Below are 115343 nucleotides of genomic sequence, written 5' to 3'. Positions count from 1 at the left end.
CACTAAGCCGCTTAGGATTTTTCCACTACTATCCAGCTTCGGACGTATCATCAACTCATAATCCTTATCAAGCAAAACACCTTCCATCAATGCATTATTTTAGTATTTTCAATCTCAGCAAAGTCTCCCATTTCTTTTCCTGTTACCGCTGTTTTTAAAGCTACCTGCAACACACTTGGAGTATTAGCAGCCTGTGTTAATTCAGGGCCTGTAATCACATCAAGCATTGCCTTCAGTATGGCGTTGTTTTTCTCCAGGTTATCTTTCAAAGTGGGTGTAATGGTTAAACCTCCATTCGATCCACCATTGAATTGAATTAACTCCGCTTCATCTGCATGTAGCAAAAAGGCCGTTGCCTCATCACCTTCAATTATTGCTATCAGGCAATCGGTATTTAAAACTGGTTTAACAGCCATCGTTCCAACTCCCAACAACACATCAAAATATTCCAGTTCGTCACTGTCTGTGGCCGTCATAGTTTGTTCGTCCCAATTAACAGCCGTAGCTGTTACCCATCGCAAGGAGGCTTTCATATTACCGTTTAAATGTTGTTTAAACAGCTGCCCAAATTGGTCTAATTCACTTTTTAAAGTCATACAGCCTTATCTCCCAATTTACATGCTTGCCTATACTCTCCAGGCAAGTATGTTTTTGTTACTGCATCGATGTAGTATATCCCATCTTTTTCAGGATAGAGAACACTATTTAAGTTCATTTTCATGCCATGTTGCACACGAGGTACACCAAACAAAGTGACATCACCGTCTAATCCGGGTTGTTTGGCTTCATCGTAAATCTTTTTAGCCTCGCGCCGCATTTCATCCTCACTGATTTCTATACCACTCAATTCCTTGGTTAGTCGTTTGCCGGCTCCTTTATCTCCATACTCTACCTTCAGCTTTTTGCCTTTCTTTCGAATCAGGCTAATAATAACCATCGTGTCCTCAATAGCTTTTTGTTTCAGGCTTTCACTGGCTGTTCTCTCCAGTTGAATATCCACCGGATCCAATTCGTTTTTACTTTTACTGAAGGCATGAAGCTCTTTACCCTCAAACCAACTGTGAATACCTTGCTTTTTTAACTCATCCAGTATCTGACTGGAGGCCATATTTGAAAAACGAACATTACCTAATAATTGACTATCATCACACACAACTATATAACCTGGAGCAATTGCGGTCAGCAACTCTTTTAAAGTGCAATTCTGTTTGCTAACACTCACTGTCTGACGCTTCAGTTTATACATCTCATCCTCGCAGCTTATCACTAATGGAATACCTGCAGGAACCTTACTGACATAACCGGAGAACTCAAGCTCAAGATTACCGTCGTAACCCAACCATATTTCCACCGGATCACCTTCGCGAAACCACTCGCTTACTTTCATCCGGTTAAAGTCCTTCACTTTTCGCGGTGTGATAATTTCAGCGGTATCGGTTAATGATTGCCAGCTGCTTTCAATGGTACATTCACTAAAGCGCCGAATTCTGAAACCTTGACGTCCTTCGTTTGCCGGAAATACTATTTCACCATATTGTGCGTAAGTACTCATAGGATATCAGTTAACAGTAAATCTTCATCACTAACAGCCTCAATACTGTATTGCATCATATTCGGACGGCCTTGCACCGGCTTAAACGATAAGCTTTCTGTTACAATTCGGCTTATTTTGCGTTGAGCAAACAACTGGCCTTCCACTTCAATACTTCCGGCAATCTCATGGAACTTTTGGATAGCTTCCATTTGTTCAGCCACAGTTTGCTGAGTGTATGGGTTGTATTTGTCAGGTAGAATAATACCATTGATAGATATAGTCCAGTCACCTAAACCATAAATCTCTTTAACAGTTCCGCTATTAGTTGTTGTTTTACTCACAACCTTTGGCCTGTCAAAATCAACCATAGTAGCCAATGGCATTAATAAATCATTAAACTCATTCGGTATTAACTTTCCCGTATAATCCCAAATATTATATTTGCCACCTTTTAACCAAAAGGCACCATACGACTTTTGACCATATCGCACAGGAGCATTTTCATACTCCAGTTCCTCTTCAACTTCAACACCAGCATAAACAGACAGCTTCTTTTTATAGTCAAAGAACCAGGGTAAGTAGACAGGAGTTTCAACGTGGTAAACCTCGCTTAATAGATTGCCTACATAGCCAATGTCAATGGCTCCGCGATTGCTTGATATATTTGCTTTGAAATCTGTCATACTTACATACTGGCAGCGACCATACTGTCGCTTAGTTTATCATTAATAGCCCTTACTATTTTCTCAGCAATGCTTTCAAATTCACTTTTGTCTGCACCTGGAGCAATGGTAAAGTAGTTTTTAACGTCAATCCGTTGATTCACGTTTTTAATAGACCCACTTCCTCCGGATCCACTAAGTCCTTTTGCAGTTGTCGAACCATTAGCTGTTAGTTTTCCTGGAGTCAAAACAGGACTAACCTTGTTTATCGGAATAGCTCCAACTGGTTTAGGATTATTATCCGGATTCAGTTCCGGATCGACTACCGGGTTATCCTTTTTCCAGCTTTCAGCGCCTTTCGCCGCTCCTTTGGCATAAGACTCACCCATTTCGGTTCCATATTCAACAGCCGCATCTTTAATACTGCTTACTGCATCCTTAAAGGCATCCGCAAAACTGAAATCACTATCAAACCAATTCTTTGGATTGAATACTTTCTTGATCAGATCCCAAATAGACTGGAGAATATTCCAGATGAATTTATAGTATCCCAGGAAGGCCGTTTTAATAAATTCCCATACGCCCATTAAAACCTTTCTGAATGTCTCTGATGTTTTCCAGAAATAAGCGCCTAATGCAATTAATCCTGCAACAATAGCAGCTATCCAACCAATGATAGGTATGTTCATAATGGCAACTCCCAAACCTTTAGCCGCTGTACTCATCATGGTAAATCCACTGGAAGCAATGGTACTACCCAATGTTACCAGCTTACCTATAACAGGCATTGTTTTCAGTGTATTAAAAAGCAATTGCACACCTTTACCGGCATTGGCCATATTAGCAAATACAGTAACTGCACCGGCTAAACCATCTACAAAAGGTGTCATCTTTGAAGTGACATCGAACATGCTAATCTTTAAATCAGTGAACCAGGCACCGACACGACTCATCGTTTCGGTATAGCCACTCATTATAATATTAGCCTGTTCAGTAGCTGTATTAGTGCCTACTATCTTTCCCTGTAGATCCTCAATAAATCCAATATTATTCAGGATAACATTGGCCGCATTTTGGTTCTCAACTCCAAATATCTGGGCTATCAAAGTGGCATCAGACTGTGCTTTCTGCAGTTCCTTCAGGCGTTCAACAAATGGGCGTGTTTTATCGCTAACGATATCGTAATTAATACCCAACGCTTCCATTTTGGCAACGGCATTCTTTGGTATTACATCAATACCCGACATTTTACCCAACATGTTGCGTAGTCCGACACCTGCCTCAGAACCATAAATAGCACCTTTGCCCAATGCCTGGATAACAGCATTTGTTTCAGCAAACGTAACATTGGCATTTTTGGCCGCTGTACCGGCTTGTTTTATACTTTGCGTAATAAAAGGAACCTCCGCTGATCCTTCTTTCGATGCAGCCGCCATGATGTTCATTTGTTCGGTCATCTTGGTTGCCATTTCCATTGGATCCTGTATGTCCGAATTAAACTGAAGCATCGAACCGGTTAAAGCATTCATGGCTCCAACGGCATCACCCTTCATCGTTTTACTCAAAGTGGCTACGTTTCGCCCCATCAAGTCAAGCGCGTCACTGTTTTGTGCAATATCAGGCCCTAACTTTCCAAGGATGCCTTTATAACTCTCCAGCATAGCAGATGCATCTCCACCAAAGTCTTTTGCAGTAGCACGTCCTTTATCGCCCATTGCCTCCAGCGCATCACCTGTTACACCAGAAATAGCCTCCAGTTCTTTCATTTGGGCATTGAAAGCAGCACCCGGCTCATTGATCTTATTAAACTCATCGGCAATGTTATTGACTGCATCACTGATGGCATACAGGTCAATAGCCGACATTCCTTTTAGCTTATCACCACTTTTATCGGCTTTGGTACCAACTCCCTCCACAGCAGAAGCAGCCTCATCGCTTGCATTGATGATGCCTTTCATCGGTGAGGTGATTTTATCCACCAATTCAAGTATCCACTGAGTCGTTGTTCCCATCTCCCAATACGGTTGCTACTGCGGCTAAAATGGCCGTCTTGATGTTTAAATGTTTGAGTTCGTTGATGTACAGATATTCTGCGTAGAGTTTACAAAAGGCTTCATCATCCAAGGTGTCAGGATCAATGCCGTATTCATACCTGATTACGGCATCAGCCTGACTAATGAAGTCCTCTTTGTCAATCTTGTAATTCTCTACGCTTTGGATAAAAAAGCTTGTGCCGGAGCTATCATTTGTTTAAGCTGCGAAACAACGCCCATGAATACGATGCCATCGTCCAGCGCTTCCATATCACCACCAACAACAAGGTTCTTGACTCCTTTTTCAGCGAAATCATCAATCTTTCCACTTTGAGCTAGTGGTAACAGCATCTTAATTAATCCACGATCCGGACGTTTAACAAGGAATTGATATTGTTCCCCATCTTCCAGTATTTTGCCTTCTAAGCAAGTGAGCGTTTGAAGCAATTCCAGTTTACTTGAATCATCTCTAAATTCTTTTAGCCTTTCCAATTGTTTTAAACGATCCTCGATTGGAAGCTCACTATTACTCACTATTTCAGGATCAATTCCCAATATTCTCAAGTTTGCCGTTTGAACGGATGTTAATTGGTCAATATCATACACTGGAGCTTCCACCACTACAGTTATAATCTTAAGCTTGCCATGTTTAACTTTAAGCTGATCAATCAACTCCTTTGTAATATTAGGGCTTACCAAAACTGGTGCAGCAGCCATAATTGCGCCATTCTCTTTTACAAACTGAATGGCAGTTTCAAACTCAATATGAGTAACCGCATGAGCGGAAATTGTAATAATAATTAGAGCCGCCAGGCTCACTAGTATTCTATAAGTATTTTTCATCGAAACAATTATTTAAACAGTGGTTAAACATTCCAGAGAATCTTACCTAAAATCATCAAATCGGCTTTGTAGGCAATGGTTTTATCACCTTGCTTAACCGCAACACCACGGCCTTTAATTTTAGCAACAAAGGTGTCTCTCATCTTAAAGCCTTCATACTCGTATTCCACAACAATAGGGAATGGAGCTATTTGATGCATACCGTAACCAGGAGGCAATGATTTTTGTAGTCCGTTCCATTCTTCCAGGTAAAGAGTGATAGCTCCTTTAGCCTCGTAGTTTCCTTCACCATAACCAACCGGATAAGCTCCCTGTCCCCGGGCTACCTCCATATCCATATTATCATCATACTCTAACTCAGTGATACCTTCAATATCACGGGCAAGCATGTTAACAGTAATGGAGTTCCATCCGGCCATTTTGCCGAATTTGTTTATTAATGTACTAGCTGTAGCCATGTCTTAAATTTTATCGGTTAAACCAAGGTCTACATCAAACTCATGTACAATCTTACCCACAACAACCTGCGCTTTTACACGCAAAGGAGTGGTTTCACTGATTGCCTGAACAGGATTGATATAAACATCTTTACCATCAATATTACCGGCTGACTCCATTGGATCCAGGGCATTCATAACCGATTGCTCTGCACCTGATACCCATGTACTTTTTAACTGTCCGGTTGTTGGATCTGTTGGTACTTTGGATCGAACACGAGGAATCAGTGTTTTACGAATGATGCGAGCTGCTTTATTCCAAATACAGTTATTATTGAAGTAAGCGTAATCGCTTGACTTATCTACTGCGGTTGGACAACCATTCAAATAGAAGCCAGGATATTCAGCAAACGAACCAACATACATCCAGCCTTTAGATGTCAGGCTGGTTTGTTCAGCTTCCGACAGCGTTTTAAATCCTGTACCATCGCTCAAAGCAGCCGAAAGCCAATAGCCCAATAATTCACTACTTAATGAGTAGTTTTCTTCGCCTCGTCGGGTTCGTGGTTTTACTTCAATATCCACCGATCCAATATCCTCATGCACTTTTCGCACAGCTACTGATCCTAACACGGTACCAATGGCAGCACGTTTGGCATAAGCTGCATTTAAAGCAGCTACTGCCGGATCCTGGGCAATTACATAGCTGATATTTGGAGCCGTTATGGAACGTAAATCAGGATAATCGGCAACGGCTATTGGTAAAGCTCCACCAACACCTTCCACAAAAATTCCATCAATCAACAGGTGTTCACTCTCAAATGCACTCACTAAACCTTGTAAGGCTATGGCTTCAGTTAAACCGTCAGCAACCAGAGTGGATAATCCGGAGATACCAAGAACATTAATACCATCAATAGATCGGATAGCAGCCTTTAATGCATCATCTGCAACCAAATCAGCGATGGACTTTGTTTTATCCACAGGGATAAGGTAAAAAGTGCTTTCCGGAGCAAGTCTGAACATCTCCGACAAATGATAATGCATCAATTCAGCATTGGTATCATCTGTTGAAGCTGTTATACCTAAGTCTTCAACAGTACTGATATCCAGTAACTCTTCAGCTGTATTATAAGCCAAATCACCAACCAGAGTCATACCGCCGATAAGACAGATAACACGGTCGGTCTCGGATGTTCGTCCGAGACCGCCGTTAAGTTTATTTATTGTTGCACCCTTAAAGCTCATTACTCAGCTTCTTTAAGTTCGTTAATGCGTTTTTCGGCAGCTTCAATAACTGTTTTACGCTTTTCACCCTCATTCTCAGTATTCAGTATAGCTTCAACAGCTTCAAGCTCACCGGCAGCTTCAATAGCCGCAATTAGTTCTTTGGCTGTTTGAGACTTTCCTGGCTTTTCTGATCCCATCTCATCACGTCTGAAACTTTCAATAGAAAGCTCCTTACCATAGCGGTTTTTAACGGCATGATTTTTAACGGCAATTTCATTTTCATCGGTAATAAATGCCATGCCATCCGATGTAACTGCAACCTTTTTAGCCTTTGGATAACGCTTAAAAATATCAGCTGCTATTGCCTTTTTTTCTTCTTTGCTTTTAGTCTTCACAATACTTTGTTTAAATAGTGAAAGAATACCCTAACCCCGATAGTAATCGGGGCGGGGCTAATATTATGCTACAATGCCGCTAACGATAGCACCTACACCATAGTCTTCAATTCTGTCAATCAAACCATAAGTTTGAGTTCTGAATTCTGATGTTGGATCAGCACTGGTTGTATCCTGTACTTCTGGTTTGTAAAGGATCTTTACCTTTTCAATGTGCTTAACAGTGTTATCACCATAAAAGAAAAGGGATGCACGGCGGTCGGTAGCTGTTAAAGCAGCTCCTTTTGCCAGTTTGTTACCAGTTGCATCATAAGCTAATGCAGCATTGTTCTCGTAGAACTTAAAGCCCATTACAGAGTTAACTTTACCGGTAATTGGATCGAAGAAGATCTTCTTATCAGCAAAATAAGCGGCACTGTCACGGTCTAAAATCAAATCAGTTGAATGTTCCGGACAAAGAACCATATAAAACTCTTTTGCATTGGGTAAGTTCAAATTCTTAACCAATTCAAGGTATTTAACTAAATCAGCAAAAGTTAAACGTTTACGTCCGGTTCCATCATCGGCTCCGGTAGTACGCATCACTGGCATATCGCTACTGGTATCATCATCCGGTGCAAGTTTCCACATTACGTGGTCGCGAAAACCCATTTTAAAGGCTTCTGTATGCTTCACACGAACAGCAGAACGCTTATCGTAGTTTAAGTAGCGGATTTCTGAATCATCCACCGATGTTGGTTCAGTATCGTATTTTTCCCAGGGAACAAATACCTTTTTACCCGACATTGGCTTAGCTGTAAATTCAGCTGTATTGTCAACAAGGAAACCAACATTGTTAATCAGCTTATTAAAGCGGATACCATCGGCCGTTAATGCTTGTCTTGGAGCTGATTTTAAAGCAGCTAAAAAGTCATCGTTGTAATTTTTAAACTCCACCAACAATTGTGGAGCTACGAACTGGTTTAGCCAGTTTCCATCTGCTATTGTTGCCATAAAAAGTATCCTTAAGAGATTCTGTTACGTTTTTTCCAGTCAGCAAACAAGGTTTTGTAAGCTTCAGGATTCTTATCCTCTAATTCGGCCAATGCTTCAGGATTCTCATCCTGCAATTGTTCAAATGTTTTACCCTGGTAAGTGGCACCGGTTCCATCAGCAGAAGGTTTAATCTCAGCTGACAACGGCTTAACTACAGGTTGCAAACTGTCTAATACAGCTTTAGTACCATCAAAGTCCTTTTCTAATAATCCTTGCCAGTTGGCACGGGCATCAGCTTTGATTCGCTTGTCCTTTTCTGCCTCATCCAGGGCAGCTTTAATCTTAGCTTCCTTGTCATCTTTATCCTTTTGCTCTTGTTGAGCTTTTAAGGCATCATAACCGGCAGCTTTTTGCGCATTTGCCTGAATGCGCGCGTTTACCTGATCTTCGGTTGAACTGGCATCCATACCAAGCAGGGTGGCCATTGCTTTTACATCCATGTCTGTTGTGTTTTTGGGAGTATCATTTACTTTTGCCTCAATGGGCGAACCGCTTTCTTTGATCATACTCGCGGTTGTTTGGTCTATCTTAGTGTCACCTTTTACTTCTGTTACAAAGCCCCATTCCTTTGCTTTTTCAGCAGTCATCCAAAAATCACCGGCATCCCATTTTGCCTTAAAATCAGCTTCCGGTTTCTTTAATTTGTCCTTATAGGCTTCGTAATAGGTAACAGTCATGTTTTTGAGAAGCTCCAGATAGTTTTCTACCTCAGTTTCGTTACCATGAGCACCCCCCATCGGCTTATGAATCATATACTGACCATTCTTTGCCATAATAAAGCTGCTTGCTCTTACACCAATGTAAGTTCCGGCACTGGCAACAAGCGCGCCTCCTTCTCCGGTATAGCTACCAAATACGTCAATAAGGATATTCACAATCTCATTAGCCTGGAAACAGTCTCCACCGCCTGTCATTAAATACACATGACACTTAGTAGTACCGGCAGCTTTAAGCTCCTCGCACTTACTACGCATCTCAATGGCATTGTTCTGATTCCATTCCGAGATATTACCGATAATATCAACCCTTCCGGTTGTTTCTTCAGCATAGACCTTAATAAGTAAATTTTTACTCATGTTTTTTAGTTCACATTTTGTAAATCCAAGCCCAAAGATTCAGTGATTTTGTGAGGGTATAAAATGGAGCGTTTTTGTACTATAAAAATTTCATGTTGTACAGAAAAATAGTGAGTTAAAGAGGAGATTTTTAGTGTATAAAAAAGCCTGCTTTTTACGTGCGCGTAAATCAAACAACCTTTGTAAAAAATAAACCGCACATGGCAAGCAAAAAACGCAGGAAACAATTATCAAAGGCTGTTTACGACAAATTAAAGCGTACAGCTTACGAATACATTGTTGTACAAGGCATGAGTCAAAAGGAAACAGCAGCTCTTTTAGATATTACTGAAGCAACATTAAGCAAATGGTCGATTGAAGGTAAGTGGAAAGATCTGCGACAAGACCGTCAGCAATGCATCAGCACCGATGCCGATAATCTTAAAAAGCTTCTTCGAGTAATGAGTCAGCAACGGCTCGAACTGGAAGAACAAATACTGGATGCTCAAAAGGCCGGAGATACACAGGAAGAAATACGCTTGCGCAAAGAAGCCCGTGCCTTGTCGGATGAAATGAGCAAACAAAATAAAACATTGCTTTCCCTGGATAAAACAAGCTACACTCTAGGTGTATTCATCGACGTAATGGATGAAATCTTTAACTACATGCGCCAATACGATGAAGGCCTTTGGGAAAAAACAATTGATTTCCAGTCGGTAATGGTGAAGCGTAAAACTAACGAATTGGCATAATGGCATCAAAGCGTAAAACAGACCGGCAAAAAGCTGATGAATACCTGAAGAAACTTGAGATTGCTCAGAAAGCAAACGAGGTAAATCCTTTTGAAACAAAAGAGGAACAAAGGATACGTATTGCCAGGGCAAAAGAGGATTTTGAGTTCTTTGTAAAAACATACCTTCCACATTATGCCATTGCGGAACCCGGACCGTTTCATATTGAGTTTGCCAATGATGTTGCCAATGATCCTTTGATTATTGAGTTTGAAGAATGGGGGCGCGGTTTGGCTAAATCTGTTCATTGCGACATCCTCGAACCTCTTTGGTTGTGGGTTCGAGGTGAAGAAATATTTGCCTGTTTAATGAGTGACAGTAAAGAACGGGCTGAAGAACTAATGGCCGATGTTCAAGCTGAGTTGGAAGGAAACCAATTGTTAATACATGATTTTGGTTATCAGAAAGCAAACGGAACATGGGAATTTGGAGACTTTGCAACCATCGATCAGCGTTTTATTGGTAAATCATTTGGTATTAAAAAGAAGGTTCGTGGTGTTCGTATTAAACACCGCCGTCCTAATCTATGGATCATTGATGATTTAGAAACTCCGGATACCATTGCCAACCCCAAACGAATGCGCCGCCAGGCAGATATTATTGAACGCGATGTGTTGCCAACCATGACAGGTAAAACAAGACGCTTACTTTATGCCAATAACCGTTTTGCTAGGGTAATGACTCAAACCATTCTTCAGGAACGGCATCCCGACTGGAGAGTGAGACGAATTAATGCTTATAACAAGGTCACATATCAACCTGTATGGAACTATTATACTGCCGACTATTACCGTGAGCAGGAGAAGAATATGGGAATTGTGGCAGCTTATGCCGAATACCTGAACGAAAGTAAACTGGAAGGATCAGTATTTAGCGAAGAGCAAATACAATGGGCTAAACTTCCACCGCTATCTGAGTTTAAAATGATCATCTCGCATTGGGATATAGCCTACACTGATAATGAAACAAGCGATTACAATGCAGTCAGGGTTTGGGGTTTACATGGCCGAAACTTCTGGTTAATTGATTGCTATGTAAAACAAAGTAAAATGAAAAAGGCAGTGACCTGGATGTGTGATTTTAAAAGGCAACTACCCCGGGATGTCAATTTTTTAAATCAATACGAGGCCCAATTCTGGAATGGTGAAGTGCAACGTGCCATTGATGAAGTGGAGGAAGAATATGACATTGATCTTAACCTGATGAAGGTTGATAATCCTCGCTCAAATAAACTCATGCGCATGATCACCATGCAACCGTATTATCAAAATAGCCGCATCTATTACAACGAGCAATTAAAAAGCCATTCCGATACACAAGTAGGTATTATGCAATTATGCGCAGTGGAGGAAGGAAGCCGCGAGCATGATGACAGCCCGGATGCAGATCAACAGGCCATTGAAAAACTGGAATTGTATTCCTCTCCTGGAGGAAGGAAGAAGAAAGGTGAGAAGTCATTTAGAGTAGGTAAAATGAAGTTAAAATTTGAAATGCCATGAAGTACGTTAACAAAGATGATTTAATTTCCATTATACAAGAGCGTTTAATGGGTGAAAGCGTTGCTTTAGCAAGCGGCATTAACCTCGATGATAATTCAATATTGGATGATATCGAAGAAAAAGCCATCGATCTGGCTATATCTTACATTTCCGGCACCTACAATCACGAACAAATATTTACAGATGTACCTGTTCGCAATGGTGTATTGGTTCAAATTATTGCCAGTATAGTTGTTTACCGAAGTGTTCGCCGAAATGCAGCCCGAAAAGTTCCGGAGGATTACTCAAAATTATATAGCGATGCCATTAAAGATCTGGAACGCATCCAAAGCGGAGTCATGAATCTGGTTAATTGCCCCAAACTAACCAGCGATGATGGCACAGCCATAAGTCCTGTATATGGCAATAATACCAACGATGATAATTTTATTTAAACAGCATTTAAATGAGTAAGCAAACATTTATACAACGTATTGGCGATGCGGCAGAAAAAGCCATTTTAAGCCGGGTAAAAAACAGCTCAATATTTGCTGAATATTACAAACGTGGAGAAAAGGCCAAATGGGAACGTGAGGCAACTACCTATAAGCGCAAAGAAATTAAAGACTGGACCAATGCGGTCATGATTGCTACCGATCCGGATAATCCGCGCCGGGGTGAATTGATGCGTTTCTACCAGTCGTTATTATTAGATCTGCACCTTTCTTCAGTCATAGACACTCGCATCCTTCGGGTGCAACGTTCATCATTCAAGTTAGTAAACGAGAAAGGTGAAGAAAACGAAGAGTTAAAAGCTTTATTGGAACGTCCATGGTACGATGATTTAGTTCGTTTAATAGTTGGTAAAACATTCCAGGGAACCACACTAATCGAGTTATTCGATGTAGATGAGCTTGGAGAGTTGATTCGCGTTAATGAAATACCTCAATCCAATTTTATCGCGCAAACAGGTCTTATTGTAAATGAGGAATGGGACGATGTTGGTACAAGTTACCGCGAAGGAACCTACAGGGATTATTATGTACAGATTGGTAGTGATTGGGATCTTGGTATGCTCAATCAGTTAGCCATGATTGTCCTGGCTAAAAAGTTGGGTTTAGGATCCTGGATGAGTTACATCGAAAAGTTTGGAGTTCCTCCCTTGTTTGCCATTACAGAACGTATGGATACAGGCCGAAGAGATGAACTTTTTGAGATGCTTCAAAGCTTCCGAATGAATCACTTTGCAGTATTACAGGGTAGTGAAAAAATTGAAGTTCCAAACAATTACAATGTTGATGCTTATCAATCGTTTAAATCGTTGATCAATGATGTTTGTAATCAGGAGATGAGTAAACGGGTACTTGGTGGAACTGCAATGGTGGATGAGAAAAGCTTTGTAGGATCAGCAGAGGTACAGGAGCGTGTGGCACAAGACAGGCACGAAGCAGATAAGCTACTGTTTAAATACTATTTTAATACTCACATACGTCAACGCTTAGCAAAGTTAAGTAGTGTTTATGCTGATTTCGCAACGCACACGTTAGTTTGGGATAATCAGGAGACTTTGGATATTAACGGTTATATTGATGCTATTCAAAAACTATCTTCAGCTTTTGAATTCGATACCGAAGAAGTTAAAAACCGTACAGGATTACCAATCATTGGAATGAAAATCCAAAATTCTGGAACAAATACTCAAAGTACCGGAACAGATGCTAATGATTCGGTTCCTCAAAAAAAAAAGCCTGACGCGAACTACAAAGGATTAGTTCCTTTTGCTCATACAACACCCGGGTTTATTGTATTTGCTGCCACGTGGGATGCTGCCATAGAACGTTTAGCCAATCAGATCTATAATGGAGAGGTAAAACCTACTGACTTGGATAATGACTTGGTGTTAAAAAACTATGCAGCATTCAACAATGAAGCTGAAAAAGCATGGGGTAAAGGTTACTACGATGAGAGTTTAACCCGTCGCTTCCGTGAAAACTTTTTGAAGTTCGCAGGGCATAAGTCTCACGATCTTATGAAGCAGCTGGACGAATTAAAAGCCGATAAGCTTTCAAAGGATGAATTTATCAATCAGGCAAAAGGATTGGTTCAACGGCATAATTCAGCTTACTTAACTACAGAGCTACGCTTTTGTAATTCTGCAGTACATTCTGTCCAAGACTTTCAAACCTATCTGGATGATGAGGATATTTATCCAAACCTCAAATACCGCACAATGAAAGACGGTGAGGTTCGTGACAGCCATGCAGCCAACGAAGGCATTGTTAAACCTGTTAAAGAGTGGACCAGTTTACCACCTTATGATCATGGTTGCCGTTGTTGGTTAGAGCAAACTGTAGAGCCTCCAACAGACGGGCGTAATATTAAAGGTGCTAAGTTTCATAACAATCCTCATAAATCAGGTGAGGTATTCAACGATGAACAGAGCTATTTTCAAAATATTACGGATAAAGCCAGGCCTATAGTTCGCGACAATACCGAACGGATGAAAAGGTACATGCCCTTCAATACAGCAATAAAAGCAGGTGACAATAAAGTATTTGTGAATGATTTTCACGATATGTCCGACGGTGAAGCATCCATTAATGCAGCAAGCAAAATTGCTAAACAATTAAACAAGGATGTATATGTTTTATCTCATGTCGAAAACAGCGGATTATTACATGTTAAAAATCCCGAGTTAGGTATTGGATCCCCAAATACATTAGGCGATTTAAAAACGTTTAAACCGGTGGTTAATGGTAAGGATGTAAAGCTTACAAGTCATATAGATAATAGGGCTTCTAGTGCATCAAAACAGAGGTGTAAGTATGTAATATTTGATTTAAGTGAATGTTCTGAAAAGATGTTTAAAAAGGATTTCTTACAAAAGATTCATGGAGTCATTGTTCCTGGACGAAAAGAGACGATTGAACAGATAGTAGTGATCCGAGGTAGCAAAGTAGCGAAGCTTTCACGCAAACAGATATACAAAGAGGATTATAAACAGTTCTTACAGGATATTAATTAAAAAGGCAATAGCCGGAAACCATTGCCTTTTTGGGAGGTTCTCGGTCGCAACCTCGAACCGATACAAATATACAACCTATGGCACGAAAAAACAAGGTTCCTGAATTTATGCAAATGGCTAAAGAATTAAAAAAGAATGCTTCGCGTTATGCTGCCAGTGAGTCAGTAAAGTTCTTTAAAGAGTCATTTGTTAAAGAAGGTTTTACCGATTCTTCTTTTAAAGCCTGGCAAAAAACGAGTAATCCACTAGCCGGAAAGCGTACACTTTACAAGCGTGGAAACCTGATGCGATCTATTAAAAAGCAATCTGCAACCATGAGTAAAGTGGTTGTTATAGCTGATTCTGAGTATGCCGATATTCACAATAAAGGAGGTTTTATTGTGGTAACAGCACAAATGAAAAAGTTCTTTTGGGCAAAGTATTATGAGTTTGATAAAACAGGAACAAAGGCTGAGTATTGCAAAGCCATGGCATTAAAGCCTGTTGGATCCAAAATAAAAATACCACAACACCAATTCATGGGCAATAGTCAAACGCTAATGAACAACTTCGATCAATGGTTTGGTGAGGTAATTAAAAACCAAATAGAACCTCACTTTAACGACTCATCAGTCAAAATAGAATTACGAAACGTTTAAACACTATTTAAACACTTGAATTATGGAAGCATGGACAGACCTTTATAATGAGATTGCACAACGAATCAATGATAAACTCCCGGAAGTATCCTGGGTAGATTTATGGCACGAACAGGTTTCATACTTAACAGAGGAAATACCTTTCCCAACACCGGCAGTCTTTATAGGTTTTAATACAAATGGATGCAACGATTTAAGCCAGTTAATCCAGGAGTGCGACCTTCAGGTTGACATGTATCTATTCTTTGAATCGTTTGGAGATACTTACCATGGAGCATATAACCAGGGCAACGCAATCGACTATTTAAGGTTATTAAGTAAGTTACATGCAGCTTTTCATGGTGTAAGTGGAGAACATTTTCAAACCATGCGCCGGGTTGATATGCATAGGGAAGAGTCTGGAGGTTCAGGTAATTTGTATCGTATATCTTTTAATTGTAATGTAGAAGATGCAAGCGCTCAAGCTGAGTTCAATCAAAACGAAGTTAACGATATCACTATCTCAGACGAACCCATTGAGCGACCATCCACAACGGATGATGAGCCTATTTTTATTTTGCATGTTTAATGGATTAAGGAAATGAAACTACATAAGCATCAAAGCCTTTGTCTGTTTTACCGAATCTAATATTTACATTAACATTTCGTAAGTCAAATGAACCAATGCCTTTTAATACATCTTTACTACTATAAAACTCTGTTGGGAATACTGCATCTTTATTATTTATTTTAGCATCCCACATTTTTTGCCTCACTATATTTTCCTGTTTCATACTTTCAATGGTTATTTTTTATTACATGATCCTTCCAGTAGTTCATTGTAATAGGCACTATTTTCTTTACAATAAAAGATCCTGCTGTATATATAATTGGTATCTAAAAAGAAGTAATCCTCAGATAATTCCTGTAACACATCATCCATACGCTTACGCTTAATGTCATATAGCTCGTAGAATTTCTCTACCATTTTCTTATCTCTTTTCTTTTTAAGTTCAGTTTTGCGCATGTGTGAAATAGGTCTATCACAAAAATAGGTACAGTTAACATATTTTTAAAAAGAAATATTGTAACCTATTTTGTAACCTATTTTGTAACCTTTCGATGTATTTTGAGCATTTTGTAATAAAAAACGGCACATCAGATTTAACTGAAATGCCGTTTAATAATTTATTCGCTATCCTAATTATATCAAAGCTTTAAATACATCTTAAATGGTAAAACAAATAAGGCTTAAAATTATAACCAAATTCAATCATTATTCAATCAATCCTCATCATTCGAAAGGCTTAAATATAGGCTCTATTTGTGCTATATCCTTTACTCATCAAGGCTTTAAACCATTTTTGTCTGAACATTATTATTTGCATCATTCGTACTACCCCTTATAATTTTCTACCGAGATGGTAGCGGGTGATGACATTATTTTGGAATATATTTCAACTAAAAACAGGCAAGAGATTCTGAACTCGCAAGATTTAAACAGCATGCCAGTTATTTCTATTGATAACGTTGGGTATGTATTTGATAATGTAGTAGTAAAGCGTTTCCCTAAGGAAGCAGCTGTTGGTACTGAAATAGGCGAGTCAGCATCTTGTATGATTAATATTAATTGTAGCGAGGGTGCTGATTGGCAAACTGAGAAAAAAGGTGTTTGTCAGATGACAATGTATGTTTCAAATGGTCCTTCTGGAGCTGGGTGGTATGTTTGTTCAGGAACATTAGTAAATAATACGGCACAAGATCTAACACCTTATATCTTAACTGCTTTTCACTGTTATCATGGTTCAAACGAACAGGATTTAACTCGCTGGCAGTTTACTTTTGGATATGAATCACCCGGTTGCGAGGACGAAATGCCTGTTGAAACACATACTATTGTAGGTAGTTATTTAAGAGTGGCGGTTCCTATTACCGGTGGATCTGATGGTTTACTTTTGGAGTTAGACGAACAAGTGCCTCTTGACTGGGATGTATATTACAACGGTTGGGATCGCAGAAACGAAGTGATTGAAGGCGATGGTGTAGGTATTCATCATCCAGCTGGAGACATTAAAAAGATATCAACGTTTAAAACATATGCCGAAAGTACCTGGCCAGGTGAAGATGTGGGTGCAACCGATGCTCACTGGCGATTTAAATATGTGGCTACAGAAAATGGACATTCTGTAACCGAAGGAGGATCTTCCGGATCACCATTGTTTGCAAGTAATCATTTGGTTATTGGTACTTTAACAGGTGGTAACTCAACGTGTACCAATGTTAACGGAGATAACTTCTACGGAAAGCTTTGGTATCACTGGGATCACTATGGAGATGATCCTTCTACCCAAATGCAATCATGGTTAGATCCTCTTGGATTAGGGGTAATGAGCCTGGAAGGAACAGCTATTGACCCAACAACACCTCGTATCGAATGTGATAAAAAAGAGCTGGAACTTGAAAGTTCAACTGTTTTGAATGTTGCCAGTGCAGCTCAAAAAGTGGTTGTTAATGGGTATAATCTTGAAGAGGAAATATCAATAAGTGTAGAAGGACCTTATGAGGTTTCGGCAGATAGCGCAAGCTGGTCAACCGAAACTATTCTTACAAAAGATGGTGGCGATTTGTATGTACGTTTTATGCCAACTGAAACAGGACATTTTACAGGTAGAATTACTGTGTCAAATGTGTTGGCGACAAGTATTTATCTAAATCTTAAGTCAACAAGTTGCCCTGATATAACATTTGATACACAAAGCATGCCTAATGCAAGTATTGATGAAGCTTATTCGGTTGCCATCGAAATTAGTAATAACAGAAGTGATGTGTTGAATTATGTGGTTACCGAAGGTGTATTACCCAACGGTTTAGTTTTGGGTGCATCAACAGGTGTTATTTCCGGAACGCCAACGCAATCAGGTATATTTGATTTCTCATTAATGGTTACGGATGGTAATGGTTGTTTTGCATCTTTCGATTATGAAATATATGTGGTTTGTAACATCACAACTGAATTTCCATTTATAGAAGATTTCGAATTTGGTTATCCTTCTTGCTGGGAACAATATTACTCAGTAGGTGCTGAAAATTGGAACTTACAAACAGGTGGAGGAGATGGTGAAGAATTTCCAGCCGGGGCTTTTGCAGGAGATTTTAATGTGTGTTTTAATAGTCAGAGTTACGATGGGAATTCAACCATGTTGGTAACTCCGCAATTGGATATCAGTGGATTGAGTAATCCGGTATTGTCGTTTGCTCATGCTCAGCCTGTTTGGATGGTTGATCAGGATATACTGGAGATATATTACAAAACATCAGCATTAAGCGATTGGACATTGCTTTCGTCGTATACCGATGATATTTCAGACTGGACAATGGATCATATTAACCTGCCAGAAGGCGGAAGTGAATATTTTATTGGATTTAAAGCAATTTCTAATTTTGGATATGGTGTTGTGTTAGATGATATTATTGTGGCCTCTCCTGTATTGGAAGTGACACCATCTGCATTATCAATCAACGATTTTGTAAACGAAAATGAAGAATGGATTGCTACGCTTCAGTACTCAGGTTATGATCTGGCCGAAGAAATATCAATCAATTGCGGTACACCATTTATGTTATCAATCGATAAAGTTGAATGGTCTAGCAGTATAGAACTTCCTGTAACGGGTGGTTCGATTTATATAAAATATGATGCTGCAAATACCTCTGATGTTGATAATATAATAACTGCCAAAAGTACATCAACCGATGTAATGGTTGAGATCTCCGGTATTTCAACCGGAATCGAAAAATCGGAATTAAGTGGTGTTGAGGTAGTCAATCCATTTAAAAATGAGCTTTCGCTAAAATGGGAAGCTTCATTTAGCACCGTTAAAATTGTAGATGTAGCTGGCCGTCAGGTTTATTATTCAAATAATCTAATGGCTACTAATTCATTGCAATTAGCTACATCTAACTGGGAATCAGGAATGTATTTTGTACAATTCTCCGGTGCTACCGATGCTGTTACAATTAAGGTAATAAAACAATAACAATACTACTATGAAGAAAATAGCAAGTTTAATTCTTACCATTACGGGGATTTGTTATGGGCTGTATCTGGCAGCCTCCCCGAAAATATCCGATGGTATTAGTGACAAAATAACAGATAACCTCAGTCAGTTTTTTATTGAAGATGTAAAAGTAACTACAGCGGAACCTCTGACAATTCCATTTTTTGAGGATTTTAACGATGCTGAAAATTTTAATGCATGGACTGTAAATGACGTCAATACCGATGCCATTACATGGATTCATCAGCCATATGGTGGTTGGGATGAAAGTCCTAGTGTTGCCTATTCTTTTGGTTCAAACAAAGGCGATGACTGGCTTTTTTCGCCAACATTACAACTGGAAGCCAATAAACATTATAAGCTGGAGTTCTTTACCGATTTTCTGTATGAGTTACAAAGCTTTAAAGTTTATGTGGGTGCCAGTACTGATGTAGCTGATCAAACCATTGAAATTATTGATATACCACAAGTACTTGGCGATAAATATGTAGATGTAATGTTTACTGTGCCTGCTGATGGTACTTATAATCTTGGATTTTATTGTTATAGCCAACATAACCCTTATTCATATCTTTATATTGATAATATCCGAGTGAGTGTTGCAGCTTTAATTGATGCTCCTGCTGCCGTTGTTGATTTAACTCCGGTTCCGGGTGCCAATGGAGCTGTTTCTATGGATTTATCATGGGAAAATCCATCTGTTACCTATGGTGGTGATGCTTTAACCGAAATCACTTCTGTTGATATTTACAAAGATGGTGCTACCGAGCCAATTGTTTTTACCAGTAATTTAACACCGGGTGCTGCTATTGTATGGAATGATGCTGATATTACAAGTGGTGAGCATACCTATAAGGTTGTTGTAAATAGTGCTGAAGGTGCTAGTTTACCGGTTGATATCAACGCTTTTGTGGGTGTTGATTTGCCGAAAGGACCCGAAACAGTAGAAGCTGTTGATAATAGTGGAACTATCAGTTTAAATTGGTCGAATCCACCAGCTTTAGGTATGAAAGAAGGTTGGTTCGATAATAGTAATATTACTTATCGTATTGTTCGTCAGCCTGGTAATTTAGTTTTAGAAACTAATTATAGTGGAAATAGTTATGATGATACTTCCATTTCCTCATTAGCTAACTATAAGTACGAAATTACTTCAAAAAATGCAGATGGTACAGGAGGCACTACATCATCTAAATACTTGCAAGTAGGAAAACAGGTGAGTTTACCATTCTCCGAGGATTTTGAAGACGGTAGTACAATGGATCTATGGACTATCATAAACGCCAATGAAGATGAGTATGCCTGGAAAAGAAACCTGATACGTGGTAAAGGATTACCTTCTTGTATTGGAATGGAAACATTTTTTACTGGCCCTACTCAGGATGATTGGTTTATATCTCCTTCGTTTAATTTAGAAGAAGGTACACTTTATCGTTTATGTTATGATGTAAAAACCAATATTTATGCAGGGGAAACATGGAATGTTACAATTGGTAAAACCAATGTTCCGGCAGCACAAGTAATTACTCTGGCCAGCTACGATAATGTTTCAACAGGAGGAATGTTTTACAAAGACTCTTTAACTTTTTCAGCACCATATAGTGGTAACTTTAATTTAGGTTTCCACCTTTCATCTTGGCAAGGTGACTTTACTTATTTCGATAATATTCTGCTGGAAAAGGTATTTGCACAAGATATTGCTGTACTTTCAGTAAAAGGTAACACGGCACCAACCGTTGGGCAAGCTACTACTAATAAGGTAACCATTGTAAATAACGGAACTGATTTAATCCGAAATTACACCGTTCAATTGGTTGATGCTGATAATAATGTATTAGCTGAAAGCTATAATAGCAGATCGCTGGGTATTGGCATCAAAAGAGATTTTGAATTTACCTGGACTCCTGAAACTGAAGGTTATTTCCCGGTTAAAGCAAGAGTAATTTGCGAATCAGATGAAGCAACCGGAAATAATCAATCTAAGCTGTTGGATCTGGAAGTGCAACCAGATAATATGAACGTTATTACCATTGGTGAAGGAAAAGTGGTTCAGAACTTTATTCCTATTTATCCCTATAACTATACTTTCTCCGAGTCTGTTTATCAAGCCGAATTATTTAATGGCTTTATGGGTAATATAAATGCTATTGGTTATAAAGTTATAAATGGAGTAGAGAACTTGAATAATGAGGCGCTTCAAATTTTTATTGGAGAAACAGATCAAACCTCACTTAAAAATGGTTGGGTTCCAGCTACCGAAATGCAATTGGTGGTTGATCGCCGTGTTGAGATTCCATGGGGTGAATTTGACTGGAAACTCGAATTTGATCAGCCTTACGAATATAAAGGGGGTAACCTGGTTATTTTAGTGCGTAACTCAGGAGCTAATAATGAATTAGGTGCTTTTGGTTTAACCTTTTTAGCGTCGGATGCTCCAAGTGCATCTTCGCGTTACGTCAATACATATTTTAAGCTCGATCCATATAATCCAATTAGTACCGACGGACAGTTTTTAAGTCAGGTACCAAATACAATGTTTTATATTGATGTTGAAAATACAGGATCATTATCCGGACAAGTATTAGCAGCTGACGGAACTACACCGTTAGAAAGTGCATCAGTACATATTGATGAGTTAAATGCCACAGTAACAACCGATGCTGATGGATATTATGAGTTTGCTCATGTAAAACCAGGCGCTTATTCACTTACTTCATCTTTATTAGGATATGCTGATCAAACAAATTCAGTGGAAGTAACAAACAGTAATCTTACTGAGTCTGATTTTTCATTGACATTATTACCTGTTGTAACTGTTTCAGGTAAAGTGGAAGGAAATGATTTACCTGGAGTTGGAATTGCCAATGCTGAGGTTAAACTTCGAGGATATGAGTATTACACTACCGTAACTGATGCCGAGGGGAATTATACCTTTGAGAATGTGTATGGTGGAAATACCTACGAAGTGGAGGTAGAAGCACCTTATTACGAAACTTATTCAGAAGAGTTAACTGTTAGTGATGCTTCAATAGATGCTCATTTAATCAGCCTTGTACAGGAAGCGGCGCAGGCACTAAAAGTACTTGGTGCGGATAGAAACACCGATGCACTTGTAAGATGGGATAAAGCCGTTTATTCATTTAACCTTACAAAGTCAACCCGATATGCATATGGTATATTCGGAAGTAATGGTTCGGCAAATTATAAAGTTGCTCATCGCTATACAACCGACGAATATGAAGCCTATGGCATTAAGCAAGGTATGGTTATTGATAAAGTTCGTTTCTATGCTCATTCAATTGCTCGTTTTACAATTAAAATCTGGCAAGGTGATAATGGAGCTGAATTAGAGGTTTATTCGCAAGAGGTTGTTCCGGAATTAGATGCCTGGAATGAAGTTGAGTTGGATATCCCTTATGTAATTGATCTTTCAAAGAACTTATTGGTAGGTTTAGATATTGTACAAAATTCGGGTATTGCACCTATTACATATGATAATGGTCCAAATGTGGTGAATGGTGATGCATTCTACGATGGAAATCAGTGGACCACAGGTCGTGAAATTACGGGTGGTGCCTTAAATGGTAACTGGAATATTGAAGCTATTTGTGGTGCCAATGCCAACGATAATCCGGTTGTGTTAAATGCGGCTAAACTATCTTCAAGTAAGGCTAATACCTTGGAGGAAACAGTTGCAACAGAAGCTGCTAATGATTCAGTTGATGTAAGTTATTTTGCTAAAGCCATCAATACTGAATCTGCAAATGTTTTTGCAACCGAAGCAGCATTAGAGAACGAAAAACAACCATTAGGATATAATGTGTATCGTTTATTAAATGGTCAGGAAGCTGATGAATCTTCATGGGTACAACTAAATACTGAGTTAATTACTGATACCTTCTTTGTTGATACTAACTGGCAACCATTAGAAAATGATATTTATCGTTTTGCGGTTAAAAGTGTTTATGCCAACGATATTATTTCATTGCCAACCTTTTCAAATGGTGTTGATAAAGGTAAATATGCAGTTGTTTCGGCTGCTGTTACCACCAATGGAGGAAGCGCTGAAGGAGCGATTGTTTATCTCGAAAATAATCAGTTTAGCTACTCAGGAGAAGTAAATGCTGATGGTACGGTTCAAATTCCGGATGTGTATTTTGGCACTTATAATGTGCGGATATCTAAAAAAGGATATGTGGACTATGAACAGTCTGATATTATCATTGATGAAAACACCGAAGATTTAGGTTCTTTTGAAATATTGGAAGATGCCCGTGCTCCTCGTAATGTTGCATTAACAGATTATATCAGCTCTGCTGAAGTAAGATGGGAAGCACCAAGTGATTTTGCCAATAGCTGGATCCATAAAGATAATGGAGCCTTCGATAATGGCATAGGTCTTACCAGTGGAGGTGTTATGGAAGTAGGTGTTCGTTACACTTCGGAAGAGTTACAGGAAATGAGTTTGGGAGAAGGTTTTGCAATTAGCCGAATCCGCATTTTCCCTGCTACGGATGGCGAATATGAATTAAAAGTATGGTCGGGTTCATTAATGTACGAGGAGGAAATTTATAGTGAAGCAATAAATGTAACTCCTGGTGAATGGAATGAGTTTTATCTAACTACTTCTGTATCTATTGATAATAGTAAGAGCTACATTATTGGATATGCGGTTAATCATGTTGCGGGAAACTATCCTGTAGGAGCAGATATCGGTCCTTCGGTTTACGGTGGTGATATTCTAAAATATGGTGGTAACTGGTTTTCATTTTATGAATTTACTGATGGCGGTTTTAATTTAAACTGGAATATTCAGGCCTACTGCGCGTATAATGGTTCTGCCACAGCTCCTGAAGTGCAGTTAAAGAAATCAACATTGTATAACAACAATACAAACACAAAACCTGTATTACCAAATGTTGATTACAGAGATGTGTTTGCTGCTGGTTCAAATTATCAAACGTCAAGTTTAAAAGTTGATGAAGTTCCATTTGCAATTACCTATAATGTATATCGTTTGGCTGAAGCCGATAAAGAAACTCCTGCTAACTGGACATTGTTAACCGATACTCCAATTGCAGCAAACAGTTTTACTGATAATACCTGGGGTGATGTGGCTGAAGGAAATTATTACTATGCAGTAATAGCTAAATACCACAACGAGAATTATTCAGTACCTGAGTTTTCGCGTGTAATTACAAAAGGAGCTGTTTCAACAGTTACGTTTGCTATTTCAACCAACAATGGTTTATCGGCCGAAAATGCAGCAATTGTAATGACAGGTACTTCGGATAATACTGGTATTGATTACTCTCTCTCTGCCGATGCCAATGGCGAAGCTGAGCAGATAGAAGTGCCAAAAGGTTTATTTAATATAAGTGTTCAGCTCGAAGGTTTTGAACCTTTTGAATTAACTAATTATAAGGTGGATGATGACTTTGAACAGATTAATGAAGTAGTATTAAGCGAAGCAGTTACCATTCCTTTAAAAGTGGAAGCAACCAATAGTGATGTTAGTGCAACTGTTAATTGGCTAAAACCAGGTTCGTACATGCCTGAAGAAGGTTGGATGTATTGGGATAATGGTGAAGCCACTAACTCAATTGGCAGTGAATCGGGGATTGTGTTTAGCGCTGCACAGCGTTTTACTACTGATGATTTGGTTAATTTCAAATCAAAAGATCTGAGCATTACAAAAGTTTCTTTCTATTTTAGAAGTGTTGACGCAGCTCCATCTGATGCTGATTTCCAAATTCGTATTTGGGTTGGTGAACAACCAGAATTAGTATATTATCAGGATGTTGTTGATCCTGTAGAAAATGCCTGGAATGAAGTAATATTAGATGCTCCGGTATTTATTGATGGAACCGAAGAAGTGTGGGTTGGTTATGAATGTGATGATAGAACAGGATATCCGGCTGGTGTAGATGCCGGTCCTGCAGTTGCAAACAAAGGTGCTTTAATTTTCCACGAGGGAGAATGGTATAATCTTTACGATATTTCAAATGTTAATGCCAACTGGAGTATTCATGCATATTGTGAAGAAGTATCTGGTACTAGTAGCCGTCCATTAGGGGTAGTTGAACTTCAGGAAACAAAAATGAAATCGTCTGATTTTACTCCGTCATTGGCTAGTCAACCAATTGAAAATGGGGTATCAACTCACTCAGATGTAAAACTGGAAAATGATGACTTACGCTACGTTAATGGTTATCAGGTTTGGCGTTTAGCTCAAGGCGATGAAAGTAATGAATCGGCCTGGACTTTATTAACTGTTGATGCCATTACTGAAACATCATACACAGATAACGAGTGGAGCACATTGGTAGATGGTGAATATTTATATGCTGTTAAGGCAGTATATGAGTCAGGTAATTCGGAAGCTGCTTTCTCAAATGTAATCAGTACGCTAACTACCGGAATTGATGCCACTGAAAACAATGAGCAAATAAGTATATATCCGATACCTAACGATGGTAATTTTACCATGGAAGTTGAGAATCCTTCTGGCCTTACCATCAGTAACTTAAAAGGTGGTGTTGTTTATGAAGGCCAATTGGTTGCAGGAAGAAATAAGATATCAATAAATGTTTCTTCAGGTGTTTATATAGTTCAAATTACAAATGAAAAAGTAAATATCTCAAGAAAGATAATAATTGAGTAATTAGGGTTAAATAGTTATGGAAGGGGCTGTCTGAATGGGCAGCCCTTTTTTGCTTCATATTGTTAGTAACAATATTTTTTAGATATTTATGTGCTTTTTACACATTTACAACAGGATATCTATACATAATGTATTATTCAATTGTTATACAAAAGCTTAATATTTTAGAGCTCTATTTATTTTAAGTACAGATCAATATGAAATATTACTTATGTGTTTTTGTACTTTTTATATCGGCTTTAGAAGTTAGCTCTCAAAACTTTAAAATGTCTATGGAAGTAGGAGTTGGGCTTTATAAGCTGGATGGATTAAAATCTTTAAATGAAATGGTTTTGGAAGATCTTCCTTATAATGGAAGGCAAGTAAAGAAATTTCCGGCAGCTTTTTATTACAGACCTGGCTTATCCTATCAATTTTCGAAAGTTTCCTTTGGGATAAACTATTCCTATTTAAGAGCAGAATCGCGCATATCAACAAAAGAAGAAGGTATAGAGTACAGCTTAGATATGAGGCCAGATACTCATATGCCGGCTTTGCATGTGGATGCACTGTTATTAAAAATGAGTAAAATGGAAGCTTATCTGCGTTTGTCATCTGGTTTCAGTTTTTCTCATTTAAAAATTGATGAGTATTATAGTGTAAATGAAAGTGTAATTATTGAAGATGATTTAATTCTCAAATCCACTAATTATTTTGTGGAGCCTTCACTTTATTTTACCTATCCTCTAAAATCACTCTTACTTGAATCACATGTAGGCTATTCCCTTTCAATGGGTGATAATGTATTAACCGATTCTTCAGGTGGTATTGAATTAACCAATCCAATAAATGGAAATCCGATTACTCCGGATTGGAGTGGTCTCAGAATAGGGATTGGAATTGCTTATACTTTTGCAAAATCAAAGTGATAGATTCTGAATTTTATATTGTTATAGGAAATTTACTTCTTCACAATCCAATTCTTAAATTCTGAGGCTTTATTCTTACTGATAAAAATACGTTCAGGAACTTTTGTATCCAGGGTGATGAGTAAACGATTATCGAACCAGATAGTAATATTCTTCACTCTTTCTCGCGATACGATAAATTGCTTGTTGGCTCTATTGAATTGGTCTGGATTAAGAGTGGTTGCAATCTGTTCCAATGATTTTGAATAAGAATATTTTTGTCCGTTAGTTAAATAGATAAATGTGTTTTTATCGCTGGTGTAAAAGCAAGAAATATCACTAATGTTAATGAGTAATAGTTGATCTTTAAATGGAACCAAAATTTTCACAGCATAATTGTTCGATGACTTTAATTCAAGTAGTTGCTTCAGATATTGATTAACATCGCTGTTATTTAGTTTTTTGAATTTGGCTAATGCTCTTTCTAATTCATCCGGCTTGATAGGTTTTAATAAATATGCTATTCACCTTAAATATAAGAATCGTTCAGGTCTCAAGTTTAATATTAATTTTTAACAATAGTAACTTGTAATTTTAATTATATTATATTGAATTTTCTTTATATATTTATCTGCAAATAGGATTGATATTTACTAGAGGATTCTATTTGAATTAACCATTTTTTTAAATCAAGCTCAAATGAAAACTATTCTAAATTTTACTGTTTTTGTATTAGTAACTTTGTTTTTTGTTTCATGTGATAATTCAATTGATGATATTAATGTTGTAATTGAAGAAACAGGATCGTTGGAATATAGTATTATTGACCCACTTGGGGAGCCAATTGATAGTGCTAAGTTGTATTTGATAGATTCTGAATTATTTAGTTATGGTATTTCTTTTGGGCCATCGGAAGATTATGCCATTAAGACTGTTTATACAGATAAAAATGGGAAGGCTGAGTTCGGAAAAATCAATAGCGGTTTATACCTGGTTTATTGCGAAATTACTACAAAAGACAATGAAGATTATACCATATTTAATTTCGTTCAGGTTGTGATTGGTGAAGTGGAGACGCGTACAGTTGATTTATCTAAATATGTAGGGTCATTAGATTTAGAAATATATGCCTTTGATGATTTTAATGATTATTATGCGGCTGATACATTAAACATTGCACTTATTCCTGTAGATGATTATTCTTCCTATTATTCATTTGAACAATATATGAATAATGCAATTCCTATTGGAAAAACAGACAGTGATGGTTCAATATCTGCTAGTCAAATTCCTTTGGGACAATATTTTGTCTTAGGTTATTATAACAGTAATCGATATGATATTTTATCAATGGATACCTATTATTCTGAATATTATATTTATATAAATAAGGACGAAACTTTTAAAGGTGTCATGTATGCTGAAAGTGATAAATTAGGTGTAACATCTAATTCAAATTCTTCAGAATATCAGTTTAAAGTTTTCTATACAGACTATAATGCCACTTCAGGAGATATAGATACTACCTATCTTTCCAACGCGAATGTATTATTTTCTAACACAAGTTCCAGTAACTTTAATAGTGCATATTCATACAGGACATATGTAGCAAGTACCGATTCAAGCGGAATTGCAAAGGTAAATAAATCACAACTAGATGATTATTATAGCTATTACCTTTGGGTTTATACCGATATGAACACCTATCAGCGTCTTGGACAATATAGTATTTCAAATAATTTAACTAATACAACTGAATTGGAAGTTGATAAAGAAACCTTTTTTAAAATTTACGGTTCATTCGAAATGAAGGGGTGGGCAAAAAATGAAACAGGTACTTCAATTGATACTATTAGCTTAAGTAATATTAATATAACTCTAACTACCTCAAGTAGTACATATTTTTCAAGTGTTTCAAAGTTGTATAATACGAAAACGGATTCGGTTGGTCATGCTGTAATTAACAATGTTCCGGTAGGAGAGTATTTTTTATGGGCCTATACAGATGATAGTCATGCGCAACGTGCTTATTTTAAGGTAAAAATTGAAGAAGACCAAACAACAGTTGTAGAACCAGTTTTCGATGCAGATCAGGTAATGATTTTGTATAATGATATGACTTTACAGTTTTATTCCGGAAGCACCAACTCTAGTACACCTGTGAGAAATGCCTATGTAATACTTACAAAATATCATGAAAGTAATGTTGCCAGTGCATTGAGTAGTGCTATTGTTACAGGAAATACAGATGAATATGGTATTGCAGTTTTGGAGCATTTAGAAATTAATACATCTTATTATGTAATGGTTTACTATGATTATGAAAGTTATTATAGTCCCTATGAGCAATACACTGTAAGTGCTGATCCTGATGAGGTTTATACAATTTTAAATACAGGAATGTAATTGCATTTAATAAAGAAAATATTGTATCAGTAAATAATGGCTAAACAAAACTAATTTGGAAAATACATTCTAAATTAGTTTTTCTTTACAATCCAATTCTTAAATTCCGAAGCCTTATTTTTACTAATAAAAATACGTTCTGGAACTTCAGTATTAAGGGTGATCAGTAATCGGTTATCAAACCAAATAGTAATATTTTTTACACTCTCCCTTGATACAATAAACTGCTTATTGGCTCTGATGAATTTATCAGGGGCAAGAGTGGTTATGATCTGCTCCAACGATTTGGAGTAGGAATACTTCTGACCGTTTGTTAAATAGATAAAGGTGTTTTTATCACTGGTATAGAAGCACGCAATTTCACTAACATTAATGGGTAATAGTTGGTCTTTATACGGAACCAGAATTTTTTCAGCGTAATTATTTGATGATTTTAATTCGAGCAGTTGTTTCAAATATTGATTAACATCGTTGTTATTTAGTTTTTTGAATTTGGTCAATGCTCTTTCTAATTCATCGGGTTTAATGGGCTTTAATAAATAGTCGATGCTATTCACTTTAAATGCCTCAATAGCATGCTCATCGTAAGCTGTGGTGAATATAATAGGAGTTTCAATTTCAATCAGGTTGAAGATTTCAAAGGCTGATCCATCAGAGAGATGAATATCCATAAAAATAAGATCAGGATTAGGGTTTTCGTTAATCCATTTAACCGTTTGTCTGATACTTTCGGTATTGCCAACTACTTCAACCGTTGGGTCTATTTCCTGGGTAATGGTTAGCAGGTTCTCGTATGCCGCCGTTTCATCTTCTATGATTAAAACTCTCATTTCTTTTTTTGTAAAGGTAACAATACAGTAAAAATATCGTTCGATCTTTTCACATGTATCTTGGTATTCATAAGAATTTTAAATCGTTTATTCACATTACGTATGCCTGTTCCGTTGGTTTGAGGTTTCGATAATTTTGGATAGATAGGATTGGTAATTTTTACTTCATCATTTTCTGTCATTGTAATATCAACCACCATTTTATTTTCGCTATCAATCACATTATGAACTACAATATTATCAATTAAAGGCAATAACGATAAAGCCGGAAGTTTTAATGGCATTTTCTCTTCAGGAATCTGAATATTAAAAACCAGCTTATTGGCAAATCGAACTTCCATCAGGAATTTAAAAGCTTCGATAAATTCAAGTTCTTCACTCAAAGGAACCAATCCTTTCTTTTCACTTTGAAGTATATAACGAAATACATCAGATAATTTATTCACAAAAGCGAGGGTTACTTCATCATTCTTTTTTCTCACCAATGCAGTAATACTGTTTAACGAATTAAAGAAGAAGTGAGGATTAATCTGATTGGTTAGTGCATCACATTTACTCTGCAAGTTTTCGAATTTTAAGTCTTCTATTTCCTGATCTTTTTTTCGTTGCACATTATACATATGGTAAACATGACCAAAGAAGGAAAATAACAAACAGGTAATAAAAAACTGGAAGAGTAAGATGCTTCCAAAACAATCTGATTTTGTACAGGTGGAAATTGAAATTGATACGTATAAACCGTATGCGATCGCTCCAGTGATTAAATTGTATAAAAAGCGCTTCGAGAATACTAATGTGTCTGTTTTTCTTAGGTTGATGATTAACAATACCATTGCAACAAGGCTGAAAAAAAGATACCTGTATATAAAGAAAGTAATATGACCCCACTTCATTGAATCATCTAAATAGCTTAATTCCCAAGGAAGGTATGAGATATTGGGGTAGACAATTATAATGGCACTAACTAAGCTGATTAGTATAATTGTTTTGGTATTGTATTGATAAAGAAACTTCATTTAATATTCCCAGTTTTCAATTGTAAAATACGGTTCTTTCTATCACATTGATGCAGTTAATGTAGCAACACGATTAATTCACACAAGAACACGAAAATAAGTATCTCAATGGCGGCACCAACAATACAATGAAGTAAGTGCCACCATTAATGTATTACTTAATTTTAAATGCCATTAAAGCACTTCCATGACGGATATATAATACTCCATTATCGATGACTGGATGAGCCCAATGTGGACCTTCACCTTTTTTGATTGGGAAGTCGCTCACCAATTCAAAGGCTTCGGGAGTAGCTTTTACTAAACCAACATAACCTCGTTTTTCATCGTAGCAATAAAGCATATCATCAGCACTGATGATCGATCCTTTACTTTTTCCACTTCCCCAGGGAGTTTCGTATTTTGTTTCGCCTGTATTCCAGTCTACTGCCAGCCAGTTTCCTTTGCTGTTACCAATCCAGTTTGAACCAAAAATAGTTCCATCAACCAAAACAAAACCACCAACATGGGTATCCATATCATCGTTGCGCCACAATAATTCAACCGATGTAAGATCATCGCTCAATTGAAGCATAAATGAGTTCATGTCGTAACCATTACAAACGAATATTTTACCATCTTTATAGAGCGGAGTGTTAGGAGCAATTTTTTCCCAGCCATTCTTAGTCGCTTCTTCACCAAAACCATCGAACTTCCACTTAATTTCACCATTATCCGGATCAACACCAATAACACTAAGACCGGTGGTAGCAATTATTTGCGATTTTCCATTATGCTCAATCAAAAGGGGAGAAGCATAGTTACATTTTTGTCCCAATGATTTACTCTGCCAAATGGTTTTACCGTTTTTAGCATTAAGTGCAACAACAGTTGTAGTATCGCCTCCGGGAGAGAAAATTACTTTATTATCAAATACAAGAGGTGATTCAGATACGCCCCAAATACCTGTTTTTACTCCAAATTCTGCTTTACCATCTACTTTCCATGCGATATCACCTTTTTTGATATCGATACAAACCACCTCGCCAATTCCGCTGATAACATAGGCTCTGTTTCCAACAATAGTTGGAGTGGTGCGTGTTTCAGGGTAAGATTTTAGCCATGGTGTTCCGTAAACCAATTCGTACTCTTTTTTGCCGTCCATTGAGTAGGCTGAGAATATTTCCTGGTCTTCATCCTCATTCATACCTGTTATGTAAACATGGTCGTTTACAATAACCGGAGAGGAATAACCTTTGCCTGCATCCAGTGTTTCCCAAAGTTGTTCAGGACCTTCAGCAGGCCATTCTTTTAATAAACCGGTTTCTGGATAAATGCCATCACGGTTTGGACCTCGCCATCCATGCTGATCCTGCGCCATCGCTGTCATAGTAGCTGCACTAATTAATAACAGCGCCATAAATTTGAGTTTGTTTGTGTCTGGTAGTTTCATAGTTTTCTTTCCTTTATGTATTATTGGTTATAACATTGATTGTATACTTCAAGTAACTTGCCAGCCATTACCGTTGAATTGTAGCGGGTTGAGGCCAGTTTTTTTGCGTTATCTCTTAATTGATTGTAATATTCTTTGTCTGATAATGCTTTACTGATGGCTTCGGCTAAAGCATCAGCGGTGTTGGGTTGATATAAAACACCCGCATTATCCACTACTTCGGGGAATGAACCGGTTGATGGTTCAACAACTGGAACCCCAGCGGAGAATGCTTCGCAAAGGTAGAGACCGATTCCTTCATCAAATGTAATGGGAACAGAGATGATAGAAATAGATTCGTAAAAGCCTTTGTGTTCATCCAGACTATAGTTTTCGCAGAATTCAACATCGTTAATATAAGGTGCCAATTGATTCTTCAATGACCTTATAAAGTGACGATCCTGATCGTTATATCCACCTCCCATCTTTAGTTTAAGATTTGGAATGGAATTCTGTTCTTTCAATTTGATAAAAGCATCCACCAGAATATGTAAGCCATTGATTTCATTCATTCTGTAAAAGAAACCAATAACAGGATCATTTGGAGGGATTGCTTTCTCGTATTTGTTTTGGTCGAAACCCGGATAGACCACTTCTATATTATGATCTGTTCCGATTTTCTGATGAGCGATGGTTTTATAATATGCGCTGGTGGTTATTAATTTATTTACGAAACGGGTATTTTCTGAAATCTGCTGCCAGGCAATTTTGGCGTAGGTTTCATCCATATTATCAATCCATACTTCTTCGTCTTGTAACGAACAAACAATAGGTATTTGAAGATGATTATGCAGATGCTTCGCAATACCAATCAACAATGAGCTGGATATATGAATGATATCTGGTTTTTCCTGGTTTTTAATCCATTCAGTCAACTTGTTTATTTCTGCATGAAAAGTAGCATCTTCACCATTTATCATGGATAAGGTCATTGCCTCCAAACCTTTGGGCGATGTAGTGCCCGATTTGGAAGCTGCCACATTGAGCATCATTTCAGAGCCAGTCAGTTTTTCAATCCATTTGGGCATATTGCCTTTTTTGAAAAACTTGTGAGCCATGTAATAAGTCGTTGCCGGAAAAAATAAAGGGCTGTTAATCTGAAACGATTCGTGTTTAATGGGCAGGTATAAAGGCGAAATAATCACTTCGTGACCAGCCTCACGCAATGCTGAAGCATACAAATTATCACGAAAGCAATTTCCGCAATAAAACTGATCGCCTGCACCGGGTATGATAAATAGAACCTTCATAACTTACTTTTCTCAATTAATTGTAATCATCAAACTGATAGTGTTGTTTTTTAACGGTATCCACTTCTTTAAAAACCACTTTTTTCACATAAAATACCACACAAAAAATAAAGAAGAGAGTGAGAATCAGTGCTGTACTCCAAACAGCCATCCCAATATTCATAAGGTTGGGACTAACACCAATAAGCGATGCAATTATTCCACTTAATAATGCATAAATAGGTACCAACAGGTTTTCGTTGTATAATAAACTTCGTATTCGATTAGAAGGAAAACCTAACATGAAATACATCTTTATTTCAGCTTCGCGAGTTGCCAGATTCTTTCTGATAACGATGATAAAGGCAAAAATTCCAAGCAGAAGCCCCAGACCTCCCAAGGTTAAGAAAATGCTCAAGTAGGTATCTGTGACTGTATTGAACTGGCGTAAGCGATCGTTGGTAGTTGTCACCAAAACGCCGTAATTATTCAGGGCCTGTTGCAACAATTGCTTGGTTGGTTGAATGTCTTTTTCATCGGTCTGAACCATGAATATTTCAATACCTTTCTTTTCTGGCCAAATCTCAGTAAAAAGGTTTTTATCCATCAAAATATTTCCCTGAAATACTGAATTGGAAAGGGTGCCGATAATCTGGATTAATATTTCTTTGCCGTCTACGCCATGATAACGAAGGGTATCACCAATGCTTTTTACCAGACTCCATTGAAGCACCGTAGCATCTACCAAAGCAGGATATGCCTCATTTTGCTTCGACTGCATTTGAGCCATTACTTCTCGTCTGTTCCAATCGTTCAAACTGTTTTGAATCTTAAATTCACTATCATTCAATTGATTGATATCTAAACCTAAAACAGTTGGAGTACTTACTTTATTCAAATTTAAACAACTGGCTTCGTCAGCCTCATAACGCAGGCATTGCAGAATGCTAGTGTTGGCAGGAAGATCCTTCAGATTCAGTTTGCTTCGTCCCTGTTGAGAGTTCATATCGTAATAAACAGGTACTGTACTCTCAGCCCAAAAGGTATATCCGCCCGTTCCGTTAACCAACTTCGAATGATCTGAGAAATCCTGACGGTTCAAGCCAACTGAGAAAACAATATAAACACCAATGGATAATGAAAAGAATGCCAGAATAGATTGTTTTTTATTGGCTCTGATGTTTTTCCATTTCAGGTTTTGTTGTCTGATTCCATTTTGATCAGCTTTGCCTTTCGATGTAATCAAAAACAGTCCCCACAACGAAAACGTAGCAATAAATACGATGCCTGTGATCATAAATACAGGTACCGATTGAATAAAAAGAATATTCACAGCAATTAAACCAATGGAAACAATGGAGGAGGCAATGGCTGCGATCTTTAGCTTACTGGAAGATGAGTTAGCTTTTTTCTGTTTTTTCTCTTTCAGGCTTCGTACAATTATCCAATGGATAAGGCCAAAGGAAAGAATCAAACCACTGAACAAACCGGTTAAAATGGTTGGTAAATCAACATGAACGGCAAAACCTTCGGTGTGCGTCGCACCTTTCCAAACTGATCCAAGCAGCCACATAACGATGGCAGTGTATAAAAAGCCTGCAACAACACCGGCTAGAGATGCAATGAGTACAACGGGAGCCGATTCGTGCCACATCATTCTGATAATTCTTTTACGAGAATAGCCGATGGATTTTAATAATTCCATTTCCTTGGTTCGCTGATAGATCATTTCAGAGAAAGGGATTACCAACAATAACAGGGCTGAGATGATGATGAAGAATCCCAGAGATAGAAATAAACCGGAAAAATCAACTCCATTTTTAGCGGCATTCAAGCCGGCTTCTTTTGGATGAATCAATTGGATTCCAAATTGACTGGCGGTTAATTCAGATAAATCAGGATTGACATCATTTACTCTGATGGCAGTAGCATCACCATAGGCATTACTCCATTTATCGGTAATGGCTTCATACGAAATAATGGCTTTGGGCGTGCTTTTATATTCGTCCCAGTAATCTTCATCTTCCTTGGTGATCAAATCCATGTCAATGGGCAAATCACTGTCCCAATCAGTACATCTGTCGACATTGGATAAGCCCGGAAAATCAGCACTGAGCGAAGTATCAGCCTGCAATTGAGAAATAGGAACTATTTTACTGACCATCAATAGCAATGAATCTTCCTGAAGTTTTTTAATTTCTGACGATGTAAAAAAACTGATCCAAATAGAATCTCCTGTTTTGACTTGCAATCGTTTTGCGGAATAATCAGAAAGGATGACTTCATCTTTTTTTAACAATTGATTTTCATATTTATCGGCTGCTGTTACAAAAGAGTAGGGGATGGATTCTTTTTCGGTACGAATGGCATTGCCCAGATAGGAAAACATCCTGTTGGCTAGTGAATTGTTTTGACAAATATTTTCGACTACATCTTTCGGAATAAATATCTGATCAGATGTTATTTCTGTAAATTCTTTGTTATGATTGATATGCAATCCCGAAGTAGAATAATTCCAGTTTTGATTCAGATCATCATTCGTAACAATTTTATCAGATAAAATAAGGTTGATTTTCCCTTTTACATCCATCAAATCGGCCAACTCAGAACGATTGACAAAAATATTATAGGGTATGATTTGTTCGTTTTTTAGGCTGATATTGCCGCCATCTTCTTTAGATACAATTCCTTCGAAAGAAAGTCTGATACCTGTTGAATAGCTTTCGGTGACAAACAAAGATCCTTGGGGAATTAATCCGTTCGCAGGCAGACGAAGTGCCAAACCATCCGTAATATTGACTCCGATTTCGTTTTGTAAAGAAGGATTGATCTTAGCTCCGCCTTCAGGAATATCCATATCGTTAACTCCCCAAACAGAAACAGGAATTAATCGGCCATAAACCGAAATAAAACCCTTGGAGAACAAAATACCTCTGGCTGACGATCCAAAATCTGAGATTTCGGCAAATTGTTCCGCCATAAAACCCTGACCCGGAAAAAGAATCGTTTCCGTGTTGCCCAATCTTTCACTCACTCGATTAACCAGTGTGGTGCGAACCGAATTTCCGGTCAACATACTTCCGGTAATTACCATTATGGCAATGATAATGGCAATGGCTACCAGCTTGTAATAGCGAGTGTAGTATCGGCTGCTTTTATATGCTAATGCTTGAAATTTCACTGTAATTTGCCGTCTTGAAGGGTGAGTGTTTTGTTTGCTGTTTGTGCTATTTCATCGGAATGAGTGACCATTAAAATAGTTGTACCCAAACTTTTATTTACCTCGGAAAGCAAGGATGCAATGTTTTTTGCGTTTTCTCTGTCCAGCTGACCCGTTGGTTCATCTGCCAATAATAAATGCGGTTTCATTATCAAACCTCTGCATACCGTAACTCTGCTGGCTTCTCCACCGGATAAAGTGCCCGGATACTGATTGGCTATTTTAGATATTTGCGTCAATTCCATCAATTGTTTCGCATACGCTTCATCTTCTGCACTTGTGCTGTTTTTTGATGCTAAAACAGGCATTAAAATATTCTCCAATGCTGTGTATTGAGGCATCAATCGATGATTCTGAAAAACAAATCCGATTTGCTTGTTACGGATAGAAGCAATGTCAGCAGAAGAGGTTGTTATTTCCTGATCATTTAAGATATAGCTGCCTTCGTCGGGTGGAAGTAAGGTTCCCAAAATGGATAATAAAGTGGTTTTGCCTGAGCCCGAAGCTCCTGTGATGGATACAAATTCACCTTGATTAACGGTTAAGTCTATTCCTTGAAGAACATGGTTTATACGGTTCTCACCGTCTTTGAAACTCTTCTGTATATTTGATAATTTAAGAATTGTCATTATTAAAAAGTTAAGTGGTCTTATTTAGTTTTGCCAAAACAAAAGAGAGTTCCTTTTGCCGTTAGAATCATAAAATGATCATCGATAATTGCAGGCGAGCCTACAATTTGTTCTCCGGTGTCGTATTCCCAAAGTTGTTTTCCTGTTGCCGCATCATGGATGGTAACGATACCTGTTTTGGTACATACAATCAATTGATCGTTACAAACTAGTGGCGAACTTTCTCCCACATTTCCTTTGAGCAGAAACTTCCATTTTTGATTTCCGTTTTTACGATCGATGGCGCATAAATATTGGTCATCAGTCAGGTAATACATCAAATCAGAATCTAAGGCAGGCACCGAAATCATGGCTCCGTTCTTATCATCTGGTTCTATTAGTTTTCTGGACCGAATAATCTTTCCTTTTTCAAGCTGAACTTCATAAATGGTTCCTGAATAATCTGCCACGTAACAGAAATTGCCCATTATCGCAGGCGATGAAGGAATATATGCATCCAACAGAAGAGAATCAGTCGGAGTACCGGTATCACAATCAATCACTCTTAAGTAGGCGTCGCAACCACCAAACAAAACACTGTTTTTACAGATAGCTCCTGCTCCGTTAATGTAGTAGCCCGATTCAAAGCGATTGATTTCTTTGCCTGTAAGCAGATCAATACAATAGAAAAAGTTGTCGTAGCTACCAAAGACAATGGCTTCCTGATTTTGAATCATTCCCAGATTGGGGGATGCTGAAATTTGTCCCATGGTTGCATAATTCCAGAGTGTATCTTTTTTCGAAAGTGATATGGCTGTCATAACACCGTCAATGCGACCAATGTATAGGGTTGAATCAAAGATCATAGGAGTGGCCTCAACTGCGGTTTTTAGATCATATTCGAAGCTTAGTTCCCCTTTTAGATTGACGCCGTAAATCTTACCGCGCTTGTTACACCAATAGGTTGTACCATTTTCGATGGTGGGTGATGAAACCGTTCTGACACCGGTTTTGTAAGTCCATAATAGCACCGGATTGTCGGGTAATTTTTTTGATGAATAGCCGCTTAATGAAGGATTGCCACGATAGAGGCGCCAGTCTAATTCACCGTCTTCCATGCGCGAAGAGGAAGTTAAATTACAGGCTGACATCAATGCTGCTGTGATGGCCGCTAAATAAAACAGATGTAGTTTGAATTTCATACTCTTCGCTTTTAAGTGAATATTCATTCTTTCATTAACCTTTCTTGTGCTTTAAATACAATGCTCCGGTCGGACATAAATCCGCCAGCTTTTCAGTGGCATTGGCTTTGTTTTCTTCTGGTATTACCACTTCCATTCCAAAACCTCTATCTTTAAAAGTAAAGCCATTGGTTGAGTTGTAAACGCATAATCCGCACCGAATACATTTGGATTGCTCAAACCACAAATCGCCTTTGACATGCTCTTTTTGCATAACCGGTAGCGATGAAGAAACTCCATAGCGTGATCTTTTAATTCCTGCTTCAGTGGAATATTCCCTCAGCTTACAGTCAGCTTTACCTGAACAGGCACAATGCAGGCATCTTGATTTTGTATGAACTGTTTTTTGTAAACGTTCTTTTTCTTCGTTTGAGAATTTACCAAGTTTCGATTGAAAGAGCTTTTTGTTAATGCCTTTATTGTCAATTGAAACGGTAGTTTCTTTAGTGTTGTTGTGGTTAACAACTTCATGAATAATCTCACGAATAGCAACAGCTGTATCAACTGTGCTTCTTCGGCAAGCCTTTTCACACGGTGCTTTGCAATTATCGCAAGCTATATCAGGAAGCTTAAAGGCTTTATCGATTTGTGCATAGGCAGAAGGGTAATCCTCTTCATCGTAATAAAATAGCATTTGCTCAACATCCAGTCCGTGCGGACAAACAATTGAACAAGGAGCTTCACAATCAGCCCTATGATCGCTAAGCAACAATTCAAGAGATAAGGTGCGAATATTTTTGACATCATCGCTTTCGGTATCAATCTGCATTCCTTCGGTTACCACAGTGGAACACGACGGAATAATCTGCCCGTTTTGCTGGTTCTTAACCGCACAAACCATGCACGATGATTTATGTTTGGCATTATCGGCATAACACAGTGAAGGGATGGTATAGCCATTCTGTTTTGCAACCTGCAGAATGGTTTCACCGTCTTGAACTGTTATCTCTTTATCGTTTAATATTATCTTCATTCTGTTTCTTCTTTCGCCTGAATACTTATTCCGTAAGAACCGAATCTTTCAACGGCACCTTTTTAATGGCATCATAACTACATTCATCGATGCATAAACCGCATTTCACACATAAGTCTGTATCGATGGTATGAAGCTCATAAGGAGTATAAGGTATAGCATCAACCGGACAGGCCTTTGCACATTTGGTACACCCAATGCAATCATTGGTAACAGTGTATGTAATCAGATCTTTGCAGGTTCCTGTTTTACAAAGTCCGTTTACATGTTCCTCGTACTCATGTCTGAAATATTTTAAGGTAGTCAGAACCGGGTTAGGGGCGGTTTTTCCTAATCCGCAAAGGGATGATTTCTTTACATTGTTAGCCAGTTCTTCTAATTTGTCGATGTCTTCCATTACAGCTTTTCCTGTACAAAGACGATCGAGGATATCCAGCATACGACGTATTCCCACACGGCAGAAAGTACATTTGCCGCATGATTCTTCGCAGGTAAAACTCAGGAAGTAACGAGCCATATCAACCATGCAGTCGTTATCGCTCAATACTACCAAACCACCGGATCCCATCATGGCGCCCATTTGATTGAAAGCGTCAAAGTCAACCTTTACATCGCATAAACTGGCCGGGATACATCCGCCTGAAGGGCCTCCAATCTGAACTGCTTTTAGTTTCTGACCACCTTCAACACCGCCACCAATATCTTCAATGATCTGGTTTAGGGTGATTCCCATGGGTACTTCAATCAAACCTCCGTTTCTGATTTTTCCGGCAAGGGCAAACACCTTGGTTCCTTTACTGTTTTGGGTTCCAATGTTTTGATATTTCTGTTGTCCTTTGTTGATGATAAATGAAATCTGGCTCAATGACTCTACATTATTCACCAGTGTAGGCTTACCATTCAATCCTGCCACAGCCGGATAGGGAGGACGCTGCTTTGGAAAACCACGCTCTCCTTCGATGGAACCGATCAGAGCTGTTTCTTCGCCACATACAAAGGCGCCGGCACCTTCAAATATTTCGATATCGAAAGAGAAACTACTGCCGTTGATATTCTCACCCAGCAGATTTCTTTCTTTGCAAAGCAGAAGCGCTGTTCTGATTCGTTTTACAGCCAGGGGATATTCCGCACGAATGTAGAAAACTCCTTTGTTAGCACCCGTTGCATAACCGGCAATGATCATTCCTTCAATCACGCGGAAAGGATAGGATTCCAGAATCATACGATCCATAAAAGCACCCGGATCACCTTCATCACCATTACAAATAATGTATTTATCTGTTTGGTCAGAAGCTGCTACCAACTCCCATTTCTTACCTGTAGGGAATCCACCACCGCCACGTCCGCGTAATCCACTTTCCAAAATGGTTTGAACTACCTGGTTGGGTTCATATTCTGAAAGTGATTTTTTCAAAGCTTCAAATCCACCAAAACCGATATATTCGTCCAGATTCAAGGGAGCCAGATAACCATATCCTTCAGTTGCAATGTGTTTTTGTTCCGAAAGAAAGGTGTTGATTACACCGGTGCGCTCATTTTCAGGCTTCCATATCACATTGTCCCAGGTTTGGTCGGTGTGATAGGTATCTATTTCGTTGAAAAGTTTGTTTTTAACTCTCTTAAAGAAGCTTCCGGGTTTAAAATGATGATGAAGAATCTCCTTTATTTCTTCCGGTTTTACATTAGGATAGCGGGTGATAACGGAATTTTCATCCACCACATCAATCAAAGGAACCTTATTACAAACGCCCACACATCCAACTGATTTGATAGTGACGTCAATTCCCAATTCATCCGAAGTTTGTTGCAATTGTTTGTATATATCAGTTGATCCGCTAGCCTGACAACATGATCCCATTCCCAGGCGAATTTCTCCGGGAACACGCGTCTTCGATTTTTTAGCTTCCTCTTTTTCTTCCTGGTTTTCCTGTTCCAGAAAATCATCAATCACCTCATTTACTTTTCCGGGAAGCACATGACCATATATTTTATCATCAATCTGAACTACCGGAGCTAGTGTACAACAACCCAAGCAGGCTACTTTCTCTATTGAGAAATTCTGATCTTCAGTGGTGACACTTTTATCTTCTATCTTCAGTTCCCTGCGAAAGGAATCGTATACATTATTTGCACCCTTAACGTGGCAGGCGGTTCCGGCACACACTTTTATCAGATGCTTGCCATAAGGGATATGTCGAAACTGAGAATAAAACGTAGACACACTAATGAGCTGAGCACGGTCGATCTCCGTTTTTTCATAAACCCGGTTGATGGCATCGGCCGGAAGGTAGCTGAATTCCTCCTGCAAAGCCTGCAAAAGAGGAATGATAGTACTACGTTGAGTACCGATCCGTTCGATAATTGCATCTACCTTGCTAATTGTCAACTCAAGGGTTTCTTTATCGTTATTTTCGCAATTACAGGCCATCTTATTTCGTTGTTACACAGTAAATACTTTCTTCGGTTCGAACCACAATTTTATCATTGATAAAAGCTGGAGTAGCAAATACTTTTTCACCCGTTTCAAATGAATCCAGCAAGTTAAATTCATCATCAGCTGAGAAAATATGCATGATTCCATCGGTGCTGAAAAGGAAAATCTTTCCTTCAGCTATAATGGGAGAAGAGTAAAACTCACCGTCAAACTCCTGTTCTTTTTTCAATTCGCCTGTTTTGGCATCATAAGAAACTACAATGCCATAACTGGTAGCTACATACACATTGCTGGCGGTTGCCACAGGGCTGGCTACTTCAGGCAGATAGTCGCTGGCATTCCAAAGCACGCTTCCGTCAGCTCCGTTGATGGCTGTCAGAGAAGCATATTCGCTGGCTCCGTATATGATGCCATTGACACTACAGGCGCTGGCACCCACTTCACCCGAAAGAAATTCCTCTCTCCAGAGTTGTTTTCCATTGTCGGGATCATATGCCGCCATAGCCGGGTTACCCATTAACACTAATTGTTCTTTTGCTCCAACCTTAGCCAAAACAGGAGAACTCCAGGTAATCTTTTCTTGGCGGGCTGTTGACCATTTTTCATCTCCTCTAGCCATGTCCAAAGCAATAACTTTCGATTCATTGGAATTATCGTATTGGATGATTAACAAGTTATTATAGGTTAGGAGAGAAGAAGCATATCCGTAATGATTATCGGGTACTCCTATATTTTTAGCCCAAAGCTTATTTCCATTCATATCCGCGCATATCAAATCACCAGTTCCGAAAATGGCACACACTTGTTTGCCATTGGTAGCAACGGTTGGTGCTGCCAAGCCTGTGTCATCAGTTGTTTTGGGTGCAGCAGCCGGTGAACCAGGAATGTTTTCAGCCTTTAACTGCCATAAGCTTTTACCATCATTTAGGCTATAGCAGAAAAGAATGCGATTATCCTGATCGGCTCCGGTAAAAAACACTTTGTCACCATTCACTACCGGTGAATTATGTCCTTTGAGTGGGATAGCAGTTTTCCAGGCGATATTAGTGCCTGCTACTAAGTCCCATTTTGTAGGAACATTTTTTGCATCCGATAATCCATTGGAATTATTTCCTCTGAAAGCATTAAAATTGCTAGTATTAACCGGTGCAACCACTGCTTTAGGTTCTTCTTTGGCAGGCTCTGAAACAACTTCTTCAACTTTTTCAGGAACTGTTTCTTGTTTAACATCTTCCTTGACTTCCGGTTTCTCTGAGATAGTTGGCTCTTCTGTTTCAACAACAGCAGGCTCCGGAGTCTCGATAGTTTCTTCCTCCGGTTCAGATTGGTCAATTGTTTCTACAACCGCTTCCTGTTGAGGTTCGGCGGTAGTTGTTTCCTGCGCTACTAACGAAGCTTGCAAAGGCTCTTCCTTGGGTTTGTCTGTATTGTCTTTCAAGAAAGGAGTACTTAACACAACAAAAAGCAAGGCGATGGCAGCCATTCCGGTAGCTGTAAATCCAACATATTTACGAGCCTGTGTTTTGATTACCCATTCATCAATCGGATCTAATTCCTTTTCAGGGATATCTTTATAATTTGAGAAATACAAACGAATGGAAACAATGAATACCAGCAACATTCCGATAAGAATATAAACACCTGTAATAAGATGATCCATACTTACGAAATAGGCTTTTCGCGCCATCAAATCCAACTGACGAATCTGAGCTTGTAATTCAGTATTCCCTGAATTCTGAATATTCAGTTCCTTTAGTGATTCAATAATTTCTGTTTGCAAAGGCGACGATTGCCTCACCTGAAAATAATTGGTAATCAGCATTATTGAAAAAGTAACAATGAATATGGCTGATACCAGAGTTATATTTCTGAAAATGACTTTCTTCATCGGTTATATTGATAGTTTTGCGGTTTTTACATCAAATTTGTTTTGCGGACAGTAGTCGAAGCATTTTCCGCAAGCCACACAGTCGGCATGTTCAATCTCATAAAGCTTACGAGTTCTTTTGGTCGATAAACTGATTAACAGGATGCCGATTACCAACCCAATAAAGCCACCTGCAATGGTCGAGTAGAACTTGAAATCAGCTTTTATCTTTTCTACATTGGTATGTAACTCATCCACCGTTTTTCCTTCACCATAAAAAGCTTCTACTTCAAGAGGCATAATGTTTTGAGGATTTTCTTCCTGTTGCTGAATCATATCGTATAATCTAACATCGTAATGCGCACGACTTAGATCATCACTGAAATAGCGCATCAAAACAGAACCTGCAACGATTAAAAGTGGAAGTATAATGAAGTAGTTCAATATTCTTTTTACACCAGATAAGCGTTTTTCTTTCACCTTATTATCGTAGGGTGGTTTGATTGCATCAACCGGACAAGCATTATGGCATAATTCACAATTGATACATTGTTGCTTGGTGATTTGCACTTTAAAGATGGAAATACGCGAAAATAAGCTTAAAAGTGCTCCGTAAGGGCAAATAAAACGGCAGAATGGTCGGCCGGTAAAAATGGATGTGATCAGAAGCAAAACGCCAAACAAAATTAAGCCAAAATCGCCGCCAAAACGGAATATGCCAATAAACGGATCGAACTTACAGATGATAAAAGAACTGCGGGTTACGGCATATAATATGGCAAAGATGAGGTAAATCCATGGGATGACACTTAATGCCGTTGTTAATGCTTTTGAGAGTCTGTAGTTTTTGATGTTTACCAATTCCTGTAAAGCTCCGAAAGGACATACCCCGGCACAAAATACTCGTCCAAACAAAAAAGCAAAGATGATAGGCAGGATGAAAAAGAGCAGGACTGATACTGGTAATATGTAACTTGAATCAGCCAGCGACAAGGCTACATTTTGAATGGATCCGATGCTGCATACGCAACCGCTTCGGAAAAAGCCAAAGTAGGCAACTGAAATGACCGACACCCAAATAATGGGTTTGCGGGTTTGTTTTTTAATTACTGCCCACGATACAAAGCTCATGAGCAATACTAAAAGGGCGATATCTACAAACAGCCATAATGATTCATTGGGCACAGCGTAGTTTATATCGGGATATTGATAGCCTGACTCAAAATCGGGTTTGGGAAACCTGTTTTGTGCAAAGGCTGCCATTTGCATTAATAGGGCACTAATTATGAGAAGTATCTTTTTCATGTGTCTGAATTTGTTTTTAATGGCCACATGGAACTCGTCAAGCTTGCTATATTCATTTGAGGGAATGTGTTTCTTAAGACTCGTTTCATTATTAATTATTCATCTTTCAGGTTATAGGCCATTGCGATTGGTACTCTGGTAATTGCCTTCGACGGACAAACTTTGGCAATTTGACACTCGTTACAGTCAACGCACAAGTCTCTTTTAATTTGAAGGTAAAGAGAACCGTTGCCAAATGAGGTACAGCCTTTTACGCACTTTCCACATCCGTTACATAAGCTCTCGTCAATGGAATATTCGAAGTATGGATCTTCAACAAACTTACGCTTAATGGCTCCGGTAGGGCACATCAAGTTCTCTGCAGCTGTGTTCAACTCCTTCACATTCGATCGATAGTAACCACCGCATAAATCGCAATACCCGCACACTTTATTGGCATGAAAGCATTTTACTGCCGAAACATTCAAAACACAATGTGTTTCGCAACGACCACACTGTGTACATTTTTCAGGATCGATTTGCCAATAATAACCTGCTTCTTGCTGATTAAGCCTAGTTGTTAATTTGCCGGCAACAAAAAGAATAGATCCTCCTGCAGCCACTTTGCCCAGCATTTGTAGAAATTTCCGTCTCTCTATCGGACTTTTTTTATTGTTATCTTCCTTCATCTCTTTCTCAAATATTAATACCCTTGCGTAGAGGGCAATTCTTTTTACATGATGAACAAGCTGAATTAGCTGCTAAGGCTTTATCGTATTTAAAGGTGGTAACCATGTTGTTACCCGCTGCGATTAGTTGATCGCCAATGGCTTTTATTCTATAGGCTTTATTGCCACCGCCAAGCATTTGGCTATCGAGCAGTAAACTCTGAAATTGTCCATCCTGGCTGTAACAGCTGATGCGAGGATTTCCTTTCTCAGAGGTGATAAGATCTCCGGTTTCAGTATAGGAAAGATGAACCGGATTACAGCATCCGCAGAATTTACCTGTAGCACCGCCTGCCTCACCAAAAGAGCCAATGTATTTTCCATCGGCTGAATATTTTTCCACCTGATGACGTCCCGGATTGGAACAAAAGATAGTTCCATTATTATAGGTTATTCCAAATGTGTAGCTTGGAATAATAAAACGGTTAGGGCTATCAATAATACGTTGAAAATTACCATCGATGGAGTACTGGCAGATGTTTTTGTTGCCGGCATCGGTTATGTATACCGAGCCTCCTCCAAATGCCATTGAGCAATAATCTGAGTTTTCATTAGCAGCTTTCCAATTTCGTATTTGATTTCCCAGCGTATCGAAAACTTTGATATGCGACGGATATAACAACAGAATTTCGTTGCCTGTAACGGCCAAATCACGTAGATTACTATCAATCTTAAAACTTGATTTTAGCGTTCCGTTTGCCTGATAAATCTGAACCTGATCGGCTGTTGAAACAATAATATTATCACCCAAAATTTCAAAGGCCTCAATATTATTGCCTGTACTAAATGATGAAACCAGTTTGTATGGCGATTGAAAAGCTACATTGGCTATATCCGGAGCAATTGAATTCCCATCTGTAGTACTTTTGTGCGTATAGTTATTCCATAACGTTACTCCTGAAATACCTAAAATCGTTCCTCCTGCAAGTATCGAACCTCCCATTTGGAGAAATTCTTTACGCGACATCTTCTGTTTCTTTTTATCCGGTTTCATTTTCAGTTGTTTTCGTTTGATTTGTTTTTGAAGGCGTAGATATCCAATCGGTTTTTATTGGCTACAAAAAGATGATCATCCAATACTTTAAGTTCATATGCCTTATTGCCTCCTCCTAATAATTTGTTATCCAACAGTACTTCATCGAATTGCCCATTGTTATTGAATATGCTGATGCGTGGATTTCCTTTTTCTGAAGTATAAATACGACCTTCATCAGTAATGTCTATATATGCCGGATTGCAGCAACCTGCAAAGAATCCAGATTCAGTTCCTGAGCCTCCGAATGAAGAAATAAAATCTCCGTCAGTCGTATATCTTTCTATCAGATGACGACCTGAATTAACAGCATAAATAGTATCGTTATAGTTGAAAATATCGAATGTGTAGCTTGGGATGATAAAATCGTGAGGGCTAAAAATAAATGTCTTGAAATTACCACCTCGGGTATATTTACAGATGTTTTTGTTTTGCGCATCGGTCACAAAAACAAAATCGTTGGTAAGTGCCATAGCGCAATAGGCTGAATTATCGCTGCATGCTTCCCAATGATTGATTGAATCGCCTTGCATTGAATAAACGTTTATTGCAGTAGGGTAGAGTACGAAAATCTCATTATTCATTATCGCTATATCTTGCAAACCTGATTTTATGGTGAATGAATTTTGTCTCTCTCCGCTCTTATTAAAAATATGAATGGATTGTTTATCAGCTAAAATTATTCGTTCATTATACAATTCAAAATGTCCTATCTCAAAAGGAAATTCGAGTGTTTGTACCTTATTTAAAGGACTGGTAAAAGGCTTGCTAACTGCTATTGTGCTAACCGTTTGTTCATCTTTATTCACAGAACTAACCATGTACGCGATGAAGCCTATTACAACAATAAAAATGATGATGTTGACAATAATTTTAACTGTTTTTTCCATGTCTAATTGATTTTAAAACATTTCACAGTATGTGCATCTCTCAAAACAAGCATTCCATCGGCATAGGCCATCGGTCCCCAGGCATCTATACCATCCATAACCCGTTGTTTTTTTATAAGGGTGAGATTCTGATTCTGGATTTCATAAACATACAATTCACCATCGTCTTTTAATGCGAAAAGCTTGTTATCAATGACGATATAAGGCCCCAATCCAAATCGTTCGTCAGCGGCAGAACTCCAAAGTGGATTGTGCAAATCATTAGGTGAAAAGGCAACCATTTTATTACGCAGACTTCCGCCATCTTTAGGAATCACGCAAAGAAGCATGTTGTTGTAAAAGATAGGTGTTTGCTGTTCGCTGGCAATTCCTTTGTTAGGCTTGTAACTGTCCAAGACTTTAACGTTACCTGAATTATTCACCTGAAACAAAGCTCCACCTGAACCATATCCGGCCACCATAAAAAAACGATTGGTTGATACCTGCACGGGGGAAGGAGCAATTACTGAAGGTTGCCATTCGTTGGTTTCCCAAAGCAATTGTCCGGGGGTGGTTTTATTTGCTGATATACCACAAATACCTCCAATACCGGCGTATACATAGGTGGCTACTTTGTTGATGTTCATCTTCATCACTGATGAATGCGACATTTTATAATTGAGTGTATTGGGCGTTGTCCATAATGCTTCACCAGTCTGAACATTTAATCCGGTCATTAAAACTTTGTCGCCTGCAGGAACCAGAACCAGAGTTTCATCATCAACCAAAGGACATTGTCCGGTATACCAAAAAGGAATTTCAGAGTGATATTCTTTTTGCATGTCAAGCGTCCATTTCAGGTCTCCGTTATGCGGATCACAACACATCACATGTCCGTTGGGACCAATGGAAATTATATAGTTATCACCAATGGCTGGTATTGTTCTTGAAAAGCCATGGTTTCGTTTGATGGGAACTCGGTACCAACGACGCCAAAGTTCTTCTCCGGTTTCGAGTGAGAAGCAACGTAAAGCATCGGAACTTAGTTGTTCGTTGTAATCTAGAAAATAGACTTTCCCGTTGTAAATAACCGGCGCAGCATGACCTTCTCCAGTTTCGATGCTCCACAACTCTTGAAAATCTTCGGATTTGATGTTGAGCTTTTCTTTGGTTTCAACAATGTTGCTTGAAGCAGCTCCTCGAAAGGCTGTCCATTTGCCGGTGAGTGTTGAATTCACATCGGCATAATGCATAAAGAATTCGCCAATTTTTACATCGTCGGCTTTTCGTTCCAAACCCTTAGGGCGGTTGTCCGCCCCGGGTGCCTGGATTTCAAAATCTTGTCGAGGGCTGTACAAATGCCAGCCAACAATTGCTGATGTAAAAACAAGAATTGTTAAAGTAGTAATGCTTTTAATTATCTGTTTCTCGTTCACAGAGTCTTGTAATAAAGTTATTATTTATTTTGCCTGATATGCCATTAATGCATTGCCATGGCGAACATAAATGATTCCTTTGTATAAAACAGGATGAGCCCAGTGCTGAGCTGTTCCCATGGTAATTGCGAACTTACTAACAACATCAAACTTCTCAGGAGTGGCATTGGCCAAAAGCATGTTTCCGCGATCGGTATAGCAAATCAACTGATTATCGTTAGCGATGATGTTACCCATAGCATAACCTTTTTCCTGAAATTTGATTTCACCTGTATTCCAATCGGCACAGAACCAGTAGCGATTCTTATCACCCGATCCATAAACATAGTTGCCCACTTTTACCATCGCACCAATTCTGTTGTCAAGTAGTGTTGATTCCCAAACTTTCTCAACTTCACGGCCTCCATTTTTCAATTTTAACATGAAAGAACCGCCTCCGTAACCACTAGTACAAAGAAGCATACCATCAGAATAAACAGGAGTATTGGCATGTACCGACCAGCGATTTGTTTTTTCAACAGACCAAAGTTTTTTACCTGTTTTGGCATCGGCACTAATAACATGACTGGCAGTGATCGTTACAACTTGAGGAATGTCTTGATCTTCGATATACAAAGGAGAACAATAAGCAGAAACATCCCCTTCGCCTGCACAAGACCAGATTAATTTACCTGTTTTTTTATTCAAAGCAACCAGATTATTTTCAGATCCACCAGGTGTAACAAATACCATATTATCAACTACCAAAGGAGCTTCGTTGATTCCCCAGGTTATATTGCTAGCTCCAAATTCATTTAGAAAATCTTTCTTCCAGATAAGATCCAGTGATTTTTGATCTAAACAATAAATAACTCCGAATCCAGAAATTAAATAGATTTTAGAATCGTCGATGGTTACGGTTCCTCGCGGTCCATTGTAGCTTTGCGACCATTCTTTGCCGTATTCTTTTTGTTGAAGAAGTTTTCCGTTAAGGTCGAATACATACAAGAATCCGGCTTCACCCTGGAGTCCGGTCAGGTAAATTTTGTCATCAGCTATAGCAACTGAAGAGTGACCTTCACCAAGGCCTTCGTAACTCCATTTCAATTCAGGACCATTTTCAGGCCATTGTTTTAGTAAACCTTTTTCGTGGTAAATACCTGATCGATCAGTTCCTCTCCATTGGATGTTGGTTTGAGCCGATACTAATACCGGTGCCAATGCTGCGATAAAAATTAGAATGCGTTTCATGGTTATCATCTGATAAGTTTTAGTTTGTTCATTGCATTTAATACAAAAGTGATATTGTACATTTCTTCGGAATACCAGAGTCGTGAGAAATAAAGGCCAATCGGCTCTTTTTGAAACAAATCTCCGGCATTGTGTTTATTTACAAGATACGTAATTCCAGCTTGTGTTTTTTCATGATTATAGTAGCCAAGTGAAGCTAGTGCACTTAACGCGCGCGCTGTCATAGTTACTTTTGAAGGAACGTTTTTTGCACCTCCCCATCCGCCATCTTTGTTTTGAGCAGAAATGAGGTAGTTTCTTCCTTTCTCAACTACTGCTTTAGCAACTTTATTATCAATTTCGGCAAGGTATTCAACGGCTAATGCAGTTCCATAAACCGGCGCTGATTCATCAGGTGAATTCTGATCACCAAACCAAAGTGGAACTAATTCACCCTCCTTAGATTGTATGGATTGCATCCACTTTAGCATTCTATCAATACTCTTGTTGCATTTTTGCTGAAGTTCAGCAGGAAGAACATCGTACCATAAGTGCATTGCCTGGATGGAATGAGCTGTAATATCGGGGCTGCTCGCATCAAACGGCAGTTTTCCCCAACCTTTACAGAAGGTAGGAATACCGCCATCGCGGTTTTGCAATTTAAGCAGCCAATTGATTCCATTCTCAATTTCCTTACAAGGTTTTCCATCCAGTAGAATATGCAAGGCAACCAAAGCTCCCGCTGTGTCATCGGCATCGGGCACTGCTCCGGGGCGATTGGTCCATCCCCAGCCTCCAGGTTCCGCACCTGTGAATGGATGTTTATATTGAAAAGCCAGTTTTTTGATCTGCTCAGCTACTTTTTCTTTATAGGGTTGATCGCTACCCAATGCTCGCACACTTAAAGCCGTTGCCCAGGAATCGAGATTCGTGTCAATGGGCCATGAGCCATCTTTACGAACCGTATCAACCAAAAATTCAACTGCCTTTTGTGTAGAAGAATGCTCTTTGAATCCGGCTCCGCACAAACACATGGTTACAAAGGCCGTCAATGGTGCAGCCTCCAAATATCCGCCATTCTCGGGTTGATGACTCTGAAGCACCTTCATTGATTTTGGGATAAACAAATCGCGAAGCGGCGAAAGAACATTCTTTCGGCCCATTTTATGACGAAGGATACCAACGGCAATCAAAGCCGGAATGGCATAACTCACCACTGGAAGTTGCAAAAAGCGAAAAACGCTTTGTGGCAGTATAGCCAATTCAAATGGCAGTTGAGGTATTTTATTCCATTCCTGAATCACACCGGCTAAGGCACACATAATCAGAATTGGAGCAGAAAAGGTCAAATCTTTTCCGTAGTATTTTAAAACTCCGTTAATAATTTCATCATCGCTTGATCCGCCAAGAGTTTGATCGATATAGTCTTTGGTTTTGGATGATGGTTTACCGGTTGCAAATAAGGCCGCATACGACAATAATGTTGCTGTCATGTTGGCCGGACTCTCAGGACTATCGCCCCAGGTTCCGTCTGGCAGCATAGTTTGATACAACCATTCCTGACCTTTTTCAATGGTGGCTTTGTGCTTTTCAGCATCAGCCATATATAATGCAAAAACAGATACTGACGTGGAAATGGCACTGGAAGAAAGCGTGCTTCTCCAGTTTCCATCATTCGAAACGCGGTTTGCAGCCAACTTCTGCTGCAAGGTTTCTATCATTACTTGTATCTGTTTGTCGTTTGTCATTCTGTGTTTGTTGGTTTATAAAGTTCCTAAAGCTAGTAGTCCGTAAAAAGTATATTCTACATCACTTGTTTCATCAATCAAAGTGGGGCAGAAGCCGCCCGAATCCAACCAATGAGCTTCCAAAAAATCTTCAGGATCGTATTTTGGTTTCTGACCATAGCATTGAAGCATAAAAAGCGCTGTGGCTGTTGACAGTATATCGGGTACAGGAGAGGCCGAAGCTCCCTGAAATCCTCCGTTTGCTTGCTGCAGATTTCTAAGAAAATCAACATTCCTGTTGGTTTCATATCCTTTTAACTGGCCGAGAACCGATAAGGCGGCAACTGTTGCGTTAGTGGTAGCACCTAAGCCCTTTGATAAATTTCGATATCCGCCATTTGGTAGGCGATATTCTTCCACTTCAGTTATAAAACTTGATTTATCCTTCAACTTGTTACCTGTATCTTCAAGCAGTGATAGCCAGATGAATTTGGAATAGGGCGATTGTGGGTTATCATGGGGTATTCCGGAAAAATCAGTTAATTTTTTTACTTTTTTTGATTTCAGTGAACCTAGCCAGGTTATAATTTTTCCGTTTTTAGATAAATCGGCTAAAATGCTGCATCTTACAAATGCTGCATAATGAATCAAATCCAGTTTTTCTATATCAAGTGAATCGAGGTATTTCCTCATTTTATTCACATCTGTTTTAATGCCGAGAATAAAGCATAACATCCAGCCAAATGCAGTGTAGTAAAGATCGGGTTGACCACCTTTGTTTTTGAAACAATGCTCGTCATTCATCTGCGAAAGAACAAAATCAATGATGTGTCGAATGGCTTCATCTGACAGTTGAGTTTTTGCTTTTTGCAGTGTATTAAGCATTTTTATGGAGATGGTTTCCTTCATCCTTACTTTAAGATCTTTTTCGTTACTCTGAAAAGTAATCGTTTCAATTCCACATTTTTGATTTCTTCCACAGCCTGTAAGGCTTGTCCTCTATATTCTTCCACCATACCATTAACTGTTTTGATGGCTTGGTTTAGAAAAGCTTTATTTTCAGCCTGATTAAGGAATGATTTTAAATCGGTTGAATACAGCATCGTGTTGATGAATTCATCATCGGGTTGAGCCTCACATATGGCAGCTAAAATTGCTGATGGTCGAGTACTTAAAGGCGTATCTGTTTCAAAATCTTCGATATCATCCTGTAACTGATAGGCAATACCCAAGGCTTTAGAGTAATCGTTCAATTGCTTGCGTAATCGTGCGTCATCATTGGCACAGATCACACCCATAGCTAGTGATACATCAAACGCAGGAACTGTTTTATGCATAAAAATATCCAACACAAACTCCATGGAGATTCGATGTGGTTGTTTACACCATTCCAGTTCCATACCTTGACCTTTACATAAGGCAATATGAGCTTCACTGGCAACTTTCAATAACTCAATTTTTCCACATTGAGTGAGCAAACGATAGCCTTCGCCCAGGTACATGTCGCCCACATTGATAGCCATGGGAACACCGTGAGCCGCATTCACCGTTTCTTTATTATATCTCAGATCGTCTTCGTCCTGAATATCATCGTGAACCAACGAGGCTTTATGAAAGCATTCAATGGCGATGGCAGACAACTGAAGTTCTTCAGGAATATCTGTCTTACCTGTTATAGCCAGATAGCTTGAAGCCAGTAAATAAGGTCGCCAGCGTTTCCCATCGTTCGACATCCATTCCCGCATAATAAGTGAGGTAGGATCATGTAACGGAGATAAAAGTCGGGCTAGATTTTCTTTGGAGAACCATTGTTGAAGGGTGCTTTTCAATTGATCGTAATCCAAAAGATGACTTTCTTTTTCCGATTTCAGACTCATCAATCTTTCTACGTAATCTAAATCAACGGTAGTGTCTTTACAACCGGCTTTATTTAATGGAATAGCCAAGCCCGGAACAGCATTATTAATTAGCAGAGGAAATGCTTTTTCCAGAGAATCTAAACAACTTATGCCAATAACAGCTTCGGCAACACCACTTTTAACCAGACCAATAACCGAAGTAAATCCTTCTGCCACCAAACTCATCATACCTAATTCTTCGGCGCGTGTTTGAATATTCGGAATATTACATGTGTTACATAGGTTGCAAAGCAATCCCAGTTCATCAATATCAGCCTTACATTTTCCTGAATTACGAAGACAAACAGGCAGCAACAGAATGCGTTTTTCGTATGGAATGCTGGCTACTGTATCGAACCAAAGTTGATTGTTGATTTCCACCATAATCCATTCACTCAGCTCTTCATTGAGATGATTGTTTTGGACAAATTCAGCTGCCAGTTCCGATAATCGATTCATAGATAAAGGAGGCTGCAGAGCTTTGCTTTTGACAAAACTACCAATGCCATCTCTTAATTCAGTACGATGCTCTGCAGTTTCAGGAACCTCGTATCTTGTCTTTTTCGATTCTATGTTTTTTGTGATTTTACCCATAAGCGCCAAATCCAAAAAAATATTTCTTTTTCATCGTTTTATAAAAAACATTTTCCTCAGGTATTGCATTCTCTTTCATGTCATGGCCTGCCACCTGACTCATATTTTTATACTCCTGCAAAACAGTGTTACGGGTTGTGGTATCCAAAGCTTCCTGTTTTTCAAGGAACTCAACCAATTTAGCCGGATCTTCCAATAGAATACATCCTCGAGATGCTGAAGCAGTCATTTTACGTAAATCAGCCAGAAAGGCTGACTGTTCAAAAAGTTCGGTCAGATTCGATGCATCTTCATTGATAAACTCTTTTGCCATTTGAAGAGGAGGACAAAATTCAACCGCTCCTCCGGGAGAGATATGATGGCTCATTCCGGTAGCTGCAGGACAAAGGGCTTTCCCCTTATCATCCCAATAAGTTTCAATAACCAAAAGGGGTGCATTTTTGCGTTGCTCAACAATAAACCTGCGCAAGTTTTTTATTTCTTCTTCGTTTAAGGCATTGAGGGGATTGGGATTATTACCTACCGGTCGGTAGATGTAGTACCAAAGGTAATGTACGCCTTCTTTTGCTAATCGATCGATGTACGCGCGATTAACCAAATCGTTGAAATTGCCTTTACAAATACTAGCTGCTGCCCCAAAGAACAATTTAGCCTTTTTACAAGCTCTGACCCCGGCTAGTGATTTGTTGAATACATCTGATTTACCACGACGTTGTTCACTTTCGTCTTCAAGGCCTTCAATACTGATTAATGGAGTGATGTTTCCCAGTTTCTTCATTTTAAAAGCTACTTCTTCGGTAAGTATCATGCCATTGGTAAAGAGCTGGAAATAGCAATCGGAATGTTTTTCGAAAATCGAAAACAAGCCTTTGTATAACAGAGGTTCACCTCCCAAAATCCCGAAGAAATAGGAACCTTTTTTCTTGCTTTCGGTGATGATACCGTCTAATTGTTCCAATGAAAGAGATTTCTTTCCACCTGGAGTCACCCAACAACCACTGCACGACAGATTGCAAGTTTCGGTAACAGAAATCATTACAAATGCCGGGAAAAATGGTTTTCCTTTGGCTTGTCGTTTTTCAAAACGGCTCATGTTCACCAGATTTCTCCATCCAAAATTGTATGCCAACTTCCACAGAATACGGGGCGAGCATTCCAATGGAATTCGCATAAAGGTTTTTAAGGTGGCTGTATAATCTGTAAACTTCATTTCTTTTGTTGATCTTTTGAGGCTGTTTATTCTTTTTTAAGGTCTAACCCCAGATTGATGGGAGTAGTAGATTTTGAATTATCTTTTTTAAGCAATGAAAAACGACTTCTATTTTGCTTTAATCTATATTCTAATCGTTTTTGATAAGCTTCTTCCATATCATCTTTCGAAAACACTTCTTCCAATTCTGTTCCTCCGTTGATGGGTGATTTTTCGTATTTCGGAAAAATAATTGCGCTGGATGGACAAATACGGGCACAGGCCGGACAATTGTTCTTGCAATTTTCGGGATGAATAACTTTTACTTCTTTATTTTCTATAGTATAAACACCAAAAAGACAAAAGTCGTGACACTTTCCGCAGTTGGTACATCTGGTTTTATCAAGCACCGGATACCAGGCATCCGTTCCATTATTATCAGCTAAATGATTGACATCATTTAGTATGTCAGAATCGATTGGTTGATCTTCAATATCAGAAGAAATATTGAATTCAGTTAAGATATCTGCTACCTCTTTGTTTCGGATATCATAAATATTGTCAGCTTGTAGATTTAACCAATTCATTTGTGATTGAATGGCACGAGAATAACAGGCTATAATAGCAGTTTTAGCAATATTTTCAACTTTTGGCGATTGCTTCTGTACTAGTTCGCAAAGGTCAGCTATTATGGTTACATCATTACCATTTTTTTGAAGTTCAGTAGCTAGTTGAGCTACCTTATATTTTTTTACAAAAGATCGGGATGAACAAGCACAAATGGTAATTTTTTTATTGCTCATAACAGGTGTTTTTTGATATCAATGCTTGAAGATAGTCAGAACTTGTTTTAAAATATGGTTGGAAGTCGTAAAAAAGAAAAAATGCATAATAAAGGCGAATAACAAAAATACAGGACTGTTTTATCTGATTTAGATGATAATTTTAAGAGAAAAGTGTGATTTATAAATGAATATATTGTTAATTAATAGAAGTCAATTCTGGAATGAAGTATTTGAATTGTAATTATTGAAACGGTAAAAAAAAAGGCTGACTTATTATTAAAGACAACCTTATCTAATATGATTATTTTAATGATTCTTTATTCCGCAACCTTAACGCACATAATCCGGTTTTGGTCACGAATAATAAGTTTACCATCTGCTAAGGCGATAGGGGCCCAGTTTTGAGTTGAACCTCCAACTTGTAAAGCAGCTCCTTCAACCTTGGTTCCTTCAGGTGCCAATATTTGTGCCGAAGAAATAGGTTTATATTCCGAAGGATCGGGTTTTATCAAATATAAAGATTGAACACCATCAGTAGCCAATATATGGCCATCGGCATATATCATACTTCCTTTATTAAAGTCAGGATCTTTTTTGGTTCTCCATAAGATTTCACCATCCATATTCATGCATACCATACCGTCTCTGCGTCTATTGGTAGCATATTGAGTGTAAAAATAACCATCAATTAATAATGGTGCCGTTAGTTGATTTCCAAATTCTTCGGTTACAAATAATTCTTTGGTTGTATAACTTCCATCTTCGGCTTTTACTATTTGAATCAGAGTAGCACCCAGTTCGTACCCTCCAGCAATAAGTATTTTATTATCTCCGGCATCAACAGCACTTGGAATAGGATTTCGACATTTCCAATTGTTGTATTTCCACAATTGTTCGCCTGATTTAGGATTCAATCCAACTACATTACCCATTTCATCACCATTGCGCGAAGAGGCTGTTATCATCACCACATTATCTTTCCCATCTATTTTTACTATTGCAGGACTCGCATAGCCAGTTAAGCCTAATGAAGGAGTTTTCCATTCTACCTCGCCTGTTTTTTTATTATAGGCAACAACACCGGCCTCAGGAGCTTGCGATGCAACTATTACAAGGTTACCGTATATTAAAGGACATTGAGTAATAGCCCAGGTTGGAATCTTTTCGCCGCCAAAATCTTTCCATATATTATTATTCCAAACAGGTTTATGTGTTTTTGTATTAAAGCAATATAAATCGCCGTAAAATCCACATGAATAAACGAAGTTTCCATCAACGGCTGGAACACTTCTTGAACCCGGAAACATCACTGATCCGGGAGCTGAATATTCATAACGCCAAAGTTCTTCTCCGTTGGATAGGTCAAAGCAACGCATGATATCTCCTGTTTCATCATTGCGGTCGAGTAAATAAACTTTTCCTTTTTGTACAACCGGTCCGCCATATCCTATTCCAACACTATCAGTCCATAAGATTTGAGGACCTTCAGCTGGCCATTCTTTTAAAAGTCCTTTTTGTGGTGATTTACTATCGCGGGTTGGACCTAAAAATTGTGGCCAATCCTGAGCAAAGCAGTGAATACTTAAACTGAATAGGAATACTAATAAGAGTTTGCTTTTCATTTTGTATGGGTTTTTTAAGGATTGTGAAGAGTGATTTTAGAGTATTTAAAATAGCTACTATCTAATTATAAGTATTTTTTTGTGGAATCGAAAGTTTTGTTCCTTAAAAGGAATAAATAGGGGGTGATGACGAAATTATTATATAGAAGTTTTCTAAATCCTTCAATCAAAGTGCTTTTAATTAAAGCTTAATATAAGAATGTTAAATTTAATTCGATTAAAGTATGTGATACAAATACTAAAGTGCAGAGTCAGCTTCAGACATACTTTCAAGAAATAGAGATAGCCGAATCACTTAATGATATTTTAACTCAGAATTTAGTATTTATTGCTTACATCCGGTAGTTTTTAAAGAAGTAATGTAATTGAACAGTAAGATAAAATTTTAATTTTATAAAGGTGATAAAAGTAGAAAACCACCTCAATAATGAAGTGGTTGTTTTTTTGTTGAAAGTGGAGCTGCAGGGAATTACTAGTAAGTCTGTAATGTAATGAAATATAAGTGTATGAGATTTATTTAGTAGGATGGGTGAAACAGAGGTGAAGCGTTTTTTTGAGTACTAGGAAGACTGAACCTTTGTTAAAAAGAAATCTCCCCCTTTCTACAACTATAGCCTCATGAACTACAGTAAACGTAGCAAAGGGGGAGTAATTTTTTAAATTCAGGGACTCTGGTATTAATTACCCGAACCTTCAATTACCTCGAACAGTAATTAAGGTTAAGTCAAAAGTACTTAAAAATGCAGTAATTTAACAAGCGATATCCAACATAAAAGTATAGATATTTTTATGAAATGTAAAGGTTATTGTTTATAAAAGTATAACAAGAGCCTTGAAGTTAACAATAAAATGGTTTAATAGCTTTTAGCAAGCATCGCAAGGGTATGGAGCCTCTACAGCATGATAAACCTTTATTATTGGCCAATATATTTAAGAAACTTGCAGATTATAGTTTTTTTCTAAACATGGGTTTTAATGTTCAGAATTTTAAGTTCACACTTATATAGATGAATTAATGCCAGAGTAGTTGAAGAGAATGGTATGTTTGTTCAAGATAAGAGTAGTGATCTTAAGAAAAGTGTGTTTCTGGAGGAGGTCAGTCACATAGGGGGGGTAGACTATCGTATATGGACAAAGTACGGTAATCTATTAACAAGGGGTTTTTTTAGTTTTGTGAGTGCCAGGTTTGGCAATTAAAACATTTTGTTCATATTTTTAAATAAAAAATGAACAAAAAAGAATTGCCTTTGGCTCATCTTAGAAAATTGAAAAAATTTGTTGATGACCTCTTACTTCTACATCAAAACTTTCAAGACTCCATATATATTTCGTCAAAGACAGATTCAACTATTGAATTTAGAGATTTAGAGAGTAATTCTAATTATAAATTTTTTGTTGATATTAATAGAAGTTCATTTACTCCTAGGCAATTGTCTTTAGTTTATTTTGAAATGTTTCCAGCTTCTGGAAATGACTTGAAGCAAAAGGATGGTAATATGGATACAGAAAATTTAATTAAGGTTTTTGAAGGTTGGGGTAGGACAATAAGAGCTTTTAATGAAATTAATGTCTCCTTCAAAGATCCGTTTATAGCAAGATATGAACAAGAGTTTTATGATTCATGGAAATTGGTTGATGAAGATGCGGATAATTCACCTTTTGACTTGAAACGTCAGTTAATTATTGATAAAACCATAACTTCTTTAATAAAAGTAGTTGATGAATTCACAGAAGTGGAAGATGTAGAAGAAATAAAAAAAGATCTAACAACATTGAAGGAAAAACACACTTCTATGACAAAGAATGAAGTTGTTAGAAGGTTAAGTAAAGTATTTGCAAAAGCAAGAAGTAAAGGATGGGATTTTTTATCTAGACTCTATTCAGAAGCAGAGAAATATTTATTTAAATCTGCTATAACAAGAGGTTGGGATATGTTAGGAGATTTCGATATGTTTAATTAAGGAATTACCGCAAGCGGTCAATCTTTCTGGGTTAAATGGTAACTTGCAGCAATTTTTAACTGATGTCATTACTTGAGCCGAGCTAGATGTTATCACAGCAATTCTTTTATTAAAAGGTATGAAATAGCTGTATTACTCTCCACTAAGTAGATGCTTAAATAAACATTCTTTTAAGAGAGGAGGGAGCAGTGTATTAAAAAGCATTCCTTATTTTTTATAGCAAGGCACATAAATTCATTTACTCAGTAGACCTGTTTATCGTAAACCTCAGGATTGGTGATATTATGGATCAGAAAGTAACCAAACTGGTCAATATTATTCCCGGTCAACAGGCCGAAACAGTAGTATTGTATTAATGGGAAGGGTAGATTTAAATATTAGAAGATAAAAATTATAAATAGTATAGTGTTTATATTTTGTTTAGTATAAATTACTATGCAAATAGTTTGATATTAAGAGGAAATTTTAATGTTTAATTTTATTTAATTCAAATACTTTTAATGAAAGAATGTTACTAAAATTATTTATAATAATAAACAAAATTGTGTATTAAGACCTATCAATACTTTTTTGTTTTTTGCACATTAAATGTAATAAACCAATGTTTTATATATTAAAATAATATTGATAATTATGGAAGTTACGTTAGGAATTATTGGATTAATAATAACTCTAATGAGTTTTGGATTTGGGATTGTTCAATGGAGATCAAATATAAAATCAAAAGAGATCTACAATCAAAATATTAGGAGTTTGTGGGATTTATCAAGAAGTTTCTCTCCATATAGAATTACTACTGATGAATTAAAAACTAAAACAGATGATATGGAAATAATATCTTTTATTGAGAAAAGTCATCTAGGATTCAGCACAATGTTTAGACAATTAACACCAATATATATTCAATCAGTAAAAAACAAACTTTCTTATGAATTTATTAAATCAATGATCGGAAATGGTGAAATAGGAAGTAGTTGGACATTAAGATTAGTTTTAATGGAAATGAATCCAGAAAAAAGAAATAGAAATAATGATCGAGAGTGTTATGAATTTTTGAAAGAATCCAAAAAATATCTAACTGATGTTAAGAATATTATGAATACAAATCAAAAGGAAATGAAAAATAATAGAAAAATCTTAACTAATTAAAAGAAGATAAGAACGAATCAAAAAACAATGATTTAAAATATATATAAAATAAGAAGTCGAAAATAAAATGGAGAATACCTTATATTATACATTAAGCACTATTGCCCAAGTTGAGGTCGCTTTATTAGCTGTGCTTGGAGTTTTTATTTTTTATAAACAACAAAAAATTACAGATATACAAATAGGTCAAGGAATCGCTTCTATGGAAGGACATAAAGAAGATGTTGCAAGTTGGTATAATAAAAAAAAGTTAGGTATAAATCCAACTTTAATAGAAAGTATTTCAATGAGATTGCAAGATGCCATTCATAGAAAAAATGTCTATGGAATTGAAAAGGAACTTTTAATAAAAACGATTGAAGAGGTAGAAAACAATAGAAGTGAGAGATTTAGTTATGCAAATCACATTTATAGTCTTTTCTCTTTAACAAATAGATTTAAAAAGCGATTTTCATTGATGTCTATGGTTATAATATTTCTTTGTTTTTTGTCGATTACTGTTTCTATTACAACGCTTTCTATGATATATGTGATTCAAGAAACACCGTATGTAAAATCAATTCTATTACTTAATGTTTTGATTTTTTTAGTATCAATAGTTAGTAGTATGGGGCTTTTGGTATTTGCATTTTATTCTAAACTACCTTTCGAAGTTCATAAATATAAAAGAATTTTAGAATTAAGAAAAAAATTAAATAATGATTTGAGAAGACATAAAAGCTTGCATTAATTTTTATCATTTGTTAAATGCAGGCTATTTCAGTATTTTTTGTCTGTGAGTAAACTTTACAGGTATGCCAAATTTGGCAGAAAGTTTAAGGCTAATAGATGTGTTTTAGTAAATTAACCAGATTAATTCTCAAAATATTTGTATTTGATAATTGCTAATTCAGAATTAAATGAATTCTTCAGTTTTATATCAAGTGCATTAGAAATATTTTTATTTCCTTTCAATCTATTTAGAAACATAGGGTTATTGCAGTCTAAAAGCCATTCCGCGTTAAAGTTTTTATAATTGAATGTATTAGGATTTAAAAGCCACTTCTCGAAGTCATTAAGATTAGTAAATCCTTTTAATTCGTCAATTTCAAAGTCAATGTTGAATTTATAGATTAAACTTGCTAACCTGATGAATAGGACATCAGTAAGCTTTAGAGTCCCATATTTGTATACGCCATTTCCTTTGTGTTGATTTATATAATCACAATATTTTTGGAAGTATCCTTTTGAATTGTATTTATAATCTGACTTAAGAAGTAAGTCAAAATAAAAATCACTATTAAAATTGTTATTTAGCTCATTTTCTATCGCTTCAATTAATATTGATTTGCATTTTTTATTACATATCTTGATTAAATGTAATAGGTGAGAGTAATTTGCCCGTTTACCATCATCAGAGCTACTTTTTAAAATTGCAGTTTGAACTAGTTTTGTATTCTCGATTTTATCATTAGGATAAAACTCTCCTATCACAATTGAAGTAGTTTCTATCAAATCCGTGTATTTAGTATTATTAAAATCATCTCTGTCAATGGCAATCTTTAAAATAGCCATCAGTTCTTCATATGCAAATAAATAACCTTTAACAGTAAGAAAAATCGAGAATTGTTTTAAATCAAACCATGCTAATTCTGTTTCAATTTTTATGAACTTAATTAGTGGTTGTATTGAATTACCGAATTGCTCCTTATCAATATCTAACCTTCTTAGAATGGTGAATAGATTTGAGAAGATATTTGTATAATTATCTCTAAATCCATAATTAGTTAAATATTCTTCAATCAACGAACTTTTAAAAGTGTCATTAAATATACCATCATTCAAATATGATGTCGTAAAATTATTTAGCTTTTGTATTAGGCTATTTATACAATCATTGCTAGATTTTAATTCTTTATTATCTTTTAAAACACTCTGTAAGTCTTTGGGGCTAATATGAAGTATTGCTTCTGTTAGAAAAAACTCATTGAATTCAGTTATCCCTACTTCTTTTGTATTATAACTAATGACAAGTCCTTTAAAAACTTTTTCTGTTAGGGATTTATACCTATTAAAAACATCATAAAAGATAAAGTTTCTATTTACATGAAAATAAAGAGAGAAATATGCCAGTGATAAATTAAGGGGTAAGTTTGGCCCGGAGTGTTGCATGCCTCCATTGTCATAAAGGCTTTTAAGTTTTTCTATTTGAAATACAACCTCCTCAATTTCATCTTGTAGTTTATAAATTAACTTGTCCTCTTTTATTCTAATTAAGTAGTTTTTAACTTCCGTATCAACACTGAATTCAATTTCATTATAAATGACTCTATCTAAGTCAATTGATTTTATATTATTTAAAATCTCCGCACTATCAGAATATTGATAATCATTTATAAGATTGTGCAAGTATTTGATATTTAGCTTGCAGAGAAAGAACTCAATTTCTTTAGATTCCCTTCCTTTTGTTTCTTTTTCTATGACTTTTAAAACGTTATAAGCATCCTTGTAATTATTTGAGGCAACTAAATAATTTCCAAATGCATATTCTGGCGTGTTGAAATTTTCGTTGCCTAAACCAGCTTTTAGTTTTTTAAGTAACTTATTAAAATTTAAGCTTCTATAGTTACAACTTAAGCAATCACATTGTTTGGTTTCTATTAGGCTAATTCTTTTTGTTATTCCTTCCTCTCTTTCTTTAAAATGAAACCTATGCCTTTTACTAAAGCCAATTGTTCTTGAATTTTGTGCTTCAATTTGTTTATAATCCTTTACAGCACTTATTTCATAAATCATACAATGATTAAGGAATCTAAATATAGATTCAAGTTTATTTATTGCATCAATTACATTTAAAGTTGAAATATCATCTTTTAAGGATTCAGAAATTACCAGTTCACTATCTTCAATTTCAATTTCCATTAAAAGATTATAAATGTCTGGATTTATCGTAAACAAGTTACGGTTATAATATTGCCAAACATGCTCATCTAAAATATTGAAAGGAAAAAGAGTTGCTATGTAGTTGGGGTCAACAAAACCTAAACCTTCAAATTTATGAATGCAATTATATAACCTATCGATAATATGAATTGGCAAATCTTGTTTCTCAGAAAGTAATTTTGTTTTTTCTAGTAAAAGATCAGTCTGTGAATTACCATCTTTCTTAATAAACCTATCTTTGTGAAATAGAAACAGCAACTCTTTTAATTTACCTTCATTAACTAAATCTTTAAGAAAAAAAGATTGATATTTTGAGCTGTCAGTTGAAACATAAAATCTAGTTTCCTTAATGTTTGATACAATAACCCATTTACAATTTCCTCCCATTGTTGGAGCATAAGAAAAACCCTGCTCTACAGGCGTCTGCTCACCTCTTCTGTTTTGTTTTGAATCAATCTCTGTTTTCGCATCTTTAAATTCAATAACTGCTCTGACATCGTCATTATTACCTTCTTTATAAAAGTATCCTAAAGCACCATCAGATTTTTTCCCATCAATGATTGATTTCTTTTCTTCTCGCAATAGCCATTCATTCGAATTGCCATAATTAAATCCCAATACGTCTCCGAAAAATTGAGTAATGAACCGTGATTTTATTTCTTCCTCTTTAAGTGCTTCAAGTTTCCCAGATTCTAATTCTTGAACAAGATTTTTAATAATAATCGATATTCCTCTTATATCAGAAACAGAAGAAAATCTAAATTCTGAAATGTAATGCGATAGAAAATTATCTGTAAATATTGGGTTGCCTCTCATTGTATCATGCTATTACCTATGTGGATTATTGATTGTACTGCTTTTATTATATCACTTTTGTTTGTGTCATTGTTTAAGTTGCATCCTCTGACAAGTCAATCATTATATGAAACATCTCCACATTTGTTCCGTGAATTGTTTTTGCAATTCTAAGATGATTTATATCGTCAAACTTATTTGCCATATCTTCAAATTTTTTTGTTGTATTAAATGTGAAATTTTCGGGAAATGGACAAGCAGCTACATCTTCCTTGTATGAACTCCAAGTTCTATCAAATGTGGATGATGTCCCTCTGAAGTAAATAATCATATAGTACCTCTCAAGGTTTTTGGCGTAGCCAAACGATTTCAATACATGCTCTTCCGTTTTAGTTTGGTCTTTTCCTGATAAATTTAAAGCCTCTAATAAGGCAAATGCAGTGTTACCTTTTTCTATTACTAGGTCTAATTCTCCAGCATCTTTACCAGTTGATGAACTCCCTTTTCTTGGTTGATCACTAATGCTCCAATTCCAAATTTCAAATCTAAGCCGAAGAGCTGCAAGAAATAAATCGTTAAATCTATTTTCATGTGTAATTTGTTTTACACTTTGAATTTTATCAATCAAAACTTTGGATGCTAGAACAATCTCGTGCAACACAAACTCATTCAAATTTCTTTTATCGTTTATATCAATAGGGGTTGTATGCGGAATATCTTTTGCTCTGATACTTTTAATTGCTATTAAACTTTTTTGAATACTATTTAAAGCTTCAACTGTAATTGATTCGTCAATTATTCTTTGAATTTCGCTTGGAATTGAAACTTTGGATTGTGTTAAATACTCTTTTGATTTTTGTATGTAATCAATGGCAATTCCGTGCAAATCTCTTTCAATATAGAATCTATATACGAATGGAATTGTTTCAATATCATATAGAAAGTTTTTCGAAAGCGTATTTATAATTTGGTCAAATCTTTTCGCATCTCCTATTGTTGCAAAATAGTATAGTTTATTTCGTTCAATTGCATCATTCAATCCAACTAATCCTTTCTTTTCATCATCAGAAAGGCTTTCAACAAAGGTTTCCCAATCTTGATATGCTATATTTAATAACTCTGTATTCATTCTACATTAATTGCTTTTAAAGTTTTTGCTTGATATAAATGGAATGCATATCTGATGTTTTTTGGGGATTCTGTCCGAAGGGAATTAAGCAATTTGATTGCATCATCATAGTTTTGGTCATTATATAATTTGAACAACGCTATATAAAATTGTTTTACTCGTTGCATTTCATTGTCTCTCTCTTGATATACATAAGGTTTTTGAGGAACGTTAATAGCATTAAGTTTAGTGAAATCTTTTTCTTTGAATGCCAAAAGTAGATTTACTTCAAACAGAAGTTTTTCACTATTATCATCATGATGTTTGACTCTTTTAAAATGGGCTTGTATTTTATCTAATAGTGGTTTTGTGAATCTTTCCCAATGGCTTTCAGAGTTTATAGCTTCAATAAGTGCATCTTGAAGTTCTGTAACAGAAAATACCTTTAAAATGTATTCTTCAACTTTTAAGTTGTCAATTCTTTCAGAAATAATTTTTCGTTGCTCTATTGAGTCTAAAATATTGATTGCTGTAAGCATTTGCCTAATGTCATTATTTGATTCACAATAGGTTTTTACAAACTCGTTTGCAGTTGTACCTCGAAAATAGTTTATGCTTTTGTATAACAAAGAAGTCAAATGTTGATAATACATGTCATATCCAAATACACTCAACACCTCATTAAATGCGTCAATTCTCTTGTTGGGTAAATCATCAATAGAGTAAAGCAAAGAAAGTTCACGTATCCATTTTTCAAGTTTGTCGACCACATCTTTAACTGGCATTCCATTAAATTGATACAGACTCTTCGTTTGATTGATAGATATAAAGCCAAGCATCAATGATTTTAAGTAGAGTTTGATTTTTTCATACTGCTCTTTGTTTTGGTCATCATATTTATCTGCATCCGTTTTGAACTCAAGCGATGCCAATAATTTATTATTGAAACTTTCAAAGCTTCCATTTTTTTCAAAAAGAAGAAATAAAAACCCCCAATCAATTATCTCAAAACCAAATTCACCTATCCCTCTATGAGCTTTCTTTTTTTCTGTTTTTCCATTAAAGTCTAGAATTTCAACTTCCTTTTGGAAGTAAAACATTTTTAAATACTCCTCGATAGAAGTGGATAACTCTATTGTTGTTTCTGTTAGTTTTTCGTTTTGTTCATTAGAAATTTCGCCTTCTGCAAAACTCATTTTTCCAAGTCTCAAAATCTCAATTGACAAATCAAGAAGACCTGATTTTAAATTTAAAGTTCCCGTGTGTTGTGGGTAATTTGATAACAATTTGGTTTTGAGATAATCAAAAATGTGTGGCAATAGAGAAACTATTATTCTCGGATTGAATAATGGCCTTGGATAAACATTGAATTGTTTTATTCTTTTGTTGCGTAATAATTTCAGCGCATCATTATATCGTTTTCTTAATGCGTTGTGCCTTATATTGTTATTGCGATTATAAGCGTTGTGCTTAAATACATTACTTACCAAATCAATTAGAACTTTTGCAATTACTTTCCCCTTTTCATCGTCATTAGAGTGAAAAGACGAAAATTGCTCTAATGTATAATCAAATAATTCAAGCCATATTTGATTTACAAATTCAAAATGTTCCTCCTCCTTTCTTTCGTTGTTACTTGATATTTCTTTTAAAAAATCATCATCAATTTCAATCTTATCAATTAATTTAAAAGCAATAGGGATTAATTCTGAATCAGTGAGTAGATAAGGAATAAGGAAAGGGTAATGTTTTGGAATTTCACTATATAAAGTCCAAACTAAATATGGCATTCTCGTGTCTTTAAGAATCCATAGAGAGTTTTTAAATGGTTGCTGGTGCTTCGACTCATTATTAACAATAATTCTAAGTAAGGAATAACAAAAACTACGTGTTTTTTGATAGTCAAAAGCATCTTGGTATTTAAACTTATAATAATTTACGCTTTCAATAAAATCGTAAGTGTTGTCGTAATTAAATTGAACAACAGGAATTTCATCTGTAATCTGAACGTGGCGGAAACTCTCTGAATCAAGCCATATCTTTCTAAACTCATCATCGGACTGCAACAAATCACTTTCTGAATTTAGAAATTCAACAGCAAGTTCATTAATTTTCGTTGTATTACTGAGGCTTAGGTAACCATTTAAATTATCAATCCAAATTCCAGTACTATCTGTTAGTTTAAAATACCTTTTAAATTCTTTTAGGGCAGGATTATCTCCACTTATCAATAACCAAAGAGTAGCAGCTATTTCATTTCTTAAATGTTTAGTGTAATCGCTTCCAGAGTTCCAGTTATAAATATTGTTTTCTTCATCAAAGCTTACTATTCTTCGTTCTTTTAAAAATTCTATAGTAACATCTTTAGAAGCAAATTCATTTAATACATTCTCTAATTCTGATTGTGCAATTGTTAATTTTGCATCTTTAAAACAGCGTTCGTAATATATCTTTAGACACCGAACAAAGTCTGTTTTGTCTTCAGGAATTTCTATTGGTTTTCCTTCTTTTTCGTAATAGCCAACTTGCCATAAAAAACTGCTAATCAGTCTAGGTAAAACAACGTCTTCAGAAACTATTCTTACCCATCCAATCTTTTCAAAATCATCAAAAGTTAATGTCGTTTTATTGTTTTTGTTGTATTCATTAATAATTTGTTCAAATACACTTTTACTACGGTCTATAAACTTTAATTTAAGTATGATGTGAGATAAAGTAAGCGAAATGTTGTAACGAAGGTTTTCTGATTTTATGTTAGTATCAACGTAGTTGATGTAGGCGTTTTTTTTATCTCTCGCTAAGTAACCTAATCTTTCACTTAAAGATTTCAGCTTTTCTTGTGTTGTGTATGTAGAGGGTAGTTGCATTTATTTTCATACTTGTTTAAGTTCGCTAGAGCCATTGACACGGCATTATTCATGACATGGATATACGAAATAAGGTGTCTTTATAATCCTGAGATAGCTCTGCAACTATCATGGACTGTCTTTTATTTATGTCTTATGTTCATACTCAAATATATGATTTCAATTGTAATTAATATCAAGAAAAAAGAGGGAATCCATAGGAAACCCCCTTTTCTAACTTATATTTTTTACCATTATGTTTTTTGTTTCTGCAATCATTACCCACTTAATAGTTGTTCTAAGCGCATAATCCTGGTTTGATTAAAACGGATAGAAGCATTGTTTTCATCTATACTTTTATTAAGGTTTTTTATAGAGCTCTCAGTGTCCAAAATTTGCTGATTCAGTTTTGAAACTTCTGAATTATGCGCAATTATCAAGTTTTTAACTTTTAATCGGTACTGGTTGATTTTAAAAACTAAATTGCTGGATGATTCCAACGACAGTTTGTGAGGTGTGATTAGTTTAAAATCTGCCAGCGTATTATTTATTTTAACCGCTTTCTTATATTCACCGTTTAGGTAGGTGTTATATAGGTCGGCATCGGATAACTGTAATATTGCCTCAAGTTTTTTTGTTTTTATCTCCTTTATTTCGAAAATCTTCGAGCAAAAGCGCGATTTTTGCGCAGAAAGTTCAGTTATTTGGGCTTTTAAAGCTGTGTTTTCTGCGCAATTATTAGCAATTGTTCGTTCTGTATTGGTAATCATTTGGCATATTTCATCAATTTGTAGGGTACCATTCACCTCAATTTTCTTGTTTTTAACGCCTTTAATTGGTTCGTTATGCGATGAATTATCTGGTAAATTAACTGGTGAATATTCACCGTTTGCTTTTTTCATGCGTATTAGATAATTGGCTTTGCTTCGGCACTTTTCAGAGCAATAATTAGCATCTGTTCGTTTAGTGTCAACTTCAGTGGAGCATAGCATACATTGTTTCTTCATGATAGTATTGATTGTGGGTTGACAGTTGACGGTTGGTTTGGAGTGATTTTTGGGGTAATGTTCACGTTATTAGCTTATTGGTAATTAATATTGAGGGGTGGCTATGTCAAGTCGTATTTTGTTCTTGTTATTTCAGGTTGATAAAATGAAATTGCAAGAGCTGATCTAAGTTGCATGTTATGTGTGTATTATATCTATTGTAACGAAGTGGCAACTGTCAATTGTCAAATTGCATCTTTGGACCATTTGCGAATTGTTTCATGACTGACACTAATAATTCCTGCAATTTCTCTTAATGACATATCATCCCGCTTTATTAAATCAATGGCAAATAGCTTGCGGTGGTCGTTAGTGAGTTTTAATGGATTACTGGTTGTTATTATCTTGTATAATTAAATCAATTGTGATTTTATTTCCCGACCCAAGGGTCGGAAATGAAAATATTTGCGCAACATATGTAAATCAATACCTTAGAGGTTGCTCCAAGGTCATTCATTAAATATGAAGTGTACGCATGATTATAGAACCTTAATCACTGTTGTGGTAAATTGTTTTGTAGCCTGCTACTCTTGTAGCACTTTGTTCAAGCGGGGTGACTGATGCCTCAATAGTCACATAGGTGAAGGTGTCGGTATAAGTTAGCTCATATATGCTGGAGGCAATACCTTCATTATTCACACGAGTGATATTATTGAAACTGCCAATTGACATGCCATTGGGTAGATCACTACTGTCGCTAAAGTTAATATATATACCTTCTGACACTTCACCCAAGGACCGTGTACACATCGCTTTTACATGTATAGTTTGAGGATACTGAATTAGATTGGTGTCTAATTCAATACGAATATATTCAGGATAGGCCGGTGTAAATTCAATATATTGAGAATAGCTATAGCTCGTAGTGTTGGAAATGCTAAGTTCTTTTTTGCCAAATTCCCTGGCTTTTATATAAAACTCGCAGGTACCATCGGGGCGTACCATTGCTGTATCTTTACTTAATCCATTTAAAAACATAGCATTATTGCATTCAATAATAATTTCATCACCCATAAAGTCGCCATGTTCATTACTTAGTTTAATTTGCCCATAGCTATGGTTATCAGCAATAAACGTAGAATTGGTGGTAATGTTGTAATACAACGATTGACCAACAGTTTTTAGTTGAAGACCCTTTTGAAAAAGAAAACCATCATGTTTTAAGCTTACAATACCATCGCCCGCTGCATTCGCAAACAAAATATATTGCATTTCATTGGCATTCACAATCAATTTTTTACTGCGCTTTTTATCAGTAAACAGACCCCAATTGCCGGCTTCTAATACCAAGGTATCTCCAAAAAGCGAACTTGGCAGCGAGAGCGTCACAACTACAAAATCAGTACTATCAATAAATAGGCTGGATTTGGAAAAACTAAATGTGGCATAAGCATTCGCTTCATAAGCGTAGTCCGGTGTGTCAAAACCTTCTTTACATCCCCATAGAATAGAAATGATTACCAGAAGAAGGATCAGTGCTGTATAAGTGCTTTTCTTACTCATTTTGTTCGTTGTTTTTTAAAGAAAGTATATGTTAATGCAAAGGATAAGCTGGCTCTTATTTCATCGTAATAAATGTTATCTATAGGGGCTGTATCAAACAAAGTGTTATTGTCGTAAATGCCCTTCCAATAGGGTGATATTTGTTGAGACTGGTAGATGTTTGCGCCACAGCTCAGGTGTATTAAGCGCGATTTATTGTCCGAAAGTGTCAGGCTCAATCCTAAGATAAAATGAAATTGTGGTTCCTCTTCCACACTAACGGCCGGCCCCGATGAAAACGATAGCCAGTCAAAAAAACTATAGTTGGCCAAAGCAACTACTCCGAACGGACTTGGCTCGTACCCCGATTGAAACAGCTGGAATTTCGTGTTCCCGCCATCTGTTACTGCATGCCATTTGTAGGTGAAGTTAGGTTGGCTGAGCCCCCCTGCAAAAAACCCTTGACTAAATGAGAACCGATTGGAATTTTTGACGATGAGCTTTCTGCTGTTTTCTTCAATATTAAATTGAGCATGCTGGGGGAATTCATCCCTGGCTTCAATACCTACTTTAAGTTCCAGAAAATCAATATTGCGTAACTGAATGTTCGTGCGTCGGTACTCGTTATTCCCTTGCAGATTAAGGGCCATCTGATAATTCAACAATTCTTCCTGTGTTGGCAACGAGCCTATTAAGGTTGCTAGGGCTTCCTGATGTTTCAGGTCATTATTTAAACTATCAAGTTTATTCTGTAATTTTTTTTGCTCATCGTTGCCCAATACTGTTTTTACTTTTAATTTGTTAATCAGCTTTTCTATCTCTTCTATTTTAGTCTTAACTACTTTAGTTTCACCTTTTTTTGCTTCTATTGATTTTTTCTCCTCTTCATACTTGTTTTTATCTGCTAAGTATTTTTTTAATAATTTATTTTCATTTAGTTGGGCTTCAATAGTCGCTTTTATCGTTGCTTTTTTTATCAAGTCATTTTGCAATAGGCCTCCATTGTGTCGTATGATTAAGGCTGCTTCAGATGCTTCCTGAAAAACGATTTCAGTAACCTTCGGATTGTAAATTGTAGCTCCATAAGGATCTTGACTTTTAATTAACTCAGCTTGAATATAAGTAAGGTAGATGTAAAAATCGTAGAGCTGTTGATAATATTCATCATAGTATGTTGTTTTACTCGCTTGAGCAGTAGCCTCCTCAGTCTGTTGCTCTTTCACAGTTTTTAAAAAGCTAATCTTACTACTAAGGTTACTTATCCATGTACTGTTGGAATCTGGGTAAGCGAAGTTTTTAAACAAGAGGGGCATCGGGGTCGTATTGGTATGGCCTTCGCTTAATAAATCAACATTAAAGACATGGCGATTTACATTAACAACACGTATAGACAGGTTCTTCTTTGATAATAGTTTTTCTGTATTGCTATTAAGTGGTTTGATATCAATATCATCCTCACTATTCTTACATTGTACAATATACCAGCCCTGCATTTTTTTATAAAAGTCATAAACAAGAATCACCTCATCATCTTTCAATTTTTTAATGCGAAAATTATTACTTGTATCTGCCAATAGGGTTGTATCAAATCTGGTTTTTACTTTGACTTCAGGATATTTTAAGTTTAAGGATTCAAGAATTATAGTTTCCGCTGCAGTATCTTCCTTCTGTCCTTTAACCTTTTTGTCATTTATAAAAAGCTCATACGATGTAATATCCTTAATGGTCTCACTTTTTTCCAAGTATATAAAATGCGGACATGCCCTCTGATAGATTGGAGTACTTATTATGTCACCTCCTTTTTTAAATTCAACCTTATATTTTGTCCATTCTATATCTGTGGGGTTCTTAAGGTCTTTTTGTATTTCAAATACAACCTCTTTACCACTCTTAGGCTCGAATTCCTTATCTAATTGTAGTGTTAAAGGCTTGGCTATAAAAGTGACTTTGGGTGGGCTGGATATTACTTCTAACTTTACATCGTTTAGTTGTAATGTAAAATCGTCTATTGCCTTAAGCTCATTAGGCTCAAGGGATATTTTTAACTTATCATCTTCTGTAATCTTAAATTCAGCCTCTTTCTCTTCTTTATTTTCATCTTTATAAATTAGTTTACCTACTCTACCTTTTAATTCTGTTTTTACAGTTTTACCATATACTATAACCATCTCCTTTTGGAGGTCTTCCACGCTGTAAAACTCAACAAAGTACTTCTCGTCTTCGACTTGTGAAATGTAAATTTGTTGTCCGTAAAGTAACAGGCCATTGGCAACAAACAGTAATGTTAATAAGTGCTTCATATTACATTTATATTTAGGTTAAATCTTGATTTAATCATATGCAGAGGCAGAACATAGGAGTATGATGCTCCACCGGCAATAATAATACCCACTAAGTCGCCTTCAGCGGTATACACAGCTGTACCAGAGTCGCCGGGTGATGAGATGGGAGTGGTGTAAATAAGGTGACGTATTAATATTTGTTTGCGGCTGCCCTCAAAATAATAGCCAATGTTCCGGCTGTTGTTAAGCACACATACTTTTCCATAACGCAATTCTTTCGATTTGGCCCCATATGTGTACAATAGTTTTTCGGACCTGAGATCTTCGGCATTCAAACGCCGTTCCCTTGAGAAAATAATATTTTGGTATAGGCTATAGTCGTTCTGTAACACTTTAGCAAACGCAATGTCTACTTGTTGGCTTAACTCACCAAAGCCCTTCTGAGAGAGTTGCAACCCTTGTTGGTCTAAATTAATTATTTTAGCTTCGTTGTTGCCATAATACTTAACCCTAAAATCCGGTTTATTCCGGTTCTCGAGTTTAAAGTAGTTCGAAAACAGAACATGAAAACAAGACATCAGAAATACCTGTACGCCACCTTCACTGCCAAAGTCCATGCTAACTAGGGCCCCGGCTGAACCATATGTAGAGCTATAGCCCTGTCTACATATTCTATCGCCATAGCGATAACCAAAAGGCTTTACTGCTTTCTCTATCACAACATCTGTAGGAATTTGGTAACCCTTGTAGTTGATGTGTGGGGGGATAGGCTGTTTTAAGTTACTCTTTTTTGTGCGAACCTGAAACACCAGGCACAAAGGTTCTCCTTGACTGGCGTCTTTTTGGCGACCTCGTCTTTTTAGTCCAATACCCACATTGCCGCTATAGTTCGAGAATGTTTTTTTCCAATCATCTTCTTTAGCAGCTTGTAGTTCCTCTAGTAGCGCTAATTGCTGCTCATCTGTTAAATCTTCAAAAGCCATATTAATACTTATTGTTTTGATTCGTAATCGATATTACACTCTATGACTGTATGTCGTGTAATATTAGTTATAACACAATCAACCGATTAATAGCAGGTAATGAGATACTTAATTTATGTATTGAAGTCTAGCCTAATAATAACTTTAAAAGCGTTTTATAATAAGCAAATTATTATAAATATATAATATTGTCAAATATAGAAGGCTAAAACTTTTACCACTTAATTTACTCTTAAAAACATATGGCTTTTGCAGTCAGGGTTGAAATTTTGGATGGTATGTGGTTTTATGCTACATCAATTCTGCAGTTTATTAGCAAGGGGGGAAGGGATTAAGTTTATGTGAAAATATTTAAGTCAGGTTGTTAGTAAGTAGAGTGTCACGTTTAAATTATTATCACTTCACTTAAACGTTTTATTATGTCCACTCTTGTTTCGGTCATAATCAGAAACAATGGTAATAACTTCTAGCAGACAATTAGAATTACTCAGCATCACCGGAGGATGGGGCAGTATCAACGGAACATCTATGCCAATCGCTATCGTTGAAAAAACAAAAAACAAATGGTAGAATTGGTATGCGATAAATCTTAAGCAGTCGACTATACTTGATACTTCATATTTGTTTATTAGTCTCAATTGTGAAGCGTTTTTTTGTGTCACAGGGGATTGAACCTTAGTCTGGAAAATATTTCGCTGCCAGTTGAGCAAAAGTAATATGCAACTTGCCTAAATCGTTAAAAGCCTCATCATTAATAACACTTAAAATGGGCTTACATGTTAGTATAATGTTTACTGTATTTAAAATGCAAAAAGTTGATTGCTTGTAAAATATTTCGTGATATTTTCTTGCCATGTCACCCGCAACAGGAGTGTAGTGATAAAACATACTGAAATATTTATAATTTATATAAACATTTTGTGAACTACTAAAATTAGTAACTTCTTTAAGCCTTTTGAACTTACTTCTCTCTGTCAAGAAGGCTCCAGAAGCTAAACAGTTACTTATTATGCTATCTGGACTTTTCTCTTTAGGATAATTTGGAAGTCTTTTATATCGCTCTTTCGGACCATGTAAATGAAAATCATCACGATTTTTCAGGATTGTATTCTTGTTTTTTTGTTTATAGCTGCCTGGGTGTAATTTTTGCATTCTTTTATCAGCTAATTCCTTGCCAAGCTCAACTCTAAAAATCTCTAGTTTTTGGTGGATAAATTCGTTATTAAGTGCATTTACTTCATTTCTAAAGGCAATTTGCTCATCCTCAATATTTGGAGATAGAAATGAAAGCATATAAGCTAATGTAAGAGTATCTGCTGCAATTACTCTGAAATTGTTAGATAATCCAATTGTAATAAATGAATCATTTACATGATGTTCAAGCCCTAAAATAATTATGGCCAGGTTCTTTCTATATTTTAATATTAAGTCAAGAATGATTTTCTCATGTAAATTAACCTGTTGGCCATTCGGATTAAATGAACTTTCAAGTTTTGTACTAATTGCTCTCAACAAAGGAAGAGATTCATTAATCAGGTTTTGCATGGTAGATATAGCCTTAATTTACTAGTTGTTATTATTGAAGATATTACTTGTTTTGATATAACCAATGTAATGCTCGCCTTTTGGTTTGAAAGATGATATGATACCCTTTCTTACTAAAGATTCAAAGGTCTTTAAATTAATTGCAGTGTTCTCAACTTTTATTTGTCGTCTCATTAAGATAGTATTCCATGGTCTAGGAAGTATATTTAGCAATAAGTTAGTTTGTCGAAGATTATATCCTTCAATTACTAAATTGAATAGTTCGAGTAATTTGTTATTATCTGTATTCTTATCAGCAAGAGTGAAAAATCGGTCATATGATAAGGCATTAACCTTCTTCAAAATGTAATAATTCCTTATTGAATCTGAAAGTCCAATTGAGGTTTGAATTATTTCATTAGGTATTTTATTTATAAAGGATTCTTTGTGAGTTGTATTAGGAAGCATGTCAATCAAGTTAGTATAGTCTTCCACTTCAAGTATATCATCTTCATAATTATTAATATAATCCTCAATGTATTCAACTATGAATTTAAGGTGAACATCATTATCGTAGCCTTTCTTAAACCCTTCATACATTTCAAATGAATAAACCAGCCTATGATTCTTTATTAAATTGTAGGCTTTTTCCTTACTGATTGTTTCTTTTTCCTCTTCAGTGATTTTAACATTAAGTTTTTCTGAATAAGCTTTATGTATATTATCTTCTAAATTATTCGAAGTAAGAATGCTTTTGAATAATCCAATGTAGTCATCATTAGGGACTTCAGGAATACTATTAAGTAAACAATCCATGTTTTTTAAATTGTTTAAGAATTTTATAATTGGCTTGTGATAAATTTTATGTTCTTGTGTAACTAATAAGAGATTTTTCCATGTCGCATTAACTTTGTTATCTTCCATTAATGCGCTCCAAAAGGTTTTTGGCATTTGTTGTAAATTACATTTGGAATGACATTTTTTTATTAAGTAAAACTTGTGTTCATTAATTAAACTTTCATTATTAAGTAAGAATTCAATAAACTCAAGTTCTTCATTAGTACTGTCATCAAGTCGGAAATGTACATTTTCAATATATGTATTGAGATTATTGTCAATATAATTGATTAAATTTTCAGTATTTGAATTTTTTATACAGGAGTAATTAGCAAGCTCAAAGTTGTCTAATGGTGCATTGTATCCTTCTAAGATGTATTTAATCATGCTTAAATTGATCTCATAGTAATTAAATTTATCAATGAAATCGAAAAGTGAGTGTTCATTAGTTTTGTGTGGATCTAATTTTTTAAATTTTATCTTAAGTAATTTGATAAGGTTCTTAACTTCATCTATAAGGTTAGATTTCTCATAGTAGTTTAAAAAGTCAGTTTTACCTATAATATATTGCCTCACCCTATCATTTGCATTTTGATTTACAATATCTATTGTGCTACAATGTTCAAGCATTAATTCGAAGACTAAATTTTTATTTTTATTTGGAAATTCATTGCGAATGAAGATCATATTCCAAAGATCATTAAATACTGGAGTTAGGTACCTAATAAATAATCCAGAGTATTTGCCTGCTTCAATATATGTGTTGATGAATGAAAGGTGTAAACTCTCTCCGTCAGATAACTGATTCAATAAAATGTTAAACCTTTTACGATTACTATTTGAATCAAATTCAATTAAGTAATCTATTAGATTAATATTAAGTGAACTATATTCTTTAAAGTCACGAGGCCAAATTTTTTTGAGAATTGCTTCCGGAGATGTAAGTTTATAATTAAATGGTAGTGGGTTTTGTTCTTTGACAGAGTGGATAAAGTCATTGTCTCCTTTTGTTATTCCTCCTTCAATGAAGAAGCTAATATATGACGTATAACTTTCATCTATATAACCATTTTTTAATAGATACGTTAGCAATGGCGGAATTTCTAATTTCTTAAATTCGCCTTTAATTGAATCTTCAACCATGAATTCATATATATTCCATTGTTCAATTTCTTCAATTTGTCCGTTCAATTTATTTATTTCATCTGTTAGTGCATCAACGTTTAATTTAATTAAGTCTTCTTTATCTGCATATGACTGTTCTGGATCAATATTATCTTCTATTTGCTTGAAAGATATTCCTGAATTTTGCTTGTAGTTATTATCATGTGGGTTATAGCCAAATTGTATGTTTGTTTGGTCTTTAAAGCGATTAAAATTTTTACTTTGGATTATTTCTGATTTGCTAATAGTTTCTCCCTCGATATTAAAGTTGAAAATGGGTCTATTTTGTATATGTAATAACTCGTAGAATTTACATAAATATATCATTCTTAGCTCATTGGTGCTTTTTTGGGTTTGGTCTTTTTTTCGTTGTATTTGATCTCGAAGTTTTTCTATTTTTTCAAGTTTATTTTGACTTAATGATTTAGCCCATTGTTTTTTACTTGCTAATATTTTATTAATTATACTCTGATCACTGTAAAGATTTGCAAAGTCAGAAGGATAAACATTTTTATATACAACAAATGCAAATAATTTGCATAGTTTGAGTTCCTCACGTTTTAACTTTTTTCTTATGATATCAAATTCATTCAAAATGTTTATTAAAACTCTCATTTCCTTAACATATAGGGAAAGATCAGAAACTAATTCTTTAAATTCATCATCAAATTCAACATCTTCAATTGTTTCAAGGTAATTACAGAATTTACTTTCTGAGTTTGACGAATTTATGATCGGAATAATTGGAATTATATAATCGAAAAATTTAGTGCGTTCTCCATTAGTAAATAAGTCATCTTTTAAGGCATAAATGAATACAACATCATGTTTAATAGACGAAGATTGGTTGATAAGGAAGTTGATTTCTCTGAGTTTTGAAAAAATTGAAATGTTCATAAATCTGTCCAGATCTTCAAATATGACAACATTAAATTTAGTCTTTTGAAAGAAGTAAATAATCTCGTCTAAATATTGGTTCAGAATTGAGCTTTCACTTCCATTATCAATCTCAATTGAACCGTTTCCATTTTTTAGGTTGAGCTTTTTTATATTTATACGATTCAGAAACCTTATGCTTTTCCATAGAAAAATAGAATTACCTATAATAAATACAATTATTCTAAATAAATTTATTAATGGTTCATTACTATGTATGAATCTAAACCACGACTCTTCGTGTATTAGGTTTATTTTTGAAAGCAAATTGGGATAAAATAATCCTAAAAAGGACCATGACCAAAGGATGATTCCAGTAATAAAAAGTGTTATACTTTGACCAGGGAGGTGTCTAATTCTATCAAATTTTGAATCTGGTAATTTTCTCTTATCAACACGATGTATGATTTGTTTAAGGATGCTATCTTCTAACTGCTCTGTTGTAAGTATTTTCTTTTTTATCTTACCATTTTCATCAATCTGTTCATCTGTGAAATATGCCAATGAAATATCTAGGTAATTAAATTCAGGATAATGTTTTTTGAATGATTGTATAATACTAGTTTTACCAGAACCATATGGACCACTGATTGCAATGTTTTTTATCCTATCCCTTTTATTAAGAATACATTTTAGGGTGTTAATATATTCATCATTCTTTGGTATATTATCTTTTGGTAGAAGAGATAAGATTTCGTCTTTTTTTAGAAATGTACTCTCTACTTTATTAATAGCAATTTTCAGAAGTTTTTCTATACCTATTAATATTGAAAGAGCTAGTTGTTTAACTTTAGTCATAGTATCGTCTGATAATTTGTCATATCCTCAAGCTTAAAAGTAATCATAATACACAAATAAATTGGTAGTTGTATTTAAGTTATTATTTTTAGGTTATGGATATTAAAATGAGTTTAAAACAAATAGTAGAAGATTTAGCCAAAGAGTTTGGTGAAAACAAATATATTCAAGGACTTATTCAGCTTGTTTCTGTAGGAGGTATTCCTTTTGGTCCTGCGATTAGTGCAAGTGTGGTCACTGCCTATAATAATTATCTGTCTCAAAAAATGCGAATATTTTTTAAAGAATTAAATTCAGGTGATATAATCTTAAATGAAGATGTAATTTATAATAATGATTTTCTTCATGCATACTTCTCTACACTTAATTATGTAGTTAACACTCGAACTGATAAAAGAATAATACATTTTGCTAAACTATTAAAAAGTTTATACTCACATGACTTGTCTATAGAAAACCATGAGGAGTACAGTAAAATACTGGATGAAATAACAGATAGGGAGTTTGCAATGTTAGTAATTAAAAAGGAATTTGAACATTCATATGGAATTATGGATAATGATAAGAATGAAGCGCAAATGACTCAGTCTTATTGGGATGTATACGTAAAATCTTTATTTCATCACATTGACATACACCCAGATGATGTTGACTCATTACATTCAAGAGTACAAAGAACGGGATGTTATTTGAAATTTAATGGTTTTTTTGAAGATTCACCGAATCAACATGGTAATACTACAGCTATATTTAAAGAGATTTGTAATATTGTTGAGGAGGAGAGTGTACTAGTTAATACTTAAAGAATACTATTGATTATGGGTGATTTCTTCGAGAAAGTACTGTAGTCAAATAAATACTATATTACAATGATAGAGTATAATGAGCTTCGGAAAATTGCTTTTGCTAGATTCAAAGATGCAAAAACATTGCACTCTCAAGGGAGATATAATGGAGCATCATATCTTTGTGGGTATGCAGTTGAAGTTAAGTTAAAGGCAAGAATCTGTAAAAACTTAAATTGGAGTGGGTTTCCCAGTACAAATGCAGAGTTTAAAGGACTGTCTAGCTTTAAAACTCATAATCTTGACATACTATTATCTTTAAGTGGAAAGGAAGCCGAGTTAAAGAGTCGGCTTTTGGCAGAGTGGTCAATAATTCAAGAATGGGATCCCGAAGCAAGGTATTCACCGGTTAGTAGTGTTAGTAGGGAAGATTCTCAAGAACGAATAGATGCAGTTCATTCATTAATAGCATTCATATGAAATCGACATTTGAAAAGATATATAAGGCATTAGAAATATTCGCCCAAAAGCATGGCGAATTTAATTTTTGTGGTGTTTTTTTAAGAGAAGACTCTAATGATAAGTGGGACTTAATTTTATCGTCAGAATGGATGTTGCAAAATAAAGGGAAGGCTCTTAGAGAAATAACCGATATTTTACCAAAAAAATTGAATCAATTTGAACTAATTAAATTATCCCGCATTGTAATATTGGAAGAAGAACAGGTTAATTCCTTTTCCCAGGCATTTTCCATTAGTGGTGGTAGTAGTCTAGAGATATCCAATTCTAATATTTTTGGAATGCAGATTAAACTTGCATATTTAAAGGATTGTAAATCTTACCTTTAATCTCGATAATCTGCGAGCAATAATGTGTTTTTTGTGCAGAAAGCTCGGTTATTTGGGCGTTTAATGCCGTGTTAAATAGTCAGATGTGACTAATAAAAAAAATATCGAAGTTAATTACCCCGATATTTTCCTACTCACGCAGCTTGAGTGATGCTCTCTAAATCCACCAAGCGTATTGCTAAGAAGTTTATTTCTTTTTACTTGGTTTTAAAGATGGATGATTTGAAGGAGTCTCCTTATTATCTCTTCTTCTTCTATCCAATGTACCATCTTGCTTTTTGGGTTTTGGCCCAGGCTTTATTGCTGTTATCATATCTGTTAATTTTACCCTAACAGGCGGGTCGCCTATAAACCTACTTTAAATGTACTATTTTCATGTCTCTTTACTAAGATAGGTCATTTTGGCTGATTATAATAGTTATATGACTGTTGGTTATATGTTTTCTTACGGAAAGTGACTTAGAATAACTCTTGACCTCTTAAATTAAGAGGTCGCTTTTCAAAGTATGCTTGACTTTAGCTACTTTATAAGAAAATATATTACCCACTTAACAATTGTTCCAAGCGCATAATCCTTGTTTGATTAAACCGCACAGAAGAATTATTTTCATCAATGGCTTTATTCAGATTCTTTATGCTAGTATCAATATCTTGAATTTGCAGATTCAGTTTTGAAACTTCTGAATTATGCGCAATTATCAAGTTTTTAACTTTTAAACGATACTGGTTGATTTTAAAAAGTAGATTGGCTGATGAATCTAATGACAGTTTATGAGGCGTGATTAGTTTAAAATCTGCCAGTATGTTATTTGTTTTAACCGCTTTCTGATATTCACCGTTTAGATAAGTGTTGTACAGATCTGTATCTGATAACAGCAATGCAGCCTCAAGTTTTTTTATTTTTATCTCCTTTATTTCGATAATCTGCAAGCAAAAGTGTGATTTTTGCGCAGAAAGCTCTGTTATTTGTGCTTTTAAAGCTGTGTTTTCTGCGCAAAAGTTAGCGATTGTACTATCTGTATTGACAATCATTTGGCGTATTTCATCAGTATTTAAGATGCCATTAACCTCAATTTTGGTATTTTTTGACCGTTCAATTGGTGAATTAAGCGGTAAGCTAACCGGTAAATTATCTGGTGAAAACTCACCGGAAGCTTTCTTCTTTCGTATTTCATAGTTAGCCTTAGCTCTGCATTTTTCGGAGCAGTAATTGGCATCTGCGCGTTTAGCTTCAAATTCAGCAGAGCAAAGAATGCATTGTTTCTTCATAATAGTTTAGTTGACGGTTGACAGTTGACTATTGTTGTTTTGGGAGTTAATGTGTATAAAACGAATGAGTTACAGTGTTGTGATAAAAAAAGCTGTGTCAATTCGCATTTGTCGTGATTTTTAGTTTGTTGACAGCGCATTATTTTTTAATGTTACATAACTAATAGAAAATATAAGGTTTATGACGGGCATCAAGAGTTGTCAACTGTCAACTGTCAAGTTGAGCTTTGTGCCACTTACGTACCGTTTCGTGACTGGCATTAACAATGCTGCCTATTTCTCTATATGACATATTCCCACGTTCAAGCAATTCAAGCGCAAATAACTTGCGATGGACATTAGTTAACTTTGTCGGGCTTTTTGTCTTTTCAATAGCAGATTTAGCGTTATTCAAAAAGAAGTTACTCAATGCAATGGCACCCTCCATAGCTCGTTCGCTAATAGATTCTTTGGAATCTTCGCCACAAGTCCAATATAACATTTGTAGTATTAGCGCAAAACGAATGCTGTATGTGTCAAACTTGGCGTAAAAGCCTTTGATTCTTGGACAAACGTTACTGCTATTCACTAAGGCTGCATTGTTGTTGTAGTAATCAATATACATTGCCTTGGCAATCGGTGATAATTCAAGTAGTGTAGGAGATAGTATACCATTTTGGTTTCTTTGTAAAGGCAGGTTCAATAAGTTGTTAATTAATTGTGAGTAATTTACCAATACAGACTTTGGCATATCATCTTCTGAGAAGTTTTCTTTTTTTGCATTAGGTGCATTAACAAACAGAATTCTTTCAATAAAACCATTTTTATCACGATCATCTTTAAATAAGCTAGGAAGTAACTCGGTCTGAATACCACCAATGACACTAATGTGAGGAGACATAATTGAAATGGGTTGGCTTCCCACTCGATTCACTAGTATTGGCTTGCGTGACCATATTTTTAGCCATACTTCCTGGTCACTGCCTTTATTGTACTTTCCCATATTATTAAACCATCCTCTCAACTCATCAAAGTAAACACCAATACCACGTTGGTTATGATAATGGATGCGGTACATGGCTTCAAGAGTGGCATCATCTGCAAGAACTTGTTGCAGGTGTGGTTCAATTATGGATTCAGAACCTTCACCTTTTTTACCTTTATTGTACTTCTGATATTCTTTCAACTGCTCTTGGTAGATATTAAAAAATATCTGGTTTTTCTCAAATAAAGGTTTTAATGCCAATGATATAGTATGGCTTTTTGCGACTCCGGTTTCGCCAACAATTGCCATAAATAAGCTAGCTCCTTCATGCCAACTGTTTTTAACTCTGACCTCATGTGTATTTCCAATTGCAACACTAGATGTATAAAGAACTGAACTAAGAACGTATTCAATTGGGAAGTTAAGTCCCATTTTTGCTTCCATAGTATAGTCCTGTATTGGCTTGGGAAAGGCTTCAAATATTGGATTAATCATGTTGCCTCCCTTCTGTTAAATCAAGTAAAGCAATCTGATTGTTGATAGGAGTGTGGGTTAATGGTATTTTCACAACTAACACACTACTGCCTTCACTCCGTTGGGAATGAATAGCTTTTTGTATTGTGACAAAGGCATCAAAGTCTGTAAGCGAACTTAAACCATCTGCGTGATATTCTAATTCTCGAACTTCTTCACACGTTTCTTTATAGAATCTTGCATACTTGTTTTTGTCAATAGTATCAAGTTTACGCATTTTCTGGTCGATTAATTCACTTAATCCATATACTGGATTACAATTAGGATAATTATCTACTCCCATTATTTATCGCTTAAAAGGTTTAACAAATCTTGCTTCAAATAATATACGGTACTTCCTAGTTTTTTATAACTCAGTTTTCCATTGTTGCGCTGGTTCCAAAACCAGGTAGTTTTTCTGTTGAACTCAATTTTTGCATCTTTTTCAGAGATATATTCATCAAGACATGTTGAAGATTTGGAGTTGCCATCTTCAAGCATACTTCGCAGTTCTATAACTGAATTCTTTATAAACTCATAATCTTGTGCTGGAAGGAATACCATACTTTGCTTCTGGTAGTTTCCTGTTTTGAAATTGTCTTTCATGTTTCTTTGCGTTTTATTTTTTTAAAGCATGCTGCGAAGAAATATGAATCCTAAAAACAAAAAGGGGTTAGCTTTTTTTAGTTCTGAGAAAAGCTAACCCCTTTGTTAAAGATGATTTTATTAACCGAATAGAATGTCAAATTTCATGTATTTATTTACTTTTTGTTTAACATGAGTATCCCAAGCCTTATTGTCATCCATGTAACCTAATTCTTGTCTGTTTTTTATCCATTCTTCTTTTGTTGGAAAATCTTCCGTATTAAAGCTGATTGTGCAAAGTGGATATAGTAGTTTACTAATTCCTTTTTTTGAACTCTTTTGAAACCGAAAGCATTCTTTTAGTGATGTGATATCAATATCATTAATTGAAACACTGCAGATGGAGGTTAATGCATAGTCTTGTAAGTCAATATACTCTAGTTCATTAAAATTTAATATATCCATTTTGACTTCATCTAAATACTCTTCAGAGAGTGTTTTCATGGCCTTTGATATACCTGGTGCATTTAGATTTGATGATTTTTTTGTTTTATATTCTTTTACAGCATTAATGTTTTGTTTTTGGTTGTAAAAGTGATTTAAGAAGTTTGGTATGTATCCTGTAGTATCAATTGATTTAAATATGTTACCAAGCTTCAAATAATTAATTGATTCGATAAATTGGTATTTTACTTTGGCTTCTTTTCGTAATTGACTAATATAACTGTTTATTAATTTATTTTTTTCTGAGTAAATATATTTAATGATATCAATGCCAAAAACATAAGCGATTAGTTGAAGGTTTGATTTCATAACTAATGTTACATCCTTATTCGATACAATAGGATTATCAAAAAGAAGATTTATTACTTTATGGTTCTTTGCTAAAATATCTCTATTTTCATATATTTGATAGTTTGTATTGTCGAAATATAACTTTAGATGAAAGAGAATGTATAATGAGATTTTATTTTCGTGTACTAACCTTTTACACTTATTTTCAATAAGGTCTTCGATTTGATTTATTATTTCTGAAATATTGTAATTGTCTTCTCCAAATAATCGATCCATTAATGAATAGTCGGTTTGTGAGTAGTCATTATGGGCATTTTCTAATTTATTTATTATTGATGATGATAGTTTCATTATAAATCAAATTTCTCCATTTCTTTTTCTACAGTGCTAACTAACATCTTTGCATAAATTTGAGTAGTCCTGATTGATTTGTGGGCAAGAATTTTTTGTACAACAGGTAAGGGTATACCTTTATTTAATGCTATCGTTGCAAATGTGTGTCTTGCCACATGATGGGTAAGTTCTTTTTTTATATTTGCTAATACCGCGATGTTTTTTAGATAATCATTCACTTTCTGATTTGAGTATCTAGGTAAAATAAATCCTCCAACTTCTCGGTCTGGATGTGTATTGTATTTATCAATTATTTCTTGTGTCTGAGATATAATTGGAATATGAAGAGGAGCTTTTGTTTTGTCGGACTCTTCTACGTATAAAGCAGTTTTTCCTTTGTCTGTCTTAATGATATTGTTGGTCGTTAAGTTGTATGCATCTGTGTATCTAAGACTAGTAAAACAAGAAAATAAGAAAAAGTCTCGAACTTGATCAAGAGTTTTGTTATTGGAGAAGTCAATTTTTCTGATTGCATTTATTTCTTCTTCTGTCAAGAAACTTCTGGTTGTGGGAGTGTTTTTTAAAGGAAAGTGGATGTATGGATTTTTAGAAATGATTTCTTCGCGTACTGCTTTGTGAAGCATAGTTCGTAGGCGAGAATGGTGCTTATTAATTGTGTTACGTTTAACTTTTTTTCCATTAGGATCTCGATACATTGTAAGCATATACATGTCGTATTGCTCAATAAATTCAAGGTTGATTTGATTAAATGGATAGTCTTTATTCTTGTAGATATTATTAATGAATTGTTCGTAGATATTGTAAGATGATTGGTAATGGTCACAAGTGTTTTCTGCATTTTCACCTTTTTTCCTCATGTCTTCGATATGTTCTGCCATATATTCAAGCAGAAAGCGTTTTTCTTTTCGGTCACCTTTTAAAATTTGTATAATAATCTTGGCTGATACTGGTTTTCCATCATCAAGTAGCTTTCTTCTAATACGGTTTACTTCTGATTCTGCTTCAGTTAACTCATCATTGATCGCCATATTTTTCTTTGCTCGTCCTTTTGCAACGTCCCATCCATTTTCATTAATGTAATAGTTGGTTGCAAATTCACTTTTTCTTCTATCGATTATTAAGCGACCATAGATTTTGTATTCGTCTTTACCTCTAGACTTATTTTTATTCAGATAAAATTTTAAAGAGAATGAATCTGCCATATGAAAGGGTTAGTTAAAATGTTTCACCTAATTTAAATTTCTACTCTTTGGTGAAGAATAGGTGAAACAAAAATAGGAAAAAGCTGAAAAAATAAAAACGAATAAAAAACAAAATCCCTTTGTGGCAAAGGGATTTGAAGTATTCTGAAGAGTTTTGAAATCTAATTAGTGGAGCTGCAGGGAATCGAACCCTGGTCCATACAAGGAAGCCATATGCTTTCTACATGTTTAGCTTTGACTTAATTTTCGAATAACAGCTGGATCAAAGCTACCGACTATTACCTTATCTTCTTAAATTTCGGAAAAAGCCCGAAGCTTACCTTTTCCTAGTTCTGATTTACCAGCATCTCTGAACCGAACCGCCTCAAAACTTAGCATTCGAGAGATGTCTTGTTCCGGCATCTAATGCCGGAATTATGCTTATCTACTATACTTCGATTAAGCTGCAAGAGCGTAATTATTTTCGCCAATTAAAATGGTTGAGATCCGAGATTAACGAGCCAGCATCACGACGCTCGACATGCTTACATACCACTTTGCCATGCTGTCAAATCCACGTCAGCCCCAAGTGAAATATGGTGCAAAGATAATAAAATTACTCCAATAAAAATTTAAATTTCTTTCAACAGAGATATGGTCTGAACAGGATTTTTGGATTTGAAAACATAACTACCTGCAACCAAAACATCTGCACCACAATCTAATAATTTTCTGGCATTGGTATTATCTACCCCTCCATCAACTTCTATCAAAGCACTACTATTTTTCTTAAGTATAAGTTCTTTTAATCGTTCAATTTTTGGATAAGTATTTTCAATAAATTTCTGACCTCCAAAACCTGGATTAACTGACATGAGTAATACCAAATCTAAATCAGTAATAATCTCTTCAAGTTGAGCAACGGGGGTGTGAGGATTTAATGTTACCCCGGCCTTCATACCTTCTTTATGAATTGATTGAACAGTGCGGTGGAGGTGAGTACATGCTTCGTAATGAACATTGTAAATGTCTGCTCCTGCATTTTTAAATGCTTTAATGTAACGATCAGGATCTACAATCATAAGATGAACATCCATTGGTTTTTTGCATTTATCTTTAATAGATTCTAAAACTGGAATGCCGAATGAAATATTAGGAACAAACACACCGTCCATAATATCAAGGTGAAACCAATCAGCTTCACTTTTATTGATCATGTCTACTTCAGATGACAAATTGCTGAAATCAGCTGCTAATAAAGACGGAGCAATCAAATGTTTCATCGGGGTATTAATTTTAATTTGCCGCAAAAATACAATAGAATACAATATCAAAAAAATCACTTTTTAAGATAAACTTGAAATCTAATGAATTTTTACTCACTCTATAATTTGGGGACCAGGTAGGAATTACCCCAAAAATGAACGTAGAATTTTACTACGATAGGTATTCTTCAGCCTTTTAATGGCTTTTTCTTTTATTTGTCGAACTCTCTCTCTAGTTAAATTAAATAGTTTCCCAATTTCTTCAAGTGAATAGGGAGGTTCTCCATTTAATCCGTAATATAACTTAATAATATCAGACTCTCTGGTGGAAAGGGTTGCTAATGATCTTTCTATCTCTTTTCGTAGCGAATCGTCTAATAAATGAGTGTCAGGACTAATGGTGTCTGATGATAATAGTACATCATATAAAGTATTGTCTTCGTCTTTCTTTAATGGTGCATCCATTGATAAGTGTCGAGATGATACTTTAAGTGCTTCACCAACTTCTTTAGGTGCAATTTCTAGTACTTTAGCTATTTCTTCAGCGGTAGGCTCTCTTTGAAAATCTTGCTCTAACCTCGAAAAGGCATTGTTTACTTTATTTATTGATCCTATTTTATTTAACGGCAGGCGCACAATACGCGCTTGTTCAGCTAAAGCTTGCAATATCGATTGACGTATCCACCAAACAGCATAACTAATAAATTTAAAGCCGCGTGTTTCGTCAAATCTTTGGGCTGCTTTTATCAGGCCCAGATTGCCTTCATTTATTAGGTCGGGCAGGCTTAAGCCTTGATTTTGATATTGTTTCGAAACGGATACAACAAACCTTAAGTTGGAGTTTATGAGTTGTTCCAGTGCTTTATTATCACCAGTTTTAATTTTTTTTGCAAGACTAACCTCCTCTTCTGCAGTTAGAAGCCGTACTTTACCAATTTCGTGGAGGTATTTATCAAGAGAGGGGGTTTCTCGGTTGGTTACCTGTTTTGTAATTTTAAGTTGTCTCATTTTTAACAGTTATTGTGTAGTTTAGGGGCTTCTTCATTCTATAACATGTTTTTAATCATTTGGTTCGTGTGTTGTTTTTAAAATTGCAGAAAAAAAAAGAAAACACAAAGGTAAATGCTGTTTTATTTTATGAATTAACTGTTTAATGTTATTAAATTATTTTGATCAGATACAAAGATTACATACATTTGTCCAGACAAGTAAAAAGTTGATGCCTGTCAGGTATTCAATTCTTTAATTAACTTTCAATTTAAATAAGAATTTTATTTAGTTCTAAGGACTTTCCTTATTCTATAGATTATGTACGATATTTTAGAGCTTAACAAAAAGCTACTTGCCGATTTGCGACAAATCGCTAAAGATCTTAATATAAAGCGAGTTGAGTCGTTTAAAAAACAGGATCTTATTTACAAGATTCTTGATGAGCAGGCTATTCAGGTTACTGAAAAAAAGAAGCCAGCTAAAAAAGATAATCAAGCAGATAAAAAACCACGATCTAAAAGACCACGTACTCAGCGTGATGGTGGATTGGTAGCATCTTCTGTTTCTTCTAAGGTGGCTGAAGCTGCCAGTTCTATGACTGATGAACCTCAGGCTGAGAAGCCGCAGGAAGAAAAACCAAAGGCTGAAAAGACGCCAGTTAAGAAGGCTGAGAAGGTAAAATCAGAAAAGCCTAAAGCAGAGAAGGTAAAACCTGCTAAGGAGCCAAAAGTTGAAGAGCCAGTTCCTGAGGAAAAGGTTGAAGCGAAAGCTGAAGATAAAAAAGACGAAGGAGTTACTAAGATAGAATCTCCATCTTCTGAAGCTCCTGTAAAAGAGTTGAAAAAGCGTGATGATCGAAAAGAGCGTTCAGATAGAAGTGAACGTCCTGAAAGAGATCATCGCAACCAGGATGACAAAGGCGGAAGAAAATGGCAGGATAAAAATAAAGACCGCAGACAGTTTGATCGTAAGGATGAAAAACCTTATGAGTTTGAGGGTATTATTTCTGCGTCGGGTGTTTTAGAAATTATGCCTGATGGTTATGGATTCCTTCGTTCTTCAGACTATAATTACCTGAATTCTCCAGATGATATATATGTGTCTCAATCACAAATTAAATTATTTGGTTTAAAGACGGGTGATACTGTGTTGGGATCTATTCGACCTCCAAAAGAAGGAGAGAAGTATTTTCCTTTAATAAAGGTTGAGCTTATCAATGGCAGAACTCCTGCTATTGTGCGCGACCGTGTTCAGTTCGATCACCTAACGCCAATCTTTCCAGATGAGAAATTTAATTTGACAGATGGACCAAAATCAAACCTTTCATCTCGTGTAGTTGATATGTTCTCACCAATTGGTAAAGGGCAGCGTGGTTTGATTGTTGCTCAGCCAAAAACAGGTAAAACCGTATTGCTTAAGGATGTGGCAAATGCAATTGCTTCTAATCATCCTGAAGTATATATGATTATTCTGTTAATTGATGAACGTCCTGAGGAAGTAACCGACATGGCCAGAAGTGTAAATGCAGAGGTAGTGTCGTCTACATTTGATGAACCAGCAGAACGTCATGTGAAAGTGGCTAACATTGTGCTTGAAAAAGCTAAGAGAATGGTTGAGTGCGGACACGATGTGGTTATTCTTTTAGATTCGATTACTCGTTTGGCTCGTGCTTATAATACTGTTTCGCCAGCATCAGGTAAAGTATTGTCGGGTGGTGTGGATGCAAATGCTTTACACCGTCCAAAACGATTCTTTGGTGCAGCGCGTAATATTGAAAATGGTGGTTCTTTAACCATTATTGCAACAGCATTAACAGAAACTGGTTCGAAGATGGATGAGGTAATCTTTGAAGAATTTAAAGGTACGGGTAATATGGAACTGCAGTTGGATCGTCGTTTGTCGAACAAGCGTATTTTCCCTGCTGTGGATGTCAACTTGTCAAGTACACGTCGCGAAGACTTATTGATGGATCCGGAATTTATGAATCGTATATGGATATTGCGTAATTATCTTTCGGATATGACTCCGGTAGAGGCAATGGAATTTTTACACGATAGAATGAAGAAGACCAATTCAAATGAAGAGTTCCTTATCTCAATGAATGATAATTAGGATATTTCACCAATAATAGAACAGGTGGCCGTTTGTGAATAACAAACGGCCATTTTTTTATTTTTAATAATTATAAATAGCACTGTTTTATTGAAATTGTAATGTTGACATTGCAATTAAATGGCAAATGATTTTACATTTGTATAGTTAATAAATGACTATGCAATCATTTTTTGAAACACATAAGTACCTGCTTAAACATCTTGGAGTGCCGGTTAAAAGGGAGCTGATGGATCGGATTGATTGGAATCACAGGTTAATCGGTATAAAAGGTGCAAGAGGAGTTGGTAAAACGACATTTCTTTTAGATATAGCAAAAAGAAGGTTTGGGTTTGATAAAAGCTGTTTGTATGTCAATTTAAACAATCTTTACTTCACCGAAAGATCGATTATTTCATTTGCAGACGAGTTTCAGAAAAAAGGGGGAAAAATCTTAATTCTGGATCAGGTCTACAAATATCCCGAGTGGTCGAAAGAATTAAAATACTGCTACGATCATTTCACCGATTTGAAGATTGTGTTCAGTGGATCAGCTGTAATGCGCCTGCGAAAATCTGACTTAAAAGATTGCGTAAAAGTATACAATCTGGAAGGCTTTTCATTTCGTGAATATTTAAACATGGAAGCGGGGACAGATTTTCAACCTATATCCCTTGATGATATCATAAATAATCATGTTGAAATATGTGAAGATGTTATAAGTAAGGTTAAGCCCTTAGCTTATTTTTCCAACTATCTTGAGCACGGTTATTATCCTTTTTTCCTCGAAAAGAGAAATTATCTCGAAAATGTGGTTAAAAATATTAACCTGATTTTAGAGATTGATATCAGTTATCTTGAGCAAATAGAATTGAAGTATTTGCCCAAATTACGTAAATTGCTGTATTCAATTGCAAAAGTTGCTCCTTTTCAGCCAAATGTGAGCCGTTTAAGTCAGGAGATTGAAACCTCAAGAGCAACAGTGATGAATTACTTGAACTACCTGAAAAATGGTCGATTAATCAATTTACTTTTTGAAGATGGAGAGGTGGCAAAAAAGCCGGCAATGGTTTATTTGCACAATTCTAATCTACTATCTTCAGTGATGCATGGAGATGTGGATCAGATAAAGTTAAATCGCACATTCTTTTTAAATCAGGTTGGTGTTGAAAACAGTATTGACCTGGGAAAGAAAGGAGACTTTCTTGTGAATAAGCAATTCGATTTTACCATTATTGAAGAAGGACAAGTGAAGGATAAAACATATGATGGTTGGTATAGCCATGATATGTTAGAAGTGGGATCGGCGAATGAGGTGCCTTTGTGGTTGTTCGGATTTTTATATTAGAATTAATTCTTTTGAATTATATATTGATATAACCAATTAATTATTAGGAGTATATAAAATGGCTAAAGAAAAAAAGTTTATTACCTGTGATGGTAACCATGCTGCTGCTCATGTTGCATACATGTTTAGTGAAGTGGCTGCTATTTACCCCATCACACCTTCTTCCAATATGGCAGAAAATGTAGACGAATGGGCTGCAGCCGGAAGAAAGAACATTTTTGGAGAAACCGTTAAAGTAGAAGAAATGCAATCAGAAGCCGGAGCTGCAGGAGCAGTGCATGGTTCATTGCAAGCTGGTGCTTTAACTTCAACATTTACTGCATCTCAAGGATTATTGTTGATGATCCCTAATATGTATAAGATATCAGGTGAGTTATTACCGGGTGTTTTCCATGTTAGTGCTCGTAGTTTGGCTGCTCAGGCCTTATCAATCTTTGGTGACCATGCTGATGTTATGTCTGCTCGTCAAACCGGATTTGCTATGTTGGCAACAGGTAGCGTGCAGGAAGTAATGGATTTGGCTGGTGTTGCTCACTTAGCATCTATTAAAACACGTGTTCCTTTCATGCATTTCTTTGATGGATTCCGTACATCTCACGAAATTCAAAAAGTTGAGTTGATGGAACAGGATGATTTGGCTGGTTTGGTTGATCAGAAAGGTCTTCAGTCGTTCCGCGATAATGCATTGAATCCAGAGCACCCTGTTACCAGAGGTACAGCTCAAAACCCTGATGTATATTTCCAGGCTCGTGAGGCGCAAAATTCATTCTATGATGCATTGCCAGATGTTGTTGCTGATTACATGGATGAAATCAGTAAAATTACAGGTCGTAAGTATCGTCCGTTTGATTATTACGGTGCTGAGGATGCTGAGCATATTGTGGTTGCAATGGGATCTATTTGTGATACAATTAAAGAAGTAATTGATGCAGAGGTAGCGAAAGGTGAGAAAATTGGTTTGATCGCCGTTCATTTGTATCGTCCTTTCTCAGCAAAATATTTCTTCGAAGCATTCCCTAAAACAGTTAAGAAAATTGCTGTTTTAGATCGTACTAAAGAGCCGGGAGCTAACGGAGAGCCTTTGTATTTAGATATTCGTGATTTATTCTACGGAAAAAAAGATGCACCTGTTGTTGTAGGTGGTCGTTATGGTTTATCTTCAAAAGATACTACACCAGCTATGATGTTGAGTGTGTACGAAAATTTGAAAAAAGACGAGCCTAAGAATAACTTCACAGTAGGTATTGTTGATGATGTAACATTCACTTCATTACCATTATTACCTGAATTCAGTTTAGCTGCTGATGGTACTTTCGAAGGTAAATTCTATGGTTTAGGTTCAGATGGTACTGTAGGTGCTAATAAGAACTCAATTAAAATTATTGGTGATAACACAGATAAATACGCTCAGGCATATTTTGCATACGATTCAAAAAAATCGGGTGGTATCACTATTTCTCACTTACGTTTTGGTGATACACCAATTCGTTCACCTTATTTGGTAAATACTCCAGACTTTGTGGCTTGTCACGTACCAGCATATTTAAATATGTATGATATGTTGAAAGGCTTGAAAAAAGGTGGAACATTCTTATTGAACTGTTCTTGGAGCGAAGCTGAGTTGGAAACTCGTTTACCAAATCACGTAAAAAGTTTCTTAGCTGAAAACGAAATTAAATTCTATACAATTGATGCTACTAAAATTGCTGTAGAAATTGGTTTGGGTAACCGTACCAATACTATCATGCAGTCTGCATTCTTTAAAATTGCTAACGTAATTCCTTACGATCAGGCAGTTGAAGAAATGAAGAAAGCAATTGTTAAGTCTTTCGGTAAAAAAGGAGAAGGTATTGTAAACATGAACTACCAAGCTGTAGAGCAAGGTGGTCAGGTTGCTGAAATTACCGTTCCAGCTGAATGGGCTAAATTAAAAGATTCATTTGTAGCACCAAATAATCCTAATGCACCGCAGTTTATTCAGGACTTTGTATTCCCTGTAAATGCTCAAAAAGGTGATGATTTACCTGTAAGTATTTTCAAAGGTCGCGAAGATGGTACTTTGCCTCCGGGAACAACTGCTTTTGAAAAACGTGGTATCGCAGTTGATATTCCTGAGTGGAAAATGGATAACTGTATTCAGTGTAACCAATGTGCTTATGTTTGTCCTCATGCTGCCATTCGTCCTTTCTTATTAGATGAGGCTGAATTAGCAGGTGCTCCTGAAGGAACAGAGGCTAAGAAAGCAAACGGTAAAGGATTTGATGGCTTGCAATATCGTATTCAGGTAAGTGCATTAGACTGTACTGGTTGCGGTAACTGTGCTGATGTTTGTCCGGCTAAGACAAAAGCTCTTGAGATGAAGCCTTTGGATAGTCAAATGGCTGAGGCTGAGCGTTGGGCATATATGGCTGAAAAAGTTGCGATCAAGGATACCGTTATGGATAAAAACATGAACGTAAAAGCTTCTCAGTTTGCTCAACCATTATTTGAGTTCTCTGGTGCTTGTGCCGGTTGTGGTGAGACTCCATATATCAAGTTAATCACTCAGTTGTTCGGAGAGCGCATGATGATTGCCAATGCTACAGGTTGTTCTTCAATCTATGGTGGATCAGCTCCGGCAACTCCTTATTGTACTAATAAAGAAGGTAAAGGTCCTGCTTGGGCAAACTCTTTATTCGAAGATAATGCTGAGTATGGTTTAGGTATGGCAACTGCAGTTGATAAGATTCGTGATCGTATAGAGCGTTTCATGAATGAATCAATTGATGAAGTTAGCCCAGCTACCAAAACTGCATTCGAAGGTTGGTTAGAAACTAAGAATGATGGTGCTAAATCAGAAGCTGCATCAAAAGCTGTTTTAGCTGCATTGGCTGATGAAAAACATGCTATTGCTAAAGATATTCTGGCTATTAAAGATTATCTGATTAAGAAATCAGTATGGATCTTTGGTGGTGACGGATGGGCTTATGACATCGGTTATGGTGGATTAGACCATGTTATTGCTTCAGGTCAGGATGTGAATATTTTAGTAATGGATACTGAGGTTTACTCAAATACAGGTGGACAATCGTCTAAGTCAACTCCTGTAGGTGCGGTGGCTAAGTTTGCTGCTTCAGGTAAACGTATCCGTAAAAAAGATCTTGGTTTGATGGCTACTACCTATGGTTATGTATATGTTGCTCAGGTGGCAATAGGTGCTAATCAGGCTCAGTACTTCAAAGCATTGAAAGAAGCAGAAGCTTACCCAGGACCATCATTAATTATAGCTTACGCTCCTTGTATCGCTCACGGTATCCGTACCGGTATGGGTAAAACGCAGGAAGAAGGTAAGAAAGCTGTTGAATGTGGATACTGGCACTTGTATCGTTACAATCCAATGAACGAAGAGGAAGGTAAGAATCCGTTTATGCTTGATTCGAAACCACCACAATGGGATAAATTCCAAAGTTTCTTGAGTAACGAGGTTCGTTATACTGCCTTAATGAAAGCTTTCCCTGAAGATGCGAAAGTTTTATTTAACGCAGCAGAGACAAATGCTAAATGGCGCTATAGTGCTTATAAGCGCTTGTCTGAAATTGATTATGAAGTAATTGAATAATTGCAACATATTTTATTAGAAAAGCCGTTCCGTTGGAGCGGCTTTTTTTGTGCTATTACTTGAAATAGTATTTGTTTTTACCGAACTTGATTAAAGGCATTTGTAAGTGCTTCAGAACCATTTGAACAGACAATTTGTTTTATAGTTAGAATAGTATAAAACCCTTTAATATCACCTTAATTATGGATTTAAAGACCACTTACATGGGGATTGAATTGAAGAATCCCATTATTATTGGAGCCAGTAACCTGGTTTTAGACCTTGAAATGGCTAAGAAATTAGAAGATGCTGGTGCTGCAGCAATTGTTTATAAATCGCTTTTCGAAGAACAATTGCACCTTGAAGCTGCCGAATTAGAAGAAGAACTGCATGAGTATGATGAACGTAATGCTGAGATGATTTCTTTGTTCCCTCAGGTTGAACATTCAGGGCCAAGAGCGCATTTGTTAGCACTTAAAAAATTGAAGGAAACGGTTTCTATTCCTGTTATAGCAAGTTTAAATTGCGTATATGATGTAAGCTGGGTTGAATATGCTAAAAATTTGGAACAAACAGGAGTGGATGGAATTGAGTTAAACTTCTATTCGACTATATCAGATGTTGATAAGTCGGCCGGACAAGTAGAGGATGAAAGAATTGAAATTCTGAGAAAAGTTAAAGAAGCTATAAGTATACCGGTTAGTGTAAAGTTAAGTCCTTTCTACACTAATTTAATGAATGTAGTATATCGGATGGATAATAATGGTGCAGATGCATTTGTGCTGTTTAATCGTTTATTTCAACCCGATATAGATGTTGAAAAAGAAGATCTGAAGATGCCTTATAACTTAAGTAATAAAGGCGATAATCGTTTGGCTTTACGTTTTGCTGGTTTATTATCATGTAATATTGATGGCAGTATCTGTAGTAATACTGGTATTATGGATGGCGACGATCTGATTTCAATGATTCTGGCAGGTTCTGATACTGTTCAGGTTGTAAGTACAGTTTATAAAAATGGTGTTGTTCAAATAAGCCGAATGTTGGAAGATCTCACAATTTGGATGAAGAAAAAAGGATATGATAAGATTGAGGATTTTAAAGGTAAGTTATGTAAGAAAAATGTGAAAGATCCACATGCCTATAAACGTGCTCAATATGTTGATTATTTAATGAAATCGAAAGAGTATATGAAAAAATATCCTGTGCATTAAATAAAAAACATTGAAAATAAACCTTTTGTAAAGTGTTAGTTTTATTGAGCTGACACTTTTTTTATGCTCAAACAATTCCAAGTGATTAAAATTTTAAAAAAGATCATATAAAAAATATTCACATTAAAAAATTGATATTTTTTGGTTTTCTGTGCTTTGTCCTGCTAATTATTTATTAATATTATGAAAGATTTCTTGAGGAAACCTTGAGGGTGTTGGTGTCGGGCGTTGACAATGAGGTGATAGAGTGTGTTTCGAACAAGTGTGTATTCCTCTTTCCTAAGTTAAAAAACTAGCGAAAGCTTTTACAATAATTAGGAAATATTGCGATGTTTTAACGAAAATGGGCATAAAGTAATCCGTTGATTCGATTAAATCTACATTTTATATAACTAAATAAATCTAAGTATGAGCAACAAACGAGTTTACACCTTCGGTAATGGTAAAGCCGAAGGAAGATCTGATATGAAAAATCTACTTGGCGGTAAAGGAGCTAACCTGGCCGAAATGAATTTAATTGGAGTGCCTGTTCCAGCAGGTTTTACTATTACAACTGATACTTGTACTGAATATAATGAAATGGGCCGTGAGAAGATGGTCGGTTTGTTACGTAGTGAGGTAAAAGAAGCTATGAAAAAAGTCGAAGCTACCATGAATATGGAATTCGGCTCTAAAGATAATCCCCTTTTAGTATCTGTACGTTCCGGAGCAAGAGTGTCTATGCCTGGTATGATGGATACGGTATTAAACCTCGGAATGAATGATGAATCGGTTTTGGCGATTGCTAAAAAAGCAGGTAACGATCGGTTTGCCTGGGATTCATATCGTCGGTTTGTGCAAATGTATGGTGATGTGGTTTTAGGAATGAAACCCGAATCAAAAGAAGATATCGATCCATTTGAACAGATAATGGATGAGGTAAAGGAAGCCAAAGGAGTGGAGAATGATACAGATCTTGATGTTGATGATTTAAAAGATTTGGTTGTTAAATTTAAAGCAGCCGTTAAAAAAGTAACAGGACATGATTTCCCGGTTGATCCATGGGAGCAATTATGGGGTGCTGTGGCGGCAGTATTTGATAGCTGGATGAATCCTAGGGCTATTTATTATCGTCAAATTAATCAGATACCTGCAGAATGGGGTACTGCGGTTAATGTTCAGGCAATGGTATTTGGTAATATGGGCGATAACTCAGGCACAGGAGTGGCCTTTACCCGTGATGCAGCTACAGGTGAGAATATTTTCAATGGTGAATATCTTATTAATGCACAGGGTGAAGATGTGGTAGCTGGGGTTCGCACACCGCAACAAATTACAAAAGAAGGTTCGCTTCGTTGGGCAAAACTAGCAAAAGTATCGGAAGAAGACAGAGCTACTAAATTTCCATCTTTAGAGGAAGCTATGCCATTGGCCTACGCTGAGTTATTTGATGTTCAGGAAAAGCTGGAAAATTATTTTAAAGATATGCAGGATCTTGAGTTTACTATCCAGGATGGTAAATTATGGATGCTACAAACCCGTAATGGTAAGCGAACAGCTGCTGCAATGGTAAAAATTGCAATGGATATGCTTCGCGAAGGTATGATTGACGAAAAAACAGCTGTTCTTCGTCAGGAACCAAATAAATTAGATGAGTTGTTGCACCCTGTGTTTGATATGGATGCTATGGTTAAAGCAAATGTATTAGCTACAGGGCTTCCTGCATCTCCAGGTGCGGCTACCGGTCAGTTGGTATTTCATGCCGATGAGGCAGGAAAATTCCCGGTTACCATATTAGCTCGTATTGAAACTTCTCCAGAGGATTTGGAAGGTATGGACATTGCACGTGGTATTTTAACCGCTCGGGGAGGTATGACTTCGCATGCAGCTGTAGTAGCCCGTGGTATGGGTAAGTGCTGTGTGTCAGGAGCAGGAGAGTGTAAAATAGATGCTAAAGCTCGTACGTTAGCTGCCGGCGGTATGACTTTTAAAGAAGGAGATTGGATTTCGTTAAACGGATCTACTGGTGATATTTATGAAGGTAAGATTGCCACAAAAGACCCAGAGTTAAGTGGAGATTTTGGTGAGATAATGGAATTGGCTGATAAGTTCAGAAAGATTGATGTTCGTACCAATGCAGAAACCGAAAGGGATGCTAAAGTTGCTCGTGAATTTGGTGCACAGGGGATTGGTTTATGTCGTACCGAGCATATGTTCTTTGAAGGTGAACGTTTGGTTCGAATGCGTGAAATGATTCTGTCAGATGATGAAGCAGGCCGACGTATAGCTTTGGATAAATTATTACCTATACAACGTCAGGACTTTAAAGATGTATTGAATACTATGATTGGCTTCCCGGTTACCATTCGCCTTCTGGATCCTCCATTACATGAGTTTGTTCCTCATGAAAAGGAAAATCAGGAGTCGATGGCCAAAGAAATGGGAGTTTCAGTTGATGTAATTAAAAAGAAAGTAGAAGATCTGCATGAATTCAACCCAATGCTGGGGCATCGTGGTTGTCGTTTGGGTAACACTTATCCTGAAATTACTGAGATGCAGGCAAGAGCAATTTTAGAAGCTGCTCTTGAATTAAAGGCGGAAGGTAAGCCAACATTCCCTGAGATTATGATTCCATTGGTGGGAACAGTTAAGGAGCTGAAGATGCAGGAAAAAATTGTTCGGGATATAGCAGATCAGGTTTTCAAAGAAAAAGGAGATAAGGTTGATTATATGGTAGGTACCATGATTGAGATCCCTCGTGCAGCTCTTACAGCTGATGAAATTGCAGAGGTGGCACAGTTTTTCTCATTTGGAACTAATGACCTTACGCAAATGACGTTTGGATATTCTCGTGACGATGCCGGTAAATTCTTACCTGTGTATCTGAAACAAGGTATTCTGAAAAATGATCCTTTCCAGGTGTTGGATCAGGAAGGTGTTGGACAATTGGTTCATACGGGAATTGAAAGAGGCCGAAAAACAAACCCAATTTTAAAAGTGGGTATTTGTGGTGAGCATGGTGGTGAGCCTTCATCCGTTGAGTTCTGTGTTAAAGCTGGTATGAACTATGTAAGTTGTTCTCCTTTCCGTGTGCCTATTGCACGATTGGCAGCAGCGCAGGCAAGTCTACGATAAGCAAATAAATTAATTGAAATAAAGAAAGGTCGCTCGTTTGGGCGACCTTTTGTTTTTTTGAAGATATCTCCTAATATTGGTATTTGCAAGGATGATAGAAAGCATCGTAAATCATCTAATATCTAGCTTCTGACAGTCTAATAATTTTTTATTGAAATTATTTCAGTGGAATGAGTTTAAAAGTTTTGCAAATAAACTACTGACTACTGCCTAAAAACTAACAGTCTAATATCATTGATGATTAAGGATGATATTCTTCAGGCTGTTTTTATCAACAACACCCGACTGCCTCCAAACACTTGAACCATTCTTGAAGATAGCAAGAGTTGGTACTCCTCTTATTTGAAATCGCTGAGCAATTTCTGGATTCTTATCTACGTCAATCTTAATGATTTTGACTTTGTTCTCCATTTCTCGTGATAGCTCAACTAAAATAGGAGCTTGTGTTTTGCATGGACCACACCATTCAGCAAAAAAATCGACCAATACAGGCGTATCAGATTGTATAATACTATTAAAGTTACCTTTCATAAAACTCTTGTTCTGACAATTATGATGCAAAATCAAACTTTGAACTTAAAAACTCATTAAGTATATCAGAATGAGTTTCCATCAGGTTTTCTTTAAACCATTCTATTAATTGTTCTTGTTCTTTGTTGTTTAACCACTGCATTGATTTTTCCAGTTCTTTTTTCAATAATTCCGGATTTCCACTTACGCTTTTCAATACTTTTATTTGATGCTCCAACATGGTAAATTCTTTAAGGTTTTTATAGTTAGATTAGTATGCTTCAAAACAGTTAATTCTGCTTATACAGCGGGTTTAAAAGTTGTCAAAACTTTCTCTTTTAAAACATCAAACCATCTTTTTTTATTGTCTGATGCTTGGTTAAATCTTTCAAAAGAGTTCTTTCCTAAAACAGGAATTTCACGGTAACTTACAGATTCCTTTTTCTTTGGGATCTCTAATTTTAAAATGCCTTTTTTAAATTTTGAATTAATTTTTTCAACATCCATATCGTCCGTAATCACAATTTGAGTTGTAAATCTCGAATGACTTTTAAGCTTACGATTAAAATATGATGATTGTTTCTTGTTTGCGCTCAGTGTCAATAAATTGTTGATTAACTCAATTTTTAAGTCCTTTTTTGAGTATTCAGGAAGGTTAAATTCCCATCTATAATGTGTTGATGTGTGATTTGTTACTTGAATATTTGGACTGATAAACTGATCTATTGGTTCACTTAAACAAGTCTCGACCCAAGGATTAAAAAAACTAAGCGGATTACTATATATTATTGTAGTTTTCATGGCTCACAATTTTAAAGGTTAAATACTTATTGAGCGTTAAATCAATGTTTTTATTTTGACATTAGTATTTAAATAAAGGGGGCAGTTAATCTGCCCCGTTAGTTTACTTAATGTCAATTTGTCTCGAAGGTTTGGGCTTCACTTCTTCCCTTTTAGGTAAGGTAATGTGAAGTATTCCATTTTCATACGAGGCAGCAATGTTTTCTGACTCTACCATGCTTTCCGAAACAGTGAATGAACGTTGGAAGGATTGATAACTAAATTCACGACGAGTGACTTTTTCTCCATCTTTTTCTTCCTTTTCGTTTTTCAATTCCGATGATATTGTTAATCTACCATTGTCGTAGCTAACCTTAAAATCATCCTTCTTCATTCCGGGAGCTGCAACATCAATCAGAAACTCATTGTCGTTTTCTTTTACGTTAACAGCAGGCATTGTAGTATTAGTACTAGAATAATTGCTGTTATTCCAATCCATCAATTCGCCATCAAAAAATCGATCAAAGATTGAAGGCATTGATGGTAACCAATTGTTTGATAATCTAGCAAGTGTCATGGCTTGTTCCTCCAAAATTTTAGTTAAACATCAATTAATTTCGCTTTATAAATTTCAAATTAAATGCCAGAAATCAATCATTTTAATAATGCCGTTTTGTAATTAACAATAATTCAAATAGATAGAAAATGATAATAAATTTGGGATAAAAAGCTATGTGAAAAAATGTCAGTATGGGATTATATGGAGGTGTCATAATGACTTGTGTGTGATGGTTTTACTGTCAAAAAGACAATGTTTTGATACCATTCTTGAAAGCTCATTTAAATTGCAGATATAACAACAGCCATTGCTTCGGCATATTCTGTTATCTTTGCACAAAAATGGATTATGGGCAGAGTATTGGCTATCGATTATGGTAGAAAAAAAAGCGGAATAGCTGTAACAGATCCCATGCAAATAATTGCAAATGGACTAACAACAGTTGCTTCACATGAACTTTTTGATTTTATCGTAAATTATATGAAAGAGGAAGAGGTAGAAACGATTGTTATTGGTCATCCTACTCAAAATTCAGGTGAAGATTCCGAGTCGATGAAATATATTCAGCCCTTTGTGAATCGATTAAAAAACAAGTTGCCTCAAATACCTGTTGTGTGGGTGGATGAACGTTTTACATCAAAGATTGCTTTTCAGGCAATGATTGATGGAGGGCTAAAAAAGAAGGCTCGCAGAGATAAAGAGCTGGTAGATAAGGTGAGTGCAACTATTATTTTACAAACATATTTGGAACAAAATAGATTATGATTTATCCTGTTGTGGTGTATGGCCATCCGGTATTACGAAAAGTGGCAGATGAAATTAAGCAAGACTATGAAAATTTGAATGAGATAATTGCCAATATGTGGGAAACCATGTATCATTCTGATGGCATTGGACTTGCTGCTCCTCAAATAGGTAAATCTATTCGTTTATTTGTAATTGATGCAGATCCTTTAAAAGACGAGTTTCCTGAATTGGAAGGAATGAAAAAGGTCTTTATTAATGCTCAAATTGAGCTTTTAGAAAGCAAAGAGGTGACAGAATCAGAAGGATGTCTGAGTTTGCCAACAATCAGAGAAGAGGTGAAACGTCCTTCAAAAATTCGTATTAAATACGTTGATGAAAATTTTGAGTTGAAAGACGAGGTGTACGAAGGTTTTGCTGCCCGAGTTATTCAGCATGAGTATGACCATATTGAAGGTACTCTGTTTGTCGACTACCTGAATCCTTTAAAGAAAAGATTACTAAAGGGTAAGCTTACTAAAATATCAAAAGGAGACGTAAAGGTAAGCTATCGTATAAAAACGGCTAAATAACTAACTTTTTAAGTAAGTAATAAAGCCGGTAAGAAGAGTTCCTTCAGAAATGATCTTGAAGGATTCTTCAATGATAGCAGCTATGTGATATTGTATATCGCCATCAATTAATTTAGTAGAAAAAACAAGTGTATCGTTGGTAGTTGTATCAATAATAACACTCAGAACCATAAGTAAAAATCCGGTTGCTGTTATAAGTAAACCGGGTTTGTTTTTTATAAAAACTCTGTAATTCCCGGTCATGAAAATGGCACCGATTATACCATAGAAAAGAATAATAAAATCATCAATTTTATCAGTCCATTTTGTCTTTTCTAAATTGAATATGTTGTGAATCCATTGGTCCAGGTTTTCATGAATGAGAAACAATTCATCAAGGGCAAGAAATGAAAATCCTAAAGCGATTAGCAACCATATAATCTTCTTCGTATTTTGGAATGAACGAAAGCAAACTATTCCAATAATAAAAAGCTGTAAGGCCGAAAACTTTGTGATGAATCCATATTCCTGAAATTTCATTGATGGTTCTTTTTTAGCAATTCCCCATATTATCGCAAGAATTATAAAGATGAAATTGATATTCAGGATAATTGAGAATAAACCAAGAGCAGACTTATTGTTTCGATTCATTTGTTCGGGATTGGAGAAAACAAAGTAATAGAAAATTATGTTTTTGTAATCATTTATTTAAAAGCTTTAATAGGGTAAAAGAGTTAATTCGTAAAAAAAAAGCGGGATGGCGGCTAAATATCTATATTTTTAGTTATTAATGCTTATTGAACTTAAACCTACATGAAAACGATTACATCACTTATTATATTGCTTGTTGTTCTTGGTTGTGTACCTCAAAAGGATATCATTTATCTGCAGGATGAAGCAATGGTTGATACTCTTGTGAAGTATACGAATGAAAACGAAAAGATAAAGATTAAAGCCTTTGATCAATTATATCTTCAAGTTACTTCTTTAGATGATGGAAGAATAAATTTCATGAGTAATGATGCAAATCGTTATGGTGGAGGTCGTTCTGAGAATGATCTGGCAATGGTTTCGTATGTGGTTGATGATAAGGGGAATATTCAGCTTCCTATTATCGGACAGTTTTATGTGCTGGGTTTAAATACGGATGAGGCAGCAAATAAAATACAGAAAGAACTGGAAATGTATTTGAACGAGCCAACAGTAAAGGTATCATTTGTAAATAAGAATATTACAGTGTTGGGTTATGTTGAAAATCCAGGCAGGTATTTTTATGCAACAGAGCATATAAATATTTTTCAGGCTTTAGGAATGGCTGGTGATGTAAACGTATATGGCAACAGAAAATATGCAGTGGTCGTTAGAGAAGAAAATAATACGGTGACTAAGCAAAGAATAGACCTGACAGATGTTGATCTATTGGGTAAAAACACTTTTTACCTAAAACCTAATGATGTGGTTTATGTTGAACCAATGAATAAACGGAAATGGGGGATTGATACATTTCCTTGGGCGCTTATCTTATCAGGTATAACTACCTTTATTTTAGTTGCTAACTACATAAATAATGATTGATGAACGACACTTCGCAAAAACAAAATAAAGATCAATATCTCGACCTTAAAAAGGTAGTTAGTATAGTATTAAAGAAATGGTATTTTTATGTAATTGCCATTGTTGATTTTATACTAATAGCTTTTGTTCTGGGCAAAATTATTGCTCCAACCTATGAAGTGTCATCAAGCATTTATATTAAAGAAAATAGTAGTTTACAAAGTCAGAAAGCAACGGAATTTCTGCAAAGTTTTCAGCTGTTCGATCAGAACAGAGCTTTTCAAAATGAGATGCTGATATTAAAATCAACTCCATTAATCACTGAAACGGTTGAACAGCTTAATCTGGAAGTAGAATACTATCAAACATCCAATCTTATAGAAAAAGAAATTTATCATGCTGCTCCTTTTGTGGTTTTGTATGATTCAAGTCATGTACAGGCAATTAATGTAAGCTTTTGCATTGAATTCTTAGCAGATGGTAAATTTTATATTGAGGCCGAAGAGGATGAGGTAACAACAATTGATTATAGCTCGGGTCAGATAAAGAAAAGCATTGGTAATCTTGCTGTAGAAGGATCTTATTTTCAGTCAGATTTGGTTATGGATGACTTGTTTAGTTTCAGGGTGTTTTTAAAGGATGCTTCTCAACTTCAAGATATTGTTGGAAACCGGTATTGCTTTGTTTTTAAAGATAAAAACTCAGTTGTAAAAGGAATAAAGGATAATTTGAAGGTGGCACCTGAAAATCCCGAAGTTAGTATTGTTGAAATAAGGTTAAAGGACCATTCGAAAGAAAAAGCCATCGATTTTGTTACAACGCTGACAGATATTTATCTAAAAAAGAATCTTAACAGAAAAAACCATTTAGCACAAAATACCATTGCTTACATCAACTCGCAGTTAGAAGAGATTTCAGACTCACTAACAGTAGCTGAACATCGATTGGAAAGTTTTCGTTCAGGTAACCAGGTGATTGATATTTCAAGTAAAGCAACGCGTATATTTGAACGTTTACATCAGCTGGAACTGGAAAAATCAACAACCGACAGGCAATATCAGTATTATCAGTACTTAGATGAGTTTTTTGAGGAAAATGATGATCTATCAGACCTGGTTGTACCTTCATCAATGGGAATTACGGATCAGACCTTAAATGATTTGATGAGAGATTTAATTATTTTAGTTAATCAGCGAAGCGAGTTAATTGGTAAAAAGCAAGAGAAAAGTCCTTACCTGAGAAATATTGAGATTCAGATTGAGAGTTTGAAAAAACCAATTATTGAGAATATCGAATTCTCACTCAGAACGCTTGATCGCACAATGAATGATTTAAATAGTAAGATCAATGAGACTAAAAGAAGCCTGGAAGCCCTGCCGCGAACAGAGAGGCAGTTAGTTGGCTTCGAACGTAAGTTTCAATTAAATGATGCTATTTATACCTTTTTATTGCAACGAAGAGCTGAAGCTCAAATAGCAAAAGCATCTAATTTACCCGAGCATGAAATAGTTGAACCTGCTCAATTGATCAGGCAAGTATTTCCCAATCCTCAAATTAACTATAGTCTGGCTGTTTTATTAGGTATTTTGGTTCCATCAATGCTAATTATGCTGTTACGCTTTTTTGATGATAGAATAAAAGGAGAGCAAGCGTTGGATGAGTTTAGTGATTTACCCTTCTTGGGTTCAGTTCTTAAAAATACAGATAAGGAAGAAGTGGTTGTTGCTAAAAATCCGAATACGGCAATTGCAGAAACGTTCAGAACCATACGTACTAACCTGTTCTTTTTCATCAAAAGAGAAACGCATAAGACCGTGCTGGTTACTTCAAGTGTTGCTGGTGAGGGAAAGAGTTTTGTTTCGTTAAACCTGGCCCTTTCATTAGCCAGTATGGGTAAGAAAGTGGTTTTAGTAGGATATGATCTAAGAAAAAGCAAACAATATGCGAATTTGGTGGATGATCACAAGGTTGGATTAGCTTCCTATTATGTGGGTAGTAAAGTGTTATCTGATATTATACAAACCACCCAATATAAAGGACTGGAAGTGATTACACCTGGTGTGATTCCTCCTAATCCACTTGAGTTGATAGCAGGTGAAACAACCAAAGATATTTTTCGAAGTTTAAAAAAGCAGTATGAGTATATAGTTGTGGATTCATCACCAATTGGTGTTGTGAGTGATGCTTACTTTTTGATGCAGTATTCTGATATAAATGTATTTGTTGTACGCGAAAACTTCAGTAAGAAAACTATTGTAGAGTCGGTATTCGCTGATATGCAACAAAAAGAGGTGAAAAATATTGGTGTATTATTGAATGCCAGTCGATTAGAGGATAGAAAGTATCGATACGAGTACTACAATAAATACAATTCTGAAGAATCTGATTTGAAATAGAACTATATGGGTAATGCTCCACAGTCTTCTATTTGTTTTGTTATTCCCCGGTATGTAACATTTAGTACTGGAGGAGCAGAAATTCAGGTATACTATTTAGTCAATGAGTTTTTAAGAAGAGGATGGAAGGTTGAAGTACTGTGTGCCGGGAAAGGGAAGGAAGAAGAGATAAAAAATAGTCCTTACTTTGATGCCAGAATACATTATCACTATTATTCATACAAAACTTTTCGATTTCTGGAGTTCTTTTCTGCTTTATTCTTGTTATTTAAAACACAGTCAGATATATATTATCAACGTACCGATTTTGCTTTAACCGCAGCCTGCGCGTATTATTGCAGACTGAGAAAAAGGAAGATGGTGTATGCAATGGCTCACGATAAAGACGCTGAAAAGGGAAAATATATTAGGGAATTTAAACAGTTTACCTATCAATCTAAATTTAAACAGATTCTAAGAAAACTGGATTTCCTTTTGGTAGATAGAATGGTTGAATGGGGAAAGAGAAAAGCAAATTTTATTTTGGCACAAAACATATATCAAAAAGAACAATTTGAAGATTCTTTTTATAGAACTCCTACAATCATCCCAAGTTCATATCAGAACAATATATCTGATTCAATTGAAAAAGAGAATATTGTTTTATGGGTGGCAAACATGACATCAGATAAGCAACCTGAGTTGTTTTATCAAGTAGTTAATAAGTTACAAACTACCAAAGGGTGGCGTTTTGTTATGGTAGGCAAGAAAAGCAAAGAATTAGTTCGAAACGAAAATAGCATAGTTGAGATTAAAGGAGAATTGAGTTATTCAGATACGCTGGAGTGGTTTAAAAAAGCAAAGATCTTTATTAATACCAGCTCAGCCGAAGGAATGCCTAATACCTTTATTCAGGCATGGTTTAATAAAGTATTGGTGCTAAGTTTAAAGGTTGATCCCAATTTTTTGCTGAGAGAGAAACAATTAGGTTATGTATTTAATAATGAAATTGATGCCTTGGTTGACTTTTTGAATAGGTTGATAGCTTATGATATGGACATAGCTGAAATATTGGACAAAGCTTATAGCTATGCCTCAGAAACTTTTGATGTAAGACGTAATGTTGATAAACTAATAACATTAATTCAAAATTAGTGAGAGTAGTACATTTAACAGGTAAAGATTATTTTGGGGCAGGCAGAGCTGCTTACCGATTACATAAAGGATTACAGCGTGCCGGTGTAGATTCTTTGATGTTGGTCGGAGATAAGCACTCTGATGATCCTTCTGTTATAAATGTGCAAAGTGGTTTTTTCAATAAGATAAGAAAGAAGATTCTGATTAAACTTGAAAAGCGCTTTATTAAAAGAGGCTGTAATAATTTGAATGGCATGTTATCAACCGGTATACATGGTTTTTCCATCGCCAAAACTGTGAATTCGTATCATCCGGATATTATCCACCTTCATTGGATCAATAGGGGGTATATGAAGCTGAGCGATATTCTGAAATTTGAAGCTCCGGTGGTTGTTACTATGCACGATGTGTGGTATTTTACAGGAATTTGTCATTATGCTAAGAATTGTCAATCGTATACCAGGGAATGTGGAAATTGTGTGCAAATTGGGTCTAAAGATCCAACGGATGTGTGTACTTATATTCAAACGTTAAAACAAGAAATTTATAAAAAGAAAGCAATTGATTTTATTGCTCCCAGCAGGTGGATGCAGACCGAAGCGCTGCAAAGTCATCTTCTGAAGAATCAAAAAGTACATCACCTTTCCAATGGTATTGACATTTCTGTGTTTTCGTATAATAAAAGTGCTCGAAGAAGGTTAGGTCTGCCAATGGAAAAGAATCTGGTGTTGTTTGCAGCTGTTGATGCTACCTCAGACGAAAATAAAGGTTTTGATTTGCTTTCTCAGGCCATTGATCAATTGGACGAGAATAGATTTGAGTTAATTGTGATTGGCGGGAGTAAAGAGGATCAGTTTCCGGGTAAAACCATAAACATTCACAATATTGGCTATGTTGGTGATGATGCTTTGTTGATTGATTATTTGTCAGCAGCAGATGTTATTGTGGTTCCTTCCAAACAAGAAAATTTATCTAATTTAATAATGGAAGGTTTGTCATGTTCAAAGCCCGTTGTTGCTTTTGGTATCGGAGGTAATGGTGATATGATACGTCATAAGGAGAATGGATATTTAGCCGTGCCATTTGATACCAAAGATCTGGCTAAGGGCATAGAATGGAGTGTTGAAAGCGAAGAGAGAACTATACGATTAAGCCAAAATGCAAGACAACAAGTGGAATTGAATTTCAGGATAGGTGATGTGAGTAAACGACATATCGAATGCTATTCAAGAATAATAGAAGAACAGAATGATTAATAAAACGAAGATAATAGACTACCTACTGGTGTATTTTCTGGTTGCTTTTTCGGGCATTCCATTCTTCTATCGTGCACGAATAGAGGTGATGATTGTGTTTTTACTTTTTCCTTTACTGGTCTTTGTTTATCGTAAGCGAAAAGTGGATAAACTCATTATTTATTATATAGCTTTTGTCTTTCTCATTCAGGCCGGACAAGTATTAAAATTTTACTATTTACCCATAACAACCTTTATTGGTTTACATGTGCGAATTGTATTTGCGTATCTTGTTCTAAAGTCTGTAGATAAGAGATTTGTGGATTATTACGTTCATGTTTTAGTAGTGTCAACCATTATTAGCTGGTTGTTTTACTTACCATCATATAATTCATCATTTGAATATTTTCTCCGGCACAGTTTAGCGCCTTATTTCGAGCATCCCTTTTTAAAGGAATCAAACTACAAATATTTTGATAATGTACTTTTATATACTATCAATACAAAGGGAGAAGGACTTTTATTCCTTAAGCGAAACTCCGGACCATTCTGGGAACCCGGTGCGTTTTCAGGATTCCTAATTGTAGCTCTACTATTAAATATCATCCGAAAAAGGTACTTATGGAACAAGGGTAATATAGTCTTGATTTTGGGCTTGGTAAGTACTTTTTCAACAACCGGATTGATAGCATTATTTTATGTAATTATATCTTATTATCTGATTCATCAGAATATAAAACGACGTATTGTTCTTGTGCCCGTATTAGTAGTGGGAGTTATTTACTTATTTGTTTCGGTTGACTTTATTGGTAATAAAATCGTTAGAAAACTATCATTTACAGACCAGACTTATAATACCCGCTTTAAGAGTGCACAAACCGATTTAATTGATTTTGCAACGAGTCCCTGGGTAGGTTTGGGGCGATCAGATAAGACACGATTTGATGAAGAACAAAATAAAAGAAAGATACATCGCAATAATGGTGTAACAAACCTTTTGGCTATGTACGGATTGGTAACTTTTATTCTGTATTTTTTGTTGATGTGGAAAGGTTGGCGAGATTACAGTTTACAAAGAGAATTTAATTCCACTTTTGCCATTTTTGCACTTGGAGGTATCTGGCTGATTGGCTTCTCAGAAGTGTATTTTACCAAGGTCTTCTTTCTTGCTTTAACCATGCTTCCGGTTTTATATGAACCCGAAATTAAGGAAGAGGAGGCTGAAGTATGAGGGTTTTTGTAATAATAGCCGTACATAATCGTAAAGAGCAGACATTAAAATGTCTTAAGCTTTTATCAGAACAGACCTTTAAAAATCTTGAAATCGTATTAGTGGATGATGGCTCGTCTGATGGAACAGAGGAGATTGTAAAAGATTTATATCCACAAATCCACATCATAAAAGGAGATGGCAATTGGTGGTGGGCACGATCAATGAATGAGGGGTTTAAATATGCATTGAATAATAAGGCTGATATTCTTATTACACTAAATAATGATGTACTTTTTAATAGCTCTTTAATCGATAATCTGGTGCAGCTTCATAGTCATCAACCCGATGCAATTTTAGGATGTTTAAATACTGTTCTTAAAGAGAAGGAATACATTTTTTTTTCAGGTATAAAAGCTATTAAGTGGTGGAAAGCCAAAGAAGAAAAATACCATCAACCTTTTAGCAGTTATCAATCAGATTTGAATGGGTTGCATCTAACTTATTGTTTAAATGGGAGAGGGACATTAATCCCTGCAAATGTTTTTAAATCGGTTGGGTTTTTTGATGAGGTCCGCTTTCCTCAGTATGCAGCTGATTATGATTTCACATTACGAGCCCGGAAAAAAGGTATTTCGGTGATGATTTCCTGGGATATTAAAATACAATCAATACTTGAATCAACAGGTCAAGGACGAACGTTCATCAGGCAATCCTGGAAGAAGTTTTTACAATCATTTACTAATCGATATTCAGCTACCAGCTGGCGAATGTGGTTGAATTATTATTATAAACATGCCGGATGGATGATAATAAGCGGATTGCCATTTCAATTTATAAAGCTAGGCTATTCATTTTTTAAGAAACGAAAACAAATGGAGGGTATTCGATGAAGGTATCGTTCATTGTTATAGGAAGAAATGAAGGCAAACGACTGTTGGATTGTTTGAAAAGTATTGAAAATGCAATCAATCAAATGAGTCTGGATGCAGAAATAATATATGTCGATTCGCAATCTTCTGACAATAGTGTTGAACTGGCAAAGTCAATCTTAAAATGTAAAGTGTTCAGAATTACCGGAATCTATAATTCGGCCATTGCGCGTAACATTGGTGTTAAAGAATCCAATGCTGAGAATTTAGTTTTTCTAGATGGAGATATGGACTTGAAAAGCTCATTTCTTCCAATAATTCTAGATGAGTGTGGTGATTTAAAATTTGATTTTGTCTCTGGTAATTTCATAAATAATTATTATTCGGCTGAAGGTGAGTTTCTTTATCAGGATTATTATAAAAGGATATATAGCCCGCAGGATATGTATCAACCAACAACAGGTGGTTTGTTTGCCATCAGGCGAAAAATATGGAATGAGGTTGGAGGTATGCGAAATCGTTTTACAAAGGGACAGGATCTGGATTTAGGGTATCGACTAGCTAAAAGGGGGTATTTGTTATTGAGAAAAAAGGAAGTGATGGCATTACATCATACCATTAATTATCAAGATGTAAAAAGATTATGGCATTCGTTCAAGACGGGCGCTGCTGTTTATCCTCGATCTGTTCTGTATCGTTCAAACATATTAAATAAATATGTTTTGAAGCGTATGTTAACAAGTGATCCAACCTTATTAGTTCTTGTTCTCTCAATAACAACTTCGTTGTTGATTCACAATTATTGGATAATATTATCCTATCTGATTATAACAATTGCAGCTGTAATGTATAAAAACAAGGAGCAATTAAAAGTAGATTTCTTGCAGCGCGTTGCGATACATATTTTGAGAGATTTTCTGAATGTTGGAGCATTCCTTTTCTTTTATCCTTCAGATAAAAAAAATATAGAGTATGAAGAGGTTTAAAAGAAAAATAAAGTCAGTTCTCATTTCAATTTCGGGAATTTTGCCTTTTTCTCTTCTTCAAAGATTGGCATCCAAAAATCCGGTAATTATCAATTATCATAGCATTAAAGGGTGGGATCCGGATCCAATAATTAATCGAAATACCTATAGATCTGTAAAACAATTAGAGGATGATCTTAGATTTTTTAAGAAGCACTTCTCAATTGTTTCAATAGCTGATTTACATCATAAAAATAAGTTAGCTCAAAATTCGCTTGCTTTTACAATTGATGATGGTCTGAAATCTGTGTATGATTTGATGTATCCGGTTTTTAATATGGTTGGTATTCCGGCGGCTATCTTTATCAATCCTGACTTTGCGGATAATAAGGATATTCATTTTTTGCGTAAACGAAATCTGATTCTGAAATCCATAAACTCGATTGATGAAATTGCAAATACAGAATTGCAGGGCTGGTTGAGTAAAAAGGAAATTTCTATCAAGCAGTTAATTAGCTTGTTAGAACAAATAAGCTATGAAGATAGATATATTTTAGATGTGTTAATATTAATACTCCGTCTACAGAATAACCTGATCAATGAGAATAATCCGGTTTACATGACTAAAGCTGAACTAGAAATAATGCTTAAGGATGGTTTTCTTATTGGTGCCCATAGTATGGATCATCCTCCATTTAAAGAATTAACTTTATCGGAGCAAGTAAAGCAGATAAAGGATAGTATTGAATGGGTTATAAAGCAATTTCAACTACCATATCGTTATTTTGCTTTTCCATCCAACGATAACATTATTAGTCGTGAGGTTTTTGAATCCATTAAAGAGGAGGTAGATCTGACTTTAGGAGTTCAAGGATTGCTATCCGATGAATATACAACACATTTTCATAGGATTGAGGTGGAATCGACTGGAAAATCAGCATCTCAGGTTTTAAAGTATGAATATTGCCGGTATATCATCAAAAAACTTGTTGGGAAATCAATATTTAAAAGAGCTAACGATTAATGATAAACAGAAAACAAATACTGGTTGAAAATACACTGTGGGTGTATCTGGCAAAGATAGTTATGCAACTAATAAGCCTGATTGCCTCTGTTTTGGTCTTACGCCAATTAGACGTTGATGTATATGGCACCTATGTTTTTTTGTTTGGTTTATTTACTGCCTATCAATTGTTAATAACCAGTCCTTTAAAACATGTTTTAACTCGGTTTGTACCTGAGTTAAGGAATAAAGTAGCGCCGTCATCTTTATTGAAGTTAGTGATGATGTATGTAGTTATTGCCCTGGTAATGGTAATTGTATTAACTGGTTTAGGAGTTGCTTTTAAAGATTCTTTATCTCAGCTTTTTAATATTGATACATTAGATGCTCATTTTAAAGCGTTTCTCTTTTTTGTTTTTTCCTATTCAATCAAAATTTTGCTGGAGGTTCTGTTGTCGGCTTTGTTGTTGCACCGAAGAATTGCTATTCTTAATATGGTTTTAGCTTTGTGCAGGGCTTTAGCATACATTATTTTATTGGAAAGACTAAATGTAAATTTACTCTTACTGATTGAAGGATGCGTTTCACTGATTTATTCTCTACCCGCACTTTTTGTTTTTCTTAATGGAGTTAAAAAAGAAGATAATGGTAAAGAGTTGGTTACTTCAAGGGATAAGCATCGCATGCAACGCTTTTGGTTGTATTCATT

Annotated in this window: 91 protein-coding genes and 1 other RNA gene (2 of these 92 cut by a window edge); 32 read left to right on the top strand and 60 right to left on the bottom strand. The window is 36.0% G+C overall.

The annotated features are described in order from the left end of the window. The 11 genes from KEM10_RS12945 to KEM10_RS12895 all read right to left on the bottom strand — a co-directional run. Positions 1-87, bottom strand: partial view of a hypothetical protein gene (locus KEM10_RS12945; RefSeq protein WP_212216436.1) — the 5' portion only. Its footprint begins 222 nt before the window's first position; only the first 87 of its 309 coding nucleotides appear in the window; the start codon lies at positions 85-87; the stop codon falls past the left edge of the window. Continuing rightward, entirely contained in the window at positions 87-596 is a 510-nt protein-coding gene (locus KEM10_RS12940) for a hypothetical protein (protein WP_212216435.1), read from the bottom strand. The genes KEM10_RS12945 and KEM10_RS12940 overlap by 1 nt, the downstream gene beginning before the upstream one ends. Further along, a complete protein-coding gene (locus KEM10_RS12935; protein ID WP_212216434.1) occupies positions 593-1552 on the bottom strand; it encodes a hypothetical protein in 960 nt (319 codons plus the stop codon). The genes KEM10_RS12940 and KEM10_RS12935 overlap by 4 nt, the downstream gene beginning before the upstream one ends. Next, positions 1549-2217 carry a DUF6046 domain-containing protein gene (locus KEM10_RS12930; protein ID WP_212216433.1) on the bottom strand — a complete coding sequence of 223 codons (669 nt, stop codon included), beginning with the start codon at positions 2215-2217 and terminating at the stop codon, positions 1549-1551. Before KEM10_RS12930 ends, KEM10_RS12935 begins: the two co-directional genes overlap by 4 nt. Before the next feature lie 2 nt (positions 2218-2219). Then, complete coding sequence (locus tag KEM10_RS12925; RefSeq protein WP_212216432.1) at positions 2220-4208, bottom strand: phage tail tape measure protein; 1989 nt, start codon at positions 4206-4208, stop codon at positions 2220-2222. A gap of 195 nt (positions 4209-4403) precedes the next feature. Further along, positions 4404-5072: a hypothetical protein gene (locus KEM10_RS12920; protein ID WP_212216431.1), complete on the bottom strand. Its 669-nt coding sequence runs from the start codon at positions 5070-5072 to the stop codon at positions 4404-4406. 23 nt (positions 5073-5095) lie between these two features. Beyond that, a complete protein-coding gene (locus KEM10_RS12915; protein ID WP_212216430.1) occupies positions 5096-5530 on the bottom strand; it encodes a hypothetical protein in 435 nt (144 codons plus the stop codon). 3 nt (positions 5531-5533) lie between these two features. Continuing rightward, complete coding sequence (locus KEM10_RS12910; RefSeq protein WP_212216429.1) at positions 5534-6757, bottom strand: DUF2586 family protein; 1224 nt, start codon at positions 6755-6757, stop codon at positions 5534-5536. Beyond that, positions 6757-7134, bottom strand: a complete 378-nt coding sequence (locus KEM10_RS12905; protein WP_212216428.1) for a hypothetical protein — start codon at positions 7132-7134, stop codon at positions 6757-6759. Before KEM10_RS12905 ends, KEM10_RS12910 begins: the two co-directional genes overlap by 1 nt. 63 nt (positions 7135-7197) lie before the next feature. Then, positions 7198-8127: a hypothetical protein gene (locus KEM10_RS12900; protein ID WP_212216427.1), complete on the bottom strand. Its 930-nt coding sequence runs from the start codon at positions 8125-8127 to the stop codon at positions 7198-7200. An 11-nt stretch (positions 8128-8138) separates the two neighbouring features. Next, positions 8139-9245, bottom strand: a complete 1107-nt coding sequence (locus KEM10_RS12895; RefSeq protein WP_212216426.1) for an ATP-dependent Clp protease proteolytic subunit — start codon at positions 9243-9245, stop codon at positions 8139-8141. 200 nt (positions 9246-9445) lie between these two features. On the opposite strand from KEM10_RS12895, the gene KEM10_RS12890 reads away from it, so the two are divergent. The 6 genes from KEM10_RS12890 to KEM10_RS12865 all read left to right on the top strand — a co-directional run bounded on the left by KEM10_RS12890 (position 9446) and on the right by KEM10_RS12865 (position 15724). Next, a complete protein-coding gene (locus KEM10_RS12890; RefSeq protein ID WP_212216425.1) occupies positions 9446-9976 on the top strand; it encodes a hypothetical protein in 531 nt (176 codons plus the stop codon). Beyond that, on the top strand, positions 9976-11514 hold the full coding sequence (locus KEM10_RS12885; protein WP_212216424.1) for a hypothetical protein: 1539 nt from the start codon (positions 9976-9978) through the stop codon (positions 11512-11514). The genes KEM10_RS12890 and KEM10_RS12885 overlap by 1 nt, the downstream gene beginning before the upstream one ends. Beyond that, positions 11511-11948, top strand: a complete 438-nt coding sequence (locus KEM10_RS12880; protein ID WP_212216423.1) for a phage protein Gp36 family protein — start codon at positions 11511-11513, stop codon at positions 11946-11948. Before KEM10_RS12885 ends, KEM10_RS12880 begins: the two co-directional genes overlap by 4 nt. A gap of 11 nt (positions 11949-11959) precedes the next feature. Further along, a complete protein-coding gene (locus tag KEM10_RS12875) occupies positions 11960-14518 on the top strand; it encodes a phage portal protein family protein (RefSeq protein ID WP_212216422.1) in 2559 nt (852 codons plus the stop codon). Positions 14519-14595: 77 nt separating this feature from the next. Next, positions 14596-15156: a hypothetical protein gene (locus KEM10_RS12870; RefSeq protein WP_212216421.1), complete on the top strand. Its 561-nt coding sequence runs from the start codon at positions 14596-14598 to the stop codon at positions 15154-15156. 22 nt (positions 15157-15178) lie between these two features. Then, positions 15179-15724, top strand: coding sequence for a hypothetical protein (locus KEM10_RS12865; RefSeq protein WP_212216420.1), 546 nt, complete (start codon positions 15179-15181; stop codon positions 15722-15724). Positions 15725-15728: 4 nt separating this feature from the next. On the opposite strand, the gene KEM10_RS12860 is transcribed toward KEM10_RS12865, so the two are convergent. Further along, positions 15729-15929 (bottom strand): hypothetical protein, encoded by a 201-nt coding sequence (locus KEM10_RS12860; RefSeq protein WP_212216419.1) that lies wholly within the window; start codon positions 15927-15929, stop codon positions 15729-15731. Positions 15930-15940: 11 nt separating this feature from the next. After that, positions 15941-16162 carry a hypothetical protein gene (locus KEM10_RS12855; RefSeq protein ID WP_212216418.1) on the bottom strand — a complete coding sequence of 74 codons (222 nt, stop codon included), beginning with the start codon at positions 16160-16162 and terminating at the stop codon, positions 15941-15943. Between the two features lie 394 nt (positions 16163-16556). Here KEM10_RS12855 and KEM10_RS12850 point away from each other — a divergent pair, with 394 nt between their 5' ends. The 3 genes from KEM10_RS12850 to KEM10_RS12840 all read left to right on the top strand — a co-directional run bounded on the left by KEM10_RS12850 (position 16557) and on the right by KEM10_RS12840 (position 26765). Next, on the top strand, positions 16557-19172 hold the full coding sequence (locus KEM10_RS12850) for a putative Ig domain-containing protein (protein WP_212216417.1): 2616 nt from the start codon (positions 16557-16559) through the stop codon (positions 19170-19172). A 10-nt stretch (positions 19173-19182) separates the two neighbouring features. Then, on the top strand, positions 19183-25857 hold the full coding sequence (locus tag KEM10_RS12845) for a carboxypeptidase regulatory-like domain-containing protein (protein ID WP_212216416.1): 6675 nt from the start codon (positions 19183-19185) through the stop codon (positions 25855-25857). Positions 25858-26054: 197 nt separating this feature from the next. After that, positions 26055-26765 carry a hypothetical protein gene (locus tag KEM10_RS12840; RefSeq protein ID WP_212216415.1) on the top strand — a complete coding sequence of 237 codons (711 nt, stop codon included), beginning with the start codon at positions 26055-26057 and terminating at the stop codon, positions 26763-26765. A 32-nt stretch (positions 26766-26797) separates the two neighbouring features. Here KEM10_RS12840 and KEM10_RS12835 read toward each other — a convergent pair whose 3' ends face one another. Further along, positions 26798-27133 (bottom strand): LytR/AlgR family response regulator transcription factor, encoded by a 336-nt coding sequence (locus tag KEM10_RS12835; RefSeq protein WP_212216414.1) that lies wholly within the window; start codon positions 27131-27133, stop codon positions 26798-26800. Between the two features lie 310 nt (positions 27134-27443). Between KEM10_RS12835 and KEM10_RS12830 the strand changes: the two genes are divergently transcribed. Beyond that, the gene (locus KEM10_RS12830) at positions 27444-29150 is read left to right on the top strand and encodes a hypothetical protein (protein ID WP_212216413.1); all 1707 of its coding nucleotides are present in this window, start codon (positions 27444-27446) and stop codon (positions 29148-29150) included. Positions 29151-29224: 74 nt separating this feature from the next. Here KEM10_RS12830 and KEM10_RS12825 read toward each other — a convergent pair whose 3' ends face one another. The 22 genes from KEM10_RS12825 to KEM10_RS12720 all read right to left on the bottom strand — a co-directional run bounded on the left by KEM10_RS12825 (position 29225) and on the right by KEM10_RS12720 (position 58413). Next, a complete protein-coding gene (locus tag KEM10_RS12825) occupies positions 29225-29980 on the bottom strand; it encodes a LytR/AlgR family response regulator transcription factor (RefSeq protein WP_212216412.1) in 756 nt (251 codons plus the stop codon). Then, positions 29977-30996, bottom strand: coding sequence for a sensor histidine kinase (locus KEM10_RS12820; RefSeq protein ID WP_212216411.1), 1020 nt, complete (start codon positions 30994-30996; stop codon positions 29977-29979). Before KEM10_RS12820 ends, KEM10_RS12825 begins: the two co-directional genes overlap by 4 nt. Positions 30997-31150: 154 nt before the next feature. Then, positions 31151-32395 (bottom strand): outer membrane protein assembly factor BamB family protein, encoded by a 1245-nt coding sequence (locus KEM10_RS12815; protein WP_212216410.1) that lies wholly within the window; start codon positions 32393-32395, stop codon positions 31151-31153. A 53-nt stretch (positions 32396-32448) separates the two neighbouring features. Next, positions 32449-33717, bottom strand: coding sequence for a glycosyltransferase family 4 protein (locus KEM10_RS12810; protein WP_212216409.1), 1269 nt, complete (start codon positions 33715-33717; stop codon positions 32449-32451). A gap of 16 nt (positions 33718-33733) precedes the next feature. Then, positions 33734-36877: an ABC transporter permease gene (locus KEM10_RS12805; protein ID WP_212216408.1), complete on the bottom strand. Its 3144-nt coding sequence runs from the start codon at positions 36875-36877 to the stop codon at positions 33734-33736. Then, positions 36874-37545: an ABC transporter ATP-binding protein gene (locus KEM10_RS12800; protein WP_212216407.1), complete on the bottom strand. Its 672-nt coding sequence runs from the start codon at positions 37543-37545 to the stop codon at positions 36874-36876. The genes KEM10_RS12805 and KEM10_RS12800 overlap by 4 nt, the downstream gene beginning before the upstream one ends. A 20-nt stretch (positions 37546-37565) precedes the next feature. Further along, positions 37566-38726 carry a PQQ-binding-like beta-propeller repeat protein gene (locus KEM10_RS12795; protein WP_212216406.1) on the bottom strand — a complete coding sequence of 387 codons (1161 nt, stop codon included), beginning with the start codon at positions 38724-38726 and terminating at the stop codon, positions 37566-37568. Between the two features lie 34 nt (positions 38727-38760). Further along, positions 38761-39738: a 2Fe-2S iron-sulfur cluster-binding protein gene (locus KEM10_RS12790; protein ID WP_212216405.1), complete on the bottom strand. Its 978-nt coding sequence runs from the start codon at positions 39736-39738 to the stop codon at positions 38761-38763. A 25-nt stretch (positions 39739-39763) separates the two neighbouring features. Beyond that, positions 39764-42166 carry an NAD(P)H-dependent oxidoreductase subunit E gene (locus tag KEM10_RS12785; RefSeq protein ID WP_212216404.1) on the bottom strand — a complete coding sequence of 801 codons (2403 nt, stop codon included), beginning with the start codon at positions 42164-42166 and terminating at the stop codon, positions 39764-39766. Between the two features lies 1 nt (position 42167). Beyond that, positions 42168-44060 (bottom strand): outer membrane protein assembly factor BamB family protein, encoded by a 1893-nt coding sequence (locus tag KEM10_RS12780; protein WP_212216403.1) that lies wholly within the window; start codon positions 44058-44060, stop codon positions 42168-42170. Between the two features lie 3 nt (positions 44061-44063). Then, complete coding sequence (locus KEM10_RS12775) at positions 44064-45344, bottom strand: 4Fe-4S binding protein (protein ID WP_212216402.1); 1281 nt, start codon at positions 45342-45344, stop codon at positions 44064-44066. A 95-nt stretch (positions 45345-45439) separates the two neighbouring features. Then, positions 45440-46012, bottom strand: coding sequence for a 4Fe-4S binding protein (locus KEM10_RS12770; RefSeq protein ID WP_212216401.1), 573 nt, complete (start codon positions 46010-46012; stop codon positions 45440-45442). Positions 46013-46019: 7 nt separating this feature from the next. Then, on the bottom strand, positions 46020-47045 hold the full coding sequence (locus tag KEM10_RS12765) for an NHL repeat-containing protein (RefSeq protein WP_212216400.1): 1026 nt from the start codon (positions 47043-47045) through the stop codon (positions 46020-46022). A gap of 2 nt (positions 47046-47047) precedes the next feature. Beyond that, positions 47048-47974: an NHL repeat-containing protein gene (locus tag KEM10_RS12760; RefSeq protein WP_212216399.1), complete on the bottom strand. Its 927-nt coding sequence runs from the start codon at positions 47972-47974 to the stop codon at positions 47048-47050. A 2-nt stretch (positions 47975-47976) separates the two neighbouring features. Then, the gene (locus tag KEM10_RS12755; protein ID WP_212216398.1) at positions 47977-49389 is read right to left on the bottom strand and encodes an outer membrane protein assembly factor BamB family protein; all 1413 of its coding nucleotides are present in this window, start codon (positions 49387-49389) and stop codon (positions 47977-47979) included. A gap of 24 nt (positions 49390-49413) precedes the next feature. Further along, complete coding sequence (locus KEM10_RS12750) at positions 49414-50619, bottom strand: outer membrane protein assembly factor BamB family protein (protein WP_212216397.1); 1206 nt, start codon at positions 50617-50619, stop codon at positions 49414-49416. Between the two features lie 5 nt (positions 50620-50624). Further along, entirely contained in the window at positions 50625-52346 is a 1722-nt protein-coding gene (locus KEM10_RS12745; RefSeq protein ID WP_212216396.1) for a prenyltransferase/squalene oxidase repeat-containing protein, read from the bottom strand. A 15-nt stretch (positions 52347-52361) separates the two neighbouring features. Next, positions 52362-53234: a prenyltransferase/squalene oxidase repeat-containing protein gene (locus tag KEM10_RS12740; RefSeq protein WP_212216395.1), complete on the bottom strand. Its 873-nt coding sequence runs from the start codon at positions 53232-53234 to the stop codon at positions 52362-52364. A gap of 2 nt (positions 53235-53236) precedes the next feature. Then, positions 53237-54817, bottom strand: a complete 1581-nt coding sequence (locus tag KEM10_RS12735; protein ID WP_212216394.1) for a polyprenyl synthetase family protein — start codon at positions 54815-54817, stop codon at positions 53237-53239. Next, complete coding sequence (locus tag KEM10_RS12730) at positions 54810-56027, bottom strand: radical SAM protein (RefSeq protein ID WP_212216393.1); 1218 nt, start codon at positions 56025-56027, stop codon at positions 54810-54812. Before KEM10_RS12730 ends, KEM10_RS12735 begins: the two co-directional genes overlap by 8 nt. A gap of 26 nt (positions 56028-56053) precedes the next feature. After that, complete coding sequence (locus KEM10_RS12725) at positions 56054-56809, bottom strand: ATP-binding protein (protein WP_212216392.1); 756 nt, start codon at positions 56807-56809, stop codon at positions 56054-56056. Positions 56810-57108: 299 nt separating this feature from the next. After that, the gene (locus KEM10_RS12720) at positions 57109-58413 is read right to left on the bottom strand and encodes an outer membrane protein assembly factor BamB family protein (RefSeq protein WP_212216391.1); all 1305 of its coding nucleotides are present in this window, start codon (positions 58411-58413) and stop codon (positions 57109-57111) included. Between the two features lie 1226 nt (positions 58414-59639). On the opposite strand from KEM10_RS12720, the gene KEM10_RS12715 reads away from it, so the two are divergent. The 3 genes from KEM10_RS12715 (at position 59640) to KEM10_RS12705 (ending at position 62253) form a co-directional block, all read left to right on the top strand. Continuing rightward, a complete protein-coding gene (locus KEM10_RS12715; RefSeq protein WP_212216390.1) occupies positions 59640-60374 on the top strand; it encodes a hypothetical protein in 735 nt (244 codons plus the stop codon). Positions 60375-61007: 633 nt separating this feature from the next. Continuing rightward, positions 61008-61523, top strand: a complete 516-nt coding sequence (locus KEM10_RS12710) for a hypothetical protein (RefSeq protein ID WP_212216389.1) — start codon at positions 61008-61010, stop codon at positions 61521-61523. A 67-nt stretch (positions 61524-61590) separates the two neighbouring features. Next, positions 61591-62253 carry a hypothetical protein gene (locus KEM10_RS12705; protein WP_212216388.1) on the top strand — a complete coding sequence of 221 codons (663 nt, stop codon included), beginning with the start codon at positions 61591-61593 and terminating at the stop codon, positions 62251-62253. A 122-nt stretch (positions 62254-62375) separates the two neighbouring features. On the opposite strand, the gene KEM10_RS12700 is transcribed toward KEM10_RS12705, so the two are convergent. From KEM10_RS12700 to KEM10_RS12660, 9 genes are all read right to left on the bottom strand, one after another. Then, a complete protein-coding gene (locus KEM10_RS12700) occupies positions 62376-65261 on the bottom strand; it encodes a hypothetical protein (RefSeq protein WP_212216387.1) in 2886 nt (961 codons plus the stop codon). Between the two features lie 73 nt (positions 65262-65334). Then, positions 65335-66369 carry a hypothetical protein gene (locus KEM10_RS12695; RefSeq protein ID WP_212216386.1) on the bottom strand — a complete coding sequence of 345 codons (1035 nt, stop codon included), beginning with the start codon at positions 66367-66369 and terminating at the stop codon, positions 65335-65337. Then, positions 66366-69215, bottom strand: a complete 2850-nt coding sequence (locus KEM10_RS12690; RefSeq protein ID WP_212216385.1) for a hypothetical protein — start codon at positions 69213-69215, stop codon at positions 66366-66368. Before KEM10_RS12690 ends, KEM10_RS12695 begins: the two co-directional genes overlap by 4 nt. 257 nt (positions 69216-69472) lie before the next feature. After that, positions 69473-70201 (bottom strand): hypothetical protein, encoded by a 729-nt coding sequence (locus KEM10_RS12685; RefSeq protein ID WP_212216384.1) that lies wholly within the window; start codon positions 70199-70201, stop codon positions 69473-69475. 528 nt (positions 70202-70729) lie between these two features. Then, positions 70730-71743, bottom strand: a complete 1014-nt coding sequence (locus KEM10_RS12680; protein ID WP_212216383.1) for a hypothetical protein — start codon at positions 71741-71743, stop codon at positions 70730-70732. Further along, entirely contained in the window at positions 71740-74022 is a 2283-nt protein-coding gene (locus KEM10_RS12675; protein ID WP_212216382.1) for a coiled-coil domain-containing protein, read from the bottom strand. The genes KEM10_RS12680 and KEM10_RS12675 overlap by 4 nt, the downstream gene beginning before the upstream one ends. Next, positions 74019-74987 carry a serine protease family protein gene (locus KEM10_RS12670; protein ID WP_212216381.1) on the bottom strand — a complete coding sequence of 323 codons (969 nt, stop codon included), beginning with the start codon at positions 74985-74987 and terminating at the stop codon, positions 74019-74021. Before KEM10_RS12670 ends, KEM10_RS12675 begins: the two co-directional genes overlap by 4 nt. 675 nt (positions 74988-75662) lie before the next feature. After that, entirely contained in the window at positions 75663-76532 is an 870-nt protein-coding gene (locus tag KEM10_RS12665) for a hypothetical protein (protein WP_212216380.1), read from the bottom strand. A gap of 21 nt (positions 76533-76553) precedes the next feature. After that, positions 76554-80246, bottom strand: a complete 3693-nt coding sequence (locus KEM10_RS12660; RefSeq protein WP_212216379.1) for a YobI family P-loop NTPase — start codon at positions 80244-80246, stop codon at positions 76554-76556. Between the two features lie 95 nt (positions 80247-80341). On the opposite strand from KEM10_RS12660, the gene KEM10_RS12655 reads away from it, so the two are divergent. The 3 genes from KEM10_RS12655 (at position 80342) to KEM10_RS12645 (ending at position 81879) form a co-directional block, all read left to right on the top strand. Further along, positions 80342-81049: a hypothetical protein gene (locus KEM10_RS12655; protein ID WP_212216378.1), complete on the top strand. Its 708-nt coding sequence runs from the start codon at positions 80342-80344 to the stop codon at positions 81047-81049. A gap of 66 nt (positions 81050-81115) precedes the next feature. Continuing rightward, positions 81116-81511 (top strand): HEPN domain-containing protein, encoded by a 396-nt coding sequence (locus KEM10_RS12650; protein ID WP_212216377.1) that lies wholly within the window; start codon positions 81116-81118, stop codon positions 81509-81511. Then, positions 81508-81879 (top strand): hypothetical protein, encoded by a 372-nt coding sequence (locus KEM10_RS12645; protein WP_212216376.1) that lies wholly within the window; start codon positions 81508-81510, stop codon positions 81877-81879. The genes KEM10_RS12650 and KEM10_RS12645 overlap by 4 nt, the downstream gene beginning before the upstream one ends. 187 nt (positions 81880-82066) lie before the next feature. Here KEM10_RS12645 and KEM10_RS24540 read toward each other — a convergent pair whose 3' ends face one another. The 10 genes from KEM10_RS24540 to KEM10_RS12600 all read right to left on the bottom strand — a co-directional run bounded on the left by KEM10_RS24540 (position 82067) and on the right by KEM10_RS12600 (position 89813). Next, complete coding sequence (locus KEM10_RS24540; RefSeq protein ID WP_262897926.1) at positions 82067-82192, bottom strand: hypothetical protein; 126 nt, start codon at positions 82190-82192, stop codon at positions 82067-82069. 227 nt (positions 82193-82419) lie between these two features. Next, a complete protein-coding gene (locus KEM10_RS12640; RefSeq protein ID WP_212216375.1) occupies positions 82420-83148 on the bottom strand; it encodes a hypothetical protein in 729 nt (242 codons plus the stop codon). 208 nt (positions 83149-83356) lie between these two features. Further along, positions 83357-84607 carry a DUF3987 domain-containing protein gene (locus tag KEM10_RS12635; protein ID WP_212216374.1) on the bottom strand — a complete coding sequence of 417 codons (1251 nt, stop codon included), beginning with the start codon at positions 84605-84607 and terminating at the stop codon, positions 83357-83359. Continuing rightward, on the bottom strand, positions 84600-84929 hold the full coding sequence (locus KEM10_RS12630) for a hypothetical protein (RefSeq protein WP_212216373.1): 330 nt from the start codon (positions 84927-84929) through the stop codon (positions 84600-84602). Before KEM10_RS12630 ends, KEM10_RS12635 begins: the two co-directional genes overlap by 8 nt. Then, a complete protein-coding gene (locus tag KEM10_RS12625; RefSeq protein ID WP_212216372.1) occupies positions 84929-85231 on the bottom strand; it encodes a hypothetical protein in 303 nt (100 codons plus the stop codon). Before KEM10_RS12625 ends, KEM10_RS12630 begins: the two co-directional genes overlap by 1 nt. A 120-nt stretch (positions 85232-85351) precedes the next feature. Beyond that, on the bottom strand, positions 85352-86356 hold the full coding sequence (locus tag KEM10_RS12620) for a hypothetical protein (RefSeq protein ID WP_212216371.1): 1005 nt from the start codon (positions 86354-86356) through the stop codon (positions 85352-85354). Further along, positions 86356-87561: a site-specific integrase gene (locus tag KEM10_RS12615; RefSeq protein ID WP_212216370.1), complete on the bottom strand. Its 1206-nt coding sequence runs from the start codon at positions 87559-87561 to the stop codon at positions 86356-86358. The genes KEM10_RS12620 and KEM10_RS12615 overlap by 1 nt, the downstream gene beginning before the upstream one ends. A gap of 166 nt (positions 87562-87727) precedes the next feature. Further along, positions 87728-88127: a transfer-messenger RNA gene (ssrA, locus tag KEM10_RS12610) on the bottom strand. 45 nt (positions 88128-88172) lie between these two features. Continuing rightward, on the bottom strand, positions 88173-88823 hold the full coding sequence (rpe, locus tag KEM10_RS12605) for a ribulose-phosphate 3-epimerase (protein ID WP_212216369.1): 651 nt from the start codon (positions 88821-88823) through the stop codon (positions 88173-88175). Positions 88824-88949: 126 nt separating this feature from the next. Continuing rightward, the gene (locus KEM10_RS12600; RefSeq protein ID WP_212216368.1) at positions 88950-89813 is read right to left on the bottom strand and encodes a sigma-70 family RNA polymerase sigma factor; all 864 of its coding nucleotides are present in this window, start codon (positions 89811-89813) and stop codon (positions 88950-88952) included. A gap of 300 nt (positions 89814-90113) precedes the next feature. On the opposite strand from KEM10_RS12600, the gene rho reads away from it, so the two are divergent. The 5 genes from rho (at position 90114) to ppdK (ending at position 101139) form a co-directional block, all read left to right on the top strand. Further along, positions 90114-91907, top strand: coding sequence for a transcription termination factor Rho (rho, locus tag KEM10_RS12595; RefSeq protein WP_212216367.1), 1794 nt, complete (start codon positions 90114-90116; stop codon positions 91905-91907). A 160-nt stretch (positions 91908-92067) separates the two neighbouring features. Then, positions 92068-93234 carry an AAA family ATPase gene (locus tag KEM10_RS12590; protein ID WP_212216366.1) on the top strand — a complete coding sequence of 389 codons (1167 nt, stop codon included), beginning with the start codon at positions 92068-92070 and terminating at the stop codon, positions 93232-93234. Between the two features lie 58 nt (positions 93235-93292). Continuing rightward, the gene (gene nifJ / locus KEM10_RS12585) at positions 93293-96832 is read left to right on the top strand and encodes a pyruvate:ferredoxin (flavodoxin) oxidoreductase (RefSeq protein ID WP_212216365.1); all 3540 of its coding nucleotides are present in this window, start codon (positions 93293-93295) and stop codon (positions 96830-96832) included. A 182-nt stretch (positions 96833-97014) separates the two neighbouring features. Beyond that, positions 97015-98025, top strand: coding sequence for a dihydroorotate dehydrogenase-like protein (locus KEM10_RS12580; RefSeq protein ID WP_212216364.1), 1011 nt, complete (start codon positions 97015-97017; stop codon positions 98023-98025). A gap of 408 nt (positions 98026-98433) precedes the next feature. After that, entirely contained in the window at positions 98434-101139 is a 2706-nt protein-coding gene (gene ppdK, locus KEM10_RS12575; protein WP_212216363.1) for a pyruvate, phosphate dikinase, read from the top strand. Between the two features lie 231 nt (positions 101140-101370). Here ppdK and trxA read toward each other — a convergent pair whose 3' ends face one another. The 4 genes from trxA to KEM10_RS12555 all read right to left on the bottom strand — a co-directional run bounded on the left by trxA (position 101371) and on the right by KEM10_RS12555 (position 102967). Next, positions 101371-101670 carry a thioredoxin gene (trxA, locus tag KEM10_RS12570; RefSeq protein WP_212216362.1) on the bottom strand — a complete coding sequence of 100 codons (300 nt, stop codon included), beginning with the start codon at positions 101668-101670 and terminating at the stop codon, positions 101371-101373. Positions 101671-101689: 19 nt separating this feature from the next. Next, positions 101690-101890: a hypothetical protein gene (locus tag KEM10_RS12565; RefSeq protein WP_212216361.1), complete on the bottom strand. Its 201-nt coding sequence runs from the start codon at positions 101888-101890 to the stop codon at positions 101690-101692. A 59-nt stretch (positions 101891-101949) separates the two neighbouring features. Then, a complete protein-coding gene (locus KEM10_RS12560) occupies positions 101950-102450 on the bottom strand; it encodes an Hsp20/alpha crystallin family protein (protein WP_212216360.1) in 501 nt (166 codons plus the stop codon). Between the two features lie 103 nt (positions 102451-102553). Beyond that, positions 102554-102967 (bottom strand): Hsp20/alpha crystallin family protein, encoded by a 414-nt coding sequence (locus KEM10_RS12555; RefSeq protein ID WP_262897925.1) that lies wholly within the window; start codon positions 102965-102967, stop codon positions 102554-102556. Positions 102968-103336: 369 nt separating this feature from the next. Between KEM10_RS12555 and ruvX the strand changes: the two genes are divergently transcribed. Both ruvX and def read left to right on the top strand, forming a co-directional pair. Beyond that, a complete protein-coding gene (gene ruvX / locus KEM10_RS12550; protein ID WP_212216358.1) occupies positions 103337-103753 on the top strand; it encodes a Holliday junction resolvase RuvX in 417 nt (138 codons plus the stop codon). After that, on the top strand, positions 103750-104304 hold the full coding sequence (def, locus tag KEM10_RS12545; protein ID WP_212216357.1) for a peptide deformylase: 555 nt from the start codon (positions 103750-103752) through the stop codon (positions 104302-104304). Before ruvX ends, def begins: the two co-directional genes overlap by 4 nt. Here def and KEM10_RS12540 read toward each other — a convergent pair whose 3' ends face one another. After that, the gene (locus KEM10_RS12540; RefSeq protein ID WP_212216356.1) at positions 104305-104934 is read right to left on the bottom strand and encodes a hypothetical protein; all 630 of its coding nucleotides are present in this window, start codon (positions 104932-104934) and stop codon (positions 104305-104307) included. A 162-nt stretch (positions 104935-105096) separates the two neighbouring features. Here KEM10_RS12540 and KEM10_RS12535 point away from each other — a divergent pair, with 162 nt between their 5' ends. The 9 genes in view from KEM10_RS12535 to KEM10_RS12495 are tightly spaced (at most 6 nt apart) and all read left to right on the top strand, a layout consistent with a single transcriptional unit that may run on beyond the window. After that, a complete protein-coding gene (locus tag KEM10_RS12535) occupies positions 105097-105858 on the top strand; it encodes a polysaccharide biosynthesis/export family protein (RefSeq protein WP_212216355.1) in 762 nt (253 codons plus the stop codon). Then, positions 105858-108233 (top strand): GumC family protein, encoded by a 2376-nt coding sequence (locus tag KEM10_RS12530; protein ID WP_212216354.1) that lies wholly within the window; start codon positions 105858-105860, stop codon positions 108231-108233. The genes KEM10_RS12535 and KEM10_RS12530 overlap by 1 nt, the downstream gene beginning before the upstream one ends. 6 nt (positions 108234-108239) lie before the next feature. After that, on the top strand, positions 108240-109367 hold the full coding sequence (locus tag KEM10_RS12525) for a glycosyltransferase family 4 protein (RefSeq protein WP_212216353.1): 1128 nt from the start codon (positions 108240-108242) through the stop codon (positions 109365-109367). Then, entirely contained in the window at positions 109367-110605 is a 1239-nt protein-coding gene (locus tag KEM10_RS12520; RefSeq protein WP_212216352.1) for a glycosyltransferase, read from the top strand. Before KEM10_RS12525 ends, KEM10_RS12520 begins: the two co-directional genes overlap by 1 nt. Further along, the gene (locus KEM10_RS12515; protein ID WP_212216351.1) at positions 110598-111815 is read left to right on the top strand and encodes an O-antigen ligase family protein; all 1218 of its coding nucleotides are present in this window, start codon (positions 110598-110600) and stop codon (positions 111813-111815) included. Before KEM10_RS12520 ends, KEM10_RS12515 begins: the two co-directional genes overlap by 8 nt. After that, positions 111812-112687, top strand: coding sequence for a glycosyltransferase family 2 protein (locus KEM10_RS12510; protein WP_212216350.1), 876 nt, complete (start codon positions 111812-111814; stop codon positions 112685-112687). The genes KEM10_RS12515 and KEM10_RS12510 overlap by 4 nt, the downstream gene beginning before the upstream one ends. After that, positions 112684-113652 (top strand): glycosyltransferase family 2 protein, encoded by a 969-nt coding sequence (locus tag KEM10_RS12505; RefSeq protein ID WP_212216349.1) that lies wholly within the window; start codon positions 112684-112686, stop codon positions 113650-113652. The genes KEM10_RS12510 and KEM10_RS12505 overlap by 4 nt, the downstream gene beginning before the upstream one ends. Continuing rightward, positions 113639-114655, top strand: a complete 1017-nt coding sequence (locus tag KEM10_RS12500) for a polysaccharide deacetylase family protein (protein ID WP_212216348.1) — start codon at positions 113639-113641, stop codon at positions 114653-114655. Before KEM10_RS12505 ends, KEM10_RS12500 begins: the two co-directional genes overlap by 14 nt. After that, on the top strand, positions 114655-115343 hold the 5' portion of the coding sequence (locus tag KEM10_RS12495) for an oligosaccharide flippase family protein (RefSeq protein WP_212216347.1). The gene runs 871 nt beyond the window's last position; the window shows 689 of its 1560 coding nt (coding positions 1-689); it begins with the start codon at positions 114655-114657; the stop codon falls past the right edge of the window. Before KEM10_RS12500 ends, KEM10_RS12495 begins: the two co-directional genes overlap by 1 nt.

This window comes from Carboxylicivirga linearis, from assembly GCF_018271995.1.
GTDB classification, from domain to species: Bacteria; Bacteroidota; Bacteroidia; order Bacteroidales; family Marinilabiliaceae; genus Carboxylicivirga; species Carboxylicivirga linearis.
This window is presented reverse-complemented; position numbering and strand designations above follow the sequence as displayed.

Bases quoted from the DNA above. Each gene is read 5' to 3' on its own strand.
- KEM10_RS12940 (WP_212216435.1), bottom strand. From the start codon at position 596: ATGACTTTAAAAAGTGAATTAGACCAATTTGGGCAGCTGTTTAAACAA.
- KEM10_RS12935 (WP_212216434.1), bottom strand. From the start codon at position 1,552: ATGAGTACTTACGCACAATATGGTGAAATAGTATTTCCGGCAAACGAA.
- KEM10_RS12930 (WP_212216433.1), bottom strand. From the start codon at position 2,217: ATGACAGATTTCAAAGCAAATATATCAAGCAATCGCGGAGCCATTGAC.
- KEM10_RS12925 (WP_212216432.1), bottom strand. From the start codon at position 4,208: ATGGGAACAACGACTCAGTGGATACTTGAATTGGTGGATAAAATCACC.
- KEM10_RS12920 (WP_212216431.1), bottom strand. From the start codon at position 5,072: ATGAAAAATACTTATAGAATACTAGTGAGCCTGGCGGCTCTAATTATT.
- KEM10_RS12915 (WP_212216430.1), bottom strand. From the start codon at position 5,530: ATGGCTACAGCTAGTACATTAATAAACAAATTCGGCAAAATGGCCGGA.
- KEM10_RS12910 (WP_212216429.1), bottom strand. From the start codon at position 6,757: ATGAGCTTTAAGGGTGCAACAATAAATAAACTTAACGGCGGTCTCGGA.
- KEM10_RS12900 (WP_212216427.1), bottom strand. From the start codon at position 8,127: ATGGCAACAATAGCAGATGGAAACTGGCTAAACCAGTTCGTAGCTCCA.
- KEM10_RS12895 (WP_212216426.1), bottom strand. From the start codon at position 9,245: ATGAGTAAAAATTTACTTATTAAGGTCTATGCTGAAGAAACAACCGGA.
- KEM10_RS12890 (WP_212216425.1), top strand. From the start codon at position 9,446: ATGGCAAGCAAAAAACGCAGGAAACAATTATCAAAGGCTGTTTACGAC.
- KEM10_RS12885 (WP_212216424.1), top strand. From the start codon at position 9,976: ATGGCATCAAAGCGTAAAACAGACCGGCAAAAAGCTGATGAATACCTG.
- KEM10_RS12880 (WP_212216423.1), top strand. From the start codon at position 11,511: ATGAAGTACGTTAACAAAGATGATTTAATTTCCATTATACAAGAGCGT.
- KEM10_RS12875 (WP_212216422.1), top strand. From the start codon at position 11,960: ATGAGTAAGCAAACATTTATACAACGTATTGGCGATGCGGCAGAAAAA.
- KEM10_RS12870 (WP_212216421.1), top strand. From the start codon at position 14,596: ATGGCACGAAAAAACAAGGTTCCTGAATTTATGCAAATGGCTAAAGAA.
- KEM10_RS12865 (WP_212216420.1), top strand. From the start codon at position 15,179: ATGGAAGCATGGACAGACCTTTATAATGAGATTGCACAACGAATCAAT.
- KEM10_RS12860 (WP_212216419.1), bottom strand. From the start codon at position 15,929: ATGAAACAGGAAAATATAGTGAGGCAAAAAATGTGGGATGCTAAAATA.
- KEM10_RS12855 (WP_212216418.1), bottom strand. From the start codon at position 16,162: ATGCGCAAAACTGAACTTAAAAAGAAAAGAGATAAGAAAATGGTAGAG.
- KEM10_RS12850 (WP_212216417.1), top strand. From the start codon at position 16,557: ATGGTAGCGGGTGATGACATTATTTTGGAATATATTTCAACTAAAAAC.
- KEM10_RS12845 (WP_212216416.1), top strand. From the start codon at position 19,183: ATGAAGAAAATAGCAAGTTTAATTCTTACCATTACGGGGATTTGTTAT.
- KEM10_RS12840 (WP_212216415.1), top strand. From the start codon at position 26,055: ATGAAATATTACTTATGTGTTTTTGTACTTTTTATATCGGCTTTAGAA.
- KEM10_RS12830 (WP_212216413.1), top strand. From the start codon at position 27,444: ATGAAAACTATTCTAAATTTTACTGTTTTTGTATTAGTAACTTTGTTT.
- KEM10_RS12825 (WP_212216412.1), bottom strand. From the start codon at position 29,980: ATGAGAGTTTTAATCATAGAAGATGAAACGGCGGCATACGAGAACCTG.
- KEM10_RS12820 (WP_212216411.1), bottom strand. From the start codon at position 30,996: ATGAAGTTTCTTTATCAATACAATACCAAAACAATTATACTAATCAGC.
- KEM10_RS12815 (WP_212216410.1), bottom strand. From the start codon at position 32,395: ATGGCGCTGTTATTAATTAGTGCAGCTACTATGACAGCGATGGCGCAG.
- KEM10_RS12810 (WP_212216409.1), bottom strand. From the start codon at position 33,717: ATGAAGGTTCTATTTATCATACCCGGTGCAGGCGATCAGTTTTATTGC.
- KEM10_RS12800 (WP_212216407.1), bottom strand. From the start codon at position 37,545: ATGACAATTCTTAAATTATCAAATATACAGAAGAGTTTCAAAGACGGT.
- KEM10_RS12795 (WP_212216406.1), bottom strand. From the start codon at position 38,726: ATGAAATTCAAACTACATCTGTTTTATTTAGCGGCCATCACAGCAGCA.
- KEM10_RS12790 (WP_212216405.1), bottom strand. From the start codon at position 39,738: ATGAAGATAATATTAAACGATAAAGAGATAACAGTTCAAGACGGTGAA.
- KEM10_RS12785 (WP_212216404.1), bottom strand. From the start codon at position 42,166: ATGGCCTGTAATTGCGAAAATAACGATAAAGAAACCCTTGAGTTGACA.
- KEM10_RS12780 (WP_212216403.1), bottom strand. From the start codon at position 44,060: ATGAAGAAAGTCATTTTCAGAAATATAACTCTGGTATCAGCCATATTC.
- KEM10_RS12775 (WP_212216402.1), bottom strand. From the start codon at position 45,344: ATGAAAAAGATACTTCTCATAATTAGTGCCCTATTAATGCAAATGGCA.
- KEM10_RS12770 (WP_212216401.1), bottom strand. From the start codon at position 46,012: ATGAAGGAAGATAACAATAAAAAAAGTCCGATAGAGAGACGGAAATTT.
- KEM10_RS12765 (WP_212216400.1), bottom strand. From the start codon at position 47,045: ATGAAACCGGATAAAAAGAAACAGAAGATGTCGCGTAAAGAATTTCTC.
- KEM10_RS12760 (WP_212216399.1), bottom strand. From the start codon at position 47,974: ATGGAAAAAACAGTTAAAATTATTGTCAACATCATCATTTTTATTGTT.
- KEM10_RS12750 (WP_212216397.1), bottom strand. From the start codon at position 50,619: ATGAAACGCATTCTAATTTTTATCGCAGCATTGGCACCGGTATTAGTA.
- KEM10_RS12745 (WP_212216396.1), bottom strand. From the start codon at position 52,346: ATGACAAACGACAAACAGATACAAGTAATGATAGAAACCTTGCAGCAG.
- KEM10_RS12740 (WP_212216395.1), bottom strand. From the start codon at position 53,234: ATGAAGGAAACCATCTCCATAAAAATGCTTAATACACTGCAAAAAGCA.
- KEM10_RS12735 (WP_212216394.1), bottom strand. From the start codon at position 54,817: ATGGGTAAAATCACAAAAAACATAGAATCGAAAAAGACAAGATACGAG.
- KEM10_RS12730 (WP_212216393.1), bottom strand. From the start codon at position 56,027: ATGAAGTTTACAGATTATACAGCCACCTTAAAAACCTTTATGCGAATT.
- KEM10_RS12725 (WP_212216392.1), bottom strand. From the start codon at position 56,809: ATGAGCAATAAAAAAATTACCATTTGTGCTTGTTCATCCCGATCTTTT.
- KEM10_RS12720 (WP_212216391.1), bottom strand. From the start codon at position 58,413: ATGAAAAGCAAACTCTTATTAGTATTCCTATTCAGTTTAAGTATTCAC.
- KEM10_RS12715 (WP_212216390.1), top strand. From the start codon at position 59,640: ATGAACAAAAAAGAATTGCCTTTGGCTCATCTTAGAAAATTGAAAAAA.
- KEM10_RS12710 (WP_212216389.1), top strand. From the start codon at position 61,008: ATGGAAGTTACGTTAGGAATTATTGGATTAATAATAACTCTAATGAGT.
- KEM10_RS12705 (WP_212216388.1), top strand. From the start codon at position 61,591: ATGGAGAATACCTTATATTATACATTAAGCACTATTGCCCAAGTTGAG.
- KEM10_RS12700 (WP_212216387.1), bottom strand. From the start codon at position 65,261: ATGAGAGGCAACCCAATATTTACAGATAATTTTCTATCGCATTACATT.
- KEM10_RS12695 (WP_212216386.1), bottom strand. From the start codon at position 66,369: ATGAATACAGAGTTATTAAATATAGCATATCAAGATTGGGAAACCTTT.
- KEM10_RS12690 (WP_212216385.1), bottom strand. From the start codon at position 69,215: ATGCAACTACCCTCTACATACACAACACAAGAAAAGCTGAAATCTTTA.
- KEM10_RS12685 (WP_212216384.1), bottom strand. From the start codon at position 70,201: ATGAAGAAACAATGTATGCTATGCTCCACTGAAGTTGACACTAAACGA.
- KEM10_RS12680 (WP_212216383.1), bottom strand. From the start codon at position 71,743: ATGAGTAAGAAAAGCACTTATACAGCACTGATCCTTCTTCTGGTAATC.
- KEM10_RS12675 (WP_212216382.1), bottom strand. From the start codon at position 74,022: ATGAAGCACTTATTAACATTACTGTTTGTTGCCAATGGCCTGTTACTT.
- KEM10_RS12670 (WP_212216381.1), bottom strand. From the start codon at position 74,987: ATGGCTTTTGAAGATTTAACAGATGAGCAGCAATTAGCGCTACTAGAG.
- KEM10_RS12665 (WP_212216380.1), bottom strand. From the start codon at position 76,532: ATGCAAAACCTGATTAATGAATCTCTTCCTTTGTTGAGAGCAATTAGT.
- KEM10_RS12660 (WP_212216379.1), bottom strand. From the start codon at position 80,246: ATGACTAAAGTTAAACAACTAGCTCTTTCAATATTAATAGGTATAGAA.
- KEM10_RS12655 (WP_212216378.1), top strand. From the start codon at position 80,342: ATGGATATTAAAATGAGTTTAAAACAAATAGTAGAAGATTTAGCCAAA.
- KEM10_RS12650 (WP_212216377.1), top strand. From the start codon at position 81,116: ATGATAGAGTATAATGAGCTTCGGAAAATTGCTTTTGCTAGATTCAAA.
- KEM10_RS12645 (WP_212216376.1), top strand. From the start codon at position 81,508: ATGAAATCGACATTTGAAAAGATATATAAGGCATTAGAAATATTCGCC.
- KEM10_RS24540 (WP_262897926.1), bottom strand. From the start codon at position 82,192: ATGATAACAGCAATAAAGCCTGGGCCAAAACCCAAAAAGCAAGATGGT.
- KEM10_RS12640 (WP_212216375.1), bottom strand. From the start codon at position 83,148: ATGAAGAAACAATGCATTCTTTGCTCTGCTGAATTTGAAGCTAAACGC.
- KEM10_RS12635 (WP_212216374.1), bottom strand. From the start codon at position 84,607: ATGATTAATCCAATATTTGAAGCCTTTCCCAAGCCAATACAGGACTAT.
- KEM10_RS12630 (WP_212216373.1), bottom strand. From the start codon at position 84,929: ATGGGAGTAGATAATTATCCTAATTGTAATCCAGTATATGGATTAAGT.
- KEM10_RS12625 (WP_212216372.1), bottom strand. From the start codon at position 85,231: ATGAAAGACAATTTCAAAACAGGAAACTACCAGAAGCAAAGTATGGTA.
- KEM10_RS12620 (WP_212216371.1), bottom strand. From the start codon at position 86,356: ATGAAACTATCATCATCAATAATAAATAAATTAGAAAATGCCCATAAT.
- KEM10_RS12615 (WP_212216370.1), bottom strand. From the start codon at position 87,561: ATGGCAGATTCATTCTCTTTAAAATTTTATCTGAATAAAAATAAGTCT.
- rpe (WP_212216369.1), bottom strand. From the start codon at position 88,823: ATGAAACATTTGATTGCTCCGTCTTTATTAGCAGCTGATTTCAGCAAT.
- KEM10_RS12600 (WP_212216368.1), bottom strand. From the start codon at position 89,813: ATGAGACAACTTAAAATTACAAAACAGGTAACCAACCGAGAAACCCCC.
- rho (WP_212216367.1), top strand. From the start codon at position 90,114: ATGTACGATATTTTAGAGCTTAACAAAAAGCTACTTGCCGATTTGCGA.
- KEM10_RS12590 (WP_212216366.1), top strand. From the start codon at position 92,068: ATGCAATCATTTTTTGAAACACATAAGTACCTGCTTAAACATCTTGGA.
- nifJ (WP_212216365.1), top strand. From the start codon at position 93,293: ATGGCTAAAGAAAAAAAGTTTATTACCTGTGATGGTAACCATGCTGCT.
- KEM10_RS12580 (WP_212216364.1), top strand. From the start codon at position 97,015: ATGGATTTAAAGACCACTTACATGGGGATTGAATTGAAGAATCCCATT.
- ppdK (WP_212216363.1), top strand. From the start codon at position 98,434: ATGAGCAACAAACGAGTTTACACCTTCGGTAATGGTAAAGCCGAAGGA.
- trxA (WP_212216362.1), bottom strand. From the start codon at position 101,670: ATGAAAGGTAACTTTAATAGTATTATACAATCTGATACGCCTGTATTG.
- KEM10_RS12565 (WP_212216361.1), bottom strand. From the start codon at position 101,890: ATGTTGGAGCATCAAATAAAAGTATTGAAAAGCGTAAGTGGAAATCCG.
- KEM10_RS12560 (WP_212216360.1), bottom strand. From the start codon at position 102,450: ATGAAAACTACAATAATATATAGTAATCCGCTTAGTTTTTTTAATCCT.
- KEM10_RS12555 (WP_262897925.1), bottom strand. From the start codon at position 102,967: ATGCCTTCAATCTTTGATCGATTTTTTGATGGCGAATTGATGGATTGG.
- ruvX (WP_212216358.1), top strand. From the start codon at position 103,337: ATGGGCAGAGTATTGGCTATCGATTATGGTAGAAAAAAAAGCGGAATA.
- def (WP_212216357.1), top strand. From the start codon at position 103,750: ATGATTTATCCTGTTGTGGTGTATGGCCATCCGGTATTACGAAAAGTG.
- KEM10_RS12540 (WP_212216356.1), bottom strand. From the start codon at position 104,934: ATGAATCGAAACAATAAGTCTGCTCTTGGTTTATTCTCAATTATCCTG.
- KEM10_RS12535 (WP_212216355.1), top strand. From the start codon at position 105,097: ATGAAAACGATTACATCACTTATTATATTGCTTGTTGTTCTTGGTTGT.
- KEM10_RS12530 (WP_212216354.1), top strand. From the start codon at position 105,858: ATGAACGACACTTCGCAAAAACAAAATAAAGATCAATATCTCGACCTT.
- KEM10_RS12525 (WP_212216353.1), top strand. From the start codon at position 108,240: ATGGGTAATGCTCCACAGTCTTCTATTTGTTTTGTTATTCCCCGGTAT.
- KEM10_RS12515 (WP_212216351.1), top strand. From the start codon at position 110,598: ATGATTAATAAAACGAAGATAATAGACTACCTACTGGTGTATTTTCTG.
- KEM10_RS12510 (WP_212216350.1), top strand. From the start codon at position 111,812: ATGAGGGTTTTTGTAATAATAGCCGTACATAATCGTAAAGAGCAGACA.
- KEM10_RS12505 (WP_212216349.1), top strand. From the start codon at position 112,684: ATGAAGGTATCGTTCATTGTTATAGGAAGAAATGAAGGCAAACGACTG.
- KEM10_RS12500 (WP_212216348.1), top strand. From the start codon at position 113,639: ATGAAGAGGTTTAAAAGAAAAATAAAGTCAGTTCTCATTTCAATTTCG.